At 36.6% G+C, this 115,343-nt stretch carries 116 protein-coding genes, 1 tRNA gene, 3 rRNA genes, 1 pseudogene and 3 other annotated features (2 of these 124 only partly in view); of the genes and pseudogenes, 108 read left to right on the top strand and 13 right to left on the bottom strand.

The genetic code is table 11. The annotated features are described in order from the left end of the window. The 6 genes from CAR_RS12510 to CAR_RS12485 all read left to right on the top strand — a co-directional run. Positions 1-436 carry the end of a sensor histidine kinase gene (locus CAR_RS12510; protein ID WP_083806900.1) on the top strand. It extends 590 nt beyond the left edge of the window, so 436 of the gene's 1,026 nt are visible here — the last part of the coding sequence; the start codon falls outside the window, past its left edge; it ends in the stop codon at positions 434-436. Between the two features lie 121 nt (positions 437-557). Beyond that, entirely contained in the window at positions 558-1,325 is a 768-nt protein-coding gene (locus tag CAR_RS12505) for an ABC transporter ATP-binding protein (RefSeq protein ID WP_013712101.1), read from the top strand. Continuing rightward, the gene (locus tag CAR_RS12500) at positions 1,318-3,273 is read left to right on the top strand and encodes an ABC transporter permease (protein WP_041556731.1); all 1,956 of its coding nucleotides are present in this window, start codon (positions 1,318-1,320) and stop codon (positions 3,271-3,273) included. Before CAR_RS12505 ends, CAR_RS12500 begins: the two co-directional genes overlap by 8 nt. A 163-nt stretch (positions 3,274-3,436) precedes the next feature. Beyond that, positions 3,437-4,945, top strand: a complete 1,509-nt coding sequence (gene treP, locus CAR_RS12495; protein ID WP_013712099.1) for a PTS system trehalose-specific EIIBC component — start codon at positions 3,437-3,439, stop codon at positions 4,943-4,945. A gap of 22 nt (positions 4,946-4,967) precedes the next feature. Further along, positions 4,968-6,638 carry an alpha,alpha-phosphotrehalase gene (gene treC / locus CAR_RS12490; protein ID WP_013712098.1) on the top strand — a complete coding sequence of 557 codons (1,671 nt, stop codon included), beginning with the start codon at positions 4,968-4,970 and terminating at the stop codon, positions 6,636-6,638. 90 nt (positions 6,639-6,728) lie between these two features. Beyond that, on the top strand, positions 6,729-7,271 hold the full coding sequence (locus CAR_RS12485) for a GyrI-like domain-containing protein (protein ID WP_337999052.1): 543 nt from the start codon (positions 6,729-6,731) through the stop codon (positions 7,269-7,271). Positions 7,272-7,407: 136 nt separating this feature from the next. On the opposite strand, the gene treR is transcribed toward CAR_RS12485, so the two are convergent. After that, positions 7,408-8,124 (bottom strand): trehalose operon repressor, encoded by a 717-nt coding sequence (gene treR / locus CAR_RS12480; protein WP_013712096.1) that lies wholly within the window; start codon positions 8,122-8,124, stop codon positions 7,408-7,410. A gap of 206 nt (positions 8,125-8,330) precedes the next feature. Here treR and ade point away from each other — a divergent pair, with 206 nt between their 5' ends. Then, entirely contained in the window at positions 8,331-10,088 is a 1,758-nt protein-coding gene (gene ade / locus CAR_RS12475; protein WP_013712095.1) for an adenine deaminase, read from the top strand. Positions 10,089-10,186: 98 nt separating this feature from the next. Here ade and CAR_RS12470 read toward each other — a convergent pair whose 3' ends face one another. After that, positions 10,187-11,041, bottom strand: a complete 855-nt coding sequence (locus CAR_RS12470; RefSeq protein WP_013712094.1) for a 3D domain-containing protein — start codon at positions 11,039-11,041, stop codon at positions 10,187-10,189. A 385-nt stretch (positions 11,042-11,426) separates the two neighbouring features. Here CAR_RS12470 and CAR_RS12465 point away from each other — a divergent pair, with 385 nt between their 5' ends. The 6 genes from CAR_RS12465 (at position 11,427) to CAR_RS12440 (ending at position 17,399) form a co-directional block, all read left to right on the top strand. After that, the gene (locus CAR_RS12465; RefSeq protein ID WP_013712093.1) at positions 11,427-12,029 is read left to right on the top strand and encodes a TraX family protein; all 603 of its coding nucleotides are present in this window, start codon (positions 11,427-11,429) and stop codon (positions 12,027-12,029) included. A 16-nt stretch (positions 12,030-12,045) separates the two neighbouring features. After that, a complete protein-coding gene (locus tag CAR_RS12460) occupies positions 12,046-12,486 on the top strand; it encodes an ASCH domain-containing protein (RefSeq protein WP_013712092.1) in 441 nt (146 codons plus the stop codon). Between the two features lie 104 nt (positions 12,487-12,590). Next, entirely contained in the window at positions 12,591-13,358 is a 768-nt protein-coding gene (locus tag CAR_RS12455) for a DUF3891 family protein (RefSeq protein WP_013712091.1), read from the top strand. Between the two features lie 212 nt (positions 13,359-13,570). Further along, positions 13,571-14,959: a tRNA uridine-5-carboxymethylaminomethyl(34) synthesis GTPase MnmE gene (gene mnmE, locus CAR_RS12450; protein ID WP_013712090.1), complete on the top strand. Its 1,389-nt coding sequence runs from the start codon at positions 13,571-13,573 to the stop codon at positions 14,957-14,959. Between the two features lie 251 nt (positions 14,960-15,210). Further along, on the top strand, positions 15,211-17,106 hold the full coding sequence (gene mnmG / locus CAR_RS12445; RefSeq protein ID WP_013712089.1) for a tRNA uridine-5-carboxymethylaminomethyl(34) synthesis enzyme MnmG: 1,896 nt from the start codon (positions 15,211-15,213) through the stop codon (positions 17,104-17,106). A 220-nt stretch (positions 17,107-17,326) separates the two neighbouring features. Then, a tRNA-Val gene (locus tag CAR_RS12440) sits at positions 17,327-17,399 on the top strand. Positions 17,400-17,491: 92 nt separating this feature from the next. Here CAR_RS12440 and CAR_RS12435 read toward each other — a convergent pair. Beyond that, positions 17,492-18,508 (bottom strand): PTS transporter subunit IIC, encoded by a 1,017-nt coding sequence (locus CAR_RS12435; RefSeq protein ID WP_013712088.1) that lies wholly within the window; start codon positions 18,506-18,508, stop codon positions 17,492-17,494. A 515-nt stretch (positions 18,509-19,023) separates the two neighbouring features. Between CAR_RS12435 and rsmG the strand changes: the two genes are divergently transcribed. The 16 genes from rsmG (at position 19,024) to rrf (ending at position 37,609) form a co-directional block, all read left to right on the top strand. Then, complete coding sequence (rsmG, locus tag CAR_RS12430; protein WP_013712087.1) at positions 19,024-19,740, top strand: 16S rRNA (guanine(527)-N(7))-methyltransferase RsmG; 717 nt, start codon at positions 19,024-19,026, stop codon at positions 19,738-19,740. Between the two features lie 110 nt (positions 19,741-19,850). Then, on the top strand, positions 19,851-20,720 hold the full coding sequence (gene noc / locus CAR_RS12425) for a nucleoid occlusion protein (RefSeq protein ID WP_013712086.1): 870 nt from the start codon (positions 19,851-19,853) through the stop codon (positions 20,718-20,720). Between the two features lie 151 nt (positions 20,721-20,871). Beyond that, positions 20,872-21,633 carry a ParA family protein gene (locus tag CAR_RS12420; RefSeq protein WP_013712085.1) on the top strand — a complete coding sequence of 254 codons (762 nt, stop codon included), beginning with the start codon at positions 20,872-20,874 and terminating at the stop codon, positions 21,631-21,633. Next, positions 21,626-22,516, top strand: coding sequence for a ParB/RepB/Spo0J family partition protein (locus CAR_RS12415; protein WP_013712084.1), 891 nt, complete (start codon positions 21,626-21,628; stop codon positions 22,514-22,516). The genes CAR_RS12420 and CAR_RS12415 overlap by 8 nt, the downstream gene beginning before the upstream one ends. A gap of 18 nt (positions 22,517-22,534) precedes the next feature. Next, positions 22,535-22,732, top strand: a complete 198-nt coding sequence (locus tag CAR_RS12410; RefSeq protein ID WP_013712083.1) for a DUF951 domain-containing protein — start codon at positions 22,535-22,537, stop codon at positions 22,730-22,732. 37 nt (positions 22,733-22,769) lie between these two features. Further along, on the top strand, positions 22,770-23,870 hold the full coding sequence (ychF, locus tag CAR_RS12405; protein ID WP_013712082.1) for a redox-regulated ATPase YchF: 1,101 nt from the start codon (positions 22,770-22,772) through the stop codon (positions 23,868-23,870). 48 nt (positions 23,871-23,918) lie between these two features. Then, positions 23,919-24,602, top strand: a complete 684-nt coding sequence (locus CAR_RS12400; RefSeq protein WP_013712081.1) for a DUF1129 domain-containing protein — start codon at positions 23,919-23,921, stop codon at positions 24,600-24,602. A 241-nt stretch (positions 24,603-24,843) separates the two neighbouring features. Next, positions 24,844-26,325, top strand: a complete 1,482-nt coding sequence (gene guaB / locus CAR_RS12395; protein ID WP_041557025.1) for an IMP dehydrogenase — start codon at positions 24,844-24,846, stop codon at positions 26,323-26,325. A 132-nt stretch (positions 26,326-26,457) separates the two neighbouring features. Further along, positions 26,458-27,147 carry a response regulator transcription factor gene (locus CAR_RS12390; protein ID WP_013712079.1) on the top strand — a complete coding sequence of 230 codons (690 nt, stop codon included), beginning with the start codon at positions 26,458-26,460 and terminating at the stop codon, positions 27,145-27,147. A 41-nt stretch (positions 27,148-27,188) separates the two neighbouring features. Next, the gene (locus CAR_RS12385) at positions 27,189-28,328 is read left to right on the top strand and encodes a sensor histidine kinase (RefSeq protein WP_013712078.1); all 1,140 of its coding nucleotides are present in this window, start codon (positions 27,189-27,191) and stop codon (positions 28,326-28,328) included. Between the two features lie 185 nt (positions 28,329-28,513). After that, complete coding sequence (locus CAR_RS12380) at positions 28,514-29,833, top strand: serine hydrolase (RefSeq protein WP_013712077.1); 1,320 nt, start codon at positions 28,514-28,516, stop codon at positions 29,831-29,833. Between the two features lie 116 nt (positions 29,834-29,949). Further along, positions 29,950-30,188 (top strand) — a binding site (T-box leader). Between the two features lie 66 nt (positions 30,189-30,254). Next, on the top strand, positions 30,255-31,538 hold the full coding sequence (gene serS, locus CAR_RS12375; protein WP_013712076.1) for a serine--tRNA ligase: 1,284 nt from the start codon (positions 30,255-30,257) through the stop codon (positions 31,536-31,538). An 82-nt stretch (positions 31,539-31,620) separates the two neighbouring features. Then, the gene (msrA, locus tag CAR_RS12370; RefSeq protein WP_013712075.1) at positions 31,621-32,157 is read left to right on the top strand and encodes a peptide-methionine (S)-S-oxide reductase MsrA; all 537 of its coding nucleotides are present in this window, start codon (positions 31,621-31,623) and stop codon (positions 32,155-32,157) included. Positions 32,158-32,685: 528 nt separating this feature from the next. After that, positions 32,686-34,247, top strand: a 16S ribosomal RNA gene (locus CAR_RS12365). A gap of 235 nt (positions 34,248-34,482) precedes the next feature. Then, positions 34,483-37,403, top strand: a 23S ribosomal RNA gene (locus tag CAR_RS12360). Between the two features lie 90 nt (positions 37,404-37,493). Beyond that, a 5S ribosomal RNA gene (gene rrf / locus CAR_RS12355) occupies positions 37,494-37,609 on the top strand. Together the 16S, 23S and 5S rRNA genes form the textbook arrangement of a ribosomal RNA operon. A 753-nt stretch (positions 37,610-38,362) precedes the next feature. On the opposite strand, the gene CAR_RS12350 is transcribed toward rrf, so the two are convergent. Beyond that, positions 38,363-39,469 carry an ABC transporter ATP-binding protein gene (locus CAR_RS12350; protein WP_041556727.1) on the bottom strand — a complete coding sequence of 369 codons (1,107 nt, stop codon included), beginning with the start codon at positions 39,467-39,469 and terminating at the stop codon, positions 38,363-38,365. A gap of 233 nt (positions 39,470-39,702) precedes the next feature. On the opposite strand from CAR_RS12350, the gene CAR_RS12345 reads away from it, so the two are divergent. From CAR_RS12345 to CAR_RS12290, 12 genes are all read left to right on the top strand, one after another. Further along, complete coding sequence (locus CAR_RS12345) at positions 39,703-40,242, top strand: dUTP diphosphatase (RefSeq protein WP_013712073.1); 540 nt, start codon at positions 39,703-39,705, stop codon at positions 40,240-40,242. A 218-nt stretch (positions 40,243-40,460) separates the two neighbouring features. After that, positions 40,461-41,831, top strand: a complete 1,371-nt coding sequence (gene radA, locus CAR_RS12340; protein ID WP_013712072.1) for a DNA repair protein RadA — start codon at positions 40,461-40,463, stop codon at positions 41,829-41,831. Between the two features lie 85 nt (positions 41,832-41,916). Further along, positions 41,917-43,029, top strand: coding sequence for a PIN/TRAM domain-containing protein (locus CAR_RS12335; protein WP_013712071.1), 1,113 nt, complete (start codon positions 41,917-41,919; stop codon positions 43,027-43,029). An 11-nt stretch (positions 43,030-43,040) separates the two neighbouring features. Beyond that, positions 43,041-43,748: a 2-C-methyl-D-erythritol 4-phosphate cytidylyltransferase gene (gene ispD, locus CAR_RS12330; RefSeq protein ID WP_013712070.1), complete on the top strand. Its 708-nt coding sequence runs from the start codon at positions 43,041-43,043 to the stop codon at positions 43,746-43,748. Positions 43,749-43,778: 30 nt separating this feature from the next. Continuing rightward, positions 43,779-44,276: a 2-C-methyl-D-erythritol 2,4-cyclodiphosphate synthase gene (ispF, locus tag CAR_RS12325; protein WP_013712069.1), complete on the top strand. Its 498-nt coding sequence runs from the start codon at positions 43,779-43,781 to the stop codon at positions 44,274-44,276. A gap of 63 nt (positions 44,277-44,339) precedes the next feature. After that, positions 44,340-45,809, top strand: a complete 1,470-nt coding sequence (gene gltX / locus CAR_RS12320) for a glutamate--tRNA ligase (RefSeq protein WP_013712068.1) — start codon at positions 44,340-44,342, stop codon at positions 45,807-45,809. Positions 45,810-45,858: 49 nt separating this feature from the next. Further along, positions 45,859-46,082 (top strand) — a binding site (T-box leader). 50 nt (positions 46,083-46,132) lie between these two features. Beyond that, the gene (gene epsC, locus CAR_RS12315; RefSeq protein WP_013712067.1) at positions 46,133-46,663 is read left to right on the top strand and encodes a serine O-acetyltransferase EpsC; all 531 of its coding nucleotides are present in this window, start codon (positions 46,133-46,135) and stop codon (positions 46,661-46,663) included. Positions 46,664-46,694: 31 nt separating this feature from the next. After that, entirely contained in the window at positions 46,695-48,101 is a 1,407-nt protein-coding gene (gene cysS, locus CAR_RS12310; protein WP_013712066.1) for a cysteine--tRNA ligase, read from the top strand. Between the two features lie 7 nt (positions 48,102-48,108). Further along, positions 48,109-48,522, top strand: a complete 414-nt coding sequence (locus CAR_RS12305) for a Mini-ribonuclease 3 (protein ID WP_013712065.1) — start codon at positions 48,109-48,111, stop codon at positions 48,520-48,522. Next, entirely contained in the window at positions 48,509-49,366 is an 858-nt protein-coding gene (rlmB, locus tag CAR_RS12300) for a 23S rRNA (guanosine(2251)-2'-O)-methyltransferase RlmB (protein ID WP_013712064.1), read from the top strand. Before CAR_RS12305 ends, rlmB begins: the two co-directional genes overlap by 14 nt. Positions 49,367-49,399: 33 nt before the next feature. Continuing rightward, on the top strand, positions 49,400-49,924 hold the full coding sequence (locus CAR_RS12295; protein ID WP_013712063.1) for an NYN domain-containing protein: 525 nt from the start codon (positions 49,400-49,402) through the stop codon (positions 49,922-49,924). A gap of 107 nt (positions 49,925-50,031) precedes the next feature. Then, positions 50,032-50,631, top strand: a complete 600-nt coding sequence (locus CAR_RS12290) for a sigma-70 family RNA polymerase sigma factor (RefSeq protein WP_013712062.1) — start codon at positions 50,032-50,034, stop codon at positions 50,629-50,631. A gap of 200 nt (positions 50,632-50,831) precedes the next feature. Here the strand turns inward: CAR_RS12290 and CAR_RS12285 are convergent, their stop codons facing one another. The 3 genes from CAR_RS12285 to CAR_RS12275 all read right to left on the bottom strand — a co-directional run bounded on the left by CAR_RS12285 (position 50,832) and on the right by CAR_RS12275 (position 54,509). Further along, positions 50,832-51,812, bottom strand: coding sequence for a polyprenyl synthetase family protein (locus CAR_RS12285; protein WP_013712061.1), 981 nt, complete (start codon positions 51,810-51,812; stop codon positions 50,832-50,834). A gap of 37 nt (positions 51,813-51,849) precedes the next feature. Next, positions 51,850-52,419 carry a Gx transporter family protein gene (locus CAR_RS12280; protein ID WP_041556725.1) on the bottom strand — a complete coding sequence of 190 codons (570 nt, stop codon included), beginning with the start codon at positions 52,417-52,419 and terminating at the stop codon, positions 51,850-51,852. A 236-nt stretch (positions 52,420-52,655) separates the two neighbouring features. After that, entirely contained in the window at positions 52,656-54,509 is a 1,854-nt protein-coding gene (locus CAR_RS12275; protein ID WP_013712059.1) for an FAD-dependent oxidoreductase, read from the bottom strand. Positions 54,510-55,210: 701 nt separating this feature from the next. On the opposite strand from CAR_RS12275, the gene CAR_RS12270 reads away from it, so the two are divergent. From CAR_RS12270 to CAR_RS12240, 7 genes are all read left to right on the top strand, one after another. Next, entirely contained in the window at positions 55,211-55,735 is a 525-nt protein-coding gene (locus CAR_RS12270) for an FMN-binding protein (protein WP_013712058.1), read from the top strand. Positions 55,736-55,904: 169 nt separating this feature from the next. Further along, on the top strand, positions 55,905-56,972 hold the full coding sequence (locus CAR_RS12265) for an FAD:protein FMN transferase (protein WP_041556724.1): 1,068 nt from the start codon (positions 55,905-55,907) through the stop codon (positions 56,970-56,972). Between the two features lie 19 nt (positions 56,973-56,991). Then, positions 56,992-57,933 (top strand): 1,4-dihydroxy-2-naphthoate polyprenyltransferase, encoded by a 942-nt coding sequence (gene menA / locus CAR_RS12260; protein ID WP_013712056.1) that lies wholly within the window; start codon positions 56,992-56,994, stop codon positions 57,931-57,933. 91 nt (positions 57,934-58,024) lie between these two features. Further along, complete coding sequence (rpmG, locus tag CAR_RS12255; protein ID WP_013712055.1) at positions 58,025-58,177, top strand: 50S ribosomal protein L33; 153 nt, start codon at positions 58,025-58,027, stop codon at positions 58,175-58,177. Positions 58,178-58,215: 38 nt separating this feature from the next. After that, complete coding sequence (secE, locus tag CAR_RS12250; protein WP_013712054.1) at positions 58,216-58,395, top strand: preprotein translocase subunit SecE; 180 nt, start codon at positions 58,216-58,218, stop codon at positions 58,393-58,395. A 181-nt stretch (positions 58,396-58,576) separates the two neighbouring features. Next, entirely contained in the window at positions 58,577-59,125 is a 549-nt protein-coding gene (gene nusG / locus CAR_RS12245; protein ID WP_013712053.1) for a transcription termination/antitermination protein NusG, read from the top strand. Between the two features lie 359 nt (positions 59,126-59,484). Next, entirely contained in the window at positions 59,485-60,384 is a 900-nt protein-coding gene (locus tag CAR_RS12240) for a glycine betaine ABC transporter substrate-binding protein (RefSeq protein ID WP_041556722.1), read from the top strand. A gap of 67 nt (positions 60,385-60,451) precedes the next feature. Here CAR_RS12240 and CAR_RS12235 read toward each other — a convergent pair whose 3' ends face one another. Further along, entirely contained in the window at positions 60,452-61,222 is a 771-nt protein-coding gene (locus CAR_RS12235) for an NRDE family protein (RefSeq protein ID WP_041556720.1), read from the bottom strand. Between the two features lie 106 nt (positions 61,223-61,328). On the opposite strand from CAR_RS12235, the gene CAR_RS12230 reads away from it, so the two are divergent. The 9 genes from CAR_RS12230 to CAR_RS12190 all read left to right on the top strand — a co-directional run bounded on the left by CAR_RS12230 (position 61,329) and on the right by CAR_RS12190 (position 74,347). Further along, the gene (locus CAR_RS12230; RefSeq protein WP_013712050.1) at positions 61,329-61,832 is read left to right on the top strand and encodes a hypothetical protein; all 504 of its coding nucleotides are present in this window, start codon (positions 61,329-61,331) and stop codon (positions 61,830-61,832) included. A gap of 121 nt (positions 61,833-61,953) precedes the next feature. After that, the gene (rplK, locus tag CAR_RS12225; RefSeq protein ID WP_013712049.1) at positions 61,954-62,379 is read left to right on the top strand and encodes a 50S ribosomal protein L11; all 426 of its coding nucleotides are present in this window, start codon (positions 61,954-61,956) and stop codon (positions 62,377-62,379) included. A 97-nt stretch (positions 62,380-62,476) separates the two neighbouring features. Next, positions 62,477-63,166, top strand: a complete 690-nt coding sequence (rplA, locus tag CAR_RS12220) for a 50S ribosomal protein L1 (protein WP_035020893.1) — start codon at positions 62,477-62,479, stop codon at positions 63,164-63,166. A gap of 51 nt (positions 63,167-63,217) precedes the next feature. After that, positions 63,218-63,345: a sequence feature (ribosomal protein L10 leader region), on the top strand. A gap of 59 nt (positions 63,346-63,404) precedes the next feature. Further along, a complete protein-coding gene (rplJ, locus tag CAR_RS12215; RefSeq protein WP_013712047.1) occupies positions 63,405-63,905 on the top strand; it encodes a 50S ribosomal protein L10 in 501 nt (166 codons plus the stop codon). Between the two features lie 72 nt (positions 63,906-63,977). After that, on the top strand, positions 63,978-64,343 hold the full coding sequence (gene rplL / locus CAR_RS12210) for a 50S ribosomal protein L7/L12 (protein ID WP_013712046.1): 366 nt from the start codon (positions 63,978-63,980) through the stop codon (positions 64,341-64,343). Between the two features lie 132 nt (positions 64,344-64,475). Further along, positions 64,476-65,090, top strand: a complete 615-nt coding sequence (locus CAR_RS12205; RefSeq protein ID WP_013712045.1) for a class I SAM-dependent methyltransferase — start codon at positions 64,476-64,478, stop codon at positions 65,088-65,090. Positions 65,091-65,375: 285 nt separating this feature from the next. Further along, positions 65,376-68,942: a DNA-directed RNA polymerase subunit beta gene (rpoB, locus tag CAR_RS12200; protein WP_013712044.1), complete on the top strand. Its 3,567-nt coding sequence runs from the start codon at positions 65,376-65,378 to the stop codon at positions 68,940-68,942. A 165-nt stretch (positions 68,943-69,107) separates the two neighbouring features. Next, positions 69,108-72,728, top strand: a complete 3,621-nt coding sequence (rpoC, locus tag CAR_RS12195) for a DNA-directed RNA polymerase subunit beta' (RefSeq protein ID WP_041556718.1) — start codon at positions 69,108-69,110, stop codon at positions 72,726-72,728. A gap of 155 nt (positions 72,729-72,883) precedes the next feature. Beyond that, entirely contained in the window at positions 72,884-74,347 is a 1,464-nt protein-coding gene (locus CAR_RS12190) for an NAD-dependent succinate-semialdehyde dehydrogenase (RefSeq protein WP_041556716.1), read from the top strand. A gap of 83 nt (positions 74,348-74,430) precedes the next feature. Here the strand turns inward: CAR_RS12190 and CAR_RS12185 are convergent, their stop codons facing one another. Then, the gene (locus CAR_RS12185; RefSeq protein WP_013712041.1) at positions 74,431-75,165 is read right to left on the bottom strand and encodes a prepilin peptidase; all 735 of its coding nucleotides are present in this window, start codon (positions 75,163-75,165) and stop codon (positions 74,431-74,433) included. A gap of 342 nt (positions 75,166-75,507) precedes the next feature. Here CAR_RS12185 and rpsL point away from each other — a divergent pair, with 342 nt between their 5' ends. From rpsL to CAR_RS13405, 43 genes are all read left to right on the top strand, one after another. After that, on the top strand, positions 75,508-75,918 hold the full coding sequence (gene rpsL, locus CAR_RS12180; RefSeq protein WP_013712040.1) for a 30S ribosomal protein S12: 411 nt from the start codon (positions 75,508-75,510) through the stop codon (positions 75,916-75,918). Positions 75,919-75,988: 70 nt separating this feature from the next. After that, positions 75,989-76,459, top strand: a complete 471-nt coding sequence (gene rpsG, locus CAR_RS12175) for a 30S ribosomal protein S7 (protein WP_013712039.1) — start codon at positions 75,989-75,991, stop codon at positions 76,457-76,459. Positions 76,460-76,563: 104 nt separating this feature from the next. Next, positions 76,564-78,651, top strand: a complete 2,088-nt coding sequence (fusA, locus tag CAR_RS12170; protein ID WP_013712038.1) for an elongation factor G — start codon at positions 76,564-76,566, stop codon at positions 78,649-78,651. Between the two features lie 139 nt (positions 78,652-78,790). Beyond that, positions 78,791-79,981, top strand: coding sequence for an elongation factor Tu (gene tuf / locus CAR_RS12165; RefSeq protein ID WP_013712037.1), 1,191 nt, complete (start codon positions 78,791-78,793; stop codon positions 79,979-79,981). Positions 79,982-80,174: 193 nt separating this feature from the next. After that, on the top strand, positions 80,175-80,672 hold the full coding sequence (locus CAR_RS12160; RefSeq protein WP_013712036.1) for a kinase: 498 nt from the start codon (positions 80,175-80,177) through the stop codon (positions 80,670-80,672). Between the two features lie 108 nt (positions 80,673-80,780). Next, positions 80,781-81,806 (top strand): branched-chain amino acid aminotransferase, encoded by a 1,026-nt coding sequence (locus CAR_RS12155; protein WP_013712035.1) that lies wholly within the window; start codon positions 80,781-80,783, stop codon positions 81,804-81,806. Between the two features lie 411 nt (positions 81,807-82,217). Continuing rightward, positions 82,218-82,526, top strand: a complete 309-nt coding sequence (rpsJ, locus tag CAR_RS12150) for a 30S ribosomal protein S10 (protein ID WP_013712034.1) — start codon at positions 82,218-82,220, stop codon at positions 82,524-82,526. 28 nt (positions 82,527-82,554) lie between these two features. Continuing rightward, positions 82,555-83,187, top strand: a complete 633-nt coding sequence (rplC, locus tag CAR_RS12145) for a 50S ribosomal protein L3 (protein ID WP_013712033.1) — start codon at positions 82,555-82,557, stop codon at positions 83,185-83,187. A gap of 25 nt (positions 83,188-83,212) precedes the next feature. Beyond that, positions 83,213-83,836: a 50S ribosomal protein L4 gene (gene rplD / locus CAR_RS12140; protein ID WP_013712032.1), complete on the top strand. Its 624-nt coding sequence runs from the start codon at positions 83,213-83,215 to the stop codon at positions 83,834-83,836. After that, positions 83,836-84,120 (top strand): 50S ribosomal protein L23, encoded by a 285-nt coding sequence (gene rplW, locus CAR_RS12135; RefSeq protein ID WP_007725672.1) that lies wholly within the window; start codon positions 83,836-83,838, stop codon positions 84,118-84,120. Before rplD ends, rplW begins: the two co-directional genes overlap by 1 nt. A 37-nt stretch (positions 84,121-84,157) precedes the next feature. After that, a complete protein-coding gene (gene rplB, locus CAR_RS12130; RefSeq protein ID WP_041556713.1) occupies positions 84,158-84,991 on the top strand; it encodes a 50S ribosomal protein L2 in 834 nt (277 codons plus the stop codon). A 54-nt stretch (positions 84,992-85,045) separates the two neighbouring features. After that, complete coding sequence (gene rpsS / locus CAR_RS12125; protein ID WP_035020868.1) at positions 85,046-85,324, top strand: 30S ribosomal protein S19; 279 nt, start codon at positions 85,046-85,048, stop codon at positions 85,322-85,324. A 23-nt stretch (positions 85,325-85,347) separates the two neighbouring features. Beyond that, positions 85,348-85,704: a 50S ribosomal protein L22 gene (gene rplV, locus CAR_RS12120; protein ID WP_013712029.1), complete on the top strand. Its 357-nt coding sequence runs from the start codon at positions 85,348-85,350 to the stop codon at positions 85,702-85,704. A 3-nt stretch (positions 85,705-85,707) separates the two neighbouring features. Further along, on the top strand, positions 85,708-86,364 hold the full coding sequence (gene rpsC, locus CAR_RS12115; protein ID WP_013712028.1) for a 30S ribosomal protein S3: 657 nt from the start codon (positions 85,708-85,710) through the stop codon (positions 86,362-86,364). 2 nt (positions 86,365-86,366) lie between these two features. After that, positions 86,367-86,801 carry a 50S ribosomal protein L16 gene (gene rplP / locus CAR_RS12110; RefSeq protein ID WP_013712027.1) on the top strand — a complete coding sequence of 145 codons (435 nt, stop codon included), beginning with the start codon at positions 86,367-86,369 and terminating at the stop codon, positions 86,799-86,801. Next, the gene (gene rpmC, locus CAR_RS12105) at positions 86,791-86,985 is read left to right on the top strand and encodes a 50S ribosomal protein L29 (protein ID WP_013712026.1); all 195 of its coding nucleotides are present in this window, start codon (positions 86,791-86,793) and stop codon (positions 86,983-86,985) included. Before rplP ends, rpmC begins: the two co-directional genes overlap by 11 nt. Before the next feature lie 27 nt (positions 86,986-87,012). Beyond that, positions 87,013-87,279: a 30S ribosomal protein S17 gene (rpsQ, locus tag CAR_RS12100; RefSeq protein ID WP_034537976.1), complete on the top strand. Its 267-nt coding sequence runs from the start codon at positions 87,013-87,015 to the stop codon at positions 87,277-87,279. A 50-nt stretch (positions 87,280-87,329) separates the two neighbouring features. Continuing rightward, the gene (rplN, locus tag CAR_RS12095; protein ID WP_013712024.1) at positions 87,330-87,698 is read left to right on the top strand and encodes a 50S ribosomal protein L14; all 369 of its coding nucleotides are present in this window, start codon (positions 87,330-87,332) and stop codon (positions 87,696-87,698) included. Between the two features lie 35 nt (positions 87,699-87,733). After that, entirely contained in the window at positions 87,734-88,045 is a 312-nt protein-coding gene (rplX, locus tag CAR_RS12090) for a 50S ribosomal protein L24 (RefSeq protein WP_035020862.1), read from the top strand. Positions 88,046-88,071: 26 nt separating this feature from the next. After that, positions 88,072-88,611 carry a 50S ribosomal protein L5 gene (gene rplE / locus CAR_RS12085; RefSeq protein ID WP_013712022.1) on the top strand — a complete coding sequence of 180 codons (540 nt, stop codon included), beginning with the start codon at positions 88,072-88,074 and terminating at the stop codon, positions 88,609-88,611. An 18-nt stretch (positions 88,612-88,629) separates the two neighbouring features. Beyond that, positions 88,630-88,815 carry a type Z 30S ribosomal protein S14 gene (locus tag CAR_RS12080; protein ID WP_013712021.1) on the top strand — a complete coding sequence of 62 codons (186 nt, stop codon included), beginning with the start codon at positions 88,630-88,632 and terminating at the stop codon, positions 88,813-88,815. A 31-nt stretch (positions 88,816-88,846) separates the two neighbouring features. After that, positions 88,847-89,245 carry a 30S ribosomal protein S8 gene (gene rpsH, locus CAR_RS12075; RefSeq protein ID WP_013712020.1) on the top strand — a complete coding sequence of 133 codons (399 nt, stop codon included), beginning with the start codon at positions 88,847-88,849 and terminating at the stop codon, positions 89,243-89,245. Positions 89,246-89,276: 31 nt separating this feature from the next. After that, positions 89,277-89,813: a 50S ribosomal protein L6 gene (rplF, locus tag CAR_RS12070; RefSeq protein ID WP_013712019.1), complete on the top strand. Its 537-nt coding sequence runs from the start codon at positions 89,277-89,279 to the stop codon at positions 89,811-89,813. A gap of 48 nt (positions 89,814-89,861) precedes the next feature. Then, the gene (gene rplR / locus CAR_RS12065) at positions 89,862-90,218 is read left to right on the top strand and encodes a 50S ribosomal protein L18 (protein WP_041556709.1); all 357 of its coding nucleotides are present in this window, start codon (positions 89,862-89,864) and stop codon (positions 90,216-90,218) included. 20 nt (positions 90,219-90,238) lie between these two features. Next, positions 90,239-90,739, top strand: a complete 501-nt coding sequence (gene rpsE, locus CAR_RS12060) for a 30S ribosomal protein S5 (RefSeq protein ID WP_013712017.1) — start codon at positions 90,239-90,241, stop codon at positions 90,737-90,739. Positions 90,740-90,754: 15 nt separating this feature from the next. Continuing rightward, entirely contained in the window at positions 90,755-90,934 is a 180-nt protein-coding gene (gene rpmD, locus CAR_RS12055; protein ID WP_013712016.1) for a 50S ribosomal protein L30, read from the top strand. Between the two features lie 45 nt (positions 90,935-90,979). Beyond that, positions 90,980-91,420, top strand: a complete 441-nt coding sequence (gene rplO / locus CAR_RS12050) for a 50S ribosomal protein L15 (RefSeq protein WP_013712015.1) — start codon at positions 90,980-90,982, stop codon at positions 91,418-91,420. Continuing rightward, positions 91,420-92,715, top strand: coding sequence for a preprotein translocase subunit SecY (gene secY, locus CAR_RS12045; RefSeq protein ID WP_013712014.1), 1,296 nt, complete (start codon positions 91,420-91,422; stop codon positions 92,713-92,715). Before rplO ends, secY begins: the two co-directional genes overlap by 1 nt. Before the next feature lie 58 nt (positions 92,716-92,773). Beyond that, positions 92,774-93,427: an adenylate kinase gene (locus CAR_RS12040; protein ID WP_041556707.1), complete on the top strand. Its 654-nt coding sequence runs from the start codon at positions 92,774-92,776 to the stop codon at positions 93,425-93,427. A 262-nt stretch (positions 93,428-93,689) separates the two neighbouring features. Further along, positions 93,690-93,908: a translation initiation factor IF-1 gene (gene infA, locus CAR_RS12035; RefSeq protein ID WP_013712012.1), complete on the top strand. Its 219-nt coding sequence runs from the start codon at positions 93,690-93,692 to the stop codon at positions 93,906-93,908. Positions 93,909-93,942: 34 nt separating this feature from the next. Beyond that, complete coding sequence (gene rpmJ / locus CAR_RS12030; protein ID WP_007722194.1) at positions 93,943-94,056, top strand: 50S ribosomal protein L36; 114 nt, start codon at positions 93,943-93,945, stop codon at positions 94,054-94,056. Positions 94,057-94,087: 31 nt separating this feature from the next. Beyond that, positions 94,088-94,453, top strand: a complete 366-nt coding sequence (rpsM, locus tag CAR_RS12025) for a 30S ribosomal protein S13 (RefSeq protein WP_013712011.1) — start codon at positions 94,088-94,090, stop codon at positions 94,451-94,453. A gap of 23 nt (positions 94,454-94,476) precedes the next feature. Further along, complete coding sequence (gene rpsK, locus CAR_RS12020; RefSeq protein ID WP_007722186.1) at positions 94,477-94,863, top strand: 30S ribosomal protein S11; 387 nt, start codon at positions 94,477-94,479, stop codon at positions 94,861-94,863. Positions 94,864-94,936: 73 nt separating this feature from the next. Further along, complete coding sequence (locus CAR_RS12015) at positions 94,937-95,881, top strand: DNA-directed RNA polymerase subunit alpha (protein ID WP_007722184.1); 945 nt, start codon at positions 94,937-94,939, stop codon at positions 95,879-95,881. Between the two features lie 26 nt (positions 95,882-95,907). Then, positions 95,908-96,288, top strand: a complete 381-nt coding sequence (gene rplQ, locus CAR_RS12010) for a 50S ribosomal protein L17 (RefSeq protein WP_013712010.1) — start codon at positions 95,908-95,910, stop codon at positions 96,286-96,288. A gap of 907 nt (positions 96,289-97,195) precedes the next feature. Next, complete coding sequence (locus CAR_RS12005; protein WP_013712009.1) at positions 97,196-98,035, top strand: energy-coupling factor ABC transporter ATP-binding protein; 840 nt, start codon at positions 97,196-97,198, stop codon at positions 98,033-98,035. Beyond that, the gene (locus CAR_RS12000) at positions 98,011-98,901 is read left to right on the top strand and encodes an energy-coupling factor ABC transporter ATP-binding protein (RefSeq protein WP_013712008.1); all 891 of its coding nucleotides are present in this window, start codon (positions 98,011-98,013) and stop codon (positions 98,899-98,901) included. Before CAR_RS12005 ends, CAR_RS12000 begins: the two co-directional genes overlap by 25 nt. Continuing rightward, positions 98,898-99,695, top strand: coding sequence for an energy-coupling factor transporter transmembrane component T family protein (locus tag CAR_RS11995; protein WP_013712007.1), 798 nt, complete (start codon positions 98,898-98,900; stop codon positions 99,693-99,695). Before CAR_RS12000 ends, CAR_RS11995 begins: the two co-directional genes overlap by 4 nt. A 91-nt stretch (positions 99,696-99,786) precedes the next feature. Beyond that, positions 99,787-100,626 (top strand): tRNA pseudouridine(38-40) synthase TruA, encoded by an 840-nt coding sequence (gene truA, locus CAR_RS11990; RefSeq protein ID WP_013712006.1) that lies wholly within the window; start codon positions 99,787-99,789, stop codon positions 100,624-100,626. Then, positions 100,601-101,101, top strand: a complete 501-nt coding sequence (locus CAR_RS11985) for a GNAT family N-acetyltransferase (protein WP_013712005.1) — start codon at positions 100,601-100,603, stop codon at positions 101,099-101,101. Before truA ends, CAR_RS11985 begins: the two co-directional genes overlap by 26 nt. A gap of 176 nt (positions 101,102-101,277) precedes the next feature. After that, a complete protein-coding gene (gene rplM, locus CAR_RS11980) occupies positions 101,278-101,724 on the top strand; it encodes a 50S ribosomal protein L13 (protein WP_013712004.1) in 447 nt (148 codons plus the stop codon). A 13-nt stretch (positions 101,725-101,737) separates the two neighbouring features. Beyond that, positions 101,738-102,130, top strand: a complete 393-nt coding sequence (gene rpsI / locus CAR_RS11975; RefSeq protein WP_013712003.1) for a 30S ribosomal protein S9 — start codon at positions 101,738-101,740, stop codon at positions 102,128-102,130. A gap of 210 nt (positions 102,131-102,340) precedes the next feature. Further along, positions 102,341-102,472 (top strand): hypothetical protein, encoded by a 132-nt coding sequence (locus CAR_RS13405; protein WP_013712002.1) that lies wholly within the window; start codon positions 102,341-102,343, stop codon positions 102,470-102,472. A 164-nt stretch (positions 102,473-102,636) separates the two neighbouring features. On the opposite strand, the gene CAR_RS13110 is transcribed toward CAR_RS13405, so the two are convergent. Beyond that, positions 102,637-102,822 (bottom strand): DUF3427 domain-containing protein, encoded by a 186-nt coding sequence (locus tag CAR_RS13110; RefSeq protein WP_013712001.1) that lies wholly within the window; start codon positions 102,820-102,822, stop codon positions 102,637-102,639. Between the two features lie 139 nt (positions 102,823-102,961). On the opposite strand from CAR_RS13110, the gene CAR_RS11965 reads away from it, so the two are divergent. From CAR_RS11965 to CAR_RS11955, 3 genes are read left to right on the top strand one after another with little or no spacing between them, the layout of a single operon-like run. After that, on the top strand, positions 102,962-103,669 hold the full coding sequence (locus tag CAR_RS11965) for a hypothetical protein (protein WP_013712000.1): 708 nt from the start codon (positions 102,962-102,964) through the stop codon (positions 103,667-103,669). Positions 103,670-103,685: 16 nt separating this feature from the next. Next, entirely contained in the window at positions 103,686-104,957 is a 1,272-nt protein-coding gene (locus CAR_RS11960) for a DNA-directed RNA polymerase sigma-70 factor (RefSeq protein ID WP_013711999.1), read from the top strand. A 3-nt stretch (positions 104,958-104,960) separates the two neighbouring features. Then, a complete protein-coding gene (locus tag CAR_RS11955) occupies positions 104,961-107,549 on the top strand; it encodes an SNF2-related protein (protein ID WP_041556705.1) in 2,589 nt (862 codons plus the stop codon). 135 nt (positions 107,550-107,684) lie between these two features. Here CAR_RS11955 and CAR_RS11950 read toward each other — a convergent pair whose 3' ends face one another. Beyond that, positions 107,685-108,980, bottom strand: a complete 1,296-nt coding sequence (locus CAR_RS11950; RefSeq protein ID WP_013711997.1) for a DNA cytosine methyltransferase — start codon at positions 108,978-108,980, stop codon at positions 107,685-107,687. 142 nt (positions 108,981-109,122) lie between these two features. Here CAR_RS11950 and CAR_RS11945 point away from each other — a divergent pair, with 142 nt between their 5' ends. The 3 genes from CAR_RS11945 to CAR_RS11935 all read left to right on the top strand — a co-directional run bounded on the left by CAR_RS11945 (position 109,123) and on the right by CAR_RS11935 (position 111,315). Further along, a complete protein-coding gene (locus CAR_RS11945; RefSeq protein WP_013711996.1) occupies positions 109,123-110,598 on the top strand; it encodes a MutH/Sau3AI family endonuclease in 1,476 nt (491 codons plus the stop codon). A 160-nt stretch (positions 110,599-110,758) separates the two neighbouring features. Continuing rightward, positions 110,759-111,130, top strand: a complete 372-nt coding sequence (locus CAR_RS11940; RefSeq protein ID WP_013711995.1) for a hypothetical protein — start codon at positions 110,759-110,761, stop codon at positions 111,128-111,130. Continuing rightward, complete coding sequence (locus CAR_RS11935) at positions 111,127-111,315, top strand: hypothetical protein (protein WP_013711994.1); 189 nt, start codon at positions 111,127-111,129, stop codon at positions 111,313-111,315. The genes CAR_RS11940 and CAR_RS11935 overlap by 4 nt, the downstream gene beginning before the upstream one ends. A gap of 179 nt (positions 111,316-111,494) precedes the next feature. Here CAR_RS11935 and CAR_RS11930 read toward each other — a convergent pair whose 3' ends face one another. Next, positions 111,495-111,941 (bottom strand): GNAT family N-acetyltransferase, encoded by a 447-nt coding sequence (locus CAR_RS11930; RefSeq protein WP_013711993.1) that lies wholly within the window; start codon positions 111,939-111,941, stop codon positions 111,495-111,497. 180 nt (positions 111,942-112,121) lie between these two features. Next, positions 112,122-112,643, bottom strand: a complete 522-nt coding sequence (locus CAR_RS11925; protein WP_013711992.1) for a YcxB family protein — start codon at positions 112,641-112,643, stop codon at positions 112,122-112,124. A 635-nt stretch (positions 112,644-113,278) separates the two neighbouring features. Here CAR_RS11925 and celB point away from each other — a divergent pair. Together celB and rhuM are read left to right on the top strand one after the other, a co-directional pair. Further along, positions 113,279-114,562, top strand: a complete 1,284-nt coding sequence (gene celB, locus CAR_RS11920) for a PTS cellobiose transporter subunit IIC (protein ID WP_041556703.1) — start codon at positions 113,279-113,281, stop codon at positions 114,560-114,562. Positions 114,563-114,763: 201 nt separating this feature from the next. Further along, positions 114,764-115,343 (top strand): annotated as a pseudogene (gene rhuM / locus CAR_RS13480) (RhuM family protein); it runs 75 nt beyond the window's last position.

Here is a 115,343-nt window from a genome sequence, read left to right as displayed (position 1 = left end):
CAAAGAAACAGTTAAAAAGTTTTCAATTCTCTTTATCTACAATCATATTCAATTAGATTATCAAGAAACCAGCGAAACTGTTTTATCAGATGAGAAGTGGTTGAAGGTATTAGTGGAACAAGTTCTTTCTAATAGTCTAAAATATACTCCAGAAGGCGGTAAAATCCGCATTTATATGAGCTCTGCAGCTGAACAAGTTCTGGTAATTGAAGACACTGGCATGGGCATCCGTTCTGAAGATTTACCGCGTATATTTGAGAAAGGTTATTCAGGATTTAATGGTCGTATCCATGAAAAATCAACTGGATTAGGGCTATTTCTTAGCCGGGAAATCACAAAACGCCTTGGACATACATTAAAAATAGAATCAACTTTAGAAAAAGGAACCAAAGTAATGATCAATTTAACAAGAGAACCTTTAATAAGAGAGTATTAAGAGACAACCTTACAAAAGTGTAAGATTATCCTACCCATCTGTAAGAAAAGATAAAAGCAGACTTTGTTCATTTTTATTAAACTAGTAATAGAGATAAGGAAATGAACAGGAGGAAGTAATTATGACATTATTAGAAGTGAATCATTTAAAAAAGACATATACAGCAAGGTTCTCAACACAAGAAGTACAAGCATTAAAAGACGTGAATTTTTCAGTTGAAAAGGGTGAGTTCGTCTCCATCATGGGAGAATCAGGTTCTGGTAAGACAAGTTTATTAAATATTTTAGCCACACTGGATACAGCTACAGGTGGGGAGGTCTTGCTAGAAGGGAATGATTTAACAGAAATTAAAGACAGTGATATTTCTAATTTCCGTAGAGATTATCTTGGGTTCGTGTTTCAAGACTTTAACTTACTAGACAACTTCTCGATTAAAGACAATATTCTATTGCCGCTAGTGCTTTCTAATACGCCAATAACTGAAATGGAACATCGTCTGATGCCAATTGTTAAAAAGATGAAAATTGATGGGTTGATCAATCATTATCCTTACGAAGTATCTGGAGGACAAAAACAACGTGCAGCTGTAGCTCGTGCTTTGATCACTAATCCTAAGTTACTTCTTGCTGATGAACCAACTGGAGCATTAGATTCAAAATCCAGCCAAAGCCTATTAGAAACTTTCGAAACCATCAACAACGCTGGCCAAACCATTATCATGGTCACTCATAGTACAAGAGCTGCTGCTTATTCGAACCGTGTATTGTTTATTCAAGATGGTGAAGTGTACCACGAAATTTACCGTGGTGAACAAACGCCAGATCAGTTCATGGACAAAATTTCTCAAGCGTTGATCGTACTAGCTAATAGAGGTGAGCAGCATGAATAGAGGATTTTTTTCAAAGTTAGCTCTACGTAACCTCAAATCCAATAAGCAAATTTATTTGCCTTATATTTTTGCTTCTATTGCTACGGTAGCGATGTTTTATATGATGGTTGCTTTAAAGGGAAATGAATTTGTTCAGACAAGAAACGCGTCTTTACCTATGATGTTTACTTTTGGAGCCGTAGTCATTGGGGTATTTTCCTTTCTATTTATTTTGTATACTAACAGTTTCCTGATCAAACGTCGGAAAAAAGAAATTGGCTTGTATGCGATACTAGGTATGAAGAAGAAACATGTTTCTAGAATATTGACGATTGAATCAGTAGTAACCAGCTCATTTAGCATCATTGTAGGTTTGATTCTCGGGCATCTACTGGGAGAACTTGCTTTTCTTGTTTTAAATTATGCTTTGAAATTTGGCGTAAAAATGTCTTTTCCTTTTACATTGAATGCTGTAATGATTACGATTGGAATATTTGTTCTCATCTTTTTGGTGACGTTAATCTATAATATTACTCAAGTGACATTTTCTAATCCAATTCAATTGATCAAAGGGAAGCAAACAGGAGAACGTGAACCAAAAAGTTCTATTTTCCTTTTTATTCTTTCTATATTATTGATTGGATCAGGTTATTATCTGTCTGTAACGATCGATAATCCAATGGATGCAATGATTTACTTTTTCCTTGCGGTTCTTTTGGTTATTGCAGGTACATATTTCTTATTCATTTCGGGATCAATATTTATTCTGAAAGCATTGAAGAAAAATAAGAAATTGTATTACCGTCCAAGTCCATTTATTTCAATCTCTGGTATGCTTTATCGCATGAAACAAAATGCGGTAGGGTTAGCTAATATTACTATTCTAGCCACGATGGTCATCGTGGCAGTATCGACTACGATAGCAGTTTTTATTGGGATACAAGGTACTTTAGATATCCGGTTTCCTTATGAAAATAAAATAACTTATTATGCAGATGCTAATTTAGAAGAAGAATTTAAAGAGATCCAAAAAGAAACAGGAGCAATAGGATTAGAAGTAACGGGTACAGAAATCTATACCTATTATGACGTTTTTCCAATAGTAGAAGATAATGAACTGATTCTTGGCGAAACTGATTATTCTGTAAACGAAATTTTTAATACTACAATAATCGTACAAGAAGACTATGAAAAAATGACAAATCAATCAATTGATCTAGATGCTGATGAAATATTGATTTATGACTTAAAAGATAACTACGACTTTTCTACATTGCTTATAGGAGATGAAACCTATCAGATCAAGTCAAAGATAGAAAATCCTATTAAAATGGATGAAATGTTAAGCCCGAATATGATCCTTGTAGTTGAATCAAAAGAAGTTCTTCAGTCTATTATGGACTATAATATTAAGGCATCAGAAATTGAGTATGATGTTCCTATGGATGCAATGATTTCATGGAATACGACTGGGACACAAGAGCAGAAAAAAAGCTATTCTGAGAAATTGGCAGATAAATTAAACAGTAGAGAAGGTTTATACTTTGAGTCAAAAGAACTCTTAAGCGATGAATTGTATGATGTGAATGGTGGATTTTTATTCTTAGGTATTTTTCTTGGACTACTATTTACTTTTGGAGCAGCTTTGATTACCTACTTTAAACAAGTTTCAGAAGGTTATGATGACCGAGAAAAATTCCAGATCATGCAAAAAGTAGGATTAGACAAACAAACGATCCGTAAAACAACGCGTTTACAAATTATTTGGATGTTCCTATTGCCTCTAGTAGTCGCTGTGATTCATGTCGCATTTGCCTTTCCAATTATCCAAAAACTGTTACTCCTTTTTAATGTAGTAAATACAACACTAGTCTTTTGGTGTTTTGCAGGTGTAATTGTTGGCTATAGTGTGATTTATGGCATTATTTATCAAGTAACTTCAAAAGTCTATTATAGTATCGTTAAGTAACGGACTAAAAAGTAGAAGAGCGATTTAAGATTAGTTCTTAAATCGCTCTTCTTTTATTTTACTAAAAAACGAAGATAAAACGCTTGCATTTTCAAAAGAAAAAGGTTACATTGTACTTGTATATACAAGTTGCAATTATAACTTTTTCTTAGGAGGAAAAAAAATGGCAGATTACACGCAAGATGCAAAACAGCTTTTAGAAGACATCGGAGGTCCCGATAATATTTCTGCAGTCAGTCACTGTGCCACGCGCATGCGTTTCGTATTAAATGATCCAGCAAAAGCAGACAGCAAAAAAATCGAAGATATCCCCGCAGTCAAAGGTACCTTTACTCAAGCCGGTCAATATCAAGTTATTATTGGCAATGATGTTGCCACATTTTATAATGTATTTTCAAAAATTTCCGGAAAAGAAGGCGTATCTAAAGACGAAGTGAAAGCAGCAAGTAAACAGAATCAAAACCCTGTACAACGTGCGATGTCTGTTTTAGCAGAAATTTTCACACCCATTATTCCAGCAATCGTAGTTGGGGGTCTTATTTTAGGGTTCCGTAATATTTTAGAAGCTATTCCCATGGAATCTCTTGGTCAATTGATGGTAGATGGCGTAGCACAAGTCAATAATGCAGGAGAACCTGTATACAATACCATTGTTAATGTCAGTCAGTTTTGGAGTGGAGTTAACTCGTTCTTATGGCTGATTGGTGAAGCCATTTTCCACTTCTTACCAGTAGGGATCACATGGAGTGTTGCTAAGAAAATGGGAACAACTCAAATTTTAGGTATTGTTCTAGGGCTTACATTAGTGTCACCTCAATTGTTGAATGCATATGCAGTTGCCGGAACAGCAGCAGCAGAAATTCCAGTTTGGGACTTTGGTTATTTCACCATTGATATGATTGGGTACCAAGCACAAGTTATTCCTGCTATGTTGGCTGGATTTTTACTTGCCTATTTAGAATTAGGGTTACGTAAAATTATCCCGCAAGCTATTTCAATGATTTTCGTGCCATTCTTTGCTTTAGTTCCAACTGTTTTACTTGCTCATACAGTTTTAGGACCAATTGGTTGGGTTATAGGGAACTGGATCTCAAGTATCGTTTATGCAGGATTAGGAAGCTCATTTAACTGGTTATTTGGAGCCTTGTTCGGCTTCTTGTATGCACCATTAGTCATTACCGGATTGCACCATATGACGAATGCAATTGATCTACAATTGATTGCTGACTTTGATGGAACGAATTTATGGCCAATGATTGCTTTGTCAAACATTGCACAAGGTTCAGCAGTATTGGCTATTATCTTCTTACACCGTGGAAATGAAAAAGAAGAACAAGTGTCTATTCCAGCAATGATTTCTTGTTACCTAGGCGTAACTGAACCCGCTATGTTTGGGATCAATATCAAATACATTTACCCATTTGTGGCGGCTATGATCGGGTCAGGTATTGCCGGATTAGTAGCAACTATCTTTAATGTAACAGCCAATTCAATTGGTGTTGGTGGACTTCCAGGGATTTTATCAATTCAAAATCAATATTGGCTTATCTTCGCTATTTGTATGGTAATTGCAATAGTAGTGCCGTTTGTTTTAACAGTCGTTTTCCGTAAATACAATATTTTAAATAAATCAGATCAAGTCGTTGTTGCAGAACCAGAATTAGGAAAATAATTTTTTAGAAAGTAGGAATAAAATGAGTACCTTTCATGAGAAAGTCGTGTATCAAATTTACCCAAAATCTTTTAAGGATTCCAATGGAGATGGAGTAGGGGATTTAAGAGGAATTATTGAAAAAATACCCTATTTAGCTGAGTTAGGTGTTGATGTATTATGGATCAATCCATTCTTCATTTCTCCACAAAAAGACAATGGCTATGATATCGCTAATTATGTAGAAATCGATCCTTTATTTGGAACAATGGAAGATTTTGAGGAACTCATTGCTGTAACGAAGGAATATAAATTGGAAGTTATGTTAGATATGGTGTTAAATCATACTTCTATCGAGCATGAATGGTTCCAAAAAGCTCTTAAAGGTGAAAAAAAATACCAAGATTACTATATTTTACGTGAGCCAAAGGCAGATGGAAGTCACCCTACGAACTGGGTCTCCAAATTTGGCGGCCCAGCTTGGGCTCCTTTTGCTGATACTGGAAAAGAGTACTTGCATTTGTATGACATATCGCAAGCTGACTTAGATTGGCGTAATCCTGAAGTAAGAGAAGAAGTATTTAATGTAGTCAATTTTTGGTTGGAAAAAGGCGTAAAAGGATTCCGATTTGATGTGATTAACGTAATTGGTAAAGATGAAGAACTTTTAGATGCAGAAGATAATGTAGGGAAATCACTGTATACAGATCGCCCAATCGCGCATGAATTTATCCATGAAATGAACCAAAAAACGTTTGGAAGATATTCGGATATCATGACAGTCGGTGAAATGTCTTCAACAACGATTGAAAACGGAATTGCTTATTCTAATCCTGATAAACAAGAACTATCGATGGTATTTAGTTTCCATCATTTAAAAGTTGATTATTTAGATGGCGAAAAATGGAGCAAAACACCATTTGACTTTATAAAACTAAAAGAGTTGCTTAACGATTGGCAGGAAGGCATGTCTCAAGGAAATGGATGGAATGCATTGTTTTGGAACAACCATGACCAACCTCGTGTGATAAGCCGATTTGGAGATCCAGTGAATCATTTTGAAGCTTCTGCTAAACTCTTTGCTCAGTCAATTCATTTGCTGCGTGGGACTCCTTATGTTTATCAAGGAGAAGAAATTGGGATGATAGATCCAGAATTTCAAGAAATTACAGATTATGTAGACATTGAAACGCATAATGCATATAAAGAATTAAAAGCAAAAAATTTGCCGCATGAAGAAATTATGGAAATCATCAAAAGTAAATCTCGAGATAATAGCCGGACTCCAATGCAATGGACAAATGAAAAAAATGCAGGTTTTACATCTGGGGAACCGTGGATAAAATTAGCTGACAACTACCATCAAATTAATGTAGAAAAAGAACAAGCAGAAGGATCCATCTTTAATTTTTATAAAAAATTGATTCAATTAAGAAAAGAAATGCCGGTTATTTCTGAAGGAAGTTATCGCGGAATCATGATGGATCACCCGAGTGTTTATGGCTATGTTAGAGAATATGAAGGTGAACAGTTGCTTGTACTCAATCATTTTTATGCAGATTTGGTAACATTGGAAATTCCAGAAGAGTTTTTAACTAGACCTAGTCGTTATCTTATTGGGAATGGAAAAGAAAGAGACTTGACCACTAACCTAGAATTAGGTCCTTACGAAACAATTGCTTTTTATTTTGAAAAAAATAAAAAAGGGAACTGATAAATATGAACAAGTTTGAGTGGCGAAAACAATTAAAAGATCTCTATTTACCCCAAAAAAAACCTTCTACAATTGAAGTTCCAGAAATGAATTTTTTTTACAATAGAAGGTAAGGGAAATCCAAATAGTGAACCATTTAAAAAGCACATTGAAATTCTCTATGGGTTGTCGTATGCCATAAAGATGATGCCTAAAAAAGGACTAACACCTGAAGGATATTTTGACTATACCGTGTTTCCTTTAGAAGGACATTGGGATCTAGATAAAAAAGGTCGGAAATTAGACTATTTAAACAAGGATCACTTGGTATACAAGTTAATGATAAGACAACCTGATTTTGTCACAGAAGAATTGTTTCAATATGCACTAGAGAGTGTTAAACAAAAAAAAGCAACTACCCTTTTAGACGCTGTTCAATTTGAAACGATCACAGAAGGTTTATGTGTTCAATCCATGCATATTGGCAGTTATGATAATGAATCAGAAACATTCGATTTGATGGAACAGTATTGTTCACAGAATAATCTGAAGAGGGCAGAAAAAACACATAAGGAAATTTATATTTCAGATGCTAGAAGAACGGCCACTGAAAAATTAAAGACCGTTTTGAGATTTAAAGTAACTGAAATTTGATCAGTAGTCTAGCAGAGCTTGAACAAAAAGAATCATACACAAAAACGCTTAGGTTTATAAACCTAAGCGTTTTTGTGTGCTATTCATACTGGTTTCAAAAAATTGAATAGTTTTGCCTATAGAGTCTGGGTTCTACCTAAAGAGAATTTCGGCGTCTAGCAAAATCGACAAATCGAAAGCGATCCAAACGATGACGAGATTCGGTATGCTGAAATAGGGTTGTATCTTCTAAGTAGACATCGCTTCGCACAACTACAACATGGGTATCTTCTTGTAAATTCATCAATCGCTTATCTTCTTCGGTAATAGGATCTACCGTTATTTCTTTTTGAGCATACCCGATAGACAAACCCAATGTTTGTTCAATATAATGGTACAACGAATCTTCAGCTGCTTCATTCGGGATACTTGGAATAATAGAAGTTAATAAATAATCCTTATCAATGATAACCACTTCTCCATGTACTTTTCTTAATCGTTCAAGATACAAAACAGGAGTACCTACAGAAAGATTTAAGTGATTTGCTAACTCTTCTGAAACAGGTAGTAAGTTATTTGATACCACAATTGTTTGACTATTCATATTTTGTGCATCTTGGAGTTCTTTGTAACTGGTCAACCCTGATACAGGAAAATCGAAGCGTTTAATATCTAAAACAATAGAGCCTTTGCCTTGTATTTTTTGTATATACCCTTTTTCTAGAAGTAAATTTAGAGCTTTTCGAATTGTTTCACGGGAAACATTGTAGGTTTTGACTAATTCATTTTCACTAGGTAAAAGATCGCCTGAAATAAATCGCTGATTTAAAATAGCTGCTTCAAGATCTAAAAAAATTTCATTAAACTTGCTCATATAGATTCCTCACATTTCCTATCCTTAGCTTACATTCTAGCATAATCCATTGAGAAAAACTTGTAAATGCTAACACTTATTTAAGAAGAACAAGTAAAAAAACAGTAAGAAAAATTAGAAATAAAAGTTGTGTTTAAACCTTGCTAGTGTATTATTGGAAGAATATAAAAGCGAAATAGTGTATACGTTACAAGGGGGCAATTTATTTGAGAAATGTAGAAACTGGAACATTGGAAAAAAGAATCAAAGTAGCAGCAAAAAAAATACCAGCTGATCTAGTTGTTAAAAATGGAACGATCGTAAACGTATTTACGGGAGAATTTATGAGTGGAGATATTGCGATAACAGAAGGTATGATTGTTGGAATAGGCTCATATGACGGAGTTGAAACAATTGATGCTCAAAATAAAGTTATTGTACCAGGGTTTATTGACGGACATGTGCATATTGAAAGTTCGTTGCTAACACCAAAAGAATTCTCAAAAGTCGTACTGCAACATGGTGTAACTAGTGTCGTTACGGATCCGCATGAAATTGCTAATGTAGCTGGAGTGGATGGCATTCAATTTATGCTAGAAGAAGCCAAAAAATTGCCAATGGATATTTATGTTATGTTATCTTCTTGTGTCCCAGCAACAGCATTTGAAAATAACGGTGCACTATTGAACGCCGAACAACTTGAACCTTTCTTATCAGAGCCAGAAGTATTAGGCTTAGCGGAAGTAATGGACTTTTTCTCCGTTAAAAATGGCGATAGCGTTATGATGGATAAAATTGCCATGGTCCAAGAAGCAAATGGTTTCATTGATGGGCATGCTGCCGGTTTGACAAGGGAAGAACTAAATATCTATTTAACAGCTGGGATTCGGACAGATCATGAGAGTATTGATGCACAAGAAGCAAAAGACCGTTTAGATTTGGGTATGTACTTAATGATTCGAGAAGGAACAGTAGCTAAAGACTTAACGGCCTTATTACCTGCCATAACAGCAAAAAATGCTAGAAGGTGTTTATTTGTTACAGATGATAAATTGATTGATGACTTATTAGCAGAGGGTAGCATCGACCATATTGTACGATTGGCTATTCAAAAAGGACTAGACCCTATAACGGCTATCCAAATGGGAACGTTAAATACAGCAGAATGCTTTAATTTGAAACATTTAGGTGCTATTGCTCCAGGTTACCAAGCCGATTTTTTGATTTTGGATGATTTAGAAACCGTTGCTATTGATCAAGTATATAAAAAAGGAGTTATCATTTCAGACCAAGGTAAATTAAATGATGATTTATTTAAGTCCAATGTGGAAAAAAAGCTTATAGGTGCGGATTTAGCAAAAATAAACACCCAAGAATTAACAACAGCAGCGTTAGCGATACCTTTAGCAGATTCCTTGTGTAACGTTATCGGAATTATTCCTAATAGTTTAGTAACTAATCATTTAAAGGAAAATGTCACAGTTAAAAACGACTGTTTTGTCTCTTCAACCGAGAATGATCAATTGAAAATTGCTGTTATTGAACGACATAATGGGACCAATCATGTAGGCTTAGGTATCGTAAAGGGATTCCATTTAAAAAAAGGAGCAATTGCTACAACTGTGGCGCACGATTCACACAATATCGTAGCAGTGGGAACTTCTGATCAGGAAATACTAAAAGCAGTCGAACAAGTTATCAAAACCAATGGTGGTTTAGCTGTAGTAGCAGGACAAGAAGTACTCGCTTCATTAGCGTTACCTGTAGCAGGACTAATGACAGAATTGGATTATTTAGTTGTTGACCAAAATTTAAAAGAACTGAATCAGGCAGTTGCCACTATTGGAGAAGAATTAAATTTCAATCCATTTTTGACATTATCCTTTTTAACCCTTCCGGTTATTCCAAAATTAAAATTAACAGATCTAGGATTATTTGATTTTGAACAGTCTGCTCACATACCTATTCAAGTTATAAATAAGTAACAAAAAAATCCACCTAAAAGATTGAACTCTCTTAGGTGGATCTTTTTAATTATTCAACATCTGGGGGATATGAATAAGTTAAGTTTAATTTAGTGGTATTAGTTTAAAATTTGAACTTCCATTGATTGTCTACCAAAAGCTAATGCTTGGTTTAAATCAGTCATGTGAACATCAATACGGTTTCCTTTGATGGCACTACCAGTATCACCAGCAATAAATGTACCTTGTCCTGGAATGTAGACAGTTGAACCTAATGGAATAACACTTGGGTCAACAGCAATCACTTTTGGATTTTCATTCAAGTTGATTCCAGTTGCAGTAGTGTCACTTAATTCAGGTTGATTTGTTGAATAAGCTGTTGCTTCAACAGTAACTGTTTTACCAGCTGGTGCAGTTTCAGCAGCTTGTTCCTCAACGACTGGTGCAACTTCAGCAGCAGGAGCTTGTTGTTCTTCAACAACTGGAGCTTCTTCAGCAGCAGGAGCTTGTTCTTCAACAGCCGGTGCTTCTTCAGCAACAGGAGCTTGTTCTTCAACAACTGGAGCTTCTTCAACAGGCTCTACTTCTACAACTTCTGGAGCACTAACATCATAGCTTTTAGTTTCTTCAGGTGTTTCAATAGTAACAGTTGATTGGTCAGCAGATAAAGAAATAGTGTTGCCACTATAAATAGTGTTTGCATTATTTATATCATTTACGTTTACTAAATCATTAATAGATAAATCAGTTGCCAAGGCTACAGACGATAATGTATCGCCCCATTGGATAGTGTATTCAGTGCTTCCGTCTTCAGTGCTTTTAAGATCTTGTTTGATCTCATCTACTGAACGAGCTTCCCAAGTGCTAGAAGTATATTCAGCAGCAGAAGCCTCTGTTGGGTTTGAAACAGCCATGACACCTGTTAAAGCTAAAGTTGCGCTTGCTATAAAAAATTTCGACTTAAAGTTTTTCATGTTATATTGATCTCCTTTGTTGGTTAAATATAGTTTTTTTCCTACGTACTGTAAGAGAAGTTGACTGTGGATTCTAAGCGACAATGTTCCATACAATCTCTAAGTGCTGATGAAAATGAAGGGTTGTTCCTTCAACAAATGCTATCCTACCACGGTGAAAAAAAATTAAAAGCCCTTTAGGGTATTCGTCATCGTTTCTTATTCGTTCTGTATTATTTCAAGAGTTTCATTACCGAATGAATACAAAATAGGTGGAATCATGTAAAATATGACTTAATCTGTAATTCGAATTTATAAAATTTACATGAAAGAAGTATGATTAAGGTATATCTTAATAGCGGAAAATACTTACAAATAAAGGATTTATTGCAATGGGAGTGCTAAAATGACAGAAGAGGAAAATTACAATAAGATCAATGCAATCAAATGGATTGGAATTATTACAATGACAATCGATCATATCGGTTATTACTTGTATCCTGATCTAATTTGGCTTCGTATCATAGGAAGGATAGCTTTTCCATGCTTTCTGTACACAACGATTCAAGGGACTAAAAATACCAGCAATTTCAAAAGGTATTTTTTTCAATTGATTGGCACAGGTATTTTAACGATTCCAATCAGCTTTTATTCTGGAACAATGTTTAATATATTATTTACATTGGCTTTGGTGGCACTTTCTATTAAAGATAAGCGGTTTTTTGTTCTAACATTAATACTGAGTTATTTTTGTGAGTACGGAATATATGGTTTTTTATTGGGATGGGCTATTTATTGTATGGTATTCATTCATAAGCCACTTGGAGTAGTGCTCTTTCTTGCGTTGCATGTTTTTGTCTGGCCGTCTGTCCAAATTTTTGCCTGTTTAACCATTTTTCTACTATTAATAGACACTTATATAGGGACTAAAAAAATACCTAAACTTTTTGGTTACCTTTACTATCCATTGCATCAATTAATTTTATTAGCTATTAAATTTAGTTTATAAGAAAGGAGTACATATTATGAAAGCACAACAAATGTGGCAGAAATTTATTTCAGTATGCCCAGAGTATCAGAATCAATCGTATCAAGCTTGGAGCTACGGTGTAGCACCAGATGAATTAGCGCGCTTAACCATTGAACAGGTAAAAACTGCTACGGCTTCTGCCTATGAAGAATATGCGATAGAAAACGAAGCATTACCCCAAGTAGGAGCGTTAAATATCATACTTGATGCTAATGACGAGGCAGTCTGTATCACAAAGACGATCAAAGTGTCTGTGGTCCCTTTTTTAGAAGTATCTGAAGAACATGCATTTAAAGAAGGTGAAGGAGATCAATCATTACGGTACTGGAGAGAAGTTCACGAAGCCTTTTTTGAAAAATCTTATAAGCAAAGCGGATTAGCTTTTCATGATAATATTCTTGTCGTGTGTGAAGAATTTGAAGTAATCTATAAATAAGAGGAATTCAAAAATAATGGTATAATGAAAAGTGAAACGGTCGTCAAAAAGAATGAAGATTCTAGCTGATGGCTAACTGAAACAAATTGAAAGGGTGCATCAGTATGATTATTAGAGAACGGGAAAATGATTTTGTTATGATTGAACAAAAGAACCATGCTCAATTCGCTGGAGACGTTATAGCTCAATGGAAAACAACTTTATTTCAAGGTGAAGAGTTAAGGAAATCAGTAGATTATGCCATTCGCATGCATGACTATGGATGGGAATATCTTGATAAAAGCCCTTTTTGGAACGATAAAAAGCAAGTTCCTTATTCACTCTTTGATTTTCCGAAAGCACCGAAGATTATTTTTTATACTTATGGTATCGATGAAGTTGAAAAAATTGATGCTTATGCAGCATTACTTTGCAGCAGACATTATATTCAATTCTTTTTAAAAGATTCATCCAAAGAGTCACAGTTATTTCTTAAGCAAGAAGAAGAACGGAAAAATCGAATCATTGCTGCATTGGATCATTTTGATAAACGTATTTTTGATTTCCATTACGCTTTATTGGCATTAGGAGATACTCTTTCTGTCTATGCATGTGTCAACGAACCTGGAGCCACTAAAGAAACGATTCATCCCTTTTTTAAAAAAGGACTCTCATTATCTGAAAAACTTGGATTGAATGAAACAAATATGCAGCCAAGCTGGATCGATGAAGAAACGATTGCATTAGACATTTTCCCTTTTGAAGGCTCTATTAATAGTAGAATGATTCAAAAAGTGGTTTCTAAAGCAACAATTATGGAAAAGGGACTGTTAGATAGCTACAATGAAGCAGAGTACGAAGAAGTACAAATCAGTGTTAAATCATCAATGTAAATCATGAATAAAGTCAACTGAAGTTATTGACAAATAGTTAGAGAACTTGTATAGTCTTAACGGAACAACAAATTAACATTAACTATACTAAAAAATTAAATAACTTATCTGAATGATAAAAGTAGTCAAAGTGCTTTCCATTCCTTTTGTAAAAATCAAAAGGGTGGAGTGGGCACTTTTTTCGTGCAAAAAAATAGAAGGAGTGAGAGAGCGTGACATTAGAATTTGAAACAATTGCAGCTATTTCGACGCCTCCTGGCGAAGGGGCAATAGGAATAGTAAGGTTGAGTGGGGAACAAGCTATTGAAATTGCAGATCGCGTATATAAATCTGGTTCAAAAGCACTTGCTGAACAAAAGAGTCATACTATTCACTATGGCCACATTGAAAATCCAAAAACGAATGAAACGATAGATGAAGTAATGGTATCTGTTATGCGTGAACCCAAAACCTTTACTAGAGAAGATGTCGTTGAAATCAATTGTCATGGGGGGATTACCTCTGTCAATCAAGTTCTGCAATGTGTTTTACAAAATGGCGCTCGCTTAGCTGAACCCGGTGAATTTACAAAACGAGCTTTCTTGAACGGACGAATCGACTTGTCTCAAGCAGAAGCAGTAATGGATTTGATACGTGCTAAAACAGACAGAGCTATGCATGTTGCATTAAAGCAATTAGATGGAAACTTGTCTAATTTAATTCGCAATTTGCGTTTAGACATACTAGATACATTAGCTCAAGTAGAAGTGAATATTGACTATCCTGAATACGATGACGTTGAAGAAATGACTTCGAAATTGTTGATTGAAAAAGCTAAATTAGTTAAAGCTTCAATTCAACAGTTGCTAGAAACGGCTAGTCAAGGGAAAATTTTAAGAGATGGTCTTGCAACAGCCATTATTGGACGACCAAATGTTGGGAAATCAAGCTTATTAAATTACTTGTTGGATGAAGAAAAAGCCATTGTTACAGATATCGCTGGTACCACACGAGATGTTATTGAAGAATACATCAGTGTTAAAGGTGTGCCATTAAAACTGGTAGACACAGCAGGTATCCGTGAAACAGAAGATATTATTGAACGCATTGGTGTAGAACGTAGTCGTCAAGCCTTGAGCGATGCAGACTTAGTATTGTTAGTCTTTAACCAAAGTGAACCTTTAACAATAGAAGATAAAGCCTTAATTGAAGCAACAAGCCAACACCACCGTATTATTATTTTAAATAAAATGGATTTACCAAACAAATTAGATTTAACGGAACTAGAAGTGCTAGTAGATCCAGAGAGTATTGTGAAGACCTCTATTTTATCTAAATCAGGTGTAGATGTTTTAGAAAAGAAAATAGCTGCTCTCTTTTTTACTGGACAAACTGGTGAACGTGATGCTACTTACGTATCTAATGTACGTCATATTGCACTATTGAATGATGCAGAAGAGGCGTTAGATGAAGTCATCAATGGAGTAGAAGCTGGTATGCCAGTTGATCTTATTCAAATAGATATGACACGTTGTTGGGATCTATTAGGCGAAATTACAGGAGACAGTGTTCAAGACGAACTGCTGACCCAACTATTCAGCCAATTCTGTTTAGGAAAATAAAGGATGCGGAGTGTCTCGTTTATCCTCGACAAGAAAACAGGAAAAATTCGTAGGGGGTTTTTACCCCGAAGAAGTTTTATCTTTTTCTCGAGAGGATGAGACACGCAGCTCAACTATAAAAATGCTAAACTTCCCGTTAGACACTGGGAAGCGAAACTCAACTAAAAGCCACTCAAATCAATGAATAAAACAAAAAGTAAATTAGACGTAAATAGTTAAAAAAGAAAGACGCGAAAGAAGGGATTGTTTAAATGAATCATTATGAAGCTGGAAATTTTGATGTAATTGTTGTTGGTGCAGGTCATGCTGGATCAGAAGCCGCATTAGCCGCAGCAAGAATGGGAAGTCATACACTTTTAATTACCATTAATCTAGATATGGTTGCTTTTATGCCTTGTAATCCGTCAATTGGAGGACCGGCTAAAGGTGTCGTCGTTCGAGAAATTGATGCTCTTGGTGGTGAAATGGGCCGCAATATTGATAAAACATATATTCAAATGAGAATGCTGAATACCGGTAAAGGACCTGCTGTTAGAGCTTTACGCGCCCAAGCAGATAAATTTATGTATGCAAATGAAATGAAAAAAACCATTGAAGAAACAGAAAATCTTGTTTTAAGACAAGGAATTGCTGATGAACTAATTATTGAAGACGGTATATGCAAAGGAATCATCACAAATACTGGTGCAATCTATCGATCTAAAGCAGTTATTTTAACAGCAGGTACGTCTTCTCGTGGTCAAATTATCATTGGCGAACTGAAATATTCTTCTGGTCCAAATAACTCGCAACCATCTGTTAAACTTTCTGAAAGTTTACTAGAAAATGGTTTTGAATTAAATCGTTTTAAAACCGGAACACCTCCTAGAGTTAAATCTTCAACAATTGATTACAGTGTGACGGAAGAACAACCAGGTGATAAAAAAGCGAATCACTTTAGCTATGAAACACCAAACAGTTCTTATTTAAAAGATCAGTTATCGTGTTGGTTAACGTATACTAATGAATCGACTCATCAAAAAATTCAAGATAACCTTCACCGTGCACCAATGTTTACAGGAATTGTTGAAGGAGTAGGCGCTCGTTACTGCCCATCAATTGAAGATAAAGTTGTCCGTTTTAGTGACAAACCAAGACATCAATTGTTTTTAGAACCTGAAGGACGCGATACAGAAGAAGTTTATGTCCAAGGATTATCAACTTCTCTTCCGGAAGATGTTCAACAAGATATTATACATTCAATCGAAGGGTTGGAAAACGCAGAAATGATGCGTACTGGCTATGCAATTGAATACGATGTGGTCACGCCTCATCAATTACGTCCTTCTTTAGAAACAAAAGTAGTCGAAAACTTGTTTACTGCTGGTCAAATGAACGGAACTTCTGGCTATGAAGAAGCAGCAGGTCAAGGAATTATGGCTGGTATGAACGCAGCACTTAAAGTGCAAGGGAAAGAACCTTTTGTAATGAAACGTAGTGAAGGATATATCGGAGTTATGATTGATGATTTAGTGACAAAGGGTACAAATGAACCTTATCGTTTATTGACATCTCGTGCAGAATACCGTTTATTGTTACGTCATGATAATGCAGATTTTAGATTAACTGAAATCGGTCACCAAATAGGACTAGTAACAAAAGAACGTTACGATACCTTTGTAGCGAAAAAAGCTCAATTTGAAGGAGAAATAGATCGTCTAGGTTCTATTCGTTTGAAACCAACTGCTGAAATCCAAACGTATTTAACTGAAAATAACCAAGCACCTTTAAAAGATGGCATATTAGCTAAAGACTTCTTGCGTCGTCCAGAAGTTTCGTATCAAGATCTTTTAGCATTCGTTCCTCGAGACTATGAACTTCCATTAGCCGTAGAAGAACAGGTAGAAATTCAAGTGAAATACGAAGGATATATCGCTAAAGCTTCTCAAAAAGTGGATAAGTTAAAACGTATGGAAAATAAACGTATACCGGAAAATATTGATTATGCTGCTATCAATGGTATCGCTACAGAGGCAAAGGAAAAGTTGATTAAAATTCAGCCTGAAACAATTGCCCAAGCTAGCCGTATTAGTGGTGTAAATCCAGCGGATATTTCGATTTTAATGGTTTATGTAGAACAAGGGAAAATTGCAAAAGTACAAGTATAGATAGTAATTACGAAGAGAACCTAACAATTAAGCAGATGCTTAATTGTTAGGTTCTCTTCGATTATATAATTAGAGTTGTTAAAAAAATGTCTTACCCAACAACTTTTCTAACTATTATTTCCTGGGAAATAGAGGGACTGTAAAAATAAGTATAAAACTATATTTACGGAATCAATTGTTTAAGGTATACTTAATGATGTTGCAAACGCGAACAATAAAAGGTTCCTTAGCTCAGTTGGGAGAGCACTACCTCGACAAGGTAGGGGTCGCTGGTTCGAGCCCAGTAGGGACCATAAAAAAAGAGACATAAATCCTTTTAAGGATCTATGTCTCTTTTTCGTTTGCATAAGGATTCAAATGAGTTGAAGGCATAGCAACCATCAGATTATTCTACTACTAAAGCCATATCTCCTTTACGCAACCAACTAGCTTTTTCCAATACTTTGTTTACTACTACCGTAATAGCAATGGGAACCAAACAAGCAGTCAGGATATAAACAGCAAATGATCCACTTCCTTGAGAGACAAAAATATTTAGTGGAGCAATCAGTGAACAAAAACCTAATCCGGCTAAAGCGCTGGGTGCTGTAAAACCAAGAGCAACCGTTGAAATGGGAGCGGCCACTGCTGCAGCCAAAGTTGGACCAATTAAAATCCGTGGATTTTTAACGATATTCGGCAATTGTACTTTTGGTGTACAAACAAATTGTGCTAAGAATCCACCAAGATTATTTTGGCGCATAGAGACAAAAGAGAAACCAATATACATACTAGTCGTTCCTACCAACATAGCAGCACTTGAAACAGGATCAAGGTTTAGTGCAATTGCAATAGCGGCCGAAGAAGCAGGAGACATCAATACGAGCCCACCAATGACTGAAATCACGGCTGCGCCAATAATTGGTGAACCAGCAACGGAGGCAGAAATAAAAGCACTAACCATATTTAAGAATGGAGCAATAACAAGATTTAAGTAATAGCCAGCTACACCACCAGCTAAGACCGCTGTGATCGGTATAGCCATCATATCTAAAGGTGTTTTACCTGAAATACGTTTACCAACAAATGTAGCGATGGTAGCTGCAATGAGGCAACCAATTGGTTCACCTGTAGCGATAGTGATCATTCCATCTGCTGTCGTTTGAATAGCTCCGGCTCCAATTGCTCCAGCGGCCATAGCACTAAAAATTGTAAGTGTATTTCCACCTAACATCACGGCGATACCAGCACCAATAGCAGGAGCCATCAACATTTTAACGGCCGTTCCAATAATAACTAAAATTGTTAAGCCAGTCATATTTCCAATTGTTTCTAATAGCAAGCCAATCCCAATCGTTACAAAAATAGCATTCGCGATCCCCGATGATGCCTTATACATTCTTTCTGTTAGATAGTTCTTCATATTCAATCGCCTCCGTATTTTTGTTTAACAGACATCCAACACTTATGCTCCTTCGAATTTTCCAGATAAAAAGAGGCAAGCCTTTGTATAAAGGCTTGCCTCATCAGTTCGATGATTGAGCCCTAGATACGCAAACTAGGACTCAACTAAATGAATAGTTCGAATCCTGGGCTAAATTAATAAGTTAATAATGACTAAAGATACGTTCAATTGAGAACGCGAGCTAAACGATTCGACTGTAGTTTTCATATTGAACATCTCCTTTTCATTAATTGTTTTCTGACTATTTCCAATATTCTAACAAGCTCACAAGACAATGTCAACGAATCCTATCATTTATTTTTAATTTATTTTATCTGATTCTCATTTAATGCTGGATGTTATAAAATTTAATCCATTTATATAGCGGAAAAAATGCTTTAAAGCATTGCACTTCTAGTCAATTTGTTATACAGTTAAAACGATGGATTTGTGAAACAAATAGTGTTTCACGTTAGTAAAAAGGAGTTGAGTTAATGAATCCAGAAGAGTTTAAAACAGCCCTTGAAGACAAGGGATTAGTGGTTACTGAGAAGCAAATGGAACAATTTGATCAATACCTTAAACTGTTGCAAGAATGGAACGGAAAAATTAATTTAACAGCAATTACCCAAAAAGAAGAAGTGTATTTAAAACATTTCTATGATTCGATTACAGCTGGATTATATGTGGATTTTACTAAAGGGGTCCAAAGCCTATGTGATGTAGGTGCAGGTGCCGGGTTTCCAAGCATCCCCCTAAAAATCATTTTCCCACAATTAGAAGTCACTATAGTTGATTCATTAAATAAAAGAATTCAATTTCTAACATTATTAGCTCAAACGCTAGAATTAGATGGCGTTCATTTTTATCATGATCGTGCTGAAACGTTTGGCCAAAACAAACAATTTCGCGAATCATTTGATTTTGTAACTGCTAGAGCCGTTGCACGCATGAGTGTTTTGTCTGAATTATGTTTGCCGTTAGTTAAAAAAGATGGACTTTTTATTGCTCTAAAAGCCAGCAATACCAAAGAAGAAATGGCGGAAGGACAAAAAGCGATTGCTACATTGGGCGGAAAGTTTCGTGAAGAGTTTGTTTTTGAACTGCCACGTGAAGCTGGGGAACGACACATCGTTTTAATCGATAAAAAGAAAGAATCACCAAAAAAATACCCAAGAAAACCGGGAACACCAAATAAGAATCCATTGTAGTAGAAACCGCTACTTATCAGACAGTTTCTATTCGGATTCAACTACTCAATAAGAACGTTTTTTGATACAATAGAATCAAAGGACATATAGGACTGAGGGAGAGAAAAAGAATGGCGTTGTCTGATTTATTTGGTTCAGGAAAATCCAAAAAGAAAACTGAAAGCGGAGAAGATGTTTTGTTAGAAGTGTTAAAAAAACAAAAACATGTTCAAGAAATTGCTGTACAACAGATTGTTCCTAATCGTTTTCAGCCTAGAAAAGTTTTTAATGAAGAAAAGTTGGATGAATTAGCTCGTACAATTCATATTCATGGATTAATTCAACCCATCATTCTTAGAAAATATGAAGAAAACAAGTATGAAATTGTTGCAGGGGAACGCCGCTTTCGTGCGATGCAACTTTTGGAATGGAAAGAAGTACCAGCCATTGTTCAAGAGTTGTCAGATAACGAAACAGCTTCGGTTGCTTTGATTGAAAATCTGCAAAGAGAAGAGCTGACAGCTATAGAAGAAGCTGAAGCTTATCAAGGCTTGATGGCATTGAATGAGTTGACACAAGAAGCGTTAGCGCAACGCATTGGGAAAAGTCAATCTTTCATAGCCAATAAACTGCGGTTGCTAAAGTTAGCAGAACCTTTAAAAGAAGCTTTGCTTAACAGAACGATTACAGAACGACATGGTCGTAGCGTGTTAGCCTTATCATGTGAGGAACAGAGTAAATTATTAAATGTCATTATTGAAAAAAAACTAACCGTTAAAGAAACAGAGCGTTTAGTAAAGCAAAAAGTAGCTGAGAAAAACAATACTCAGGAACAGCCGAAAAAACGAATCAGAAAAATCTCCAAGGATCTTCGATTGGCTTTAAATACCATCAATAAATCAGTTGAACTGATAAAAGAAACAGGGATGCCTTTAGAAGCAATAGAAGAAGACCTAGAAGATGTTTACCGTATTACAATTGAAATTAAAAAAGATAAGTAAATAAAGAGCGATAAATGAAAAAATTCATTTTGAACAAATGCGTAGGAGAAAAATACGCAGAGTGTAATTTTTCTCCTATTTTTGTTTGTTGCACTTGAATCAGTGTTAAGAAAGTTATTAGAGGATATTAAACACAGATGGAGGAAATAGGATGGCACGAATTATATCAGTCGCAAATCAAAAAGGCGGAGTTGGTAAAACAACGACGACAGTCAACTTAGGTGCTTGTTTAGCGTATTTTGGTAAAAAAATATTATTAGTTGATATTGATGCACAAGGAAATGCAACAAGTGGTTTAGGCGTACGCAAGTCGGATGTTGAAAAAGATATTTATGATATTTTAGTAAACGAAACACTTGTTAAAGATGTCGTGCTGCCTTCTTCAAGAGAGAACTTGTGGGTCGTACCAGCTACAATTCAATTAGCAGGTGCAGAAATTGAATTAACCTCGCAAATGGCTAGAGAATCTAGGTTGAAACAAGCATTAGAAAAAGTAAAAGACGATTACGATTATATATTAATCGACTGTCCCCCATCGCTAGGACATTTGACGATCAATGCCTTCACTGCAAGTGACTCTATTCTGATTCCCGTTCAATGTGAATATTATGCTTTAGAAGGATTAAGTCAATTATTAAACACCGTTCGCCTAGTTCAAAAACATTTTAATCCTGAATTGAAAATTGAAGGTGTCTTATTGACTATGTTGGATGCACGTACGAATTTAGGGTATGAAGTAGTTGATGAAGTGAAAAAATACTTCCGAGAAAGAGTTTATAAAACGATTATCCCTCGCAATATCCGTTTATCTGAGGCTCCGAGTCACGGGTTGTCGATCATTGATTACGATGCGCGTTCTAGAGGAGCAGAGGTCTATCTTGAATTAGCAAAGGAAGTGCTAGCAAATGGCTAATAAAAATAGCAAAGGGTTGGGAAGAGGAATTGACGCTCTTTTTGGAGACTATGCAGAGCTTTCAAATATCAATGCAGCAAATGAACAAGTTCAGAAAATACCCTTAACCGATATCAGACCGAATCCTTACCAACCTAGAAAAACATTTGATGAAACAGCTTTAAACGAGTTAGCAGAATCCATTAAATTATCGGGTGTCTTTCAACCTATTATTCTTCGTGAATCTAAAATCAAAGGCTATGAAATCATAGCTGGAGAACGCCGTTTTAGAGCTTCTAAACTAGCCGGAAAAGAAACGATACCAGCCATTATTCGTGAATTTGATGAAGAAAAGATGATGGAAGTCGCGGTTCTAGAAAATCTACAAAGGGAAGATCTAACCTCTTTAGAAGAAGCAGAAGCGTATGAAATGATGATGAAAAAATTAAAATTAACTCAAGAAGAAGTGGCTACACGCTTAGGTAAAAGTCGACCATATATCGCCAATTATTTGCGTTTATTAGGGCTGCCAGATGCTGTTAAAGAGATGCTTCAAAAAGAAGAAATCTCAATGGGTCAAGCAAGAACATTGTTAGGCTTAAAAGACAAAAAACAAATCTCGAAATTAGCTAAACGAGTGGTCAAAGAACACTTAACGGTTCGTCAATTAGAACAATTAGTGAACAAGATGAACCAGTCTAAAGAAGAAATAGAACAGCCAAAAAAAGAAGCCAAAAAACCTTATTACATTCGTGAGAGTGAAGAACGGTTAATGGATAAGTTTGGCACCAGTGTCTCTATAAATGAAAAAAATCAAAAAGGGAAAATTGAAATTGAATACCTTTCTACTGATGATTTGACGCGTATTTTAGATATTCTAGAGATTCAATTTGATGATGAATAAACGCATAGGAGATTAACGATGGAAAAAAATTACGATTTGAATGATATTGTTGAAATGAAAAAACCTCATCCTTGCGGAGCAAACCGTTGGCAAATCATTAGAATGGGTATGGATATTCGCATTAAGTGTACACAATGCGGCCATATGGTTATGATGCCAAGAAGAGATTTTGAGAAGAAAATGAAAAAGGTTTTAGAAAAAGCAGAAGAAAACTAACAACAAAACTATTAAAAAAGGAAGAGTGAATTTAAACATGCCATTAACAGCTGGAATCGTAGGTTTACCAAATGTAGGTAAATCAACATTATTTAACGCCATTACAAAAGCAGGAGCAGAAGCTGCAAACTATCCATTTGCAACTATTGACCCGAACGTGGGAGTTGTAGAAGTTCCTGATTACCGTTTAACACGCTTGACAGAATTGGTTTCACCAAAGAAAACTGTTCCCACTACTTTTGAATTTACAGATATTGCCGGGATCGTAAAAGGAGCAAGTAAAGGGGAAGGACTAGGAAATAAATTCTTAGCTAACATTCGCCAAGTAGATGCTATTTGTCATGTCGTTCGTTGTTTTGAAGATGATAATATTATTCACGTTGAAGGAAAAGTTGATCCAATCTCAGATATTGAGACCATCAATTTAGAGTTGGTTCTAGCTGATTTAGAGTCAGTTGAAAAACGCTATACTCGTGTATCGAAAATTGCACGTACGAAGGATAAAGAAGCTGTAGCTGAGTTAGCTGTTTTGGATAAAATCAAACCAGTTTTAGAAGAAGGTAAGTCAGCTCGTTCAATCGAATTTAATGAAGATGAAGAAAAAATCGTTAGAAGTTTATTTTTATTAACAACAAAACCTGTATTGTATGTAGCAAATGTTTCTGAAGATCAAGTAGCGGATACTGAAAATGATGAGCTTGTCAATCAAGTACGCAAATTTGCTGAAGAAGAAAACGCAGAAGTTATTGTAGTTTGTGCGAGAATTGAAGAAGAAATTGCAGAACTTGAAGACGAAGAAAAAGAATTATTCTTGGAAGAATTAGGAATTGAAGAATCAGGATTAGATAAATTAATCCGTTCAACATATAATCTTTTAGGTTTGGGAACGTACTTTACAGCAGGTGTTCAAGAAGTTCGCGCATGGACCTTTAAAAAAGGAATGAAAGCTCCTCAAACGGCTGGAATTATTCATAGTGATTTTGAGCGCGGATTTATTCGTGCAGAAACAATCTCTTATGAAGACTTCGATAAATACGAAAGTGAACAAGCGGCAAAAGAAGCAGGTCGTATGCGTTCTGAAGGAAAAGAGTATGTTGTTAAAGACGGAGATATCCTATTATTTAGGTTTAATGTATAAGTAACAGTTAGTTTCAAAGAGCAAGGCCTAGAAAGGGGCAATTGATTCATGGAAGAAGTACAACCAAGTTCAACTCAGACAAAAAAAGAAGAAAACAGCGTATTAATTAAGAAATTAACAAAAAAGAACGAACAGTACATGATGAGTTTGAATAAAGCTCTAGTGGAAAGAAACGTTCCTGAAACTAAAAAAGAAGAACTAGTTAATGAGATGCTTCATAATTTAGTCGAACGCCAAAAATCAGGAGAAACGGCTCGCCAATTATATGGAACTGTGACTGAGTGTGCAGACAAAATAGTTGCAAAACCAACTAAAGCTCAAGAAGGCCCTTCTGAAAATTGGAAGATTGCTCTAGATGGTGGATTAATGATAGGTGGATTATTTTCACTTATCACAGGTCTTTCTGGCTTGTTTAATAATGTAGAAGGATCATCATTGGGATTGATCACTACGTTACTGAACTTTATCGTCGGTGGATTAGTCATACTTTGGATTTCAAAAAATATGCCGGATAGAAAAAACCCGAAAAAAGGTGGTATGTTCCGCTATATCCTAGTCTCCACTGTTGGAATGCTATCTCTAATGATGGTCATGACGGGATCAATGATAGTCATTCCCCCAGTTGTGAATATCCCCTTAAATGCAATAAGTAACATTGTTATTGGTGCACTTGCTTTTGTGGCCAAATATTTTGCAAAACGCAAATTAAATATTCGCGGCGGATTATTTTAAGATTAACGTATAATTGGCAAGAATTTAAAAGCTCGAATCGACTAAATCAACTTTAGGCGGTTTGAGCTTTTTTCTCATGCTTTTTTCATCGAGAACACTTTATATGCTAATATGCTTGAAGGAAAGACTGAAGTAATCAATGATTTTCAATTCAGCTCTTGACTAAGCCCGCTATCTCTGTTATTTTTGTAGATAAAATTATCGAACAAATTAAGTGGAGAAAAAGGAGCGGATGGTTGTAATGTCTAATTGGGAAACAAAATTTGCAAAAAAAGGGTTCACTTTTGATGATGTATTGCTAGTACCTGCTGAAAGCCATGTTTTACCAAATGATGTAGATTTAAGTGTTCAATTAGCTAAAAATATTAAATTAAACGTACCTATCATGAGTGCGAGTATGGATACTGTAACAGACTCAAGAATGGCAATTGCTATGGCTCGTCAAGGCGGCTTAGGTGTTATTCATAAAAATATGACTATCCAACAGCAAGCAGATGAAGTTAGAAAAGTAAAACGTTCTGAGAGCGGCGTTATCCTGGATCCTTTCTTTTTAACTCCCACCCATTCCGTTTCAGAAGCAGAACAATTAATGAGTCGCTACCGCATTAGTGGTGTGCCGATCGTAAATACTATGGATGAACGTATTCTAGTGGGGATTTTAACAAACCGTGACTTGCGATTTGTCGCAGATTACTCTATTCAAATTGATGAAGTAATGACAAAAGAAAACTTAGTTACTGCGCCAACAGGAACATCTTTAAAAGAAGCAGAGCAAATTTTGCAACAGCATAAAATTGAAAAATTACCAATTGTCGATCAAAATGGTCGTCTTAGTGGCTTGATAACCATCAAAGACATCGAAAAAATTCTTGAATTTCCAAATGCTGCAAAAGATTCTCATGGTCGTTTACTTGTTGCAGCAGCAGTTGGCGTAACAAGTGACACGTTTGAACGTGCACACGCGTTAATTGATTCTGGCGCTGATGCAATTGTTATTGATACAGCTCATGGTCATAGTGCAGGCGTTATTCGTAAAATTGTAGAAATTCGTGAAGAGTTCCCGGAAGCTACTTTAATCGCTGGAAATGTAGCAACAGGTGAAGCGACTCGTGCGTTATATGAAGCAGGTGTCGATGTAGTTAAAGTAGGAATTGGTCCTGGATCAATTTGTACAACACGTGTGGTTGCTGGAGTTGGTGTTCCACAAATTACAGCTATCTATGATTCAGCAGCAGTGGCTCGTGAATATGGACGTGCGATTATTGCAGATGGTGGAATTAAGTACTCTGGAGATATTGTAAAAGCATTAGCCGCTGGAGGACATGTTGTTATGCTAGGTAGTATGCTTGCTGGTACAGACGAATCTCCTGGTGAATTTGAAATTTTCCAAGGTCGTCGCTTTAAAACATATCGTGGTATGGGAAGTTTAGCTGCTATGGAAAAAGGTTCAAGCGATCGTTATTTCCAAGGTGGCGTAAATGAAGCAAATAAACTAGTTCCAGAAGGTATTGAAGGACGTGTTGCTTATAAAGGAGCGGTTTCTGATATTGTCTTCCAAATGCTTGGTGGATTACGCTCAGGTATGGGATACGTTGGAGCAGGAAACTTAGAGCAACTACGCGAAGAAACACAATTTATTCAAATGAGTGGAGCCGGTTTACGCGAATCTCACCCTCATGATGTACAAATTACAAACGAAGCTCCAAATTACTCTGTTCAATAAATAGACTGTTAACTAAAGGAGACCAATAAAGTTCGATTCAGAACTTTATTGGTCTTCTTTTAATAAATTCTTTAGTATTTTCTGATATGATTAGTAAAATCGGAAAAAATATGTCTAAATGAGGGATATTATATGAAAATTTTAGTAGTCGATGATGATAAAGAAATTGTAGAGCTGTTAAGTATTTATATCCAAAATGAAGGATACGAAGTAGAAAAAGCTTATAATGGAAAAGAAGCCTTAACAAAAATTAAGACCATTAAAAACATAGATTTAATGGTGCTAGATGTGATGATGCCCAACATGGATGGAAACCAAGTTGTAAAAGAAGTTCGCAAAGAGATGCAATTGCCAATTCTTATGCTTAGTGCTAAAACAACAGATATTGATAAGATTAAAGGCTTAGTAACAGGAGCGGATGATTATGTAGCTAAACCCTTTAATCCTTTAGAAGTAATGGCTAGAATCAAATCTTTATTACGTAGAAGTAATTATATGACTAACTCGCAAGAACAAAATAAACTTGAGGTTGGTCCATTGTTAATTGAAAAAGAATCACATGAAGTTCGAACAATTAATGGAGAGTTTATTCAATTAACAGCTTTAGAATTTGGGATTTTATACTTATTAGCCAGTCATCCAAATCGCGTTTTTAGTGCAGATGAAATATTTGAACGTGTATGGCAGCAAGAAAGTCTCGTTTCAGCTAAAACGGTCATGGTTCATGTCAGTCATTTAAGAGATAAGATCGAAGAAGCAACTGGCGGAGAAAAAGTGATTCAAACGGTTTGGGGAGTAGGGTATAAAATTGGTGAGCGGTAATACCGTTTGAGAAGATTGAAACACGGGAGTTGACTAGTTACTTGAAACTAACAAGGAAAGAAAAAAGTAAGTTGATCGTTGAAGGATTTATTACTATTGGATTGATCTTGATTTTGTATTATGCTGCTTTTCTTATTTTTAATCGCATGCTTGTGGATTCTCCTGAAATTATTAGAGGATTTTGGTTCTTTGGTGATGCTATTATTAGCGTTCGCGGAAATCAAATTATTTCTCTCACGCCGTTTTTTATCATTTTTTTAACAACGGTAGCAATAGGAACGATTTATTGGCGTTTAAAAAGACGCTACAAACAGATGCAGTTAAATCATATTATTAGTGAGTTGCATTATATCGCAGAAGGTCATTACGAGCATCGTATTACAACAGATTTTGGCGGAGATATGGAAAAAGTAGTAGACAGTATACATGTTTTGGTAGATAGCACAGTACAAGCAATGGAAGATGAACGCCAAATAGAACAGTCTAAAGATGAACTGATCACGAATGTTAGTCATGACATTCGGACACCATTAACTTCTATTATAGGCTATTTAGGTTTGATTGAAGAAAGACGTTATCAAAATGAAGAAGAATTATTGAAATATACTCATACTGCCTACACGAAAGCGAAACAAATGAAGGTTCTTGTAGAAGACTTATTTGAATATACAAAAGTGCGTCAAACCACTACGCCTTTAAATCTATCTGAATTTGATATGGTGCAATTATTAGAACAGTTGGTAGCGGACTTTGAATTGGAAGCAGAAAAAAGAAATATGGTAATCGAAGTGGTTACTGCTTATGAGAGTGTCCTAATGGAAGCTGATACTGAAAAATTAGTTCGTGTATTCAATAATTTAATTTCAAATGCTTTAAAGTACGGAAAAGGTGGTAAAAAAGTATTTATAGAAGTCCAAAAAGCTGGGAAAGAAGCGATCATTTCAGTAAATAATGATGGACAGCCTATTCCGCAAAAATCATTGGACCAATTATTTGATCGTTTTTACCGTGTGGAAGAGTCTCGGTCACAAGAAACAGGAGGCACCGGTTTAGGGTTGGCAATTGCTCAAAGTATTGTAGCTCTTCATGGAGGGTATATTTATGCCTCTTCTGATAGAAATTTAACTCGCTTTGTTATGCACCTGCCTCTAAAACAATTAGCTGAAAAAAATAACGACTAAATTTAAAAGGATTTTAGCTAAAACCTTTTAAAAACAACCGTCTTATATTAGTTTTAGACAAAAGAGGGTTGTTTTTTTTTGTTTATTTCGCTAACATAGAAAACGCATGTAGTCATTTATTACAAAACATCAATTAACAAATACTTAAAGAGAAAATCAAACGGACTGAGGAGACAATAAAAATCATGAAGAAATCAGCTAAAATTAGTACCTTATTTGTCACAATGCTATTGTTGGGAACTTTTTCTCCATTAATGGCTAGTACAACTGTATCGGCAGCAACAATAGAACAACCTGCTATAGAGGCAGCAGCAGCGTTTGCTATTGAACCAACAACTGGAAAAGTGTTGTTAAATCAAAATGGCGATGAAAAACTAGGTATTGCTTCAATGACTAAGATGATTACCGAATATATTTTGTTGGAAACCATTAAAAATGGCGACTTGGCATGGGATGATCAAGTTAACATTAGTGAGTACGCTCATAACATTAGTCAAAACTATGAATTATCAAATGTTCCTTTACGAATAGACGATACATATTCAGTAGAAGAACTTTACCAAGCAATGGCAATTTATTCTGCAAATGGAGCAACTATTGCACTTGCTGAACATATTGCTGGAGATGAAAAATCATTTGTCGATATGATGCATGAAAAAGTTGAATCATGGGGCATTACAAACTATGAATTGTACAACACAACAGGTTTATCTAATTCTGATTTACAAGGTAACATTTATCCAGGTAGCACTGAAGACAGTGAAAATTCGATGACTGCAAGAGAAATGTCAATCGTAGCTCAACGTCTACTGGTAGATTTTCCTGAAGTGTTAAAGACTTCTAGTATTAGTGAAAAGAAATTCAGAGAAGGTACATCAGATGAAATTTCAATGCAAAACTTTAACTGGATGCTTCCAGGATTGATTTATGAGCGTGAAAATGTTGATGGATTAAAAACGGGTACAACTGATTTCGCTGGAGCTTCAATGACAGGTACTGCTGAAGAAGAAGGCATGCGTGTTATTACAATCGTAATGAACGCAACTAATGGACAAGAAAATTTGAGCAAACGATTTGCTGAAACAGACAAAATAATGGATTGGGCATTTGAAAATTGGGATATGGTTCCTGTCTTTAAAGAAGGCCAAACGTTAGAAGATGTAGAGCCTTTAGCCGTGGATAAAGGTAAAGAGGATACTCTAAATGTAGCCGTTCAATCGGATGTGTCTTTATTGGTTCCAACAAATGCGGATAGCGAAAAGACAACTGCGACTGTCCAAGTCAAAAAAGATTTATTAAATGAAGCGGGTAACTTAACTGCACCAATTAAAAAAGGCACAGAGGTAGGAACTGCACAAGTAATCAGTGAAGGCGATGAGTTAGGATACGTTAATGGAGATAAAGGAGAAGAAGTTACAGTTGTAGCTGCTTCAACTGTTGAAAAATCCAATGTATTTGTTTTAGCGGGTCGCTGGGTGAAAGCTTTTATCAGCAACTTATTCTAAAGTGCGCCAATTAGAAATCTAATTACTTTTATAGTGAAAGGCTGGGGAAATTTTCCAGTCTTTTTTTTATTGACTTAAGTAAAGGGATTGGGTAAAATGTAAGCAACTGAATGAACACGAACGTTAGTAGTACGAACTAGTAAAATAGATTGAATACACAAAGAGAGTCAGTGGTTGGTGAAAACTGATGGTTTAATCTTTTGAATCCATCGTATGAAGTAAACAATGAACTCAATTTTTTTGATAAAATTGTTTCGGATCCAGACCGTTATCTGATTGAAAAGAGTAGAGGATTCATAGGCAATCTTCTAAATTTGGGTGGTACCGCGAACGTTGAGGCCATTTCGTCCCATGAATAATGGATCGGAATGGCTTTTTTTGTACAATCGATTAGGGATTAAAAGAAGAAAGGAAGATTGAGATGTTAGATATTAAACAATTAAGACTAGATTTTGATGCAACGGCTAAAAAGTTAGAAGCACGTGGAGTTAAACATGAGCTATTAGAGGAATTCATTACTTTAGACAGTGAAAGACGTTCTTTAATTGTCACAACAGAAGAATTAAAAAGTTACCGTAATGAAGTATCTGGTGCAATTGCAATGCTAAAACGCAGTAAAGAGAATGCAGATGAAAAAATAAAGGAAATGCGTGATGTTGGAGAAAAAATAAAAGATTTAGATGAACAATTAGCAGCAATTGATGAGAAAATAGAAACAATTGCTACTGGATTGCCAAATTTACCGCATGATTCTGTGCCAGTAGGGGCAGATGAAGCAGACAACGTTGAAGTCCGCAAATGGGGAACGCCTGTAGAAGTAGCGTTTGAAGCAAAAGCGCATTGGGAAGTTGCTGAAGAGTTAGATATTTTAGACTTTGAACGAGGAGCAAAAGTTTCTGGAAGTCGTTTTGTCTACTATAAAGGACTAGGTGCTAGATTAGAACGAGCAGTATACAATTTTATGCTAGACTTGCACACCGGTGAACATGGTTATACAGAAATGATGACACCTTATTTAGTTAATAGCGATTCAATGTTTGGTACAGGCCAATTTCCAAAATTTAAAGAAGACGTTTTCCAAATTGAAGGAACAGATCTAACACTGATACCAACAGCAGAAGTTCCTTTGACAAACTATTACCGCAATGAAATTTTAAAAGAAGAGCAACTCCCAGTATACTTTACTGCATTAAGTCCTTCATTTAGATCAGAAGCAGGTAGTGCAGGAAGAGACACTCGCGGATTGATACGCCTGCACCAATTTAATAAAGTTGAAATGGTGAAATTTAGCAAACCAGAAACTTCTTATGATGAATTAGAAAAGATGACGAACAATGCTGAAGCAGTATTGCAAAAGTTAAATCTTCCTTATCGTGTACTAGCATTATGTACTGGAGATATGGGATTCTCTGCTGCAAAAACCTACGACCTAGAAGTGTGGATTCCTGCACAAGAAACGTACCGTGAGATCAGCTCTTGCTCAAATACAGAAGCATTTCAAGCTAGACGAGCAAAAATACGTTACCGTAATGAAGAAACAGGTAAATTAGAATATGTCCACACATTAAATGGTTCAGGATTAGCAGTCGGACGAACAATAGCGGCTATTTTAGAAAACTACCAACAAGCAGATGGCTCAGTTAAGATTCCAGATGTATTGGTTCCGTATATGGGTGGCGTAACTGAAATTCGTAAAGCAGATTAAAAAGAGAGCAATTCAAAATAATGTAAACCAATAAGGTTGAGTGCTATACTCTAATCATTAGGAATAAAAGGGGGAATCGATAGTGAGTGAACAACAATTTGAACAAGCAACATTTGCAGGTGGGTGTTTTTGGTGCATGGTAAAACCATTTGAAACCCAACCAGGTATCGAATCAGTTGTTTCAGGTTATACAGGTGGTCACACGGTTAACCCAACTTATGAAGAAGTATGTAGTGAAACCACTGGTCACACAGAAGCGGTTCAGATCACGTTTGATCCTGAAAAATTTAGCTACAAAGATTTAGTAGAAGTTTATTGGCAACAAACAGATCCAACTGATGCAGGTGGACAATTTGCTGATAGAGGTCCATCTTATCGTCCTGTGATTTTCTATCATAATGAAGAGCAAAGACAATTAGCTGAAGCTTCTAAAGAAGCATTGCAAAATAGTGGTCGTTTTAAACAACCCATTTTAACTGAAATTCAACCTGCTGAACCTTTTTATCCAGCAGAAGAATACCATCAAGGGTTTTATAAAAAGAATGCAGCTCATTATTCAAGGTATAGACAAGGGTCAGGAAGAGCAAGTTTCATAGAGACAAATTGGATTAACAGTTAAATAAAAAATAATTAAGGGTAGTTTTTCATTGGAATCAATGAAAAACTACCCTTTTTGATTGATTAGTAAAAAAACTATCGAAATCTTTATTTATAAAAAAACAGTATACTGCATAAAAAGATCTAACTAAATGTAAAAAACAAAGGTAATAGTTCGTGTTTTTGTGGACAAAATAGCTTTTTGGATAAGTTTTCAAAACAATGTTCAGTTACGGAAATTTATTTATTTTATTTTCCAAAAAAGATTGACGAAACGCTAAAAACTTGTTATATTTATATACGTCGCTGAGGCAGGTTGAAACAAACCGCTAAAGTGAAGAAATAAAAATTTAAAAAGTTGTTGACAGACAACGCTGTACATGATATTATGTATAAGTTGTCACGAACAAAACAACACACTTTAGACCTTTGAAAACTAAACAAAGTAAGACGAACCAAATGTGAGGGTGACTTAGCAGTGCTAAGTCAACAGTAACAAAATTAGTGAATAATTATTCGCTAGCAATCAATATGAGCTTCAAGCATCATTTTATATGAGAGTTTGATCCTGGCTCAGGACGAACGCTGGCGGCATGCCTAATACATGCAAGTCGAACGCTTTGATTTCACCGGGTGCTTGCACCCACCGAAGTCAAAGAGTGGCGGACGGGTGAGTAACACGTGGGTAACCTGCCCATAAGTGGGGGATAACATTCGGAAACGGATGCTAATACCGCATACTTCTAATCGCCTCCTGGCGAATGGAAAAAAGGTGGCTTCGGCTACCGCTTATGGATGGACCCGCGGCGTATTAGCTAGTTGGTGAGGTAATGGCTCACCAAGGCGATGATACGTAGCCGACCTGAGAGGGTGATCGGCCACACTGGGACTGAGACACGGCCCAGACTCCTACGGGAGGCAGCAGTAGGGAATCTTCCGCAATGGACGAAAGTCTGACGGAGCAATGCCGCGTGAGTGAAGAAGGTTTTCGGATCGTAAAACTCTGTTGTTAGAGAAGAACAAGGATGAGAGTAACTGCTCATCCCCTGACGGTATCTAACCAGAAAGCCACGGCTAACTACGTGCCAGCAGCCGCGGTAATACGTAGGTGGCAAGCGTTGTCCGGATTTATTGGGCGTAAAGCGAGCGCAGGCGGTTCTTTAAGTCTGATGTGAAAGCCCCCGGCTCAACCGGGGAAGGTCATTGGAAACTGGAGAACTTGAGTGCAGAAGAGGAGAGTGGAATTCCACGTGTAGCGGTGAAATGCGTAGATATGTGGAGGAACACCAGTGGCGAAGGCGACTCTCTGGTCTGTAACTGACGCTGAGGCTCGAAAGCGTGGGGAGCAAACAGGATTAGATACCCTGGTAGTCCACGCCGTAAACGATGAGTGCTAAGTGTTGGAGGGTTTCCGCCCTTCAGTGCTGCAGCTAACGCATTAAGCACTCCGCCTGGGGAGTACGACCGCAAGGTTGAAACTCAAAGGAATTGACGGGGACCCGCACAAGCGGTGGAGCATGTGGTTTAATTCGAAGCAACGCGAAGAACCTTACCAGGTCTTGACATCCTTTGACCACCCTAGAGATAGGGCTTTCCCTTCGGGGACAAAGTGACAGGTGGTGCATGGTTGTCGTCAGCTCGTGTCGTGAGATGTTGGGTTAAGTCCCGCAACGAGCGCAACCCCTATTATTAGTTGCCAGCATTCAGTTGGGCACTCTAGTGAGACTGCCGGTGATAAACCGGAGGAAGGTGGGGATGACGTCAAATCATCATGCCCCTTATGACCTGGGCTACACACGTGCTACAATGGATGGTACAACGAGTCGCAAGGTCGCGAGGCCAAGCTAATCTCTTAAAGCCATTCTCAGTTCGGATTGTAGGCTGCAACTCGCCTACATGAAGCCGGAATCGCTAGTAATCGCGGATCAGCACGCCGCGGTGAATACGTTCCCGGGTCTTGTACACACCGCCCGTCACACCACGAGAGTTTGTAACACCCGAAGTCGGTGAGGTAACCCTTTTGGGAGCCAGCCGCCTAAGGTGGGACAGATAATTGGGGTGAAGTCGTAACAAGGTAGCCGTATCGGAAGGTGCGGCTGGATCACCTCCTTTCTAAGGAATATAACGGAAACCCACACATTCGTACTTACTTTGTTTAGTTTTGAGAGGTCTAATCTTCTCAAAAAACGCAACTTTGGTTGCGGCAATACGTTGTTCTTTGAAAACTGGATAAAGTTAAAAAGTGTAATTCAAGTAACAAACCAGAAACACACCGAAAAGTTTTAAAAATGAGTTTTTTTAAGGTTCTCATCGAAAGATGAGGTTTAAAAATTAACTGTTAACCATAGGTTAAGTTAATAAGGGCGCACGGTGAATGCCTTGGCACTAGGAGCCGATGAAGGACGGGACTAACGCCGATATGCTTTGGGGAGCTGTAAGTGAGCTTTGATCCAAAGATTTCCGAATGGGGGAACCCAGCATCTTTTATAGGATGTTACTGCTGACTGAATACATAGGTCAGTAGAGGTAGACGCAGAGAACTGAAACATCTAAGTACCTGCAGGAAGAGAAAGAAAAATCGATTCCCTGAGTAGCGGCGAGCGAAACGGGAATAGCCCAAACCAGAAAGCTTGCTTTCTGGGGTTGTAGGACTGAACACATAGAGTCATAAATGAGATTGGTAGAAGAAGCGACCTGGAAAGGTCTGCCGAAGAAGGTAAAAGCCCTGTAATCGAAACCAATTTCACTCTGATCAGTATCCTGAGTACGGCGGAACACGAGAAATTCCGTCGGAATCCGGGAGGACCATCTCCCAAGGCTAAATACTCCCTAGTGACCGATAGTGAACCAGTACCGTGAGGGAAAGGTGAAAAGAACCTCGGAAGAGGAGTGAAATAGCCCCTGAAACCGTGTGCCTACAAATAGTTAAAGCCCGTTAATGGGTGATAGCGTGCCTTTTGTAGAATGAACCGGCGAGTTACGATCCCATGCGAGGTTAAGTTGATGAGACGGAGCCGCAGCGAAAGCGAGTCTGAATAGGGCGAATGAGTATGTGGTCGTAGACCCGAAACCAAGTGATCTACCCATGTCCAGGTTGAAGGTGCGGTAATACGCACTGGAGGACCGAACCCACGTATGTTGAAAAATGCGGGGATGAGGTGTGGGTAGCGGAGAAATTCCAATCGAACTTGGAGATAGCTGGTTCTCTCCGAAATAGCTTTAGGGCTAGCCTCGGAATTAGAATCATGGAGGTAGAGCAACTGTTTGGACTAGGGGCCCTTCTCGGGTTACCGAATTCAGATAAACTCCGAATGCCATTGATTTATATCCGGGAGTCAGACTGCGAGTGATAAGATCCGTAGTCGAAAGGGAAACAGCCCAGACCACCAGCTAAGGTCCCAAAGTTTATGTTAAGTGGAAAAGGATGTGGAGTTGCTTAGACAACTAGGATGTTGGCTCAGAAGCAGCCATCATTTAAAGAGTGCGTAATAGCTCACTAGTCGAGTGACCCTGCGCCGAAAATTTACCGGGGCTAAACATAACACCGAAGCTGTGGATAGAACCATTGGTTCTATGGTAGGAGAGCGTTCTAAGGGCGTTGAAGCTAGATCGTGAGGACTAGTGGAGCGCTTAGAAGTGAGAATGCCGGTATGAGTAGCGAAAGACGGGTGAGAATCCCGTCCACCGAATGACTAAGGTTTCCTGGGGAAGGCTCGTCCTCCCAGGGTTAGTCGGGACCTAAGTCGAGGCCGAATGGCGTAGACGATGGACAACAGGTTGAGATTCCTGTACCAGTTTGTTTTGTTTGAACAATGGAGGGACACAGTAGGCTAAGGAATACGCGCTGTTGGATATGCGCGTCCAAGCAACAAGTTTTGAAGTGAGTCAAATGCTTGCTTCTTTAAGAACAAGTTGTGATGGGGAGGGAAATTAAGTACCGAAGTTCCCGATGTCACACTGTCAAGAAAAGCTTCTAGTTAGAAACAAACTGCCCGTACCGCAAACCGACACAGGTAGTCGAGGAGAGAATCCTAAGGTGTGCGAGAGAACTCTCGTTAAGGAACTCGGCAAAATGACCCCGTAACTTCGGGAGAAGGGGTGCTGACCAATTGGTCAGCCGCAGTGAATAGGCCCAGGCGACTGTTTATCAAAAACACAGGTCTCTGCAAAATCGTAAGATGACGTATAGGGGCTGACGCCTGCCCGGTGCTGGAAGGTTAAGAGGATGGGTTAGCTCTCGGGCGAAGCTCAGAATTGAAGCCCCAGTAAACGGCGGCCGTAACTATAACGGTCCTAAGGTAGCGAAATTCCTTGTCGGGTAAGTTCCGACCCGCACGAAAGGCGTAACGATCTGGGCACTGTCTCAACGAGAGACTCGGTGAAATTATAGTACCTGTGAAGATGCAGGTTACCCGCGACAGGACGGAAAGACCCCATGGAGCTTTACTGCAGTTTGATATTGAGTGTTTGTACAGCTTGTACAGGATAGGTAGGAGCCATTGAAGCCAGGACGCCAGTCTTGGTGGAGGCGTTGGTGGGATACTACCCTTGCTGTATGACCACTCTAACCCACAGCCCTTATCGGGCTGGGAGACAGTGTCTGACGGGCAGTTTGACTGGGGCGGTCGCCTCCTAAAGAGTAACGGAGGCGCCCAAAGGTTCCCTCAGAATGGTTGGAAATCATTCGCAGAGTGTAAAGGCATAAGGGAGCTTGACTGCGAGACCTACAAGTCGAGCAGGGACGAAAGTCGGGCTTAGTGATCCGGTGGTTCCGCATGGAAGGGCCATCGCTCAACGGATAAAAGCTACCCTGGGGATAACAGGCTTATCTCCCCCAAGAGTCCACATCGACGGGGAGGTTTGGCACCTCGATGTCGGCTCATCGCATCCTGGGGCTGTAGTCGGTCCCAAGGGTTGGGCTGTTCGCCCATTAAAGCGGTACGCGAGCTGGGTTCAGAACGTCGTGAGACAGTTCGGTCCCTATCCGTCGCGGGCGTAGGAAATTTGAGAGGAGCTGTCCTTAGTACGAGAGGACCGGGATGGACACACCTCTGGTGTACCAGTTGTTCTGCCAAGGGCATTGCTGGGTAGCTATGTGTGGACGGGATAAACGCTGAAAGCATCTAAGCGTGAAGCCCCCCTCAAGATGAGATTTCCCATCACGTAAGTGAGTAAGACCCCTGAGAGATGATCAGGTAGATAGGTTGGAAGTGGAAGTATAGCGATATACGGAGCGGACCAATACTAATCGGTCGAGGACTTAACCAAAGCAATACCCGGTGTACGAAGGTAAGCAAACGAATTACACTTTAAACTTTATCCAGTTTTGAGAGTCCAACGGACTTTCGATTGAAATTGTGTGGTGATGATGGCAAGAAGGTCACACCTGTTCCCATGCCGAACACAGAAGTTAAGCTTCTTAGCGCCGATGGTAGTGAAGGGTTTCCCTTTGTGAGAGTAGGACGTTGCCACGCAAATCAAAAAGACATCATCCTCGGATGGTGTCTTTTTTGTATTTGTTGTTAAGTTTGATTAACAAATGGTTGTTTGACAAATCGTGTGGATGCTTCAAAAAAAATTTCTTCGAAGTGCTAACGGTTTCTAATTCTCATTGAATCCTATTAAGGCTACAAGCAACCTTATTCCTCTAGAAATTTTTGGTGAATAGTTTGATTCATCTATCAACACTAAAAATTATAGACCCTAACAAATTGTGTCACGTGAAACAATTTGGAAAATACAACTAGAGGCTGGGACAAAAATCCCAGCCTCTTCTCTATATACGAATATCTAGTCTAAAACGTGCTCCAAAAAGCAGACCCGACGTCCACTTCACAAATAATGATCGATGGTCGATGACCATACTGCACTTATTCGTGAAGTGATTCAGGGCTAAACGCTTTTTGTCCCACTTTCTTTATACGATAAATAGATAGAGACGATCCCTAGTGAAAATAAACAAAATGCATAAAAATTAAAAACATTATTGAAGCCTGCAGAAGAGGATTGTTCTAATCCATATATATAGACATGCAGCCACAAAGCACAACAAATAGCAATAACGCCACTTAAAAATTTTATGTCACGGGGAAACTCCTTTCCTGGAAAAAATGATAGGGAGCAAACTATGTACTACATTTAAACAAAAAAACACACTCCCAAAGTCAGCTTTTTTACACTAACATTGGGAGTGTGTTACTATTTATTTTGAGTTTACTATCTATTCATTAATAGTTAATGACATCTTGAGTATCTGTATCAAAGAAATGTGCTTTGTTTAAATTAAAGGATAAATCAATAAATTCCCCAGGATTATGGAAGTCTCTAGCATCAACTTTTGAAATGAATTCTGTGCCATCAACTTTAGTATAAAGCATAGTCTCTGCTCCAAGTAATTCAGACACGACAACCTCAGCATGAACGATACTATTTGGATTAGCATCTAAAACAATTTGTTCACTATGAATGTCTTCAGGACGAATACCAAAAATAAGTTTCTTACCTTCATATCCTTTAGCGGCAAGATTTTTTGCATTTCTTTCGTCAAGTGTAATAGACAACCCTTTACCATTAGAGATAATATTATTCGTTAAAGTAACATCGAAGAAGTTCATTGCTGGAGAACCAATAAATCCTGCAACAAAGACGTTAACTGGTGTATTATAGACTTCTTTAGGTGTTCCGATTTGCTGAACGAATCCGTCTTTCATGATAACGATACGATCTGCCATCGTCATTGCTTCTGTTTGGTCATGTGTTACGTAAATCGTAGTTGTGTTTAAACGACGGTGTAATTTTGCAATTTCAGCACGCATTGCTACACGTAATTTAGCATCTAAATTTGATAAAGGTTCATCCATTAAGAATACTTTAGCATCACGAACAATAGCACGTCCTAATGCTACACGTTGACGTTGTCCACCAGATAGAGCAGCAGGTTTACGTTTCAAGAACTCTGTTAGCCCTAAAATTTCAGCAGCTTCTTCAACACGTTGTTTGATTTCCTCTTTTTTGTATTTACGTAATTTCAAACCAAAAGCCATATTATCATATACAGTCATATGAGGGTATAAAGCATAGTTTTGGAAAACCATTGCGATGTCACGATCCTTAGGAGCAACATCATTAACTAGTTTATCTCCAATATATAATTCTCCTTCTGAAATATCTTCCAGTCCAGCAACCATACGTAAGGTAGTTGATTTCCCACATCCTGAAGGACCAACAAATACAATGAACTCACGATCCTTTATATTTAAATCAAAGTTTGTTACTGAATAATTTTCGTTATTCTCATATTTTTTATTAATATTTTTAAGTGCGATTTCTACCATTTGGTTCACTGTTCCTCTCTATTAATAGAATAGTTAAGTTCTTATAATGTAATCATAATGTAAACGCTACCTTTCCAAAAGGGGAAACTGCACAAAACAAGCAAGCGTTATTTGTGCAAGTTGCCCATAGAAAGACCAGGGAGAAATAAAATAGAGTGAATCGCTAGTTGGCGTATTTTTTGTTATAATTAAACAGTTAATGAATAGGATATGAAATGAGGAAATTTATAATTATGGAAAAGAAACGTGGATTTGAAGTAATATCAGCTTATCAAACAAAAGGGATTCATTTACCAGTAAGAGCAACAAATCATGCAGCAGGTTATGATTTTGAAGCAGCGGAGGATATCATAGTGCCTTCTATTTGGAAAGTTGTAGTAAAAAGCATTGCCCGGGTAATAAAACAAAAGAAATCAGATTTAACATTTATAGAAGAAGATAAAAAGTATTTAAAGTCAACCTTAGTCCCAACCGGTATTAAAGCTTATATGGGAGAAGATGAGTACCTACAATTGGCCAATCGTTCAAGTAACCCAATTAAACATCAATTGATTTTACCAAACGGAGTCGGTATTATTGATTCAGATTATTACAATAATGAAAACAATGAGGGGCACATCTATTTCCAATTTATTCATTATGGATTAACCGATCATGTAATAAAAAAAGGAGATCGAATTGGCCAAGGTATATTTATGCCATTTTTAAAAGCCGATACGGACAAAGCGAATGGAAAAGTTCGTTCAGGCGGTTTTGGTTCTTCGGGTAGATAATAGAATCATTTGAATAGATGGATGATTTGGTTTGTTGAATAATTGAAATGTTGAATCGATTTATGAATAGGTACAAGGAGTTAAAGCAAGATTATGAATTTCAGTTGAAGAATGCTTGAATTAATCTGCCTTTTATCTGTTTCAATGCCTATTCTAATCGCATTTATGTTAAAATAAAATAAATCGTTTTTAAAAACTCAGAAGGTGAGGCTGAACAGGTGGCAAAAAAGAAAATTACTAAATTTGTCTGCCAAGCATGTGGTTATGAATCACCAAAATGGATGGGACGCTGTCCAAACTGTGGTAGTTGGAATCAAATGGAAGAAGAGATAGTAGCGGATAAAAATGATCGTAGAAGTCGTGTAAGTATGACTGGTAAAACCGCTAAAGCTGAAGCAATTCAAGACATCACAGTATCTAAAGTTCCTAGAGTAAAAACAAAGTTAAAAGAATTAAACCGTGTTTTAGGAGGCGGAGTAGTACCGGGCTCGTTGGTTTTAATAGGTGGGGATCCTGGTATTGGAAAATCTACACTCTTGCTGCAAGTTTCAGCTCAGTTAAATTTAGCTGGCGGAAAAGTTTTATATGTAAGTGGTGAAGAAAGCTCAAGTCAAATTAAAATGCGTGCGAACCGTTTGGGTGTAAAGGGTGCAGATTTTTATATTTACCCTGAAACGGATATGGGTGCAATAAGGCAAACAATCGAGGACTTAAAGCCTGATTATGTTATTATTGATTCTATTCAAACCATGAACCAAGCCGATATTACAGGAGCAATAGGAAGTGTTTCCCAAGTTAGAGAAAGCACAGCTGATCTATTGAAAATTGCCAAAACGAATAATATTGCTATTTTTATTGTAGGACATGTTACAAAAGAAGGATCTATTGCTGGTCCACGGATGTTGGAGCACATGGTAGATACGGTATTATATTTTGAAGGAGAAAGACATCATACTTTCCGTATTTTAAGAGCGGTTAAAAATCGCTTTGGTTCAACTAATGAAATTGGGATTTTCGAAATGCGCGAAGGCGGTTTAGTAGAAGTACTGAATCCTTCGGAAATGTTTCTCGAAGAACGTTTATCTGGAGCTACAGGTTCTGCTGTAGTGGCTTCAATGGAAGGTTCACGTCCCATTTTAGCTGAAATCCAATCGTTGATTACACCGACTGCTTTTGGAAATGCTCGTCGGACAGCTAGCGGGTTAGATTATAACCGTGTGTCTTTAATTATGGCTGTTCTAGAGAAGAGAGCAGGGCTAATGCTGCAAAACCAAGATGCCTATTTAAAATCAGCAGGTGGCGTTAAATTGGATGAACCAGCAATCGACTTAGCTATTGCTATTAGTGTGGCATCCAGTTACCAGGAAAAAGAAACAAAAGAAACCGATTGTTTTATTGGTGAAATTGGGTTAACTGGAGAAATTAGACGAGTCAGCCGGATTGAACAACGGGTAAATGAGGCTGCTAAATTAGGGTTTAAACGGATTATGATTCCTAAAAACAATATTGGTGGTTGGACGTTCCCTGAAAATATAGAGGTTATTGGTGTTATGACGATAGCTGAAGCTATAAAGAAAGCTTTTTCTTAAGTACAAATAAGCAATAGAAAATAAAATGGCAAGTTCCTGTTTTTTCGTATAAGACAGGAACACCATTTATGAAGGAGGAATCGTTTTGGTTAAAAAAATCATAACCGGTATCTTTATTCTTATCGGTGGAAGCGTTGGAGCAAGTTTAATGCCAATTGCTTGGAATATGGCAGGGGTTGAAAATCCATATGTTAACAATGTAGTCACGAATATTCTGATTGGTGCTATTATATTTTTATTTATTTCTTTTTTATCGGTGACGTACATTGAACAAGCATTTAAAAAGATTGAAACTTTTTTAAGTCAACAAAGTGTAACCTATTTATTATTTGGGAGTTTAGGAACGATTATAGGATTGGTGTTAGCTTGGCTGATTAGTGTTGTTCTAATTGGTATGAATATTCGAGTTATTAGTGACGTGATTCCTTTTATCTTAGTTATTGGTTTTGCTTATTTAGGATTTCGGGTTGGAACGACTCGACGGGATGAATGGCGTAAGCTGTTCCAAATAAAAACAAAAAGGAATACCGAAGATGAAGATGGAAAAGTATTAGATCGCCTAGCAGATGAAACGTTTCGTAAATACAAAATACTAGATACTAGTGTGATTATTGACGGAAGAATTTACGATATTGCCAAAACAGGTTTTCTTGAAGGAACGATCTTGATCCCTAATTTTGTGTTACAAGAATTGCAATACATTGCAGACTCATCGGACAGCTTGAAGCGAGTGCGTGGACGTAGAGGATTAGACATATTAAACGCTTTGCAAAAAGAAGATGATATGCAAGTTGAAATGTACGATGGCGATTTTGAGGATATTTCCGAAGTCGACAGTAAATTGATTAAGCTGGCAAAATTATTAGATGGGGTTGTAGTCACGAATGATTACAATTTAAATAAAGTAAGTGAATTTCAAAATGTTCCCGTACTAAACATCAACGAATTGGCTAATGCAGTAAAACCAGTCGTGATTCCCGGAGAAAATATGACGGTCATGATTGTTAAAGCTGGAACAGAACGAAGCCAAGGAGTAGCCTATTTAGATGACGGAACAATGATCGTTGTTGAAGAAGGCCAACACTTTATGAACAAAACAATTGAAGTTGTCGTAACTAGTGCGCTTCAAACGGCAGCTGGGCGAATGATATTTGCAAAACCGGTTCACTCTCAAAAAGGCATTAAAGATAAAGATTAGGAGCTGGTGCGATGAACAAGGACTATGAGCTGATATTACTGGCAGCTGGTCATGGAAGACGCATGAGATCTTCTAAGAATAAAATTTTATTACCTTTACTAAATAAGCCATTGATTGAATACCCATTGACTCTATTTTTGAAAGATGAGAATTGCAACCATATTATTCTAGTTGTAAAAGAAGATGAGGTTGAGCTGATTAAGGATTTGTTGCAACAAGAACAAATGTACAGCGAAACGGCGATTACCATTGCTATAGGTGGTACAGAGCGACAGCATAGTGTCTATAAAGGACTGCAAAAATTGAAAAATAAAACAGCCTCAGGTCTTGTCATGATCCATGATGGCGCAAGACCATTCATTGAACAGCAAGCTATTGATCGATTAAATGAAGCTGCTCAAAAAACTGGAGCAGCTATTTTAGGAGTTCCAGCAAAAGACACCATTAAAGCTGTGCACTCAGACCATACAGTTAAAGTTACATTGCCAAGAAGTGAGTTATGGCAAATCCAAACTCCTCAAGCATTTAACAGTTCATTGGTTCTGCAAGCACATGAAAAAGCTAGAATAGATGATTTTTTAGGAACAGATGATGCTTCATTAGTCGAACGATTGGAAAAGGCTGTTTTAGTAGTAGAAGGTTCTTATGACAATATAAAAATTACCACTCCTGAAGATATGGTAACTGGAAAAGCCATTTTGCTCCATAGAGAACGATAAGATAAGTAGTATAAGAAGGAAGGTTGGCTTATGATTCGTGTAGGACAAGGGTATGATGTCCACCAATTTGTCAGTGATAGACACTTAGTTATTGGTGGAGTAAATATTCCTTTTGAATATGGACTGGAAGGTCATTCTGATGCCGATGTACTCATTCATGCTATTATAGATGCTCTTTTAGGGGCTGGGGGTAAAGGAGATATAGGGCACCATTTTTCCGATACTGATGCTCAATTTAAAGATGTGGATTCGAGAGAGTTGCTACGTAAAGTATGGAATGAGCTAAAAATAGAAGGTTATACGATTGGCAACATTGATGCAACAATTGTGGCTGAGAACCCCAAGATGGCTCCTTATTTAGAGGAAATGAAAGAAAACATAGCTTATGATTGTCAAACAAGTATCCAACATGTTAACGTTAAAGCGACAACTTCTGAAACAATGGGTTTTATTGGACGAAATGAAGGTATTGCAGCAATGGCAATTTGCTTATTAGAAAAGCAAGATAATAAGCCATCACCCCTTTAATTCTAGTTAGTAAAGTTAGATTTAGCAGATATAAAAAAATAGAGAGAAAAGAGGATATAAATTATGACAAAAAAAGTTCGAGTACGCTATGCGCCAAGCCCAACAGGACATCTACATATTGGGAATGCTCGTACAGCATTATTCAATTATTTATTTGCACGACACAATGGTGGAGACTTTATCATCCGTATTGAAGATACTGATTTAAAACGCAACATTGAAGGTGGAGAAGCTAGCCAGTTAGAAAACTTGAAATGGTTAGGGATGAATTGGGATGAAAGTCCGGATAATCCAGGAGAATTTGGTCCTTATCGCCAATCTGAACGTAGAGAAATTTATGATCCATTAGTTGAACAATTATTGCTAAGCAATCGTGCGTACAAATGTTACTGTTCAGAAGAAGAGTTAGAAGAAGAACGTGAAGCACAAAGAGCTAGAGGAGAAATGCCTCATTACAGCGGGAAATGTGCAAACCTAACAGCTAAGGAACAAAAAGAAAAAGAAGCAACAGGCATTGAGCCAGTTATTCGTTACCGTGTGATTAAAGAAAACACGTACAATTTTGAAGATATCGTAAAAGGCCACATTTCATTTGAAGCAGAAAGTATTGGCGGAGATTTCGTGATTGTAAAACGTGACGGTATGCCGACGTATAACTTTGCAGTGTCTGTAGACGATCACTTTATGGAAATTACACATGTGTTGCGTGGAGATGACCATATTGCGAATACACCAAAACAATTAATGATCTATGAAGCATTTGGATGGGAAGCTCCTCAATTTGGACATATGACACTAATTATCAACAGTGAAACAGGTAAAAAATTAAGCAAACGTGATGGCAACATTCTTCAATTTATTGAGCAATACCGCGAATTAGGCTACTTGCCAGAAGCTATGTTTAACTTTATTTCTTTATTAGGATGGTCGCCTGTAGGAGAAGAAGAGATCTTTGATCATAATACATTTGTTGAAATGTTCGATCCTGCACGTTTAAGCAAATCACCAGCGGCATTTGATGCTAAAAAATTAGAATGGATCAATAATCAATACATGAAGCAAGCTGATTTAGAAACAGTAACAGCATTAGCTTTACCACATTTGATCAAAGCTGGGTATGTTGAAGAAAACGCATCACCAGAGAAATTGGAATGGGTTCAAAAAGTTGTTAGCTTATACCATGAGCAAATGAGTTATGGGGCAGAAATTGTTGAACTATCAAGTTTGTTCTTTAGTGATGAACCCGCAATCGATAGTGTAGCAAAAGAAGTTTTAGAAGGTGAAACAGTTTCAGAAGTTTTAAAAGCTTTCTCTAAACAATTAGATGAAATTACGCCTTTTGATGCAGATGAAATCAAAAAAGCGATTAAAACAGTACAAAAAGAAACCGGAATTAAAGGGAAAAATCTCTTTATGCCTATTCGAGTAGCTGTAACAGGACAATCACATGGACCAGAAATTGGACCAACGATCGAACTACTTGGCCGCGAAAAAGCTCAAGCACATCTACAAGCAGCATTAGCAAAACTATAATCTTAAACCAAATAAAACAATTTAAAATAAAAAATAAATTAAATAAAAATGAAAAACAATGATGAGAAAGAGTATCCCAATCAAAATCTAAAGAGAGTCTGTAGTGGTGGAAGCAGACGATGGCTATTGGGTGAAGTGCGTCTCTGAGTTATGGGGTTGAAAAGTAGTAGACTCTTATCGGTTAACACCCGTTACAGTGTCAAAGGTTGCCTAGTCTAATTAATAGGAATAAGGCGATAAAGAAAAGTGGAACCACGCAACAGCGTCTTTTATAATATAAGAGACGCTGTTTTTTTGTAAAAAAAAATAAGGTGGAATAATCTATGAGGAGATTAAGAGAAGACATTCAAACGATCAAACAGAATGATCCTTCAGTTAAAAGTACACTTGAAATCCTATTAACGTACCCTAGTTTCTATGCAATCATTTTTCATCGAGGGGCACATTTTTTATATCAGCGGAATGCATTTTTATTGAGTCGTATGATTGCAAATTTTTCTCGTTTTTTAACGGGAATTGAAATTCATCCTGGAGCTACAATAGGCAAGAGACTCTTTATCGATCATGGTATGGGTGTTGTGATTGGTGAAACGGCTAGTGTTGGAGATGACGTCATTATTTTTCATGGGGTGACATTAGGTGGAACAGGAAAAGACAAAGGAAAACGGCATCCAACAATTGGAAATAATGTATTATTATCTGCACATGTGCAGGTTTTAGGGCCTATAACGATCGGCAATCATTCAAAGATAGGCGCATCAGCTGTCGTCTTAGAAACGGTGCCGCCTAACTCAACTGCAGTAGGTATTCCTGCTAAAGTAGTGAAAATAAATGGAAAAAAAATCCCTCATTAATTTTATCTTTAAGTAGAAAAGGAGAGTAGCTATGCTAAAAATTTATAATACGTTAACAAGAGAAAAAGAAGAGTTTGTTCCAATAGAAGAAGGAAAAGTAAAGATGTATGTTTGTGGACCAACAGTCTATAATTATATTCATATTGGAAATGCACGCAGTACCGTTGCATTTGATACGGTCAGACGTTACCTTGAATATCGCGGATATGATGTAGCGTATATTTCAAACTTTACCGATGTAGACGATAAAATTATTCGTACAGCAAAAGAGTTGGATTTAAGTGCTCAAGAAGTAGCTGATAAATTTATTGAAGCCTATCATGAAGATACACATGCGTTAGGAGTAGAAAAAGCCACACATCACCCACGTGTAATGGAAAACATGCCCGAAATTGTTGATTTTATAGCAGTACTGATCAATAAAGGGTATGCTTATGAAGTAGAAGGCGATGTTTATTACCGTACGAGAAAATTTAAAGATTATGGTAAACTAAGCGACATCTCAATTGACGAATTGGAAGTTGGAGCAAGTAATCGTTTAACTGTTCAAGAAAACAATAAAAAAGAAGATCCATTAGATTTTGCTTTATGGAAATCAGCTAAAGCAGAAGAAATTAGTTGGGAATCACCTTGGGGAGCTGGTCGTCCAGGCTGGCATATAGAATGCTCTGTTATGGCTACAAAATATTTAGGGGACACGATTGATATTCATGCTGGAGGACAAGATTTAACATTTCCACATCATGAAAATGAGATTGCTCAAAGTGAAGCTAAAACAGGACACCCATTTGCTCACTACTGGATGCACAATGGTTTCGTAACTATGGATAATGAAAAGATGAGTAAATCGATAGGGAATGTTGTTTTGGTTCACGATATTATTAAACAAGTAGATCCTCAGATCGTTCGTTTCTTTATGGCAACAACTCAATACCGCAGGCCCATTAGCTACAATGAAACAACTATCGAAGAAGCTAGAGCCAATTTATCAAAAATAAAAACAGCTTATGATAATGCAATGTACCGTTTGAAAGATGCAGTAGAAACAGAGACAGATGACCAAGAACAATTGAATCAGTTCACATCATTCAAAGAAAACTTCATAAAAGAGATGGATGATGACTTTAATTCTGCCAACGGTATTACAGTGGTTTATGAAATGGCTAAAGCGATGAATATTTATAGCGAACGTTCCGTTGTTTCTAAAGTTGTTCTTGAAGCTATGTTGGATCAGTTTCAAGAACTAGTCCAAATTTTTGGTATTGCATTTGCTGCAACAGAATTATTGGATGAAACAATTGAGCAGTTGATCGAAGACAGAAATGCAGCTCGTGCGGAGAAAAATTTCCAACGCAGTGATGAAATTAGAGACCAGTTAAAAGAAGAGGGCATTATTTTGGATGATACCCCTCAAGGTACTAGATGGAGAAGAGGATAATAAACACATGGCAGAAAAAAATTGGGCATTATTAAATGGATTAGCACTAGCTTATGTAGGAGATGCTATATATGAAACCTACATTCGCGATTATTTAGTCGGACAGGGTTTCACGAAACCAAGTCAATTGCACAAAACGGCTACACATTTTGTTTCGGCAAAAGCACAAAGTTTCTTGATGCATGAAATGTTAGCGGTAGAAGGCTTTTTGACAGAAGAAGAAGTTACAATGTATAAACGAGGTAGAAATTCTAAAAGTTACACTTCAGCAAAAAATGCTGATATCACAACGTATCGTGTAGCTACTGGATTTGAATCATTAATGGGCTATTTGCATTTAGCAAAACGAACGGAACGTATGGAAGAATTAATTCAATGGTGTATAAAAAAAGTGGAGGCTACAAGAGATGACAAGAGATAATAAAAATTTTGGTAAACGTAATAACCAACCAAATAAACAATCCTTTACGAAAAAACCAGCTAGACAAACAGTAAAGCCAGTTGAGGATAGAGTAGAAGAGCAAGAGACCGATCGTGATTTAGTAGCTGGTAGATTACCAGCTATTGAAGTGTTGAAATCAGAACGTGACATCAATAAAATTTTTCTACAAGAGGGTTTAAGCGGATCGAAAATGGAAGAGATTCAAAATTTAGCTAAAAAACGCAGTGTTCAAATCTCATTTGTGCCTAAGTCTAAATTGGATCAACTAGTAGATGGTATGAATCACCAAGGAGTAGTTGTGGCAGCGTCTGCTTTTCAATACGCAACAATTGATGATTTATTCGCAGTAGCTGCTCAAAAAAATGAAGATCCATTTTTTATTCTTTTGGATGGAGTTGAAGATCCGCATAACTTAGGTTCGATTATGCGAACAGCTGATGCTATCGGAGCACATGGGATCATTATTCCAAAAAGACGTGCTGTTGGTTTAACGGCTACAGTTGCAAAAGCTTCAACAGGAGCGATAGAACACGTACCGGTTGCACGTGTAACGAATCTTGTACAAGCAATCAAAGAATTAAAAGAGCGTGGATTATGGTTGTATGGAACGGACATGGAAGGACAAGATTACCGTCAATGGGAGACTACTTTACCTATAGGATTAGTGATGGGGAACGAAGGAAAAGGAATTTCTCGCTTAGTCAAAGAACAAATGGACGGCATGGTTACCATACCAATGACTGGTCACGTTCAAAGTTTGAATGCTAGTGTAGCAGCAAGCTTATTGATGTACGAAGTGTACCGTGGACGAAATAAAATCTAACTAAAAAGCTAAAAGGGAAGGGGGTCAAATATCATGAAAAAAGAGTTGTTAATTGTTGATGGGTACAATATTATTGGGGCATGGCCGCATTTAGTAAAACTAAAGAACCAAGATAAATTGGAAGATGCTCGAGACTCTTTGTTGCACGAATTATCCAATTACCAAAAATATACTGGTATAGAAATTCATGTGGTATTTGATGCCCAATTTGTTCCTGGAATTCAACAATCGTTTAAGAAGTATCAATTATCGGTTATTTTCACGAAAGAAGGAGAAACTGCGGATAGTTATATTGAACGCATTGTTGGCAAGGAAAGTACGCTATTAACACAAGTAACCGTTGCAACAAGTGATCTTGCAGAACAATGGATTATTTTCCAAAAAGGTGCTTTAAGAAAATCGGCTAATGAACTTTTTAGTGATGTTAAACGCATTAAAAAAGCTATTGAGGTAGATGCACAACAGTACCGTTTACAGAATTATCGAAGAAATTCGCCGTGGTCGCATAATCAAATAGATAGATTAGAAAAATTGCGAGATGACTTAACAAAATATTAGAATAAGAGATATGCTATTTTGAAAGTTTTCGAGAATGGTAGACAATCGAAATAACTTATGTTATCTATTGAAACACACTAATATAGCCACTAGAAGGAGGGTCAGACTTGGCAGATGAAGATGAAAAAATTTATTTTTTGAGTGACGAAGAATTGATTCACATGATCAAAAATGGAGATGGGTATCCATTCAAAATTTTATTTGAGCGTTATCACCCCTTGGTAACAAAATTGACGAAAGAATACTTTCTAAAAAGTTATGAGTTAGAGGATTTATGGCAAGAAGCGCGAATAGTTTTCCACAAAACAATTCAAACGTATGATAAAGACAAAGGGCACACATTCGGAAACTTCTACAAATTAAATTTTAAACACCATATTTTTAGCTTGATTCGAAAAGATATGGCTAAGAAACGAAGAATTGAAAAGATTGCTGAGTCACTAGATGGTATGTTAGAAAAAGGAATGAGTCCTCAATACATAATGAATGGAAAAGAAGGACTATCCGCGCTAGATATCTTACAAGTTAAAGAAAAATTAGCAGGCTATCACCTTACATTGTCCAAGCTAGAACAAAAAGTATTTTCTCTTTATTTAAAAAATATAGATGTAGATGAGATTGCTAAGCTCTTGCAGTGTGATAGTCTGCAAATAAAAAATGCGTTAGATCGTTGCAAGCGCAAAATGAAACAAATACTAGAATCCTAGTTGGTTCTTAACATAACAAAGAGGAGTACAAATAAATTTAAATGATAGCGCTTTCTGAAATAATTGGATACATCCATAACAAATAGTCTACCATTCTCGTAAGATTTTAAATAAAAAGACAAGCTATCGGTTTTTTGCTGATAGCTTGTCTTTTTATTTTTTACTCTAGAGAGAAGTAAACGGCTAATCAATAGGTAAAATCAAATCGTTCTTTCTAATAATGACAGGGTTAAGTTACGGATTATTTCTTTTTCTGAACTATCCGGTAACTGACCAATTAGTTTTAAGGCTTTATCGGTGTACTTTCCAGCCAAACGTTTTGCTTCATCTAAACCACCAGTATTTATGACAAGTTGTTGGATTTTTTGTGTTTCTTCATTTGTTAGCTGTTCTTTTTTTTCAAGCAGTTCTTTGAAAGTAGCATTCTGTTTACGCATAGCATAAATAAGAGGAGCAGAATAAATTCCTTGTTTTACGTCTTCTAAAACAGGTTTTCCAAAAACATCAGTGGTTTGGGTATAGTCTAAAATATCATCCTTGATTTGAAAAGCCATTCCAATATGACTTCCGATATAATAGCAATTTCGGGCAAATCGCTCAGTTTGTCCACTCTCTAAGGCTCCTGAGTAACAAGAAAGAGCAAATAATTGAGCTGTTTTACCAGATATTTGAGTCAAATAATTACGAATCGTTATTTTTTGATTGTATCTTAAATGCATTTGATCAATTTCACCCATTAAGATTTTTTCCATGCCTTTAGTGTTGATCTGCATTTGTTTCATAGAATTAGAATAGTCTGTTATTAGTTTAAACGAAACAGTAAATAAATAATCGCCAGCATAAACAGCAATATCTTTGCCGTATTTTGATTGAATCGTTTGTTGGCCACGCCTTTTAGGTGAATCATCAATAACATCATCATGGATTAAAGTTGCCATGTGCAACACTTCAATAGCCGCAGCAAAAGCACGTGCTCGGTTAGGGTCTTGATCTTCTCCAAAAGTTGAAAAAAGCAAAGTATAAGCTGGGCGAACCAATTTGCCACCTGTGTTCATCATATCAACTAAAGCATGTTCAATAGATTTATTTCGCAAGTGAATTCTTGAATCTATTAATTCAATGGTTTGTATTAATTCAGATTGTAATTCAGGGTAGGCTGCCCACATAGGATGAATCTGCATGTGTATTCCCCTTTCGTTTCATAGAGTTAAGGCGTATTTAAGAATTTGCATAAGTAGTGTTACTGCGATTTTTCTTAGTGGGTTGTTGAGTCTGCTGTTGGAAGTTTTTTAAGGTACGTACATGAGTCATTAAATAATTAGCGGCAATACCGATAGCGATACCAGATAGAATTCCCATAAAAGATAGGATCGGTAAGTACAGCATAACCGTCCATGTTTGAGCAATCCAGCTTGCAACAGCTAGTTGACCAACATTATGCAAAATACCTCCTGTAGCACTTATTCCGATGATACTGACGCGTTTTGGTCCAAGTTGTTTGACTAGTAACATGCCAACATAACTGAGTAAAGCTCCAGCACAACTGTACATAAAGGTTGACAGTGTACCACCTAAAAGAGTGGTCATAATAAGTCTCATCCACACTACTGTGAAACTATCCTTTAATGGTAAAGTGAAAATAGCGACAATAGTGATCAGGTTAGCAATACCAAGTTTTGCACCTGGAGCAAAGGCAAAAGGAAAGGGAATACTTCGTTCGACTAAGCTTAAGATAACAGCTTGAGCTGCCAATAATGCAATATACACAAGTTTTTGATTTCTAGTCATAAACACCAGCCCTTATCTACTATAAAATGATTTTAACTAAATGATTGCTTGTTTGAGTAATTGAATAAAAATAACAAGAGACAAAGAAGAATAACGCTTGAATTCTTCTTTCTATCTTAACATTTTTTCTATTGTTACACATGAGTTTTAGTGACCTTTTAAGACATAATAAAATGAGTGGAGGTAGAAGAGACCTACCTTCACTCACCCATTCTACTTTATAAAACTTTTTTTTCTTATTTATATAGGGATCTTGGTGTACCATACCACCATTTGCCAGCTACTTTTTGAATCCATGGAATCACATAGTAGTCTAAACCAAAGGCACGACCAGAACCATTCATCAAAGCGATAGCTACAAATACGAACCAAATGTTAACCCAGTAGAACATACCAGATAAAGCAAAGCTGACAACTAAAGCAACGGTAGCTGCACTAGCCAACCAAGTGAATAGTCCAGCAATTAAAGCTAATCCTATCGCAAGTTCCACGCAAGTCATGAATTTTTGGAAGAACAAAGCCACTTCAGGAGTTGGAATCATAAATTCCATGATGCTGTTAAACCAATCAGGAGCCTTAGAAAAAATCATCATAGGTTCTTCGCCATAGACATAGTTTAAACCAAAGATCGGTTTAGCAACTTCAGCAGCTTCTTCAACAACTTCTGAAGCTCCACTAGTAACATCTTGTAACCATGCGAATGGCAAAGTAACGGTATCGCCAAACCAACTTTGAGAATCGAATAAACCAAAGGCTTTTTTCAAACCTTCAATAAACCACATGCTACCGTAAAAGACTCTTAAAGGGACACTCCATAAAACATTCCCGTAACGAGAAAGGTGACCGCGGAAAATATTTCTTTGATTTTTAATATGGAAGAATTCATGGAATAGGTATTGTACCATGTAGTAACCAGAACGAATGTCAAAGAAGTATTTTAAGTTAACAATGTGTTTCATCAACATAGCAATAAATCCGCTAAGATGGAATTTATCCATCAAGTAAGCAACACCATATTTTGAACCGATAGAAACCATTGTTCCTTGGTAATTTGATTTAAATTTGTGTTTTTCTTTTCCTTCAATAGCTGCAATAACGTTAACAGCAGCAGTATGTCCAGTTTGTTCAGCAGCTTGTACGATTTGAGGAGTCGGTTTTCCTTCTTCTTCCTCATAGTAGACAAGATCGCCAATGACATAAACATCTTCTAAATCTTTAGCTTCCATGAACTCGTTCGCAACTAACCGTCCAGCACGAGCTTGTTCCATTCCAAATTCTGCTGTATCAGTATTAGCTTTAACACCTGCAGTCCATACTAATGTTTTAGTAGGGATCTCTTCACCAGATTTCAATAAAACGGATTCAGCTCCAACACTAATGATTGGAGAATCTTTCATAATTTTGATGCCTTTTTTCGTCATGAATTTTTCAGCTTTATCTGCATCTTGACGAGGAAGGGTATTTAAGATAGTTGGAGCAGCTTCAACAACGATTAGTTCGATCTCTGAAGCGTCAAATTTGTACTCTTTAGCTAAAACATCTTTCCAATCTAGCAGTTCGCCGACCATTTCGATACCTGTAAATCCAGAACCACAAATTACAAAGCGCATCATAGCGGCACGTTTTTCAGCATCGTGTTCAATAGCTGCAGCTGCAACAGTTGTTTCAATGTGGTGGCGTAGACGAACGGCATCTTCTAAAGACCAAAGAGTGAATCCATGTTCTTTAACTCCAGGTGTTCCGAAGTCGTTTGGTTCTCCACCCATACCTAAAACTAAATAGTCATAAGAATAAGATCCATTTTCAGTTGTTACCACTTTTTTATCATGATCAACTGCTGTAACATTATCCGTTACTAAGTTAACATTTTTTTTACGAGCAAATAATCGTTGTAAATCATATTGGATAGCTTCAGGTTCAACACGTCCTCCTGCTACTTCGTGTAACTCTGTCATATAAGTAAGGTAAGAGTGGCGATCGATTAACGTAATCGTTACCTCTTTATTTTTTTTGAGTTTTTTTGCGAGCTGTTTTGTAGCAGCAACCCCTGCAAAACCAGCACCAACAACAACTACATTTGTTTGAGTCATTTTTCTAGCTCCTTTTTTAAACCATTTTTTAAAACATATACTATAAAAAACTGAATAATAATAATAAGTTCTTATCAAGTTAGTTAAAAGTTTCACAACTATCTGATAACCATATTATACAAAATAAAAAAAATATGTCTACGTTTTAAAGGTTATTTTTTGAAGAAAAAAAATTACGAATAAAAAAACAGTTTAAAAAAATGATTTTTAATGAAATAATTCTCAATCTTCTTTTGTGAATCGTATTAAATCAAAGAAAAATACAAATTAAAAAAACAAAAACAGTTGTCACATTATTGACAAATTCAGTATCAGTAGTAAAAAAAGCATATATTTTATTATTTTAAAAAGTAAACTTAAGAAAATAATTGGTTAAATGAACAGATCAGCGTTGAAAGCTTGATGCATAAAGGAAAGCAAATTAATGTATGAAAGTTTGTGAACAGAATATTAAGTATTTCGTAGTAAAATCTAGTTGCTGATATATAAAAAAGAAACTCGAATAGTTAATAGATAGACATTAATTCATTGGTTGGAATATATAAGAAGAATTTCTAAAGCTGAAATTATAATTTCATGTGAAAACATAGACAATATAAAATAAAGTAGTTATACTATTAGTAGATAGTCTACCAAATGAAGTAGCCGTATTATTCTTTCGTTAGGAAGACTAGACTATAAAAATAGGGTGGGTATATATAATGGAATTTAAAACCGGTTTGAAATTAGCGTCAGTTATTTTGGCTTCAACATTTGTACTAGCAGCATGTGGTTCTGACGATGCAACTAGTAAAGAAAGTTCAGCAGTTGTTGAATCAGAGGCAACAAGTTCTGAATCAATGAGTTCAACTGAAACTGTTGCCTTACAAGATGGAAGCTATCTATTAGAAGAAAAAAATCTTGACGATAATGGTTGGAGCGTTGTTTTTGGGATGACCGTTGAAGGCGGACAAATTACAGAATCTACTTATGATTATGTTAATGATGCTGGAGAGTTAAAAACGAAAGATACAGAATACCAAAAAGCTATGAAAGATAAAGTGGGAACTGGTCCTGCTGAATACATTCCAGCTTACAACCAAGCTTTAGTAGATGCACAAGATCCGTCAGCTGTAGAAGTCGTTTCAGGTGCAACTCATTCTCACGAATTATTTGTTGAATACGCACAACAGCTAGTTGATGCAGCAGCAGAAGGTAAAACAGAAACCATCGAAATTGATAACTAATACAATTTTTTAATCATTCTTTAGCAGAGGTGTCTCTTTGATAAAGATTGAAAAACTCAGTTAGAAATGGCATAATATGAGGGTCTTAGATGTATTTCTAAGACCCATTTATTTTTAAAAAAAGTTAGTGAAAACATATACAAAAGTTGTCTAACAAGGAGTATGCAGAATGGAAAAAAATAACATAGTGAAAGTAATGATCTCCCTACTAGTGGTATTATTCGTGCTTATTGGTTGTGGAAATAAGGAAGACGCAAAAGAGCGTGCGTTAGCTAAAGAACCCTTTGAACGAACTGAATTTTTGATGGGGACCGTTGTGAAAGTTACCATCTATAATCAAGACAAACAAGAAGCGTTAGATGCGGCTTTTAATCGAATTGAAGAGCTAGCGGGTTTGATTACGGTTGATGAGGGAAACGGAAATTCAGAAATTGAAAAAATTAATGAACAAGCCGGGATCGAACCGGTCAAAGTATCGGATGATTTATACTATTTATTGCAAGCGGCATATGATTATAGTGAAAGTACTGCAGGTAGTTTTGATTTAACAGTCGGACCCATTACAGAACTATGGCATATTGGTTTTGATGATGCTAGGAAACCAGAACAATCTGAAATTGATGAAACTTTGAACTTAGTAGAGTATTCAAAGGTGAAGTTTGATGATGAAGCTCAGACAGTCTATTTGCCAGAAGAAGGTATGCGTTTAGATTTAGGAGCGATTGCTAAAGGCTTTATCACTGATGAAGTGGTAGAGATGTTAAAAGAACACGAAGTAGATACTGCAATTATTGATTTAGGTGGAAACGTGTATGTTATGGGAGACAGTGCAAGAGGTGAAGGAGCAGCTTGGAATGTAGGGATTCAAGATCCGTTTGAAACACGTGGAACGATCATAGGATCTTTAGCCTTAAGTGACAGGTCAATCGTTACTTCAGGTATTTATGAACGGTTCCTTGAAGTTGACGGAGTGAATTACCATCACTTGATGAATCCAGAAACAGGGTATCCATTTGATAATGAGTTAGCAGGAGTTAGTGTAATCACTAAAAAATCGATTGATGGTGACGGACTATCGACTTCGCTTTTTTCTAAAGGATTAAAAGAGGGATTAGAATACGTGAATACATTAGAAGATGTTGATGCAATATTTGTAACAAAAGATAAAGAGGTTTATGTGTCAGAGGGGTTAAAAGAATCCTTTAAATTAACAAATGATGCATTTACATTAAAATAAAAATCAAAGAGGGATAACGATGTCGATAAAGACCTTTTTTACATTAGTAGAGATTCAAACAAAGTTAGCAAGTCTATTTCCTTTTTTATTAGGAACATTATTTACAGCTTATTATTTCAACGCGTTTAACTTTGTTAATACACTTCTATTCTTTATAGCGATGTTAATTTTTGACATGGCAACAACAGCTATTAATAATTTGATGGATTATCAAAAAGCTAAAGATAAGGGCTACCGAGATGAAGTAAACGTTATTGGACAAGAAAAAATTTCAGAAAAACTCGTTATTCGTCTCATTATCGGAATGGTGATTATTGCAATGCTGCTAGGCTTTTGGCTAGTCTATAGAACCAATATCGTGTTGCTGATAATAGGAGCCCTCTGTTTCTTTATTGGGATTTTTTATACTTTTGGACCGGTTCCCATTTCAAGAATGCCATTAGGAGAACCTATTTCAGGTTTGACTATGGGGTTTGGTATCTTTTTTATTGCAGCCTTTGTGAATGTTGGAGAGCTTAGTTTATTAAGTTTAGTGTTTAAAGGCCAACTTTTTCTGTTAGAAGGAAATATGGTTTCTGTTCTGGTATTATTCTTTGTGTCGTTACCAACAGTATTCTTGATAGCCAATATTATGTTGGCGAATAATACCTGTGATTTAGAACAAGATATCCTTAATCACAGGTACACATTACCGTTTTACATTGGCAAAAAGCGAGCTGTCCAATTATTTAATGCGTTGGTCTACATGAGTTATGTAGTAATTGTTTTAGCTGTTTTAATGGGTTTGTTACATCCTATTTTATTGCTTTTATTAGTAACCCTTATACCTATGAAGAAAAACTTAGCTGCATACAACAACAAGCAAGTTAAGTCAGAAACATTTGTTATCGCTATAAAAAACATCATTTTATTTAGTGCCAGCGAAGTTGTGCTGTTAGCAATAAGTTTAGTATTTAAATAAAATTTAAAAAGAGGAATTGACATGTTTCCCGAGTGATGGTAAATTTAGTAAGATGTCATTCGTCCGTATAATAGAGAGAATAGGTGAAAAAATGAGTGGAAAAAAAACATCTTTAGCTTGTTCTGTTTGTGGGTCTAGAAATTATTCTAAAAAAGTAAATGAAGGAAATCGCACAGAACGCTTAGAAGTAAAAAAATTCTGTAAATACTGCAATCAACATACATTGCATCGTGAAACGAAGTAAGAAAAAGAAGTCTCGATACCAATTTGGAGGGAATAAACATGAAGAAAATAAAAAACTTTTTTGGCGGTGTACGTCAAGAAATCAAAACAGTCACATGGCCTACTGGTAAAGAACTTAGAAAATATACATTGACTGTTTTTGTCGTCTGTCTATTATTTGTTCTTTTCTTTGCGGTTGTTGACTTTGGGATAGGTGCACTCTTAGATTTGATTTTATAAGAGATCTGAGAAAGAAACCACTGGCATGAAGCTCTGCATGATGGTATAATGAACTCATGAATAAATGCACAAAACCTTCTTTAAAAGTAAATGAAGGTTTTTTTGTATGTTTAAAAACAGATGAGCCAACTAACCAATGTCGAAAATAACTAAGAACAAAAAATGAAGAGGAGTGATACGCGTGGAAGAAATAGAAAGTGCGAAACAGTGGTATGTGCTACACACATATTCTGGATACGAAAATAAAGTGAAACAAAATATCGAGTCTAGAGCAAATAGTATGGGTATGGGGGATTATATTTTCCGAGTAGTTATCCCTGAAGAAGAAGAAAAAGAAGTGAAAAACGGTAAAGAAAAAATAAATATGAAAAAAACGTTTCCTGGATATGTTTTAGTTGAAATGATCATGTCTGATGATTCTTGGTACGTTGTTCGTAACACGCCAGGTGTGACTGGATTTGTTGGTTCTCATGGAGCAGGTAGTAAACCAGCACCACTTTTAAATTCTGAAATAGAAGTTATTTTACGTCGTATCGGAATGAGTGCTCGTCATCAAGAAATCAACTTTGAAGTTGGCGAAACCGTAACGATTATTGAAGGTGCATTTAGTGGACTTACAGGTAAAATTACTGAAATCGAAATGGAAAAAGCAAAACTTAAAGTGAATGTTGAAATGTTTGGTCGTGAAACAAGTACTGAATTAGACTTTGAGCAAGCAGATAAACTTTAAGTTAATGAGCGTCATAAAATAGAGTAGAAAAAGGGTTAAGACAAAGTAAGTTGTCTTAACCCTTTTTTGTGGATTTGAATCTCAAAAACATTCATGGTACGTTGTTAATGGCTAAGAAAAAGCGATGACCAACTCTTAAAAGAGGAGGCCTGAAGATTACAATGTATGCAAATTAGCGATTGATTAATTGATTTCTGAAAAGTATAGGAGTACTTATTGTATATAAGGTTGTCGGTTATAATAAGGAACAATAAATAAACAAAGTGTTCTTATCAGTGCTTAAAGCAATGGTGTTAAAAACTGGGAAATTAGCCGAATGAAAAAAAGTGGAATGCTTTTTAATATACATGGAGGAAAATATGATAAACGTAAAATCTATTGGAATCATTCTGGGATTATCTACTGCTTTAATGCTAGGTGGATGTGCAGATGGTAAAGAGACAGAAAATAGTACTAATGAAACGGTAAGCGAACAGGTGAACTATACCGTTACGGGCATTGAACCTGGAGCGGGAATAACTGAAATGGCACATCAGACTTTAGAGGGTTATGAAAACCTAGAAGGTTGGGAACTTGAAGAAAGTTCAACTGGTGGTATGCTAACATTGTTGGATCAAGCCATCTCTAATGAAGAACCTATTATTTTTACAGGCTGGGCTCCACATTGGATGTTTTCAGAATATGATTTAAAATACTTAGAAGATCCAGAAAAAACCATGGGGGACATTGAGAGTATCCATACTATTGCAAGATTGGATTTTGAAGCAGAAATGCCCAATGCCTATAAAATTCTTGATGCTTTCCAATGGGAAGTAGAAGATATGGAAGCTGTAATGTTTGAAGCGCAAGACAGCTCTTTTGAAGAGTCTGCGGCGAATTGGATCGAAGCGAATAAAGATAAAGTGGATATGTGGTTGGAAGGCACTGAAAAAGTAGATGGGAAAGAAATCGAACTTGTGTCAACACCGTGGGATACTGAAAGAGCGTCTAGTCTTGTGGTAAAAGCTGTACTAGAGCAACAAGGCTATGAAGTTACCGTAACAGATGTTGATCCTGCAGTTTTGTTTGAAGCAATTGCAAATGGATCAGCAGATGTATCGCTTGCGCCATGGTTGCCAACAACACATGCTTCTTTTTATGAAAAGCACCAGGATAGTATCGTTGATTTAGGTGAGAATTTAACCGGTGCTAAAAATGGGTTAGTTGTTCCTAGTTATATGGATATTGACTCTATTGAAGAATTAGAACCAAAAGAATAGAAAAACAGTAAGACTCGGTCCGTTTATTTAATAAAGCGGACCGAGTCTTTTTTTGATGGACAGTCAGTTAGTGAATCTCAAATGAATAGTGTACTTCGCCAGTAAAACCTTCTTTACTGTAACTGCGTTCGATAAACGTAACAATATTATCGTAATCAACTAATAAAACAGTTGTGGAGACTGTTCCGTATTCTGGAGTCTTGATAAAAATAGGTGGAGTTTCTTTTTCTAGTTTTAAAGAAGTAGTGGTAGTGAGTGATGCATCTTTTCTTGATGGTAAGCTAGTGTCCATAAAAGCTGTTAACAAGTCATTTGGGTCAAAGAGTGTACTTTTTGAATTAAGTTGTTGGAGATGAGATTTTACTTTTAACACTTTTGGCCATGGATCATTCAAACTAGCGTTGCTCAAACCGTGTATCCCAGTTTTAAGTGAGCTAACTTGATTTGTATGATTATTAAAATGCCAAAGATGGTCGATGTCGCCTAGTAATATGTTGAAACCGGCGTAGTCTAAACGTTTATCTTGCAGATCGGATAAGAAGCCCGATGCAGATTGAGTAGTCGATAAATAATCACGCACAATCTGCCCTCTTGAGACAGGGTTTTCTGGTACGCTTATAGCAGAATCGTAGATATTCGTTAATGCTGCAAAGCGTCCTTCTTTCGTAATACCTAACCAGGTTCCCATTTGTAGCAGATCTCTACCAGCTAAAACGTGTGGGTGGTCTTTCCAAAAATCGGCAACTGCAGTCGGACGTGTGTATGCCTCATCTCGATTGGCAACTAGAATCATTTTGTAGATTGGGTGTTCATGAAGTTGAAGGGCAATTAGGCACATAGTGGATTCACCTGCTTTATTTACAATTATACGCTAAAGAACGGGTTAAGAAAAACAAGCAGCCTATGTTATAATAGGAAAAAATGAAATAAGTAGGTGACGACTAATGAAAGAACTTATTCTACTACTGACAGCTATTGTAAATGAGGTGCACGACGTTCTTAATCAGTTGTTTGGGATGAGTATGACGGATAAAGACATGCACTTTTGGGTTATGGGTATTATCGGTATTATGCTCTTTTTAGCGGTTTATCTTGTCATTAAGATTATTGAAAAAATGAAATTCAGTGCTACGATTCTTTCGTTCATCTTCACGTTTACAGGGATGACCGTGTTAGTCTTTGCTATTGAAATCCAACAAGCTATTACGAATAGAGGAAATATGGAATTTGCAGATGCTGCGATGGGCTTGTGGGGATTTGTTGTCTTCTTTGCTATTTATGCCATTGTTATGGGTGTACTTTATAGTGTGTATACTCGTATTAAAAAGAGGAATAAGATGACTCAAGTTCCAATAGAAGAAAAAAGAGAGTTAATTTCGAACGAACCAGCAGAGGAACCAGCTATTTACCGATCTCAAATGAAAAAGACAAATAAGTTAAAAAGATAGTTGCAAAACAGTTTTTTGAATGGTATAGTGTTTTGGTACGTTTTACGTATGCGTTAAATGTGGGAGGGGAAATATTAACCCCATTAACCACATCACGGACTCAATCAAGGAGGTATGTCACGTGGCTAAAAAAGTAGTTAAATTAGTTAAATTGCAAATTCCTGCAGGGAAAGCAACTCCAGCTCCACCCGTAGGTCCAGCTTTAGGACAAGCACAAATCAATATCATGGGATTCTGTAAAGAATTCAATGCTCGTACTGCTGAGTTAAACGGATTAATCACTCCCGTTGTTATTTCTGTATATGAAGATCGTTCATTTACATTTATTACAAAAACTCCACCTGCTGCTGTTTTACTTAAAAAAGCTGCTGGTGTTGAATCTGGTTCTGGTGAACCAAACACTAAAAAAGTTGCAAAAGTAACTCGCGACCAAGTTAGAGAAATTGCTGAAACAAAAATGGCTGATTTAAACGCATCTGACGTTGATTCTGCTATGTTAATGATCGAAGGTACTGCACGAAGCATGGGATTCACCGTAGAAGGTTAATTCTATATTCACGCTTCTCAGTATACCTTATGCGTAACAGTGTAAGGATTAAGTGGGAGGTAAAACCGTTATAACCACAATCAAGGAGGAAAAAATTATGGCTAAAAAAAGTAAACAATATTTAGCAGCGGCTGAAAAAGTTGATGTTTTAAAAGCTTATTCTTTAGAAGAAGCTGTAGCATTAATTAAAGACGTTGACTACGCTAAATTCGATGCAACTGTAGAAGTTGCTTATAGACTTGGCGTTGACCCTAAGAAAGCTGATCAACAAATTCGTGGAGCAGTTGTTCTTCCAAATGGAACAGGGAAAACTCAAAAAGTATTAGTATTTGCTAAAGGTGAAAAAGCTAAAGAAGCTGAAGCTGCTGGAGCAGATTACGTAGGAGAAGCTGAATTAGTTCAAAAAATCAATGGCGGATGGTTTGATTTCGACGTTGTTGTTGCAACTCCAGACATGATGGCTGAAGTTGGTCGTCTTGGACGTGTTTTAGGACCTAAAGGCCTAATGCCAAACCCTAAAACAGGTACTGTTACAATGGATGTTACTAAAGCAATCAATGAAATTAAAGCTGGTAAAGTTACTTACCGTGTTGACAAAGCAGGAAATGTTCATGCTCCAATCGGTAAAGTATCATTTGACAATGCTAAATTAGTTGAAAACTTCAGAACAATCAACGATACAATGTTAAGAGTTAAACCTTCAACTGCTAAAGGCGAATACATCAAGAACATTACAGTAACTACTACTTTTGGGCCTGGTGTTAAAGTTGATGCAGGATCGTTTTAATAAATAACTATTAAAAGTCTTGACCTAGACGATGGAAATTGTTAAAATCGTCTAGGTTGAGAAATATTACCGAAGACAGTAGGTGGCGTATGCCTTAATTTCCTGCCGAGGATGAATATGTGAAAGCATACAATTATCCCTCTATGTCTAAGGTGACGTAGAGTTTTTTGCGTTTAACGGGCTTAAGGGTTCGTAAAAACAAAAAATTCTAGCCAATCGATCAGGAGGTGAAAAATTAATGAGTCAAGCAGCAATCGCAAAAAAACAAGAACTAGTTGATTTAGCATCAACTAAATTCAAAGAAGCAGCTTCAGTAGTTGTAATGGACTACCGTGGATTAACTGTTGAAGAAGTGACTAATTTACGTAAACAATTACGTGATGCAGGAATTGAAATGAAAGTTATCAAAAATTCAGTTTTAAGCCGTGCAGCAGAAGCAGCAGGTTTAGAAGGAATGAACGATGTTTTCAAAGGACCTACAGCTATTGCATTCAGTAATGATGACGTTGTAGCACCTGCAAAAATTATCGCTGAATTTGCTAAAGGTGCAGCGGCATTAGAAATCAAAGGTGGCGTAATTGAAGGACGTGTTTCTTCAGCTACTGAGATCAATGCTCTTGCAACGTTACCAGACCGCGATGGTTTGTTATCAATGTTGTTATCTGTACTTCAAGCACCAGTTCGCAATACTGCACTTGCTATCAAAGCAGTTGCAGAATCAAAAGAAGAAGTAGCTTAATTAAGCCATTTTTTCTTGAAAAAAAAGCAAGTTGAACCAAAAAAAACTAACCAATAATGGAGGAAACCAACAATGGCATTAAACATTGAACAAATCGTTGCTGACTTGAAAGAATCAACGATTTTAGAATTAAACGACTTAGTAAAAGCAATCGAAGAAGAATTTGGCGTAACTGCAGCAGCTCCAGTAGCAGCAGCAGGAGCTGGAGAAGCAGCAGCAGCTGAACAAACTGAATTTACAGTAGAATTAACTTCTGCTGGAGACTCAAAAATTAAAGTTATCAAAGCTGTACGTGAAGCTACAGGCCTTGGCTTGAAAGAAGCTAAAGGATTAGTTGATGGAGCACCAGCAGCAATCAAAGAAAACATTTCTAAAGAAGATGCTGAAGCATTGAAAGAAGCTTTGGAAGCAGCTGGAGCTTCTGTAGAAGTTAAATAAATTTAACTCTACTAAGCTTTAGGAGAAGACACGCAGTTTTTGCTGCGTGTCTTTTTTCTCTTTATTAAGATTTCTAGAATGACAATGAGTTGTTCAGAAGTTGAAATAAAGATACATTGAGGAGGAACGCACATGTCAGATCATTATTTTACAAATAATCCAAAAATTGCCAGCGAAACAGCAGCTTGGACATACACGCTACGTGGTAATGAATTTAAATTTGTCACAGATACAGGAGTATTTTCGAAAAAAACAGTGGATTTCGGTTCTCGACTACTGATAGAAACGCTTGATTTTTCAAAAATGACTAATGGTGATATTTTAGATGTAGGGTGTGGGTATGGCCCAATGGGTTTAGCGTTAGCGAAAGAAGATCCTGAACGCAACGTAGAAATGGTTGATGTAAATGAGCGAGCATTAGGATTAGCTAAGCAAAATGCATCAAATAACCGGTTATCTAATGTATTGATTCATACCTCAGATATCTATGAATCTGTAGAAGGTAAAGAGTTTGCAGCTATTGTTAGCAATCCTCCTATTCGTGCTGGAAAAAAAGTAGTACATGGTATTTTAACAGGCGCTTTTGATTTGCTTAAAAAAGACGGTGCTTTAACAATAGTGATTCAAAAGAAACAAGGTGCGCCAAGTGCGCAAGCGAAAATGGAAGAAACGTTCGGCAATGCTAAAGTGATCGTCAAAGATAAAGGTTATTGGATTATTCAAAGTTTCAAAGAGGAAGAGAAATAAGAAATCTCCTTGACTTACACACGCAAATAATGTAAAATAATCTAATGCATATAGTGTGTCTTAAAGAAGAAAAATTTGTTCTGAAATATTGTCCAGAGCAAGTTTGAAGAGGAAAACAAAAGAAATGGATTTTTATTTTAAAAGTTCACGAATCTTTTGGTTTTTTTTTGTCAAAAAATAGGCAAACTTTCAACTTGTTACTTATTTTTAATAAATGTAACATGAATGAAATGTATTGATTTGTTTGAAGTGACCACACTAAAAACAGTTTGAGGGGTGAACAGGTTGGCAGGCCATTTAGTAAATTACGGTAAGCACCGTACACGTAGAAGTTTTTCACGTATCCATGAGGTTTTAGAGCTTCCAAATTTAATTGAAATTCAAACTGATTCTTACCAATGGTTCTTAGATGAAGGATTACGTGAAATGTTTAAAGACATTTCTCCAATCGATGACTTTGCTGGAAATCTATCATTAGAATTCACAGATTACCAATTGCAAGAACCTAAATATACCGTTGAAGAAGCTCGTTCACATGACGCAAATTATTCAGCACCGATTTATGTTAAGTTACGTTTGATCAATAAAGAAAGCGGAGAAGTGAAAGAACAAGAAGTCTTCTTCGGTGATTTCCCACTAATGACAGAAATGGGAACTTTTGTTATCAACGGAGCAGAACGAGTAATCGTATCTCAATTAGTCCGTTCACCAGGTGTTTATTTCCATGGTAAATTGGATAAAAACGGAAAAGAAGGATTTGGCTCAACGCTTATCCCGAACCGTGGAGCATGGCTTGAATTCGAAACTGACGCAAAAGACCTGTCTTATGTTCGTATAGACCGTACACGTAAAATACCATTAACAGTATTGGTTCGTGCATTAGGATTTGGATCAGATGACCAAATTCTTGAAATCTTTGGAGATAACGAAAGTCTTCGTTTAACAATGGAAAAAGATTTGCATAAAAATGCTGGAGATTCACGTACAGAAGAAGCATTGAAAGATGTTTATGAACGTCTACGTCCAGGTGAGCCTAAAACGGCTGACAGCTCAAGAAGCTTGTTAACAGCTCGCTTTTTCGATCCAAAACGTTACGACTTAGCAAATGTTGGTCGTTACAAAGTCAACAAAAAATTAAACTTAGTAACACGTTTGTTCAATCAAACACTAGCTGAAACTTTAGTTGATCCTGAAACAGGCGAAATCATCGTTGAATCAGGTACATTTTTAGACCGTGATCAAATTGATAAATTAACACCATATCTAAATGATGGTTTAAACAGTGTTACGTATTACCCATCAGATGACAGTGTCGTTCCAGAACCTGTAGAATTACAAGTTGTAAAAGTCTTTTCTCAAAGAGACCCAGAACGTGTTGTAAATATGATTGGAAATAAAGTAATTGCAGACGAAACTAAAAATGCAACACCGGCTGATATTTTAGCTTCTATGAGTTATTTCTTTAACTTACAAGAAGGTATCGGTAACGTAGACGATATTGACCATTTAGGAAACCGTCGTATTCGTTCAGTAGGTGAGTTGTTGCAAAATCAATTCCGTATTGGGTTATCTCGTATGGAACGTGTGGTTCGTGAACGTATGTCTATCCAAGATATGGCTACCGTTACACCGCAACAATTGATCAATATTCGTCCTGTTGTAGCATCAATCAAAGAGTTTTTTGGTTCTTCTCAATTGTCTCAATTCATGGACCAAACAAACCCATTAGGTGAGTTAACACATAAACGTCGTCTATCTGCCTTAGGACCCGGTGGTTTAACTAGGGACCGTGCTGGATATGAAGTTCGTGACGTGCATTATTCCCATTATGGCCGTATGTGTCCGATTGAAACACCAGAAGGTCCAAACATTGGATTGATCAATAGTCTATCAAGTTATGCTAAAGTAAATAAATTTGGTTTTATTGAAACTCCTTATCGTCGTGTAAACCGCGAAACAGGCCTTGTTACGGATCAAATTGATTACCTAACAGCCGATGAAGAAGATAACTATGTCGTTGCTCAAGCAAATGCTCCGTTGAATGAAGATGGCACATTTGCAAATGATATTGTACTTGCTCGTTATGTGGAAGAAAACTTAGAAGTTCCTATTAGTCGCGTTGACTATATGGATGTTTCTCCTAAACAAGTAGTAGCAGTTGCGACAGCTTGTATTCCTTTCTTGGAAAATGATGATAGTAACCGTGCTCTTATGGGAGCAAACATGCAACGTCAAGCTGTTCCGTTGATCCACCCTCAAGGTCCACTTGTAGGAACTGGTATGGAACACGTAGCTGCTCGAGATTCTGGAGCTGCATTGATTTGTAAAAATGATGGTATCGTTGAATACGTAGATGCAGATCAAATTCGTGTACGTCAAGAAAACGGTGCTTTAAATAAATACGCTGTAACAAAATTCCGTCGTTCAAATTCAGGTACTTGTTATAACCAACGCCCAATCGTAGAAAAAGGCGATCGTGTTGAAAAAGGCGAAATCTTAGCAGATGGTTCTTCTATGGAAAACGGCGAAATGGCATTAGGACAAAACCCATTAGTAGCCTTCATGACATGGGAAGGGTACAACTATGAGGATGCCATTATCATGAGTGAACGTTTAGTTAAAGATGATGTATACACTTCTATTCATATTGAAGAATTTGAATCAGAAGCACGTGATACAAAACTTGGACCTGAAGAAATCACGCGTGAACTTCCAAACGTTGGAGACGACGCTTTGAAAGATTTAGACGAAATGGGAATTATCCGTATTGGTGCTGAAGTAAAAGACGGCGACTTGTTAGTTGGTAAAGTAACTCCTAAAGGGGTAACAGAATTATCCGCTGAAGAACGTCTATTACATGCAATCTTTGGTGAAAAAGCTCGTGAAGTTAGAGATACTTCTCTTCGTGTGCCACATGGTGGCGGCGGAACAGTTCATGATGTGAAAATCTTTACTCGTGAAGCTGGAGATGAATTATCACCAGGTGTAAATATGTTAGTTCGTGTTTACATTGTTCAAAAACGTAAAATCAACGAAGGGGATAAAATGGCCGGACGTCATGGTAATAAAGGGGTTGTCTCTTTAATCATGCCGGAAGAAGATATGCCATTTATGCCTGACGGAACACCAGTTGACATCATGTTGAACCCATTAGGGGTACCATCACGTATGAATATTGGACAAGTATTAGAATTGCACATTGGTATGGCTGCTCGTCAATTGGGTATCCACATTGCAACACCAGTATTTGACGGAGCTTCCGATGAAGATGTATGGGATACCGTTAAAGAAGCTGGAATGGCAGCTGATGCAAAAACTGTTTTATATGATGGTCGTACAGGTGAACCGTTTGACAACCGTATTTCAGTTGGAGTTATGTACATGATTAAATTGGCCCACATGGTCGATGATAAATTACATGCTCGTTCAACAGGACCTTACTCGTTAGTTACACAACAACCATTGGGTGGTAAAGCTCAATTTGGTGGACAACGTTTTGGAGAGATGGAAGTTTGGGCTCTTGAAGCATATGGGGCAGCTTATACGTTACAAGAAATCTTAACTTACAAATCCGATGATGTTGTTGGTCGTGTGAAAACATACGAAGCAATCGTCAAAGGCGAAAAAATTCCAAAACCAGGTGTTCCAGAATCATTCCGCGTATTAGTAAAAGAACTACAATCATTAGGTTTAGACATGAAAGTGTTAAATGAAAATGATGAAGCGATTGAACTACGCGATATGGATGACGATGATGACATCGTGAACCCGGATGCGTTAAACAAATATGCTGAAGAGCAAGAAAAAATCCGTGCTGAAGCAGCTGAACAAGAACGATTAAAAGAAGACTAAGACTGGTATCTCGACTGGCCTTTAAGTGAATATTACTTAATTGGCCTTTCGAGGATCCATTTTAAGAACGTTCGACGAATGACAACCAAAGATAGATACCACTATCTATAAATAAAACAATAGAGCAGGTAGGGCAGCTCACAAAAATAAAGGGAGGTTAGCCCCTTGATAGACGTTAATAATTTTGAAAGCATGCAAATTGGTTTGGCTTCTCCAGATAAAATCCGTAGTTGGTCTTATGGTGAAGTAAAAAAACCTGAAACCATTAACTACCGTACCTTGAAACCTGAACGTGATGGTTTGTTCTGTGAACGTATTTTTGGTCCTTCAAAAGACTGGGAATGTTCTTGTGGAAAATACAAACGTATTCGTTATAAAGGAATTGTTTGTGACCGTTGTGGAGTAGAAGTTACACGCTCAAAAGTACGTCGTGAACGTATGGGCCATATTGAATTAGCGGCACCAGTTTCTCATATTTGGTACTTCAAAGGTATTCCAAGTCGTATGGGTCTTGTATTAGATATGAGTCCTCGTGCTCTTGAAGAAATCATTTACTTCGCTTCATATGTAGTAACTGAACCAGGAAGTACACCATTAGAAAAGAAACAATTATTAACTGAAAGAGAGTACCGTGAAAAACGCGAACAATACGGCAATGAATTTAATGCCGAAATGGGAGCAGAAGCGGTTAAACAACTCTTGAATGATGTTAAATTGGATCAAGAAGTGGAAGAATTAAAAGAAGTCTTAAAAACAACTACCGGTCAAAAACGGACACGTGCGATTCGTCGTTTAGACATTTTAGAAGCATTCCGTAATTCTGGTAACCAACCTTCATGGATGGTTATGGATGTTGTTCCTATTATTCCGCCAGAAATTCGCCCAATGGTTCAATTAGAAGGTGGCCGTTTCGCTACAAGTGATTTAAATGACTTGTACCGTCGTGTAATCAACCGTAACAACCGTTTGAAACGTTTATTAGATTTAAATGCGCCTAATATTATTGTGCAAAATGAAAAACGTATGCTTCAAGAAGCAGTAGATGCATTGATCGATAATGGTCGTCGTGGCCGTCCAGTTACTGGACCAGGTAACCGTCCGTTGAAATCATTGTCACACATGCTTAAAGGGAAACAAGGTCGTTTCCGTCAAAACTTACTAGGTAAACGTGTCGATTATTCAGGACGTTCAGTTATCGTTGTTGGACCATTCTTGAAAATGTACCAATGTGGTTTACCAAAACAAATGGCTATTGAATTGTTCAAACCGTTTGTAATGAAAGAATTAGTTGAACGCGACATCGCAAGCAATATTAAAAATGCTAAACGTAAAATTGATCGTCAAGATGACGCTATTTGGCCAATTTTAGAAGAAGTGATTCGTGAACATCCAGTATTATTGAACCGAGCACCTACTTTACACAGATTAGGGATTCAAGCATTTGAACCTGTTCTTGTTGAAGGTAAAGCTATCCGTCTTCACCCATTAGTGTGTGAAGCTTATAATGCCGATTTCGATGGTGACCAAATGGCTGTCCATGTACCGTTAAGTGACGAAGCGCAAGCTGAAGCACGTATGTTGATGCTGGCTGCACAAAACATCTTGAATCCAAAAGATGGTAAACCAGTTGTAACACCTTCTCAAGATATGGTCTTAGGTAACTACTACCTGACTATGGAAGAAGAAGGACGTGAAGGAGAAGGAATGCAATTTAGTAGTTTGAATGAGGCTATGCTTGCTTACCAAAGCGGATACGTTCATTTGCACTCTAGAATCGCAATCAAACCAACCGACATTCCAAACAAACCATTTACTGAATGGCAAAACGAGAAGTTAATGATCACGACTGTTGGTAAATTGATCTTTAACGATATCATGCCGAATGAATTCCCGTACATGAATGAACCAACACAAAGCAACTTGGAAGTTCAAACTCCAGACAGCTATTTTGTTGAGCCGGGTACAGACATTCTTGCACATATTCAAGCGCAAGAATTAGTTAAACCATTCAAGAAGAAAAATCTTGGAAATATCATTGCTGAAGTATTCAAACGATTCAAAATTACTGAAACGTCTAAAATGCTAGACAGAATGAAAGATCTAGGATACAAATATTCTACTAAAGCTGGTATTACAGTTGGGATTTCCGATATCGTAGTACTAGAAGAAAAACAAGAAATTCTAGATAATGCTCACATACAAGTTGATAAAGTAATGAAACAATTCCGTCGTGGTTTAATTACGGATGAAGAACGTTATGAACGTGTTATCGATATCTGGAACAAAACAAAAGATCACATTCAAATCAAGTTAATGGAAAGTTTGAATGACCTTAACCCAATCTTTATGATGAGTGACTCAGGTGCCCGTGGGAATATTTCCAACTTTACTCAGCTTGCTGGTATGCGTGGATTGATGGCTGCACCGAATGGTCAAATCATGGAATTGCCGGTTACTTCTAACTTCCGTGAAGGATTGTCTGTATTAGAAATGTTTATCTCTACCCATGGAGCTCGTAAAGGGATGACCGATACAGCCTTGAAAACAGCTGACTCAGGTTACTTGACTCGTCGTTTAGTTGACGTTGCGCAAGATGTTATCATTCGTGAAACAGACTGTGGTTCTGACCGTGGACTAGTGATTCAAGCAATCAAAGAAGGAAACGAAGTTATTGAACCACTTGAAGAACGCCTATTAGGACGTTACACTCGTAAAACAATCTTTAACCCTGAAGATGGAACATTGATCATTGGTGAAAACCAAATTATTACTGAAGACATTGCCAGAGAAATTATTGCTGTTGGTATCGAAGAAGTAACGATTCGTTCCGTGTTTACATGTAATACTAAACATGGTGTATGTAAACATTGTTATGGCCGTAACTTAGCAACAGGTTCTGAAGTTGAAGTTGGAGAAGCAGTTGGGACAATTGCCGCTCAATCAATCGGAGAACCCGGTACTCAATTAACAATGCGTACGTTCCATACAGGTGGGGTTGCCGGAGATGACATCACTCAAGGGCTTCCTCGTATCCAAGAAATTTTTGAAGCTCGTCACCCTAAAGGTCAAGCTGTGATTACTGAAGTTACTGGGGAAGTCGTATCGATCGATGAAAATCCAGCAGCTCGTACGAAAGAAGTTACGATCAAGGGAGAAACAGATACTCGTTCTTATCAAGTTCCATTTTCTGCACGTATGAAAGTAGAAGAAGGAGATATTATCCACCGTGGTGAAGCATTAGACCAAGGTTCAATTGATCCTAAAGAATTGTTACGTGTTCGTGATGTGCTTGCAGTTGAGAACTACTTGTTACGTGAAGTGCAAAAAGTATACCGTATGCAAGGGGTAGAAATCGGCGACAAACATATCGAAGTTATGGTACGTCAAATGCTACGTAAAGTACGCGTAATGGATCCAGGTGAAACAGATATTTTACCAGGTACATTAATTGACATTCATGACTATACAGATAAAAACTTTGATACATTGGTATCTGGCGGAATTCCTGCTACAGCACGTCCTGTATTGCTTGGAATTACAAAAGCTTCCCTTGAAACAAATAGTTTCTTATCTGCTGCATCATTCCAAGAAACAACACGTGTCTTAACAGATGCTGCGATTCGCGGAAAACGTGATCCTTTATTAGGATTGAAAGAAAATGTTATTATCGGTAAAGTGATTCCAGCTGGTACTGGAATGGCTAAATATCGTAAAATGAAACCTAAAGGCGTTGGCGTTGTAAGTGAAAATGTTTACAGCATCAATGATCAAGTGGAACCTAAATAACACGAGAAAGAGCTCTTCATAGTTATATGAGGAGCTCTTTTTTTTGTACTCTTTTGTAGGGATAGGAGAAGAGCAAATAGTTTAGGATTTTTTTGAGATATGTTAAGGTGAACATTGAAAAGAAGTAGACACCACAATTTGAAGGAGTGATTTTAGTGGCAAACACGCAAGCAAAATTACCAGAAATTCAAACGGGACTTTACATCAATGGCCAATGGGTCGAAGGATCGCTAGAAAAAAAAGCGGTCAATAATCCAGCAACTAAAGAAGAACTGATACAAGTGTCTCAAGGCGGAGAAACAGAAACACTACAGGCGATTCAGGCAGCTAAAGAAGCTTTTCCAAAATGGTCAGGCATGGAGCTAGCTGATCGTGTGAAACTTATCCATGCAATTGCAGATAAAATTGAAGAAAAAGCAGATCAATTAGCCTTAATTATGACACTAGAACAAGGGAAACCATTAAAAGAAGCTAAAGGAGAAATCCTGACAAATATTCAAAATTTGCATTGGAATGCAGAAGAAGCGCGACGTATTTATGGAGAAACGATTCCTGCTCCTAATCAACACAAGTATGAAGTGAAAAAACAACCTGTTGGCGTCGTAGGAGCAATTACTCCGTGGAACTTTCCGTCAAATATGATTGTACGTAAAATCGCTCCAGCTATTGCAGCAGGCTGTACCGTCATTTTAAAACCAGCAAGTAGTACCCCGTTATCTGCTATTGCGATATTTGAAATTTTCCATGAAGTTGGCTTACCAGCAGGAGTAGCAAATCTCGTTATCGGACCATCAAAGGAAATCGGAAAAACGCTAACCGATAGTGATGATGTGCGAAAATTAACCTTTACAGGCTCAACTGAAGTAGGAAAAATGCTCTATGAACAATCTGCCCAAACAATGAAGAAAATTTCGTTTGAATTAGGAGGTCATGCTCCGTTTATTATTTTTGACGATGCAGATATTGATCAAGCTGTAGACGGGCTTGTTGCTATGAAGTTTAGAAACAATGGGCAAGCTTGTACATCTCCAAATCGTATTTTTGTGAGTAAAGCCGTTAAAAAAGAATTTGTTGAAAAGTTAGAAGTCGCAGTTGGAAAAGTAACGGTCGGTAATGGTTTAACTGATGTCATGGTAGGACCACTTATTAATGAAGAAGCGATTGAAACGATCCAAGCTCAAGTCGACGATGCAAAAACTAAAGGAGCTACTGTGCTTGCAGGTGGCGAAAGACTCACTGAGGGAGACTACGCTAATGGTTACTTTTACGCGCCGACTATCTTAGATGGAGTGACCACCGAGATGGATATCTTCTATGAAGAAACGTTTGGTCCGGTTATTCCGTTAATTGATTTTGAAGATGAGGAAGAAGTTATCAAAATGGCAAATGACAGCATCTTTGGATTAGCGTCTTACTTCTTTACAGCTGATTTAAAACGAGCTGAAAAAGTCAGTGAAGCTTTAGAATATGGTTTAGTTGGCGTCAATAATACAGCTATCTCGACTTCTGAGGCGCCATTTGGCGGTGTAAAACACTCAGGAGTTGGCCGTGAAAATGGAAGTTATGGAATACAAGAATTTTTAGAAGTGAAATTTGTTCACACAAAATATTTAGATTGAGAACACCAAAAGCTGAGGCATTGTCCTCAGCTTTTTTTTGTATAGTAGCCAGTGCAAATACTTAAAGTATTATAAGTCTGGTTCTAAAAAAAATCCTGCAAGCAGTAAGCAATGAAAGTTCCTAAAAAAATAAAAGGAGCAAAAGGAATCGGGTGGTTATAAGAAATTCTTTTACTGAACATTAAGGGAAGGCAGACAAGAATAGCGGATAAAGAGGCAAAAAGAAGGGCAACTAAGCTTGAGTGATAACCTAGTAGTAAGCCAATGATTCCTAATAACTTCACGTCTCCACCGCCTATAGGAGTAGAAGAGAGTTGATAAAACAAGTAAAAGAAACTGAAAAAACCTAACCCGCTAAAGATATAAAAACTAATAGGGTAGGGATGAATGACCAGCCGACCTAAAAAGACCCATAAAAAGAAAGGTAACATTAAGTTATTCGGTAGAAGTTGATAATAAATATCAGAGACAATAAAGATGAGGCTGAAGGCAACAATTCCTGTAATAAATAACCCTTCTGCTGGAAAAGATAGATAAGTAGAAAAGATAAATAGGAAAACAAATCCCATGAAAAATTCCACTAACGGATAAAGAATAGAAATCTTTTGTTGGCAATCACGACATACTCCTTTTTGGATGAGGTAAGATAAAATAGGAATCAATTCAAAAATATGTAAGGTATGATGACAATTTGTACAATGAGAGCGAGGAAAAACAATGGATTGATGGATGGGGACCCTAGATCCTATGACCATCAAAAATGAGCCCAAACAACACCCTGTAAACCAAATCAGTAAAGACAAGCTACCTATCAGCATTTTTTTCACCTCAAATGAACGACTTATAATAAATATATGTTAATTAAGAAAGAAAGCTTTAAAAAAATAAAGAGGAGGAGTATACTAGTAAAAGTGCCAAAGAGATAAAAAAACTTTTTGCATTTTCAACTCAACTTGTTGACAATAAAATCAGACCATGTTATGATTCAAAAGGTGCTTTTGTACGCAGATTCCTGTCTATCAGTCGTGCTGACTGGTACATTGGCCTTAAACTATACAGACTGGTTGGTTGCAGTTTTGCAGCACTTATTTTTTTGCTGAAAAAAGAACCGCCTGGATGTGTGGACTAGAATAATAACATAGGGAAGGAGGAAACAATCGATGCCTACTATTAATCAATTAGTACGTAAACCTCGTAAATCAAAAATTGAAAAGTCTGAATCTCCGGCTTTAAACAGAGGTTACAACAGCAAAAGAAAAAAACAAACAACAGTAAACTCACCTCAAAAACGTGGTGTTTGTACTCGTGTGGGAACTATGACTCCTAAAAAACCTAACTCAGCGTTACGTAAATATGCACGTGTTCGTTTGTCTAACTTAATTGAAGTAACTGCTTATATCCCAGGTGAAGGTCACAACTTGCAAGAACATAGTGTGGTTCTTTTACGTGGAGGACGAGTGAAAGATTTACCAGGAGTTCGTTACCATATCGTTCGTGGAGCTTTAGATACTGCTGGTGTTGCAGATCGTAAACAAAGCCGTTCTAAATACGGAACTAAACGCCCTAAATAATAAGCTTATTGCTTAAATGAAATAAAAAAACTATTCTAAAAGATAATTATTATCGAAAGGAGGAATTTGGATGCCTCGTAAAGGTCCTATTACTAAACGTGATGTTTTACCTGATCCACTTTATAATTCTAAACTTGTAACTCGTTTGATCAACCGTATCATGGTTGACGGAAAACGTGGGAAAGCTGCTACAATTCTTTATAATGCATTTGACATGATTAAAGAACAAACTGGCAACGAACCTATTGAAGTATTTGAACAAGCAATGAAAAATATCATGCCTGTTCTTGAAGTTAAAGCTCGCCGTGTTGGGGGTTCTAACTACCAAGTTCCGATCGAAGTTCGTCCAGAACGTCGTACGGCTCTTGCTCTTCGTTGGTTAGTAAGCTACTCTCGTCTACGTGGAGAAGATACTATGGAACAACGTCTTGCTAAAGAAATCATGGATGCTGCTAACAATACTGGAGCAGCAGTTAAAAAACGTGAAGACACTCATAAAATGGCTGAAGCAAATAAAGCTTTTGCTCATTACCGTTGGTAAGATTTTTTCTAGAGGAGGCTTGGGTGCATATGTGCACCTTAGCCTTTAAAGGAAGAATTGAAGTTTCTTAGTTCAAATTAAATTAAGAGAGGTGTTATTGCAAGATGGCAAAAAGAGAATTTTCTCTAGAGAATACACGTAATATTGGAATCATGGCTCATATTGATGCTGGTAAAACAACAACAACTGAACGTGTTCTGTATTATACTGGTAAAATCCATAAAATTGGTGAAACCCATGAGGGTGCTTCACAAATGGACTGGATGGAACAAGAACAAGAACGTGGTATTACAATTACATCAGCTGCAACAACAGCTGCTTGGCATGATCACCGCGTAAACATCATCGATACTCCTGGTCACGTTGACTTCACTGTTGAAGTAGAACGTTCTCTACGTGTGTTAGATGGTGCTGTTGCTTTACTTGATGCACAATCAGGTGTTGAGCCTCAAACTGAAACAGTTTGGCGTCAAGCAACAACTTACGGCGTACCTCGTATTGTATTTGTAAACAAAATGGACAAAACAGGTGCAGATTTCTTGTATTCTGTTGGTACTATTCTTGATCGTTTACAAGCAAATGCTCATCCGATTCAATTGCCAATTGGTGCTGAAGATAACTTCACAGGTATCATTGACTTGATCAAGATGAAAGCTGAAATGTATACAAATGATTTAGGAACAGATATCCTTGAGGAAGAAATTCCTGAAGAATACGCAGAATTAGCAGCAGAATGGCGTACAAAATTAGTTGAAGCAGTAGCAGATACAGATGAAGCTTTGATGGAGAAATATCTTGAAGGCGAAGAAATCTCTGAAGCTGAATTGAAAAAAGCTATCCGTACTGCAACAGTTAACGTTGAATTCTACCCAGTTCTATGTGGTTCAGCATTTAAAAACAAAGGTGTTCAATTGATGCTTGATGCAGTCATTGACTACCTACCGTCACCACTTGATGTAGCTGCAATCCAAGGAATCTTACCTGATTCTGAAGAAACTGTAGAACGTCATGCTGATGACAGCGAACCATTCTCAGCATTGGCATTTAAAGTTATGACTGACCCGTATGTAGGTCGTTTAACTTTCTTCCGTGTTTATTCTGGTACGTTACAAGCAGGATCTTATGTACAAAACTCAACTAAAGGAAAACGTGAACGTGTAGGACGTATCTTACAAATGCATGCGAACTCTCGTAGCGAAATTCCTGAAGTATTTGCTGGAGATATTGCAGCAGCTGTTGGATTGAAAAATACGACTACTGGTGACACTTTGTGTGATGAAAAAGTACAAGTGATTTTAGAATCAATGGACTTTCCAGAACCAGTTATCCAAGTAGCTATTGAACCAAAATCAAAAGCTGACCAAGATAAAATGGGTGTTGCGTTACAAAAACTTGCTGAAGAAGATCCAACTTTCCGTGCTGAAACTGACCACGAAACTGGCGAAACAATTATCGCTGGTATGGGTGAGTTACACTTGGACATCATTGTTGACCGTATGAGACGTGAGTTCAATGTTGAAGCTAGTGTTGGTGCTCCACAAGTTTCTTATCGTGAAACATTCCGTGGTTCTACTCAAGCTGAAGGTAAATTCGTTCGTCAATCAGGTGGTAAAGGTCAATACGGTCACGTATGGATCGAATTCTCACCTAATGAAGAAGGAAAAGGTTTTGAATTTGAAGATGCAATCGTTGGTGGGACTGTTCCTCGTGAATACATCCCAGCAGTAAAAGCTGGTTTAGAAGCTTCATTAGACAACGGAGTTCTTGCTGGATATCCATTAGTTGATATTAAAGCAAAACTTTATGATGGTTCATACCATGATGTCGATTCAAATGAAACTGCCTTTAAAGTTGCTGCTTCAATGGCATTGAAAAATGCTGCTAAAAAAGCAAATCCAGTTATCTTAGAGCCTATGATGGGTGTTGAAATTACAGTTCCTGAAGATTATTTAGGAGACGTAATGGGACACATCTCAGCTCGTCGTGGACGTATCGAAGGTTCTGAAGCTCGTGGAAATACTACTATTGTTAAAGGTATGATTCCATTAGCTGAAATGTTCGGTTATGCAACTGCATTACGTTCAGCAACACAAGGTCGCGGTACTTTCTCAATGACATTTGATCATTATGAAGATGTACCAAAATCTATTTCTGAAGAAATTATCAAGAAAAATGGCGGATCAGCAAACTAATCTTAATTTGCTCTCCAACCTTAAGTATTGATTTTCTAATGAATAATCGTTATAATTTTTACAAATGATTAGGGACGGAACAAATTTATTCTGCTCCTATCACTAAAAAAGAACTCACTATGAGGAGGAAATTACTAAAATGGCAAAAGAAAAATTCGATCGCTCAAAAACGCATGTTAATATTGGTACTATTGGACACGTTGACCATGGTAAAACTACATTAACTGCTGCAATCACAACTGTACTAGCTAAAAAAGGTTTCAAAAGTACTGCAACGGACTACGCTTCTATCGATGGAGCTCCTGAAGAACGCGAACGTGGAATCACGATCAACACTTCTCACGTTGAATACGAAACTGCAGAACGTCACTATGCTCACGTAGACTGCCCAGGCCATGCTGACTATGTTAAAAATATGATCACTGGTGCTGCACAAATGGATGGAGCTATCTTAGTAGTATCTGCTGCTGATGGTCCAATGCCACAAACTCGTGAACACATTCTATTGTCTCGTCAAGTTGGTGTTCCATACATCGTTGTTTTCTTAAACAAAGTTGACCAAGTTGATGATGAAGAATTATTAGAATTAGTTGAAATGGAAGTTCGTGATTTATTGTCTGAATATGACTTCCCAGGCGATGACACACCAGTTATTTCTGGTTCAGCTCTTAAAGCTCTTGAAGGCGTTGCAGAATACGAAGATAAAATCATGGAATTGATGGATGCTGTAGATTCTTACATCCCAACTCCAGAACGTGATACTGACAAACCATTCATGATGCCAGTTGAGGATGTATTCTCAATTACTGGACGTGGAACAGTTGCTACAGGACGTGTAGAAACTGGACAAATCAAAGTCGGTGAAGAAGTAGAAATCATCGGAATTCATGAAGCTACTACTAAATCAACAGTTACTGGTGTTGAAATGTTCCGTAAATTGTTAGACTTTGCTCAAGCAGGGGACAACATTGGTGCATTATTACGTGGGGTTGCTCGTGAAGACATCCAACGTGGACAAGTTTTAGCTAAACCAGGTTCAATTACTCCACATACAAAATTCTCAGGTGAAGTTTATATCTTATCTAAAGAAGAAGGTGGACGTCACACTCCATTCTTCGCTAACTACCGCCCACAATTTTACTTCCGTACTACTGACGTAACTGGTGTTGTTGAGTTACCAGAAGGTACTGAAATGGTTATGCCAGGAGACAACGTTACAATCAACGTTGAATTGATCGCACCTATCGCTATCGACCCAGGTACTAAATTCACTATTCGTGAAGGTGGACGTACTGTTGGAGCCGGCGTTGTTGCTTCAATCGAAGCTTAATCAACTCTAAAAATAAACATTAAAAATTGACTCTATCTGGTATAGAGCGTGATCATACGAGAAAAAAGCCCTGTCATTGCGACAGGGCTTTTTTATTTGGCAACTAGTATTGGTTTTCAAAATAAAATTGTTATTGATAGAGTATAATAGATAATAAGACTAGCAGACTATCTATTCACTAGGAGTTGTAAAGATGGATTCAAAACTAATTATTTTGCGTGGGAATTCTGGAAGTGGTAAAACAACAACGGCTTTAAAGTTACAAGAACTATTGGGAGAAGCTACTTTAGTCGTTTCTCAAGATGTAGTTAGACGAGACATGCTTAAGGTCAATGATCGAGAAGGTAATTTATCTATCGGTTTAATCAAGCAAATTGCTGAATATGGATTAGGAAAATGTCCTGTTGTCATTGTAGAGGGGATCATGGTCAACGAGAGGTATAAAAATATGTTGTTAGATTTAATAAATACGTTTAAACCGAATGTTTATGCTTACTATTTTGATATACCTTTTGATGAAACGCTTGATAGACATAAAAAAAGAACAAAGGTAAATGAATTTGGTGAAAAAGAAATGCGTAGTTGGTGGAATGAAAAAGATTATCTAGGTATTCCAAATGAAAGAATGATTTCAAAAGATTCGACACAAGAAAAAGTTGTGCGATTTATATTGAATGATTTAGGAAAGTGAGAAAAATAGACATACATATTAGTAAAATTTGTACAATAGTAAGAAAATTCTCATAATTTCACCATTGATATGTTACACTAAAGAGCATTAGTGATAAGGAGTGATAGAATGACAAAAACTGTAGATATTGACTGGAATAATTTAGGTTTTAGTTACATGAAAACCGATTATAGATATATTTCGTTCTGGAAAGATGGAGAATGGGATGGTGGAACTTTATCAGAAGATAATAAAGTTCATATCAGCGAAGGGTCAACGGCCTTACACTATGGACAAACTGTTTTCGAAGGTATGAAAGCTTATCGAACAAAAGATGGTTCAATCAATTTGTTCCGACCGGATCAAAATGCTGAACGTATGCAACGCAGCTGTAGAAGATTAATGATGCCGGCTATACCGACAGATATATTTATTGAAGCTGTTAAAAAAGTAGTAAAAGCGAATGAACAGTATATTCCACCATATGGTACAGGAGGTTCGTTGTATCTGCGTCCTTACATGATTGGTGTGGGAGATAACATCGGAGTGAAGCCTGCAGAAGAATATTTATTTTCTGTTTTTTGTATGCCTGTTGGAGCTTACTTCAAAGGTGGTCTGAAGCCAACTAACTTTATGGTCTCTGATTATGATAGAGCTGCTGGAAATGGAACTGGAGCAGCAAAAGTTGGCGGAAATTATGGAGGTAGTTTGCTTCCGGGAGCTGAGGCTCATAAACGCAACTTTAGTGACGCAATTTATTTAGATCCGACAACGCATACTAAGATAGAAGAAGTAGGTTCAGCAAATTTCTTTGGAATTACAAAAGATAATAAATTTGTGACGCCTGTATCTCCTTCAATTTTACCAAGCATCACAAAGTATTCATTGCTTTATCTAGCAAAAGAGCGTCTAGGACTTGAAGTTGTCGAAGGAGATGTATTAATTAATCAACTAGATGATTTTAAGGAAGCTGGGGCCTGTGGAACAGCTGCTGTTATTTCGCCAATTGGTGGGATACAAAATAAAGATGATTTTCATGTCTTTTATAGCGAAACAGAAACGGGACCAGTGACAAGGAGATTGTATGAAGAACTTACCGGAATTCAGTATGGCGATGTAGAAGCACCAATTGGTTGGATTCAAAAAATAGAATAAAGTAAAAGTGTTGGAATAATATATAGAAGAAATAAATAAATCAAACAAATAAATAGACAAACAAAACAAAATAAGCTAAGATGGGAAACGTTGATGTATTCCTGACTTAGCTTATTTTTTTCATGAGACAAGATAAATGAGGAAATTTGCAAAAATAGATAACTGTTTTTTAGATAAGAATAAATTAATTTAGCAAACATCAAAAAAAGCTTGATTAAAAAAGTGTTTTTTTGTATAATTAAACAGGTGCTGATTTCATAAGTGGAATCGTGCTAGGGGTATTCGAAAGAAACCCAATGGCTATGAAACGAGAGGTTACGACACACCCGGCCGCTTTGTCACGGCGCGTATGACGGAAATTTTCGTGGAGCAATGTCTAATTTATAAAAAATAGGCGAAGGAGGGAAAATAATGGCAAAACAAAAGATTCGTATCCGCTTAAAAGCATATGAACATCGTATCTTAGATCAATCAGCGGAAAAAATTGTAGAAACAGCAAAAAGAACTGGTGCTAGTGTATCTGGTCCAATTCCATTGCCAACAGAAAGAACTCTTTACACTGTGATTCGTGCGACTCACAAATATAAAGATTCTCGTGAACAATTTGAAATGCTTACACACAAACGTGTGATTGATATTGTTAATCCAACATCTAAAACTGTTGATGCTTTAACAAAACTAGATTTACCATCTGGCGTAGATATCGAAATCAAGCTTTAATTTTAAAAAAAATAATGGAGGTGTACTCATGACCAAAGGAATCTTAGGAAAAAAAGTAGGAATGACACAAGTCTTTACTGAGTCTGGTGAATTAATTCCAGTAACTGTAATCGAAGCAACTCCAAACGTTGTTTTACAAGTTAAAACAATCGAAACGGATGGTTACGAAGCAGTTCAATTGGGTTACCAAGATAAACGTGAAGTATTGTCTAATAAACCTGCAATGGGTCACGTAGCAAAAGCAAATGCTACTCCTAAGCGCTTCATTCGTGAATTTGACGATGTTGAGCTTGGGGACTACGAAGTAGGACAAGAAGTGAAAGTTGATGCTTTCAAAGCTGGAGACATCGTTAATGTAACGGGGACTACCAAAGGTAAAGGATTCCAAGGTGTTATTAAACGCCACGGACATAGTCGTGGACCAATGTCCCACGGATCTCGTCACCACCGTCGTCCAGGGTCAATGGGTCCTGTAGATCCTAACCGTGTGTTCAAACGCACATTACTACCAGGTCGTATGGGCGGAAACCGCGTAACTATCAAAAATCTTGAAGTTGTTCGTGTTGACGTTGAAAAAAATGTAATTCTTATTAAAGGGAATGTACCTGGGTCTAAAAAATCCTTAATCCAAATTAAATCAGCTTTTCAAAAAGCTAAATAAAAATTAAGAGAGGAGGAACAAAGGAATGCCAAACGTAGCCTTATACAAACAAGATGGTACACAAAATGGTGAAGTTACTTTAAACGACGCTATTTTCGGTATCGAACCAAACGAAAACGTTGTTTTTGATGCAATCATCATGCAACGTGCTTCATTAAGACAAGGAAATCACTCAGTTAAAAACCGCAGTGCAGTACGCGGTGGTGGACGTAAACCGTGGGCTCAAAAAGGAACTGGTCGTGCTCGTCAAGGGTCAATCAGATCTCCACAATGGCGCGGTGGTGGAATCGTCTTCGGACCAACTCCACGTTCATACAGCTACAAACTTCCTAAAAAAGTTCGTCGTTTAGCAATCAAATCTGTTCTTTCTACTAAAGTAGTAAGCGGAGATTTAATCGTTGTTGACGCATTGAACTTTGATGCACCAAAAACTAAAGAATTTGCACAAGTGTTAAAAAATCTAAATGTTGATTCTAAAGCGTTTATCGTAGTAGAAAACGACAATGATTTCGCAACATTATCTGCTCGTAACCTTCCAGGAGTTAAAGTTGTTGCTTTTGATAATGTTACTGTGTTAGATGTTGTAGCGCATGAAAAATTGATTTTTACACAAACTGCTCTAACTAAGCTAGAGGAGGTTCTTCAATAATGGATGTACGTGACGTAATCTTGCGCCCAATTATCACTGAAGCAGCAATGGCTGCTCAAGATAACAAAAAATACACTTTCGAAGTGGATGTTCGCGCAAATAAAACTCAAGTAAAACAAGCGATTGAAGAAATTTTTGACGTAAAAGTTTCTAATGTTAACATCATGAACGTACGTGGAAAATTAAAACGTATGGGTAAACATACTGGATACACTAAAAAACGTCGTAAAGCAATCGTAACTTTAACAACTGAATCAAAAGAAATCGAATTGTTTGAAGCTTAATTAAAGCTTTGAAAATAAACATCGGGAGGTAAAACACGTGGGTATTAGAAAGTACAAACCTACCACAAACGGCCGTCGTAATATGACTGGTTCTGATTTCGCAGAAATCACTTCAACAACGCCTGAAAAGACATTGTTGGAACCAAACAAAAGAAAAGCCGGACGTAATAATGCTGGTAAAATCATGGTACGTCACCGTGGTGGCGGACATAAACGTAACTACCGTGTTATCGACTTTAAACGTAATAAAGACGGTATCGTGGGTATCATCAAAACTATTGAGTACGATCCAAATCGCTCAGCTAACATTGCTTTAGTACAATACGTTGATGGTATTAAAACATACATCATCGCACCTAAAGGAATCCAAGTAGGACAACAAATTTTTTCAGGTGAATCAGTAGATATCAAAACAGGAAATGCTCTTCCATTAGATAACATTCCTGCTGGTACTGTAATCCACAATATTGAAATGAAACCAGGTAAAGGTGGACAATTAGTTCGTTCGGCTGGAACTAGCGCGCAAGTGTTAGGTAAAGAAGGCAAATACGTATTAATCCGCTTAAACTCAGGTGAAGTTCGTCTAATCTTAGGAACTTGTCGTGCAACAATCGGTTCTGTTGGTAACGAACAACATGAATTGATCAACATTGGTAAAGCCGGACGTTCTCGTTGGTTAGGCAAACGCCCAACTGTTCGTGGATCTGTAATGAACCCGAACGATCACCCACACGGTGGTGGTGAAGGTAAAGCTCCAATCGGACATGCTGGTCCATTGACTCCATGGGGTAAACCTGCTCTTGGATTGAAAACACGTAACAAGAAAGCTCAATCTAATAAATTTATTACACGTCGTCGTAAAACAAAATAAACCTAGGTTAGTTGGTTTTTCCAACTTTCCTAAAGAATGGAAGGAGGTTCACCCATGGGTCGTAGTCTTAAAAAAGGACCTTTTGTCGATGAACACTTAATGAAAAAAATGAATGCAATGGCCGAAGGCGAAAAGAAATCTGTCGTTAAAACTTGGTCACGTCGTTCAACAATTTTCCCGAGTTTCATTGGTTACACAATCGCAGTCTATGATGGTCGCAAACATGTACCAGTTTACATTCAAGAAGACATGGTCGGACACAAATTAGGTGAATTTGCACCAACAAGAACATACCGCGGTCACACTGCGGATGATAAAAAAACTAAACGTTAATTTTGAGAGGAGGATAACTCGATATGGCAGAACAAATTACAGAAGCTAAAGCAACTGCTAAAACTGTTCGTATTGCAGCTCGTAAAGTTCGTTTAGTTGTCGATCTTATTAGAGGGAAAAGCATCGGAGAAGCAATTTCAATTTTGAAATTCACTCCACGTGGTGCTTCGCCAGCAATCGAAAAAGTTTTAATGTCAGCAATTGCTAATGCAGAACATAACTACGATTTAGACGTAGAAAATTTGGTAGTAAGCGAAGCTTATGTTAACGAAGGACCAACGATGAAACGTTTCCGTCCACGTGCAAAAGGATCAGCTGCACCAATCTTGAAACGCACAAGCCACATTACAGTAGTGGTATCTGAGAAAAAGGAGGGGTAATCTGTGGGTCAAAAAATTAATCCAACAGGCTTACGTGTAGGTATTATTCGCGATTGGGATTCTAAATGGTATGCAGAAAAAGATTTTGCAAACTTTTTACATGAAGATATCGCTATCCGCGAATATATTGCAAAAAAACTAAGCGAAGCTTCTGTTTCTAAAGTTGAAATTGAACGTGCCGCTAACCGTGTTAATGTTTCAGTACACACTGCTAAACCAGGAATGGTAATTGGTAAAGGTGGTTCTGAAGTTGATGCATTACGTAAAAAATTAAATGATTTAACAGGCAAACGAGTTCACATCAACATCGTTGAAATCAAACGCCCTGACTTAGACGCTAAATTAGTTGCCGAAGGAATTGCTAGTCAACTAGAAAGCCGTGTTGCTTTCCGTCGTGCTCAAAAACAAGCTATCCAACGCACAATGCGTTCTGGAGCTAAAGGAATCAAAACAATGGTTTCTGGCCGTTTAAACGGTGCAGATATCGCTCGTAGCGAAACACATTCAGAAGGAACTGTTCCTCTTCATACATTGCGTGCCGATATCGACTACGCATGGGAAGAAGCAGCTACAACTTACGGTAAACTAGGCATTAAAGTTTGGATCTACCGTGGAGAAGTTCTTCCTGCAAAAAAGAACACTGAGAAAGGAGGGAAATAATCATGTTAGTACCTAAACGTGTAAAATTCCGTCGTGAATTTAGAGGTAAAATGCGCGGTGAAGCTAAAGGTGGGAAAGAAGTAACTTTTGGTGAATGGGGTTTACAAGCCGTAGAGTCAAAATGGATTACAAACCGTCAGATTGAAGCATCTCGTATCGCAATGACACGTTACATGAAACGTGGTGGGAAAGTATGGATTAAAATCTTCCCTCATAAATCATATACGTCTAAAGCAATTGGAGTTCGTATGGGTTCTGGTAAAGGAGCACCTGAAGGTTGGGTTGCACCAGTTAAACGTGGAAAAATCATGTTTGAAGTTGATGGAGTTTCAGAAGAAGTAGCTCGTGAAGCACTTCGTTTAGCTTCTCATAAACTACCTATTAAAACTAAGATTGTAAAACGTAAAGAAATTGGTGGTGAATCGAATGAAAGCTAATGAACTTAAAGAGTTAACCACTGCTGAAATGGTTGAGAAAGAAAAAGCATTTAAAGAAGAGTTATTCAATCTAAGATTCCAGTTAGCTACTGGCCAACTAGAAAATACTGCTCGTTTAAGTGAAGTTCGCAAATCGATTGCACGCATTAAAACTGCGTTACGTCAAGCTGAATTACAAAAATAGTTGATTGTCAAAGGAGGTCACCAAACAATGAGTGAAGAACGTAATCAACGTAAAGTATACCAAGGCCGAGTTGTTTCAGACAAAATGGATAAAACAATTGTTGTCGTAATAGAAACTCAAAAGAAACACAGCCGTTACGGTAAACGTATTAAATACTCAAAAAAATATAAAGCACATGATGAAAACAATGTTGCCAAAATTGGCGATATCGTAAAAATTATGGAAACTCGTCCGTTATCATCTACAAAACATTTCCGTTTAGTAGAAGTTGTTGAAGAATCTGTTACTATTTAAGGTTTTCCAACAAATAACATAGTTTTCAAATCTGGAAGGAGGATACCACAGTGATCCAAACAGAAAGTCGTTTGAGAGTTGCAGATAACTCAGGAGCTCGTGAAGTCTTAACTATTAAAGTATTAGGCGGATCAGGCCGTAAAATTGCTAACATTGGTGATGTAATTGTTTGTACTGTAAAACATGCAACACCAGGTGGCGTTGTCAAAAAAGGTGAAGTCGTTCGTGCAGTTATCGTTCGTACTAAATCAGGAGCTCGCCGTTCAGATGGTTCATACATTAAATTTGATGAAAATGCATGTGTAATTATCCGTGACGATAAGAGCCCACGTGGAACTCGTATCTTTGGACCAGTTGCTCGCGAATTGCGTGACAACAACTTCATGAAGATCGTTTCACTTGCTCCAGAAGTTCTTTAATAATCAACCATCCACAAAGGAGGTGCGTGAAAGACATGTACATTAAAACAGGCGATAAAGTAAAAGTTATTACTGGTAAAGACAAAGGAACTGAAGCTGTTGTATTAAAAGCTTTTCCTAAAAAAGATCGTGTAATCGTAGAGGGCGTTAATGTTATGAAGAAACATCAAAAACCTAACTCAGCGAATCCACAAGGTGGAATCATTGAAATGGAAGCCCCTATCCACGTTTCAAATGTTATGCTTATAGACGCTGCAACTGGCGAACCAACTCGTGTTGGCTTTAAAGTTGAAGACGGCAAAAAAGTACGTATTTCTAAAAAAACCGGTGAAGTTTTAGATAAATAATAGATAAGGAAGGAGGTATGAACTTCATGAACCGCCTTAAAGAAAAATATAACCAAGAAGTAACACCTTCAATGGTAGAAAAATTTGGTTACAAATCAATTATGCAAACTCCTAAAGTAGATAAGATCGTTATCAACATGGGTGTGGGTGATGCTGTATCAAATGCTAAAAATTTAGACAAAGCTGTTGATGAGTTAACTGTTATTTCTGGTCAAAAACCATTAATCACTAAAGCAAAAAAATCAATCGCTGGCTTCCGTTTACGTGAAGGTATGCCGATTGGAACTAAAGTAACATTACGTGGAGACAGAATGTATGATTTCTTAGATAAATTAGTTTCTGTTTCACTTCCTCGTGTACGTGACTTTCACGGTATCAGCAACAAGTCTTTTGACGGACGTGGAAACTACACGTTAGGCGTTAAAGAACAATTAATCTTCCCAGAAGTTGACTACGATAAAGTAGACAAAGTCCGCGGAATGGATATTGTTATTGTAACTACTGCTAATACAGACGAAGAATCTCGTGAATTGTTAACACAACTTGGAATGCCATTCCAAAAATAAGAATAGGAGGCGAACTACGTGGCTAAAAAATCACAAATTGCTAAAAACAAACGCCCTGCTAAATTCTCAACTCAAGCATATACTCGTTGTGAACGCTGTGGACGTCCACACTCAGTTTACCGCAAATTTAAACTTTGCCGTATTTGCGTCCGTGAACTTGCCTATAAAGGACAAATTCCTGGCATGAAAAAAGCAAGCTGGTAATACGATACTCGCATAAAGGAGGCTAAATTCAATGGTCATGACAGATCCGATTGCAGATTTTCTAACTCGTGTACGTAATGCTAACCAAGCACGTCACGAACAACTAGAAGCACCTGCATCAAAAATTAAAAAAGATATTGCTAACATTTTGAAACGTGAAGGTTTCATTAAAAATGTTGAATACATGGAAGATGACAAACAAGGCGTTATCCGCGTTTTCTTAAAATACGGAAAAGACAACGAACGTGTTATCACAGGATTGAAACGTATCTCTAAACCAGGTTTGCGTGTATACGCTAAAGCTGGCGAAGTGCCTAAAGTTCTTAACGGACTTGGTATTGCGATCGTATCAACTTCTGAAGGTGTCATCACAGATAAAGAAGCAAGAGCAAAAAATATTGGTGGCGAAATTATCGCTTACGTTTGGTAATAAGAAAGACTAATCAAGGAGGTGTATTGCTGTGAGCCGTATAGGTAATAAAACAATCACTATCCCTGAAGGCGTAACGGTTACTCGTAATGAGGACATCGTTACTGTTAAGGGACCAAAAGGTGAATTGAGTCGTTCTTTCAGCCCAGTTATCACAATGAATGTAGAAGGTAACGAAATTAACTTTTCTCGTCCAAACGACTTGAAAACAAATCGTGCACTACATGGCACAATGCGTGCTAACTTAAACAACATGATTGTTGGTGTAACTGTTGGTTTTGAAAAGACATTAGAATTAATTGGTGTAGGGTACCGTGCTCAATTACAAGGTAACAAACTTGTATTGAACGTTGGTTACTCTCATCCTGTAGAATTTACTGCAGAAGAAGGTATTAACATTGAAGTTCCTGCTAACACTAAAGTAGTTGTTAAAGGAACAAACAAAGAAAAAGTTGGCGCTTTAGCTGCTAACATACGTGGCGTACGCCCACCAGAGCCTTATAAAGGTAAAGGAATTCGTTATTCTGACGAAATCGTACGTCGTAAAGAAGGTAAAACAGGTAAATAATAGCCTGGCTGCCTAATTTTCAACCATAAAATTAAAGAGGTGACAATTGTGATTACAAAACCAGACAAAAACAAACTACGTCTGAAAAGACATGGTCGTGTACGTTCTAAAATTTCTGGTACTGCAGAGTGCCCACGCTTAAACGTGTTCCGTTCTAATAAAAACATCTACGCTCAATTAATTGATGACGTAGCGGGTGTAACGCTAGCAAGTGCATCTTCATTAGACAAAGAAGTTTCAGGAGAAACAAAAGTAGCTCAAGGATCAGCTGTTGGTTCAGCTATCGCTAAAGTTGCTACTGAAAAAGGTATCAAACAAGTAGTCTTTGACCGTGGTGGATACCTTTACCATGGCCGTGTGCAAGCTTTAGCTGAAGCTGCTCGCGAAAATGGACTAGAATTTTAAAAAAAGGAGGAATACCACACATGGTTTACATCGATCCAACACATTTGGAATTAGAAGATCGTGTCGTTTCAATCAACCGCGTAACTAAAGTTGTTAAAGGTGGACGTCGTCTACGTTTTGCTGCTATTGTTGTTGTCGGAGATAAAAACGGACACGTAGGTTTCGGTACTGGTAAAGCACAAGAAGTACCAGAAGCTATCCGCAAAGCAATTGAAGATGCTAGAAAGAATCTTATTGAAGTACCTATGGTAGATACTACGATTCCTCACGCAGTTATTGGTCGTTTTAGCGGCGGTAACATTTTAATTAAACCTGCTGTTGCCGGTTCTGGGGTTTCTGCTGGTGGTCCAGTACGTGCCGTATTGGAATTAGCTGGAGTTGCAGATGTAACAAGCAAATCATTAGGTTCAAGCACACCGATCAACATGATCCGTGCTACCGTTGATGGCTTATTACAATTAAAACGCGTTGAAGAAGTTGCAAAACTTCGTGGAAAAACTGTAGAAGAAATTATAGGATAAGGAGGACATTAAGAAATGGCTAATTTAGAAATCACTTTAAAACGTAGCGTTATCGGACGTCCTCAAAACCAAAAAGATACAGTTCAAGCTCTTGGTTTAAGAAAAATCAACAGTACTGTAGTTAAACCTGCTAATGAAGCTATCACTGGTATGGTTAAAACAATCTCACATTTAGTGGACGTTAAAGAAGTATAAAAACATATGTAAGTAGACTTTTATTGAAGGAGGTGCCTAATCTATATGAAACTTCATGAATTACAACCCGCTGAAGGATCTCGTAAAGTGCGTAACCGCGTTGGACGTGGGACTTCATCAGGCAATGGTAAAACATCAGGTCGAGGCCAAAAAGGACAAAACTCACGTTCAGGTGGTGGCGTACGTTTAGGATTTGAAGGTGGTCAAACACCATTATTCCGTCGTGTACCAAAACGTGGATTTACAAACATTAACCGCAAAGAGTATGCTATCGTAAATCTTGATACATTAAACCGTTTCGAAGATGGTACTGTAGTAACACCAGCGTTGTTAATTGAAACAAAAGTCATCAAATCTGAAAAATCAGGGATTAAAGTTTTGGGTAACGGACAAGTTGAACGTAAACTTACTGTTAAAGCAAGCAAATTCTCCCAAGCAGCTAAAGAAGCTATTGAAGCTGCTGGTGGTTCAATTGAGGTGATCTAATGATCAAACTGCTTATAGAGTCCTTTAAAACAAAGGAAATTCGTAGTAGAATCCTCTTCACTTTAGGTATTTTAATCGTATTTAGACTAGGAACTCATATAACGGTTCCTGGTGTTAATGCGGCTGCTTTACAAGATCTATCCTCAAATAGTTCTTTGTTTAGTTTGTTAAATACATTTGGTGGAGGAGCATTAGACAGTTATTCTATTTTTGCACTCGGTGTTTCTCCTTATATCACTTCTTCAATTGTTGTTCAACTGTTGCAAATGGACATTATTCCTAAGTTTGCCGAATGGGCAAAACAAGGTGAAGTAGGCCGTAGAAAATTAAATCAAGTTACAAGATACTTAACGATTGGTTTGGCTTTTGTTCAAGCAATCGGTATCTCGTATGGCTTTAATGCTCTAGTGGATCAAGGATTGGTTATCAATCCTAGTACAACTACTTATCTTATGATCGCTATTCTGTTAACTGCCGGAACAATCTTGGTTATGTGGCTGGGAGAACAAATTACAGTTAAAGGATTTGGTAACGGGATCTCAATGATTATCTTCTCAGGTATCATTGCTCGCGTACCTTCTGATTTAGGAGACTTTTATAATTCGCAAATTCGAAATGCTGGAGACGATATGGCGCAAGCTATTCTCTTTGCCGTTTTGATTGCCATTGCTTTTTTAGCAATTGTTGTAACAGTCGTTTATGTCGAAAATGCAAGAAGAAAAATTCCTGTTCAATACTCAAAACGCTCAGCTGGCTCAGGTCAGGACACTCACTTGCCACTGAAAGTAAATTCAGCTGGTGTAATTCCAGTAATCTTTGCAAGTTCATTTATTATGACACCACAAACAATCTTAGGATTCTTTAGTGCTACGAATGCTGATGCACAATGGTATATCATTTTAAATAAGATTTTTAATTTGCAAGAACCGCTTGGAGCAGTTCTATATACTGTTTTAATCGTAGTCTTTACTTTTTTCTATGCATTTATTCAAGTGAATCCAGAGAAAGTTGCTGAGAACTTACAAAAACAAGGCGGGTATATTCCTAGTGTGCGACCTGGAAAACCTACTCAAGACTTTATCTCTTCAACGTTAACGCGTTTGAGTACAGTCGGAGCAGTATATCTAGGAGTTATCGCAATACTACCAATAATTGCGTCGAACGTTTGGAACTTGCCTCAATCTGTTTCTCTTGGCGGAACCAGCCTACTTATCGTAGTTGGTGTAGCTTTAGAACTGATGAGACAACTTGAAGGCCAAATGTCTAAGAAAAATTACCAAGGCTTTATACAATAAGAAGAAAGTGTTGAGGATTATCCTCGGCACTCATTCTTACATTTAAGGAGGAAAAATTTTGAATCTCATTTTAATGGGTCTTCCTGGTGCAGGGAAAGGAACGCAAGCTGAACAAATTGTTGACACATACCATGTGCCACACATTTCTACAGGGGATATGTTCCGAGCTGCTATCAAAAATGAAACTGCCTTAGGATTAGAAGCTAAAACTTATATGGATAAAGGCGATTTAGTGCCTGATGAAGTAACAAACGGGATTGTAAAAGAACGTTTAGCTGAAGCAGATACTGAAAATGGATTCTTGCTAGATGGTTTTCCAAGAACGCTTAACCAAGCGCAAGCTTTGGAAGAAATCTTAAAAGATCTAAACAAAGAATTAGATGCTGTTGTTTACATCAGTGTTAACAAAGATATCTTAATGCAACGTTTGACTGGACGGATTATCTGTCGTTCATGTGGTGCTACGTATCATAAAATCAATAAACCACCAGTGGTTGAAGGTACTTGTGATCGTTGTGGTGGACATGAATTCTATCAAAGAGATGACGATAAACCAGAAACTGTTGAAAATCGTATTAGTGTTAACCTTGAGTTAACCGAACCTCTGTTAGACTTTTATAAAGAACGTAATGTGTTGTACACCGTAAATGGTGAAGATGATGTGAAAGATGTTTTCAAAGACATCCAAAACATAATTGAAAACACTAAGTAATTGAACAGAGCAACAATGACTTCAAGATTTTCTTGATAGAAGTCACAGCCAGCTAGCTCATGATTAAAATTGCTTGATCAGTTAACGAGCGAGGCTACTTGTCACTATATTTAATTTGTGGTACAATATTCGAGGTGTTGTGTTTTCAATGCTGATATATTGTATTAGTAATAAGAAGATTAAAAAAATAGAAGGTGAGGGCTAAGTGCGCTCACTGTTTATCGCGTATTAAACGCGAAACAATTTTAAGGAGGTACTAGGCGTGGCGAAAGACGATGTCATTGAAATTGAAGGAACAGTCGTTGAAACTTTGCCGAATGCAATGTTTAAAGTCGAACTTGAAAATGGCCATGTTGTATTGGCTCACGTTTCAGGTAAAATCCGAATGCACTACATTAGAATCCTACCAGGAGACAAAGTCACAGTTGAGTTGTCACCTTACGATTTATCACGTGGTCGCATAACTTATCGCTTTAAATAATTGTACTCCGTCAATAAAATAGGAGGTATAGTTCATGAAAGTAAGACCATCAGTAAAGAAAATTTGTGACAAATGCAAAGTTATCCGTCGTAAAGGACGTGTTATGGTGATTTGCGAAAACCCTAAACACAAACAACGTCAAGGATAATCATTTAAAAAAACAGGAGGTGTAATTGTTAATGGCTCGTATTGCAGGTGTAGATATTCCGCGTGACAAACGTGTAGTAATTTCTCTAACTTATGTATATGGAATCGGTAAAACAACAGCTCAAAAAGTCTTAAAAGATGCTGGCGTATCAGAAGAAATTCGTGTACGTGACTTGTCAAATGATCAATTAGACGCTATTCGTGCGACAATTGATACATTAAAAGTTGAAGGTGACCTTCGTCGTGAAGTAAGCCAAGACATCAAACGATTGATTGAAATCGGATCATACCGAGGCATGCGCCATCGCCGTGGTTTACCAGTTCGTGGACAAAACACGAAAAACAACGCGCGTACTCGTAAAGGCCCAGCTAAATCAATTGCAGGCAGAAAAAAATAAAACATTAGTAAGGAGGTAACCTCATGGCAAAAAAAGTTACACGTAAACGTCGTGTTAAAAAGAATGTAGAAAGCGGAGTTGCACATATTCGTTCTACTTTTAACAATACAATCGTAATGATTACAGATGTACATGGAAATGCGATTTCATGGTCTTCAGCAGGAGCTCTAGGATTCCGCGGATCAAAAAAATCTACTCCATTTGCAGCACAAATGGCAGCAGAAGCAGCTGCTAAAGTAAGTATGGAAAACGGAATGAAAACTGTAGAAGTTGCAGTTAAAGGACCAGGTTCTGGTCGTGAAGCAGCAATCCGATCTTTACAAGCTACAGGATTAGAAGTTACAGCTATTCGTGACGTAACTCCAATTCCACATAATGGATGCCGCCCTCCAAAACGCCGTCGTGTTTAATTGAGAGCCGCTTCACTATGTCGGGTAGCACTCAGTAACATGAATTTAACGTTTTGAAAGGGGTATAGATAGAATGATCGAAATTGAGAAACCAAGAATTGAAACGATTGAGATCAGCGATGATGCCAAGTTTGGTAAATTCGTTGTAGAACCACTTGAACGCGGTTATGGTACAACGCTAGGAAATTCTCTACGTCGTATTTTGTTGTCTTCTCTTCCAGGAGCAGCAGTAACTACTATTCAAATTGATGGTGTATTACATGAATTTTCAACTGTCGATGGTGTTGTTGAAGATGTAACATCAATCATTTTAAATATTAAAAAACTTGCTCTCAAGTTATATTCTGGTGAAGACAAAACGATTGAAATTGATGTGAAGGGTCCAGCAGTAGTAACAGCAGCTGATATCATTTATGATAGCGATGTTGAAATTCTAAATCCTGACTTGTACATTTGTACAGTTGCTGAAGGCGCACGTTTCCACGTACGCATGACAGCAAAATCAGGCCGAGGGTATGTACGCGCTGAACACAACAAACAAGATGATATGCCAATTGGCGTATTACCAATCGATTCAATTTACACCCCGGTTAGTCGTGTGAATTATCAAGTCGAAAACACTCGAGTGGGTCAGAAAAATATTTCTGACAAGTTAACACTTGATGTTTGGGCAGATGGTTCAATTAGTCCAGAAGAGGCTGTTAGTTTAGCAGCTAAAATTCTTACAGAACATTTGAATGTCTTTGTAAATCTAACTGATGAAGCTCGTAAAGCTGAAATCATGGTAGAAAAAGAAGAAACTCATAAAGAAAAAATGCTTGAAATGACGATTGAAGAACTTGATTTATCTGTCCGTTCATACAACTGTTTGAAACGCGCTGGAATCAATTCTGTTCAAGAGTTAACTGATAAAACTGAAGCTGAAATGATTAAAGTACGTAATCTAGGACGTAAATCACTTGAAGAAGTGAAATTTAAGTTAGCTGAATTAGACTTAAACTTACGCCAAGACGACTAGTACTGTAACAAGGGAGGAAATGTACAATGGGTTACCGTAAATTAGGACGTACAAGTTCACAACGTAAAGCAATGCTACGCGACTTAACTTCTGATTTGATCATCAACGAACGCATCGTAACAACTGAAGCTCGCGCTAAAGAAGTCCGTAAATCAACTGAAAAGATGATTACTTTAGGTAAAAAAGGCGATTTACACGCACGTCGTCAAGCTGCAGAATTCGTACGCAATGAAGTCGCTTCTGTTAAAGAAGAAGGCGAAGATATCGTTGTTCAATCAGTTTTACAAAAATTATTTAGCGATGTTGCTCCACGTTATGCTGAGCGTCAAGGTGGATACACACGTATCATGAAAACTCAACCACGTCGCGGCGATGCTGCACCAATGGTTATTATTGAATTAGTTTAATTTTAAAGTGGTGCTAAAATGACGAGTTGCCGCGTGTATTTAGTACTTACAGAAATTGTTTGAAATTCAATGTGTTTCACTTTTTAGATGTATGCAAAGAGTGTTATGATGATGGGATCAATTTTATTGGTTTCCAAGTCTAGCTCGAAACTTCTCCTGATTTGAGTTTGCTCATTCAGGAGAGGTAAATTCATCAAAAGAAAGTGATTTTTTTTGTCTTAAGAAAGGAAGCAAATAGGTGGGGGTGTCCATATATTTGTTTCCTTTTTTAATACAAAAAGATAAGTGAAATAAATAGTGATGGTGCTATTAAAAAATTTCTTTTGGAATGGACGAGGTTGCTTGTGGAGAGCCATGGGACCATCTGAAGCCTTGTCTTCAGACTTTCAAGCCTCAAACAAAGCTTAGTCGCTAAAGCGATAATGCTTTGTAATTTGCATTGAATCCTTTACACGGCTACAAGCAATCCCTATTCCTCCAGAAATTTTAACTAAGCTAATTTTTATTCTGTTGTATCTATTAATTAGACTGTAGTGTGCTACACAAAAGCGGCTTTCTTGATTGTGTCCTAATGAATAAGGTCATAGAATGTCCTTTAACGGACAAGTGGAGTAAAAAAAGTCGCCACTCTTCCATGAAAAGGGAATTAATTTGAGAATAAATTATATTTGTTTCAAAAAAAATGAAAAAAGAGTTAAAAGTTCTGTGAAATAGTGTCAAGACACCCCCAAAAAAGATTGTGTAATGTTATACTATAAAGCAGTAAGTATTTAAGTCTGAGGAAAAGCAGCATTCGTTGAGTGTATTGCAACGCAGCTTATTTTTTGTTAGTCTTAACTAAATTTGTACTTAGAAAGCTGGAAAAGAATCGATTCTTTTTTAGTATATAGAACGTGAGGAATGTTCAGTGAATAAAATCATAACGTTAAAAGATATTTCTTATCAATACCATGAAACTGATGATCGACCAGCGTTAAAAAATGTCTCTCTTTCCATTGAGGAAGGCGAATGGATTGCTATTATTGGTCACAATGGTTCTGGTAAGTCTACGCTTGCAAAAACAATCAATGGGTTGGTTGCTCCTAGTCACGGTGAAGTAACCGTTGGCGGGCTTATTTTAAGTGAAGAAAACATTTGGAAAATTCGTGAGATGGTCGGAATGGTTTTTCAAAATCCGGATAATCAATTTGTAGGCTCAACGGTTCAAGATGACGTCGCATTTGGATTAGAAAATCAAGGAATTCCTAGAGATGAAATGATTGAACGCGTAAAAAGTGCTATTACACGAGTGAAGATGCAAGATTTTATGGAAAAAGAACCGGCTCGTTTATCGGGTGGACAAAAACAACGAGTAGCGATTGCTGGAGTGGTTGCATTACGTCCGCAAATTATTATTTTGGATGAAGCAACGAGTATGTTAGACCCTCAAGGAAGACAAGAAGTTTTGGCAACGGTCAAAGAGATCAAAGAAAGAGCTAATTTAACGGTTATTTCGATCACTCATGATATCGATGAAGCAGCAAATGCCAGTCGTGTTCTAGTGATGAAAAATGGGGAATTGGTGCAAGAAGGAACGCCGGAAGAGATTTTTTCTTATGGAGATCAACTGATTGAAATGGGTCTTGATCTGCCATTTGCTGAGAAGCTGAAAAGCGACTTACGTGATCGCGGGATTGACGTTCCAACAGAGTATTTAACCGAAGAAGGGATGGTGGACTGGTTATGGACATTACTTTCGAAAAAGTAGGCTATACCTACCAAAAAGGGACACCTTTCCAAAATCGGGCACTTTTTGATATTGACTTACACATTAAAGAAGGCAGTTTTACGGCTTTAGTAGGTCATACAGGTAGTGGGAAATCTACAGTACTGCAACACTTGAATGCCTTGATGAAACCGAGTGAAGGAACGGTGACAATTGGCGACCGTGTCATTACATCACAATCCAACAATAAGAACTTGAAAGGCATCCGTAAAAAAGTCGGGATCGTCTTCCAATTTCCAGAGTCACAGCTGTTTGAAGAAACGGTTGCTAAGGATATTGCTTTTGGACCGAAAAACTTTGGAGCTACAGAAGAAGAGGGTCTTGAGTTAGCGAAACGTATGCTGCCTATAGTGGGCTTAGACGAGTCTTACATGGAACGCTCACCGTTTGACCTGTCTGGTGGCCAAATGCGACGTGTGGCAATTGCCGGCGTTTTAGCGATGGAACCTGAAGTCTTAGTCTTAGATGAGCCGACTGCGGGCCTTGATCCACAAGGACGCAAAGAAATGATGGAGATGTTCTATCAGTTATACCGTACGCAAGGGTTGACCATTATCTTAGTAACTCACCAAATGGATGACGTAGCAAATTACGCGGATCATATGGTTGTTCTTGAAAAAGGGACAGTCATCAAAGAAGGTGCTCCGCAAGACGTATTTAAAGACTCTGATTGGCTTGAATCAAAGCAGTTAGGTGTTCCTGCTGCCGTTTCGTTTGGTAGCCTCTTGAGCGAGAAAACGGGCCTTATCTTTAATGGCTTACCGCTAACTACTAATGATTTAGCAGATGTGATTGCGACATCTTTGAAACTGCAACCCAATGAGTCAGAAGCAGGTGATGCCAAATGATGGATAAATTGATTTTTGGTCGTTACATTCCTGGAAATTCTTGGATTCATAAATTAGATCCAAGGGCTAAATTACTTGGAACGGTTATTTTTATCGGAATTATTTTCTTAGCCAACAATTGGATGACGTATTTGCTATTATTGGCGTTTGCGCTAACAGCGATTCGCTTATCAACGATCAAACTAAGTTTCTTTATTAATGGAGTCAAGCCACTGATCTGGCTGATACTCTTTACCGTAATCTTGCAAGTACTATTTACCGGGGGAAGCACGGTGTACTTTGATTGGGGTCCAATCATTATTTCGCAAGAAGGATTATTGAACGGGGTCTTCATTTTTTGTCGCTTTGTCTTGATCATCTTTATGTCGACATTGCTGACATTGACCACCATGCCATTATCGTTGACCGATGCAATTGAATATTTATTGCGTCCTTTGAAAGCAGTTAAAGTACCGGTTTATGAAATTGCCTTGATGTTGTCGATTGCCTTGCGCTTTGTACCAACATTGATGGATGAAACTGAAAAAATCATGAACGCACAACGCGCTCGTGGAGTTGATTTTGGAGAAGGCAATATTTTCCAACAAATGAAAGCTATTGTTCCCATCTTGATTCCCTTATTCGTCAGCTCATTTAACCGCGCGGAAGAATTAGCTACGGCTATGGAAGCCAGAGGGTACAAAGGTGGCGAAGGACGAACAAAATACCGTCAGCTCGAGTGGGCGTCACGCGATACCGTAGCGATGCTAGGTTATGCTGTATTGACCGTCGGGTTAGTCGTATTGAGAAATTGATGCAAGAAGAAAAAGAACCTTTCTGCTAGGTGCGAAAGGTTCTTTTACTTTTAATACCCCTAGAACAAGTTAGTGTAAAGGAGTCAAACAAATGAAATGGATACGTTATAAATTGATCGTGCAATACGATGGGACACACTTTGCTGGGTTCCAGATCCAACCGCATGATCGGACAGTGCAAGGTGAGATTCAAAAAGCATTAAAAATTATGACCAAAGGGATAGAAGTGATCATTCATGGATCTGGAAGAACCGATTCCGGGGTACATGCTAAGGGGCAAGTCATTCATTTTGATTACCCATTTGTGATTCCAGCTAAAAATATGAAGCGCGCATTGAACAGTTTAACGTCGGATGAGATTTTTGTAAAAGATGTCTCGATTGTCGAAGATGAGTTTCATGCACGGTACAATACTTCTGGAAAGAAATACCAGTACCGCGTTGATTTAAATGAGATACCTGATCCGTTTAAGCGGTTATATACGTTACACCATCCGTATCCACTTGATATGGACAAATTGAAAAATGCACTGAAAGACTTAGAAGGCGAACATGATTTTGCTAGTTTTTGTGCCAGCCACAGTGGCAGAGAAAATAAAGTGCGCACCGTATATGAAGCCAGTGTTGTGAAAGACGATTTCAACAATGAATTGCTTTTTACCTTTAGAGGGAACGGCTTTTTATACAATATGGTTCGTATTTTTGTGGGTACATTATTGCAAATCGCAAATGGATTGCGCCCAGCAGATGAGATTCAACGCCTGTTGGAAGTTAAAGACCGCAATGAAGCTGGCCCAACGGCTAAACCTCAAGGATTGTATTTGATGGAAGTTTATTACAAAGCATCAACCGCTAAAAAAGGCACAGATTACCAAGAAATCAGTGAATTAGGAGAGCAGGTGCAGCATGAATTGGATTATACGGCCAAGTAAACGAAGTGATTATCCTCAACTGATGGCTATTGAAAACCAAATCTGGCATTTAGGTAACACGCCTCATGTCACAACTTATGTAACAGTAGAGGACTACGAGAAGCACTATACCGAGGGTTCGCAATTGGTAGCCGTAGCAGAAGAGAATCAGCAAATTGCAGGATTCTTAGGGTTTCATACTCCTAGTAGATTAGCTCCTCACCAGAAGACGTGGAGCATTGATGTAGGCGTTAATCCGGATGCAGAAGGTAAAGGGGTAGGATCAGCTTTACTAACGGCTATTAAGGCCTTAGCGGCTGAACAAGAGATCCATAAATTAAGCCTACGAGTATTATCTACGAACCCAGCTGCGATTCACTTGTATCAAAAAAATGGCTTTGAAGTAGAAGGTCGTTTAAAAGATGAATTCTTGATCGAAGGACAGTTTATTGATGATTTATTTATGGCGTACTTTATTCTAGACCCTAAAGTGTAGAGCAACCAGAATGTAAAATAATAGTATTGATGAAAAAAAGATTTATTTCTATTAAAATAATTGACAAAAACCAATATTAAGGTTAAAATATTAAATGGTATTGTTTGCCACCACGATGAGCCCCGGAAACTTATTGTGCATTCAAACAAACAGATAAGAATATGGAGGAATAAAACGTGCGTACAACTTATATGGCAAAACCAAATGAAGTAGAACGTAAATGGTATGTGGTAGACGCAACTGATATCCCTATGGGACGTATGTCAAGTGTAGTCGCAGCTATTTTACGTGGTAAAAATAAACCAACTTACACACCAAATGTTGATACAGGTGATTTTGTAATTGTAATCAACGCTGACAAAACGAAATTAACTGGTAAAAAAGCAACTGACAAAATCTATTCTCGTAACATCGATGGTAACCCAGGTGGATTGAAACAAATCTCTGCTGGTGACTTACGTGCTAAAGATTCTCGTAAATTAATCGAATTATCTGTCAAAGGTATGCTTCCTAAAAATACTTTAGGTCGCGCTCAAGGCATGAAATTACATGTTTACGGTGGAGCAGAACACAATCACCAAGCGCAACAACCTGAAGTATTAGACATCACAAACTTAATTTAAGGAGGGAATATCTATGGCACAAGCACAATATATCGCAACAGGAAGACGTAAAAATTCAACTGCCCGCGTACGTTTAGTACCAGGTACTGGAAAAATCATCATGAATAAAAAAGATATCACTGAATACATCCCATTCCCATATTTACACGAAGTTGTTAAACAACCTTTAGCTCTTACAGAAACTTTAGGTAGCTACGACGTACATGTAAACGTAAATGGTGGTGGATTTACTGGACAATCAGGAGCAGCCCGTCATGGGATCTCTCGTGCGTTATTACAAGTTGATCCAGACTTCCGTGGCCCATTAAAAGCTGCAGGTCTATTAACTCGTGACCCACGTATGGTTGAACGTAAGAAACCAGGTTTGAAAAAAGCGCGTAAAGCTTCGCAATTCTCAAAACGTTAATCAATTCTTTATTGTATCAACGTTTTCAGACGTTTTTTGTCCAAGATGGTTTAATTACCAACTTGATAAAGAATTTATAGATTTAAAGCATCGGCATCTTGCTGATGCTTTTTTTCTGGGATTGATTCAAAATACAAATGTAGCAATCAAATATAATCTCATATGGCAAATTAGGTTTTTATCATTACAAGTATAAAGGTGGTGTGATAAGTGAATTCAAAAGAGAAAATGTTAGAGATAATTAAAAAGAAACAAGCAGGTGGCGGAAAGTCTAAACAAACAACTGATCCAAAGAATGATATGAAAAACATGCGCAAAGGTCCGAAGATTTTTAATAAGTAATCTTTGGTATAGCAAAAGAGCAGCAGCTGAAATCAGCTACTGCTCTTTTTTGATAAGTCAAATTTTAAATTAAAATAGTTAAGAGATCAATTCAACACCCTTATGATTACATTTATTCCCAATATCATTCTTGTCCAGCTTCCAAATAACGATATAAATTCACATCAATTGGTTCTGAAAACTTCAAAAACATTTCGACAACTTTTTTCTTTTCGCCATTTTGAAGTGGTTTTTTCTAACTCTATAATAGATTCTTTGACTGGTTTTACTTCTCCTAGATAATAAAATTCAGTACCTTCGTTATCCGATTTCTTAGCAAATACACGGATAGAGTATCTAATAACTATCAAAAATAATTATAGACCTGAATGATACAGTATTAAGAAAAGAGATTAACTTTTCTAGATATCATTGCTATACTTAGAGCGTTAAGAAATCTATGGAAGACTAAACATTAAGAGTTCTTTTGAGAATTAGGAGGAGTTACATATGAGTCAGAATGAAGTGCTAATTGCTTCTGCTCAAGCTGAAGTTGATGAAAAAATTCAAATTTATAAGGGGAAAAAAGTTTCTGAACTGAAAGAATTATTAGGTATGGCACATAAAGATAATAAAGCGTCCTTTGTTCAATTAGCATTAAAGTTAATGAGAATCAAAGGAAATAAGTTTGAACTTTGTGATGGACAGATAAATGCTCTTTTGAAAACTGTTCGTTTAACTGGAATGGAAAAGCCCGCGGAAGCAATGTCTTTTATGCCAGTAAATTTTGAAGAATGGGTTAGCGATACTTACTGGGAAAGTAGTTCGTTATTTACATACTTTAATGAGAAGGTATTAGTATTCTTTATATTTCAACAATATCCAAGTGGTAAACGAGTTGATGATGATGAAATGACTTTTTTAGGTGTGAAAGTTTGGAAGATGTCTGACTACGATTTAACTCATGGTCTCAAAGAAATCTGGTCAGAAGTAAGATATTTGATAAAGCAGAACAAACTTGAAATTACTTCTTTAGAGCAAAGAAATGGTCGAATTGTTAATAAAAACAATTTGCCATCTAGTAAATTTAATGAGCTGGGCCACTTGAGGCCAGGAGCTAAGAATGGCAGTGATAAACTTTTATTGCCCACAGGTCAAAGAATCGTAAAACAAAGATTTTGGTTCAATGTAAAGTATGTAGAAGAAATAATTAGTTGATAGGAGATTGTTGATAATGAGGAATGTTGATTTATTAGACTTATATAAGTCTGGAATTGTAAAAGAAGGCGGACATAATATAAGTGTGCAGATTGAAAAGCCTAATGGAGAAAAATATAGTGGTAAAACATATGCAATTCCATTAGATTATTTATATTATAACGAACAAAATGGACGTATAGGTGTAGCACTATCAGATTATGAAAGTACTAATGGCAAACTAACTCCCGGACATAATGAAGAGTACAATATGGTTATTCAAAAGTTTTTAGAAAATGATGGAGAAAGTAAAACTAAAGATGGAATGAAGGCTCTCAAAAGAAATATTAATATTCAAGGACAAGACGAACCTGGATATGTATTGAATGATGGACGTGTAATTGATGGCAATCGTCGCTTTACAGCAAAAAGATTACTTGAACAAGATCCTGAGATAATTGGGCAACAATATTTTGAAGCGGTTATACTTGATGATTTGTCTGTCCAAAATCAGGATGATCTTAAGAAAATTAAATCATTAGAACTGAAAATTCAATTTGGGAAACTTGATAAGGTGGATTATAACGCAATAGACCGAGCGATAGATGCGTATAAAACGATAGTCGTAAATAACATAATGACGGCTAAAGAATATACTGAGTATGCAAACCTACCTAAAAATGAAATACCTAAGCGTCTAACTGAAGCAGAACTTATAGTTAAATTTTTAGATTTTACCAATGCGAACCCAGAAAATTATTCATTAGCTAAAGAATTAGATTTAGATGGTCCTATACAAGATCTAATACCTCAATACAAAAAGTTTAAAGGTGCTGTTAATTCAGATCAACTATTAAATAGTTTGTTCGCTAAGATACTGCAACTTAGAGCTACAAAAGAAGACTATAAGGGTGATTTTAGAACCATAGTTAAAAATGTTGTGGGTACTAAAGCTGAAAATACATTTATTTCAGAGATGGAAGATGCAACAGATGTTATTGTAGATGCATTGGATTCAAAAAAGGTAATAATGAATAATGTTGATTTATTTGCTACGTTAAAAAATAATGAAGAGACTGTCAAGGCGTTAGCAGAGGTACAATCAATTTATACCAATCATTCTGAAAAAACTAAAAATTTAAAAGAAAGAACTGAACCAATAAAGTTAGTTGGAAAAGCTATTAACAATATCAGTTCTATTGATAGAAGCATAATTAAGTATTTATCAAAATCCGAAAAAGATAAATTATTGAGTGAACTTGAAAAATTACAAAAAGAAATCACTTACATACTTTTAGAGGAGGAATAAAAGTTGCTTAAAAGATTAGACGGCGTACTTAAATCAAGTTATAACTCATTGAAAGACAATGTTTCCGAAGAATTTTATAACAGGACATTAAAAGAGTCAGTTAGTTATAAAAGAGTCAGTGGCTACTTTTCTTGTAAAGCATTATCTATGTATGCTGAGGGATTGGATAGATTTTCTGAGAATGATGGTTATATCCAATTTATTATCTCTCAAAATATTTCTGAAAAAGATTTTAGTGAAATTCAGTCTGGATATAAAGAGCGCTCTAAAAGTGAAAGTATAACGCAACTTGATAAACAACGGTTAGGTAATCTAGCATTTCTAATTTCCAAAAATAAAGCCGATATAAAGTTTGGTTTAGTTGAAAATGGTTTATTTCATACCAAGTGGGGAATATTTGAAGATTTACAAAAAGATGCTATATATTTTAATGGATCCTTAAATGAGACAGCGAATGCAATTGAAAATAATTTTGATTCATTCGATGTTGATTTTTCTTGGGATGTAAGCACGAATGTTAGAAGTAGAATTAAACAAAAAAGAGTAGAATTTGAGAGTCTATGGAATGATGAATATCCAGGTGTAAAAGTTATTGATGCAAATAAAGCTATTTATTCGTTAATTCAAGAGTATGATATAGGTAGAATTCAAAAAATACCTAATCCAGAATATAATTCTGTAATCTTGGATATGAATGATGAATATATATTTTTTATTGATAAGAGTGATGAAGAAATAACTTTAAAAAAATCTTTTAAAACTAAGTTTGTAGCATATGTCGATCAACAAAGAGGTTATCCCTATTTTAGAAGAGACTTGACGTATAGAGATGTGGAAAAAATTGTAGACTTAGCAAATAAGCAATCTAATAAGCATAATTTTAATTTTAAAGTTACTTCTCGAATCGAAAACTTTGTGAGCAGTCAAAAGTATTCAATTGAAGAATACCGTAAATCGGGTTTAACTTTGAAAAATCAGGACCCACGATGGCAGAATGAATTTCATGAATTTAAACGAATTGTAGAGAGAGAAGTAGCTAGGCCCCTCAAGCCACTGCAACTTGAGTCAGCAATGTATATGCTGACTCAAAAAAGAGCAGCTAATTTTTCTGTTCCTGGTTCTGGAAAAACAGCAATGTTATTAGGTGTTTTTGCATATCTAAATAGCAAAAACAAAGGGCAGCCTATTAAACGGTTATTAGTGATTAGCCCTCTTAATGCGTTTATGTCTTGGAAGGAAGAATTTGAAGAAGTATTTAAGAATAAAAAAGAATTAAAAGCAATAAGCATTCATGATGAAATAATAAATGGAGACAAACGTATTTTAGAAGCATCGTGGTCAACAGCAAATATGATTCTAGTCAATTATGAGTCACTTCCTAAGTTTCAAGAGTCTATTATTAAATGCTTATCCTATGATTCAAATACTATAATTGTTTATGATGAGGTCCATCGTGTAAAAGGGATACAAGGAAAAAGGGCTATAGCTGCATTAGAAATTGCAGGTAAAGTTGATTATCGATATGTTTTAACAGGTACTCCCATTCCAAATAAATATTTAGATATATATAATTTTCTACATATTTTGTTTGAAAAAGAGTACAGTGCATACTTTGGATTTGAGCAAAACATGCTTAAGAATCCTGATAGTTGGGAAGTTGAAGAAATAAATGAAAAACTTGCTCCTTATTTTTGGAGAACAAGCAAAGAAGACTTGGGTGTTCCACCAGCAGACGAAGATAATTTTATAAGAGTGCCGCCTTCTGTAGAGCAGTTAAGACTTTCTGAAATAATTTATACAACTGCACAGAATCCTTTAACGGTTTGGATTAGAATGATACAACTATCAACAAATCCTGAATTAGTAAATCAAACTATAAATTATAGTGATTTAGGATTTAGCGAGGACGACACTATTGATAATGACTCATATGATCAAATCAGTATAAAAGCACGAAAAGAGCTAGAGGCAAGTATTCAAGACTCGATAATAGATGAAGTAGCAAAATGGGATTTAGCAAAAGTAGAATCTCCAAAATTCAATGCAGGGATACAACTAGTTATTGATATTGTAAAGAAGCACGGGAAAGTAGTCGTTTGGGGATTATTTGTTAATACATTAAAGAAAATTACTGATGTCCTTAATCAACAAGGAATCAACACGAAGTTAATCTATGGAGGTACTACACGGCAGGAGCGTGAAGATATTATCCATACATTTAAAGAAGATACAAATGAGATACAAGTACTAGTATCAAACCCTAATACTTTGGGGGAATCAGTGTCACTGCATACAATTGTACATGATGCAGTTTACTTTGAATATAATTATAACCTTACATTTATGCTTCAATCGAGAGATCGAATTCATCGTCTAGGTTTGCAGCATGATCAGCATACTAGATATCATTATTTGATGACAGTTACTGATATGAAATTGTTTAATTTTATTGACCAAAAAATATACAATAAATTATCAGAAAAAGAAGATAGAATGAAAAAAGCTATTGACGGTGGTTATCTTACTCCGGAATTTGAAGATGATGAGATAGAAGAAATGAAAAAAATAATTGATTCAGAACGTCGTTATTAATTGCGTAGACAAGATTATGGAGGTCTCAATCTATCTTATCTATAACTCAATAGACTTGTCTCAAAGCTAAAACCACCTATTATTGTCACTTATAAGGACAATAATAGGTGGTTCTTAATAGTTTTGTTAAGTTAGTTAATCTTCATGAGTTATGATATTTTGTAACTCATCAGCAATTCTCTTTACGACACCTGTAACTAAAGCATTCCCCATAAAGAACATACGCATACGATCGGGTACTTCTACTATTTCACCAGTAGAATTTTTTTTATATTTTGTCCAATCATCAGGAAATTCTTGTAGTCTTTCTGCTTCAATAGGTGTTATTAATCTATATTTACCATTTACATTTAAAAAATGAGTTGAGCGATTAACGGTTCCTTCAGAAGTTAACATAGTTCTTCCAGGTAATGATAAATCATCTGTTGGAGCCATACTTCCTTCTGAATAAATATAAGAATGTCCATCTACAGAAATACGTTCGATTTTTTTAGAACCTCTTAAGTATTTAAACTTCTCTAATTTATTTTGGTCAGTAACATAATATTTTTCTGGAACATTCTCTTCATCTACCAATATTTCTCCTAAAGTAATAGGTTGTTCTTCCTTTGTAGGTACTGTGTCAATAGTAAAATAACGTCCATGTCTCATGACTCCTGTGTTCCAAACAGTACCTATAAAATTGTCGGATATGTCTACAATGTCATTTGATAATGTATAAGTAGCATGACGGTTTTTTACTGGTGTTGGTAAAACCGGAAATTGACGTGCAAATAGACCTTTATTAAAGATGTAATCATCATACAATTGGCTGTCAAAAAATAAATCTAATTCTTCATTCTCAAATTCTTTATCCATTTTTTTTGCAAAGTCAGTATCGTTCCGATATACGAAAAAGAAAACACGGCGACGACGTTGACTGCCTCCGTATTCTGCGGCGTTTATGACACGCCATTCTACAGAATAGTTTAAATCGTTAAATGCAGCTAGCATGATTGCGAAATCTCTACCTCGTTGTTTTGAAGGAGCTTTTAATAGACGATCTACATTTTCTAAAACAAGATATTTTGGTTTTATTTGAGTAACTGCTCGAATGATTTCCCAGAATAATACGCCTTTTTTTCCTTGGATACCAAGTTCGTTCTTTTTGCTTCTAGCAACGGAGTAATCTTGGCAAGGAAAACCTCCAACTATTATATCTGCATCCATACTTTGAAAAGCTTCATCTGAAATTTCTTCTATATTTTCGTTTATATTCATACTCTCAGGATAATGATAATCATACACTTCGAAGGCGTCTTGACTCTTTTTAGCAGGCTCCCATTGATTTGCCCATTTTGTTTTAAACATGCTTTCATTGGAATTTTCAAAACCAACGCGAAATCCACCAACTCCAGCAAATAGTTCTAAAATATTAAACTGTTTACTCATAATACGAACACCCTTTCGGTAAGCTAAGATTTATTATACAACAATTCACGGAAAAGATCCAGTGTTTTGTACAAAAAAATGGTACTATTAGACCATAAAATAAATTATTGCATATCTGTATAAATTTTTTGGAGGGTAAAGTATGAGAGAGCATGGACACGTTTTTGCTAAAGATGAACTAGAAGATATTTTAGATAGTACTATTGGTAAAACCTTAGGTGATGTTGATCAAAATAATGTTTTTTATAAAACAGTTAAACATCCTAAAATCACTGGTATAGCAGGAAGTGTTGTAGAGGAATCTATATTGGGGTATCCAGCTGATTCTTATCAAAAACCAGATTTGTATGTCGATGGGAAAGATGTGGAAGTAAAAACAACAGGTTTAAGAAAAGTAAAGAAATCAGTAAGTGGAGAACTTGAAGCTAAAGAACCGATGTCTGTAACAGCTGTTTCTCCAGAAAGGATAGTGCACGAAAGTTTTGAAAATTCAAGTTTCTGGCATAAACTTGAAAGACTTCTTTTAGTTTATTATCTTTATGATTCGGAAGTTACTGTTCCTGCATCAGAGTACGCAAAATTCCCCATTGTCGGTTATGATTTCTTTGAATTTGATTCTTTAGATAGAGAAAAGTTGAAGAATGACTGGGAGATAGTCAGAAGTTTCATACATAACTTGCAGCTTGTTCATCAAGACCCTACAGAACATTATCCAAGAATATCATCTGAGTTACGACCACAGTTGATGTTGATTGACACTGCACCTAAGTGGCCCAACCGCCCTAGATTTAGATTGAAAAGGTCTACTGTAACAACTATGGTTCAAAAGTACTTTGGAAAAAAATTCGAACAGTTAGAACAAGAATATAATACATATGAAGAACTAGACGAACAATTGAATCAATTCACTAAACAATACAAGAATAAGACTATTCAAGAACTTCTTCAGATTCTAAATATTCCTATGAAATTAAATCAAACTGGAGATGTATCAAAATCAGTGACTGAACAAATCGTTACACGAATGTTTGGAGCAAAATCGAAAAAAATCGGTAAAATAGAGTTATTCAGTGAGATTGGTTTGATTGCAAAAACAATCACTCAAACTAAGCAAGGAACGCGTACTGAAGACACTAAATTATTTAAAGTTGATTTTGATGAATGGTTGGATGAGAAGATAAATTTTGAAGATTCGTCACTTTATAGTGATTTTAGTGAAAGACAATTTCTATTCATTATTTTTGAAGAACAAGATAAGTCAGAAAAGCTCTTAACAAATAAGTTGTTAGGCTTTAAACGTGTAATCTTTAGTGAAGATTTCTTAGAGAAACAAGTGAAATTTATTTGGGATGACGTTAGAAATAAAGTCTTTAATAATAATCTTCATGAGGAAGTTATGCTTAATAAAAACGGGGAACCTGTTATAAATAAGAATGGAACAATAAAAACGTCTGTCAGTTTTCCAAAATCTAAAGACTATGATGTTTTTTTCCGAGGCACTGGAAGAGATTCCAGTGATAAAACTATAACGATAAATGGAATCGACATGTACAGACAGAATGTTTGGATAAAAGGGAGCGTAATAAACCATATGCTCAATTCAGTTGATTTCATTTAATGAAGCCTAACAAATGGGTTACCTCACTAGGAATTTAATTTCTTTATTACTGTAGTTGCTTTAGATGTAGTAGGGTTTGAGACAGTTTATGAAAATGAATTTCTAATACACAAAATGTTTAGTAAAGTTAGCCTAGTAAAAAGAGACAGGGGAATATTGAATGGAAAATAAAGAGTTATCTAATGTTGTTGCTAATATGGAACTATTTAAGAAAGAAAACACACAAATTCTTAGAAAGAACATCAATAATGAAATCTCAAGTTATCGAAAATCTTTACCTATTGAAACTATACCTGATGATTTAGAGTTCCAAATTGAAAACGAAGTTAGCAATAAATTATCAGAATTCAATAACGGTATCGATTTAAAACCTACAGCTTTATATTATTCGTTAAAATCTGAAGTAGAACTTAATGAAAATATTTCCGAAAAAGAACTGACCTATTCAGCTTATGACTTTTTAGAAAAAACTACAAAAAGTAAATTCCTGAAAAAAATTCTGAAAGAGTTGAAAAGGGAGACTAAAAAATGAAAAAAGCAGTTTCAGAATTAGTAGTTAAAACTGGCAAAGCAATTATACTGATGATTACAACACAAATAGTTAATTATCTTTCCAGTGAAGAGTTTAGCAACAGAGTAAAAAAATTCATACAAGAAATGGTTAATAAAATAGTGAAATTAGTAATGTCAGAAAAGATATCTGATACACCTAAATAACAACAATTTAAAAACTAAAAATGCCCTCTATAAAGTAGACTCTTAATAAAAAACTACTTTATAGGGGCCATTTATATAGTCAAAAATCAAAGGCTATGGCTGTTATTTACATTGCAAGTAATGATTCAATAGATAGTCAATAACTAGTTGAATAGGATCTTTTTGACTTTTCATATTTTCTAAAGCTTATTGTATAACATTTCCATATGTGGAATACCATCTTCCAAATACACCTGCGAAACCTTCACAAACCCTAAACTCAAATAAAATTTTAGCAAATACTCCTGTGCAGATATTCTTATTACTTTTTCATTTAAATTGTCCTCAATAAATTCTAGTGCACGTGACATCATTTCTTTTGCAAGACCTTTGTTACGATATTTTTTAGTAACTAATACTCTTCCTATAGATATCTCATTAAATGAAACACCCTTCTCGAGTATCCGTAAATATGCAAGAATTTCTCCATCTTTTTCCCAAAACAAATGATAGGCTTTTTTGTCTTTGCCATCATATTCTTCATAAATACACTGTTGCTCTATTATAAACACTTCACTTCTAAGTTTTATAATTTCATACAACTCGTCGTTACTCAATTCGTTAAATGTTTTTATTTTCCACTCCACAGTTTCTTTTCTCCTTTTTTAATCTTTTATTTCTTGATTCATATATTTTTAAGACTAACATAAAAAAATTTAGCTAAATACATGAAGTTCTATGCATTAATGTATGGGAGGACTTAATTTTAAAAGGGTTCCTATCTTATATTTTTAGTCAAAAAAGATAGAAACTTAAAGGATTATTTTTTATAAAATAGTGTATTTTAATAGTTCTTCAAGGAATATCTTTAAGGTGTTTTTATTTTTAAATATCCTTTTAGGTATTATATAAGCTGAAATGGAGGAATTATAGATATATACATACTCACTTGTTTCGTCTACTTTATTTACTTCATTCCATTTTGTGTTTGTTTCACCATTAGCGCTGCTTTCGGTTATTCCCTTATCTGTTACTACCATTTTTCTTTTTTTAAATAAATGTTCATTATTTCCTTCTTGAAGCATCTTTACTATTCTTCTTCTCATTTCCCAATCAAAGTATCTTGGGTAAAAAATAAGCCAAATTAAGCTAGTAATACTAAACACTGTCATCCAATACCCTATAGATATTGCTGAAAACCTTATAACTATAAATGGAGTTATTAAGAATACTATAGGTCCTACTAGTCTTTGGGCGATTAAACTTCTTTTTAGAGAAGGTGATTGTTTAGCATGATTAATATTAAAGTTTATGTAATCTTCTTCCAATAACTCAAATTCAATTTCCATTTGTTGTCCTCCTAAGGATATTTATTAAAATATATCTTCTGTATTTAGAACCTTTTTAATACAAGGTTCTTTTCATTGAAAAGTTCTTTATCTGTTTTTAAAATAAGGTAGTGCCATAGCAATAGAGTAAAAGAAGTTCTGATAATACTGGCTATTAAATAACTATAAATAGTTTTATCAGGATAAAAAAAGTAAAAAACAATACAAATAAAAATAAAAGCACTTAAAACTTCTCGTTTCACTATTTTTTATCCATAAGTTCTCCTTTTATAAAAACAATAAACTATGATTTATTTTATCATTTTATGGGTTCTAAAAATATAACCTAATCATTTATTTAAATATATTTCCTATGCATCAATAAATACATGAAATTTCATAAAATCATGTGTTCAAAATCCTGCTAAATAAATATTTCTTTCTTGAAAATATGTAGCTATAAACTTAATAGATTGCTTTTTATTGAAAAAATTGGTAAATACATTTTAAATAAAAGTATAGACATGTAAAATTTAAAATGATAACATTAGTATGTAATCGATTTCAAAAAAACTGAAGAAACCTATTTTTAATTTTCTTTAAAAAGTACTACCCGTTAAACTTGCTTAGAATTAAAAATGAAAAGAGGAATGCTAGTGAATGGATTTATTGATAAATTAGGTGAAAAATTACTTCCTATTGCCGGAAAACTTGGTGAAAATCGTTACCTTAAAGTTTTACGTGATGCATTTATGCTTGCTTTTCCAATTACCATGTTTGGATCAATTGTAGTTGTATTAAATAACTTGCCATTTTTTAGCGATGCATTACAAGATAACTTAGGAAACTTATTTGGAAATGGACAAAATGCGACAATGTCGATCTTGACCATTTTTGTAACGTTCGGTATCGGTTATTATTTAAGCAAGTCCTATGATGTTGAAGGCGTCTTTGGTGGTGCTGTATCATTAGCTTCTTACTTGATATTAACACCATTTACAATAGTAACAGAATCAGGAGAAGCAGTAACTGGAGTGTTATCATTAGATCGTTTAGGTGCAAAAGGTATGTTCATCGGTATGATTGCAGCCTTTCTTGCTGCTGAAATATACACACGTATCGTTAAAAAAGGTATTGTCATCAAAATGCCTGATGGTGTGCCGCCAGCAGTTGCAAATTCATTTGCCGCTTTACTACCAGCTATTATTACTTTAGCAATATTCTTATTACTTAATGCAGCCATTTCTGGGTTCTTTGACGCAAATTTGCATGATGTTGTTTATACAGCGATACAACAACCGCTTACAGCTCTTGGTAGTGGATTACCAGCTACATTGATTGCCGTATTCTTTATTCAATTCCTATGGTTCTTCGGATTACATGGACAAATTATTGTGAACTCTGTAATGGACCCAATCTGGAACACTTTAGGTTTGGAAAATCTTGCTGCTTATCAAGCTGGAGAGCCTTTACCTCATATCGTAACGAACCCTTTTATGGATGTCTATAATGTTGGTTTGGGCGGATCTGGAGGCACATTAGTCGTTGTCTTATTACTAGCATTTGTTATGAAAAGCAGTCAAAACAAAGAAATTGGTCGTTTAGCCGTACTACCTGCGATTTTTAATGTAAATGAACCGTTGATTTTCGGGTTCCCTTTAGTATTAAATACTTCAATCTTTATTCCTTGGGTGATTGCTCCAATGGTAACAACAGCATTCAACTATGCGGTGATGGCTGCTGGAATATTTCCAATTCCAACAGGAGTTGCAGTACCTTGGACAATACCTGTTATTATTAGTGGATTTATGGCTACCAACTCATTTATGGGTGGATTACTACAAATCATAGATATGGCGATTATCGGATTGATCTGGTTCCCATTCCTTAAATTAGTTGATAAAGTAAATCTAAACACTGTTTCTATGGCTGATGAATAATAATATGAAACCATAAAACATTAAATATAAAAAGAACTTGCCTCTTTAGGCAGGTTCTTTTTTAGTATAAATTTTTGAGGAGAAATAATCCTTTCTGATCATCATTTCTTTTGGAATAGATTGTGGTTTTGTCACTTTTACTATACCCAAAATAATTTTTTGTCTGGTAGAGCTTTGATAATAAAGAATAATATAGATGAAATGATTTGGGCTACCCAAAAAGCAATTGCTGTTTTATTTGACGTTGATAGAACTTCAATCTTGCGACATTTAAAGAATGTTTTTGAAATAGACTAATTATATGAAAAAGTGGTATGTACAGAAATTGCACATACCACTCAACATGATGCTATAGAAGGTAAAAGTCAGAATAAAGCTGTCAAATATTATAACTTAGATGCCATCATTTCAGTTGGTAATCGTGTTAATTCTCAAAAATCGACAAAATTTAGAATCTGGACAACTGATGTTTGAAAGATTATTTCCGTGAATTATTGAAAACTGGTTGTTCGTTTCGAGCAAGCGAACGTAGAATTTGGCAACAAATTACTGATATATTTGCGGAAATTCCTTATGATTATGATAAAACTCAGAGATAACGAAACATATCTTCTTATTTTGATTATGTAGAACGGTTATTGGAAAATGAAATCCGCTTTCTATGCAAGCTTTTGCTAACAGTATTGATGAGTTTTTGAAGTTTAACCGTTATGAAGTACTAGAAGATCACGGAAGCATATCTAGTAAAAATGCAAAACAAAAAGCTTTATCAGAGTATAAA

This window comes from Carnobacterium sp. 17-4 (assembly GCF_000195575.1).
GTDB lineage: Bacteria > Bacillota > Bacilli > Lactobacillales > Carnobacteriaceae > Carnobacterium_B.
The sequence above is the reverse complement of the archived record's forward strand: the minus strand, read 5'-3'. Positions and strand labels throughout refer to the sequence as shown.

Bases quoted from the DNA above. Each gene is read 5' to 3' on its own strand.
- CAR_RS12400 (WP_013712081.1), top strand. From the start codon at position 23,919: ATGGAAGAAGTACAACCAAGTTCAACTCAGACAAAAAAAGAAGAAAAC.
- CAR_RS12435 (WP_013712088.1), bottom strand. From the start codon at position 18,508: ATGAAGAACTATCTAACAGAAAGAATGTATAAGGCATCATCGGGGATC.
- rpsS (WP_035020868.1), top strand. From the start codon at position 85,046: ATGGGTCGTAGTCTTAAAAAAGGACCTTTTGTCGATGAACACTTAATG.
- CAR_RS12275 (WP_013712059.1), bottom strand. From the start codon at position 54,509: ATGACTCAAACAAATGTAGTTGTTGTTGGTGCTGGTTTTGCAGGGGTT.
- CAR_RS11985 (WP_013712005.1), top strand. From the start codon at position 100,601: ATGAATTGGATTATACGGCCAAGTAAACGAAGTGATTATCCTCAACTG.
- CAR_RS12470 (WP_013712094.1), bottom strand. From the start codon at position 11,041: ATGAAAAACTTTAAGTCGAAATTTTTTATAGCAAGCGCAACTTTAGCT.
- treR (WP_013712096.1), bottom strand. From the start codon at position 8,124: ATGAGCAAGTTTAATGAAATTTTTTTAGATCTTGAAGCAGCTATTTTA.
- rpmJ (WP_007722194.1), top strand. From the start codon at position 93,943: ATGAAAGTAAGACCATCAGTAAAGAAAATTTGTGACAAATGCAAAGTT.
- ispF (WP_013712069.1), top strand. From the start codon at position 43,779: ATGATTCGTGTAGGACAAGGGTATGATGTCCACCAATTTGTCAGTGAT.
- CAR_RS12205 (WP_013712045.1), top strand. From the start codon at position 64,476: ATGTCAGATCATTATTTTACAAATAATCCAAAAATTGCCAGCGAAACA.
- secY (WP_013712014.1), top strand. From the start codon at position 91,420: ATGATCAAACTGCTTATAGAGTCCTTTAAAACAAAGGAAATTCGTAGT.
- CAR_RS12240 (WP_041556722.1), top strand. From the start codon at position 59,485: ATGATAAACGTAAAATCTATTGGAATCATTCTGGGATTATCTACTGCT.
- rpsM (WP_013712011.1), top strand. From the start codon at position 94,088: ATGGCTCGTATTGCAGGTGTAGATATTCCGCGTGACAAACGTGTAGTA.
- rpsH (WP_013712020.1), top strand. From the start codon at position 88,847: ATGGTCATGACAGATCCGATTGCAGATTTTCTAACTCGTGTACGTAAT.
- CAR_RS11995 (WP_013712007.1), top strand. From the start codon at position 98,898: ATGATGGATAAATTGATTTTTGGTCGTTACATTCCTGGAAATTCTTGG.
- CAR_RS12505 (WP_013712101.1), top strand. From the start codon at position 558: ATGACATTATTAGAAGTGAATCATTTAAAAAAGACATATACAGCAAGG.
- CAR_RS12235 (WP_041556720.1), bottom strand. From the start codon at position 61,222: ATGTGCCTAATTGCCCTTCAACTTCATGAACACCCAATCTACAAAATG.
- rplQ (WP_013712010.1), top strand. From the start codon at position 95,908: ATGGGTTACCGTAAATTAGGACGTACAAGTTCACAACGTAAAGCAATG.
- CAR_RS11940 (WP_013711995.1), top strand. From the start codon at position 110,759: ATGGAAAATAAAGAGTTATCTAATGTTGTTGCTAATATGGAACTATTT.
- rpsK (WP_007722186.1), top strand. From the start codon at position 94,477: ATGGCAAAAAAAGTTACACGTAAACGTCGTGTTAAAAAGAATGTAGAA.
- truA (WP_013712006.1), top strand. From the start codon at position 99,787: ATGAAATGGATACGTTATAAATTGATCGTGCAATACGATGGGACACAC.
- rplC (WP_013712033.1), top strand. From the start codon at position 82,555: ATGACCAAAGGAATCTTAGGAAAAAAAGTAGGAATGACACAAGTCTTT.
- rpmD (WP_013712016.1), top strand. From the start codon at position 90,755: ATGGCTAATTTAGAAATCACTTTAAAACGTAGCGTTATCGGACGTCCT.
- CAR_RS12500 (WP_041556731.1), top strand. From the start codon at position 1,318: ATGAATAGAGGATTTTTTTCAAAGTTAGCTCTACGTAACCTCAAATCC.
- CAR_RS12155 (WP_013712035.1), top strand. From the start codon at position 80,781: ATGACAAAAACTGTAGATATTGACTGGAATAATTTAGGTTTTAGTTAC.
- rplO (WP_013712015.1), top strand. From the start codon at position 90,980: ATGAAACTTCATGAATTACAACCCGCTGAAGGATCTCGTAAAGTGCGT.
- fusA (WP_013712038.1), top strand. From the start codon at position 76,564: ATGGCAAAAAGAGAATTTTCTCTAGAGAATACACGTAATATTGGAATC.
- rpsL (WP_013712040.1), top strand. From the start codon at position 75,508: ATGCCTACTATTAATCAATTAGTACGTAAACCTCGTAAATCAAAAATT.
- CAR_RS12230 (WP_013712050.1), top strand. From the start codon at position 61,329: ATGAAAGAACTTATTCTACTACTGACAGCTATTGTAAATGAGGTGCAC.
- rplA (WP_035020893.1), top strand. From the start codon at position 62,477: ATGGCTAAAAAAAGTAAACAATATTTAGCAGCGGCTGAAAAAGTTGAT.
- ispD (WP_013712070.1), top strand. From the start codon at position 43,041: ATGAACAAGGACTATGAGCTGATATTACTGGCAGCTGGTCATGGAAGA.
- CAR_RS12305 (WP_013712065.1), top strand. From the start codon at position 48,109: ATGGCAGAAAAAAATTGGGCATTATTAAATGGATTAGCACTAGCTTAT.
- gltX (WP_013712068.1), top strand. From the start codon at position 44,340: ATGACAAAAAAAGTTCGAGTACGCTATGCGCCAAGCCCAACAGGACAT.
- rplD (WP_013712032.1), top strand. From the start codon at position 83,213: ATGCCAAACGTAGCCTTATACAAACAAGATGGTACACAAAATGGTGAA.
- CAR_RS12295 (WP_013712063.1), top strand. From the start codon at position 49,400: ATGAAAAAAGAGTTGTTAATTGTTGATGGGTACAATATTATTGGGGCA.
- rpsE (WP_013712017.1), top strand. From the start codon at position 90,239: ATGGTTTACATCGATCCAACACATTTGGAATTAGAAGATCGTGTCGTT.
- rplX (WP_035020862.1), top strand. From the start codon at position 87,734: ATGTACATTAAAACAGGCGATAAAGTAAAAGTTATTACTGGTAAAGAC.
- CAR_RS12460 (WP_013712092.1), top strand. From the start codon at position 12,046: ATGAAAGCACAACAAATGTGGCAGAAATTTATTTCAGTATGCCCAGAG.
- rpmC (WP_013712026.1), top strand. From the start codon at position 86,791: ATGAAAGCTAATGAACTTAAAGAGTTAACCACTGCTGAAATGGTTGAG.
- rpsG (WP_013712039.1), top strand. From the start codon at position 75,989: ATGCCTCGTAAAGGTCCTATTACTAAACGTGATGTTTTACCTGATCCA.
- CAR_RS12160 (WP_013712036.1), top strand. From the start codon at position 80,175: ATGGATTCAAAACTAATTATTTTGCGTGGGAATTCTGGAAGTGGTAAA.
- rplW (WP_007725672.1), top strand. From the start codon at position 83,836: ATGGATGTACGTGACGTAATCTTGCGCCCAATTATCACTGAAGCAGCA.
- CAR_RS11935 (WP_013711994.1), top strand. From the start codon at position 111,127: ATGAAAAAAGCAGTTTCAGAATTAGTAGTTAAAACTGGCAAAGCAATT.
- CAR_RS11945 (WP_013711996.1), top strand. From the start codon at position 109,123: ATGAGAGAGCATGGACACGTTTTTGCTAAAGATGAACTAGAAGATATT.
- CAR_RS12455 (WP_013712091.1), top strand. From the start codon at position 12,591: ATGATTATTAGAGAACGGGAAAATGATTTTGTTATGATTGAACAAAAG.
- CAR_RS12350 (WP_041556727.1), bottom strand. From the start codon at position 39,469: ATGGTAGAAATCGCACTTAAAAATATTAATAAAAAATATGAGAATAAC.
- CAR_RS11925 (WP_013711992.1), bottom strand. From the start codon at position 112,643: ATGGAAATTGAATTTGAGTTATTGGAAGAAGATTACATAAACTTTAAT.
- CAR_RS12415 (WP_013712084.1), top strand. From the start codon at position 21,626: ATGGCTAATAAAAATAGCAAAGGGTTGGGAAGAGGAATTGACGCTCTT.
- serS (WP_013712076.1), top strand. From the start codon at position 30,255: ATGTTAGATATTAAACAATTAAGACTAGATTTTGATGCAACGGCTAAA.
- rplJ (WP_013712047.1), top strand. From the start codon at position 63,405: ATGAGTCAAGCAGCAATCGCAAAAAAACAAGAACTAGTTGATTTAGCA.
- rsmG (WP_013712087.1), top strand. From the start codon at position 19,024: ATGAATCCAGAAGAGTTTAAAACAGCCCTTGAAGACAAGGGATTAGTG.
- CAR_RS12000 (WP_013712008.1), top strand. From the start codon at position 98,011: ATGGACATTACTTTCGAAAAAGTAGGCTATACCTACCAAAAAGGGACA.
- CAR_RS12270 (WP_013712058.1), top strand. From the start codon at position 55,211: ATGGAATTTAAAACCGGTTTGAAATTAGCGTCAGTTATTTTGGCTTCA.
- CAR_RS11965 (WP_013712000.1), top strand. From the start codon at position 102,962: ATGAGTCAGAATGAAGTGCTAATTGCTTCTGCTCAAGCTGAAGTTGAT.
- cysS (WP_013712066.1), top strand. From the start codon at position 46,695: ATGCTAAAAATTTATAATACGTTAACAAGAGAAAAAGAAGAGTTTGTT.
- CAR_RS12280 (WP_041556725.1), bottom strand. From the start codon at position 52,419: ATGACTAGAAATCAAAAACTTGTGTATATTGCATTATTGGCAGCTCAA.
- noc (WP_013712086.1), top strand. From the start codon at position 19,851: ATGGCGTTGTCTGATTTATTTGGTTCAGGAAAATCCAAAAAGAAAACT.
- mnmG (WP_013712089.1), top strand. From the start codon at position 15,211: ATGAATCATTATGAAGCTGGAAATTTTGATGTAATTGTTGTTGGTGCA.
- CAR_RS12465 (WP_013712093.1), top strand. From the start codon at position 11,427: ATGACAGAAGAGGAAAATTACAATAAGATCAATGCAATCAAATGGATT.
- rplP (WP_013712027.1), top strand. From the start codon at position 86,367: ATGTTAGTACCTAAACGTGTAAAATTCCGTCGTGAATTTAGAGGTAAA.
- CAR_RS12410 (WP_013712083.1), top strand. From the start codon at position 22,535: ATGGAAAAAAATTACGATTTGAATGATATTGTTGAAATGAAAAAACCT.
- CAR_RS12390 (WP_013712079.1), top strand. From the start codon at position 26,458: ATGAAAATTTTAGTAGTCGATGATGATAAAGAAATTGTAGAGCTGTTA.
- tuf (WP_013712037.1), top strand. From the start codon at position 78,791: ATGGCAAAAGAAAAATTCGATCGCTCAAAAACGCATGTTAATATTGGT.
- treC (WP_013712098.1), top strand. From the start codon at position 4,968: ATGAGTACCTTTCATGAGAAAGTCGTGTATCAAATTTACCCAAAATCT.
- CAR_RS12015 (WP_007722184.1), top strand. From the start codon at position 94,937: ATGATCGAAATTGAGAAACCAAGAATTGAAACGATTGAGATCAGCGAT.
- CAR_RS12285 (WP_013712061.1), bottom strand. From the start codon at position 51,812: ATGCAGATTCATCCTATGTGGGCAGCCTACCCTGAATTACAATCTGAA.
- CAR_RS11950 (WP_013711997.1), bottom strand. From the start codon at position 108,980: ATGAGTAAACAGTTTAATATTTTAGAACTATTTGCTGGAGTTGGTGGA.
- rpsI (WP_013712003.1), top strand. From the start codon at position 101,738: ATGGCACAAGCACAATATATCGCAACAGGAAGACGTAAAAATTCAACT.
- treP (WP_013712099.1), top strand. From the start codon at position 3,437: ATGGCAGATTACACGCAAGATGCAAAACAGCTTTTAGAAGACATCGGA.
- rpmG (WP_013712055.1), top strand. From the start codon at position 58,025: ATGAGTGGAAAAAAAACATCTTTAGCTTGTTCTGTTTGTGGGTCTAGA.
- CAR_RS12420 (WP_013712085.1), top strand. From the start codon at position 20,872: ATGGCACGAATTATATCAGTCGCAAATCAAAAAGGCGGAGTTGGTAAA.
- CAR_RS12185 (WP_013712041.1), bottom strand. From the start codon at position 75,165: ATGCTGATAGGTAGCTTGTCTTTACTGATTTGGTTTACAGGGTGTTGT.
- CAR_RS12345 (WP_013712073.1), top strand. From the start codon at position 39,703: ATGGAAAAGAAACGTGGATTTGAAGTAATATCAGCTTATCAAACAAAA.
- rlmB (WP_013712064.1), top strand. From the start codon at position 48,509: ATGACAAGAGATAATAAAAATTTTGGTAAACGTAATAACCAACCAAAT.
- guaB (WP_041557025.1), top strand. From the start codon at position 24,844: ATGTCTAATTGGGAAACAAAATTTGCAAAAAAAGGGTTCACTTTTGAT.
- menA (WP_013712056.1), top strand. From the start codon at position 56,992: ATGTCGATAAAGACCTTTTTTACATTAGTAGAGATTCAAACAAAGTTA.
- rplE (WP_013712022.1), top strand. From the start codon at position 88,072: ATGAACCGCCTTAAAGAAAAATATAACCAAGAAGTAACACCTTCAATG.
- rplL (WP_013712046.1), top strand. From the start codon at position 63,978: ATGGCATTAAACATTGAACAAATCGTTGCTGACTTGAAAGAATCAACG.
- CAR_RS12265 (WP_041556724.1), top strand. From the start codon at position 55,905: ATGGAAAAAAATAACATAGTGAAAGTAATGATCTCCCTACTAGTGGTA.
- rplV (WP_013712029.1), top strand. From the start codon at position 85,348: ATGGCAGAACAAATTACAGAAGCTAAAGCAACTGCTAAAACTGTTCGT.
- ychF (WP_013712082.1), top strand. From the start codon at position 22,770: ATGCCATTAACAGCTGGAATCGTAGGTTTACCAAATGTAGGTAAATCA.
- CAR_RS11960 (WP_013711999.1), top strand. From the start codon at position 103,686: ATGAGGAATGTTGATTTATTAGACTTATATAAGTCTGGAATTGTAAAA.
- CAR_RS12380 (WP_013712077.1), top strand. From the start codon at position 28,514: ATGAAGAAATCAGCTAAAATTAGTACCTTATTTGTCACAATGCTATTG.
- rpsJ (WP_013712034.1), top strand. From the start codon at position 82,218: ATGGCAAAACAAAAGATTCGTATCCGCTTAAAAGCATATGAACATCGT.
- secE (WP_013712054.1), top strand. From the start codon at position 58,216: ATGAAGAAAATAAAAAACTTTTTTGGCGGTGTACGTCAAGAAATCAAA.
- epsC (WP_013712067.1), top strand. From the start codon at position 46,133: ATGAGGAGATTAAGAGAAGACATTCAAACGATCAAACAGAATGATCCT.
- rpsQ (WP_034537976.1), top strand. From the start codon at position 87,013: ATGAGTGAAGAACGTAATCAACGTAAAGTATACCAAGGCCGAGTTGTT.